Annotated in this window: 96 protein-coding genes and 1 riboswitch (1 of these 97 running past the window's edge); of the genes, 65 read left to right on the forward strand and 31 right to left on the reverse strand. The window is 45.8% G+C overall.

Annotation, left to right across the window (positions count from 1 at the left end):
• Both J3492_RS04015 and J3492_RS04020 read left to right on the forward strand, forming a co-directional pair.
• The coding region (locus J3492_RS04015) for an Ig-like domain-containing protein (protein ID WP_207990154.1) at positions 1 to 1,456 on the forward strand (1,456 nt) is incomplete at its 5' end.
• Positions 1,457 to 1,791: 335 nt separating this feature from the next.
• The gene (locus tag J3492_RS04020; RefSeq protein WP_207990156.1) at positions 1,792 to 2,712 is read left to right on the forward strand and encodes a glutaminase; all 921 of its coding nucleotides are present in this window, start codon (positions 1,792 to 1,794) and stop codon (positions 2,710 to 2,712) included.
• A gap of 80 nt (positions 2,713 to 2,792) precedes the next feature.
• On the opposite strand, the gene J3492_RS04025 is transcribed toward J3492_RS04020, so the two are convergent.
• The 5 genes from J3492_RS04025 to J3492_RS04045 all read right to left on the reverse strand — a co-directional run bounded on the left by J3492_RS04025 (position 2,793) and on the right by J3492_RS04045 (position 7,261).
• A complete protein-coding gene (locus tag J3492_RS04025) occupies positions 2,793 to 3,371 on the reverse strand; it encodes a hypothetical protein (protein ID WP_207990158.1) in 579 nt (192 codons plus the stop codon).
• Between the two features lie 194 nt (positions 3,372 to 3,565).
• Positions 3,566 to 4,132 carry a hypothetical protein gene (locus J3492_RS04030; RefSeq protein ID WP_207990161.1) on the reverse strand — a complete coding sequence of 189 codons (567 nt, stop codon included), beginning with the start codon at positions 4,130 to 4,132 and terminating at the stop codon, positions 3,566 to 3,568.
• A 27-nt stretch (positions 4,133 to 4,159) separates the two neighbouring features.
• Positions 4,160 to 4,678 (reverse strand): hypothetical protein, encoded by a 519-nt coding sequence (locus tag J3492_RS13185; RefSeq protein ID WP_243453091.1) that lies wholly within the window; start codon positions 4,676 to 4,678, stop codon positions 4,160 to 4,162.
• Between the two features lie 151 nt (positions 4,679 to 4,829).
• Positions 4,830 to 5,087 carry a YheV family putative metal-binding protein gene (locus tag J3492_RS04040; RefSeq protein ID WP_207990163.1) on the reverse strand — a complete coding sequence of 86 codons (258 nt, stop codon included), beginning with the start codon at positions 5,085 to 5,087 and terminating at the stop codon, positions 4,830 to 4,832.
• Positions 5,087 to 7,261 carry a M3 family metallopeptidase gene (locus tag J3492_RS04045; RefSeq protein ID WP_207990165.1) on the reverse strand — a complete coding sequence of 725 codons (2,175 nt, stop codon included), beginning with the start codon at positions 7,259 to 7,261 and terminating at the stop codon, positions 5,087 to 5,089. Before J3492_RS04045 ends, J3492_RS04040 begins: the two co-directional genes overlap by 1 nt.
• Before the next feature lie 586 nt (positions 7,262 to 7,847).
• On the opposite strand from J3492_RS04045, the gene J3492_RS04050 reads away from it, so the two are divergent.
• The 3 genes from J3492_RS04050 to J3492_RS04060 all read left to right on the forward strand — a co-directional run bounded on the left by J3492_RS04050 (position 7,848) and on the right by J3492_RS04060 (position 11,059).
• A complete protein-coding gene (locus tag J3492_RS04050; protein ID WP_207990167.1) occupies positions 7,848 to 8,960 on the forward strand; it encodes an AOC03_06830 family ribosome hibernation factor in 1,113 nt (370 codons plus the stop codon).
• A gap of 228 nt (positions 8,961 to 9,188) precedes the next feature.
• Positions 9,189 to 9,947, forward strand: coding sequence for an endonuclease/exonuclease/phosphatase family protein (locus tag J3492_RS04055; protein WP_207990169.1), 759 nt, complete (start codon positions 9,189 to 9,191; stop codon positions 9,945 to 9,947).
• 104 nt (positions 9,948 to 10,051) lie between these two features.
• Positions 10,052 to 11,059, forward strand: a complete 1,008-nt coding sequence (locus tag J3492_RS04060; protein ID WP_207990171.1) for an NADP-dependent oxidoreductase — start codon at positions 10,052 to 10,054, stop codon at positions 11,057 to 11,059.
• Between the two features lie 8 nt (positions 11,060 to 11,067).
• Here J3492_RS04060 and J3492_RS04065 read toward each other — a convergent pair whose 3' ends face one another.
• Genes J3492_RS04065 through J3492_RS04075 form a run of 3 tightly spaced genes read right to left on the reverse strand, consistent with a single transcriptional unit; the run spans position 11,068 to position 14,538 of the window.
• Positions 11,068 to 11,682 carry an alpha-ketoglutarate-dependent dioxygenase AlkB family protein gene (locus J3492_RS04065; protein ID WP_207990173.1) on the reverse strand — a complete coding sequence of 205 codons (615 nt, stop codon included), beginning with the start codon at positions 11,680 to 11,682 and terminating at the stop codon, positions 11,068 to 11,070.
• Complete coding sequence (locus J3492_RS04070; protein ID WP_207990175.1) at positions 11,679 to 12,590, reverse strand: alpha/beta fold hydrolase; 912 nt, start codon at positions 12,588 to 12,590, stop codon at positions 11,679 to 11,681. The genes J3492_RS04065 and J3492_RS04070 overlap by 4 nt, the downstream gene beginning before the upstream one ends.
• Before the next feature lie 31 nt (positions 12,591 to 12,621).
• Positions 12,622 to 14,538 (reverse strand): ABC transporter ATP-binding protein, encoded by a 1,917-nt coding sequence (locus J3492_RS04075; protein ID WP_207990177.1) that lies wholly within the window; start codon positions 14,536 to 14,538, stop codon positions 12,622 to 12,624.
• Positions 14,539 to 14,866: 328 nt separating this feature from the next.
• Here J3492_RS04075 and J3492_RS04080 point away from each other — a divergent pair, with 328 nt between their 5' ends.
• Positions 14,867 to 15,745, forward strand: coding sequence for an EamA/RhaT family transporter (locus J3492_RS04080; RefSeq protein WP_207990179.1), 879 nt, complete (start codon positions 14,867 to 14,869; stop codon positions 15,743 to 15,745).
• A gap of 320 nt (positions 15,746 to 16,065) precedes the next feature.
• Positions 16,066 to 16,956 carry a fructose bisphosphate aldolase gene (locus J3492_RS04085; RefSeq protein ID WP_207990181.1) on the forward strand — a complete coding sequence of 297 codons (891 nt, stop codon included), beginning with the start codon at positions 16,066 to 16,068 and terminating at the stop codon, positions 16,954 to 16,956.
• A 90-nt stretch (positions 16,957 to 17,046) separates the two neighbouring features.
• Here J3492_RS04085 and thiC read toward each other — a convergent pair whose 3' ends face one another.
• From thiC to argH, 3 genes are all read right to left on the reverse strand, one after another.
• Positions 17,047 to 19,041 carry a phosphomethylpyrimidine synthase ThiC gene (thiC, locus tag J3492_RS04090; RefSeq protein WP_243453092.1) on the reverse strand — a complete coding sequence of 665 codons (1,995 nt, stop codon included), beginning with the start codon at positions 19,039 to 19,041 and terminating at the stop codon, positions 17,047 to 17,049.
• Between the two features lie 258 nt (positions 19,042 to 19,299).
• Positions 19,300 to 19,444, reverse strand: a riboswitch (TPP riboswitch).
• A 73-nt stretch (positions 19,445 to 19,517) separates the two neighbouring features.
• Positions 19,518 to 19,808, reverse strand: coding sequence for an oxidative damage protection protein (locus tag J3492_RS04095; RefSeq protein ID WP_207990183.1), 291 nt, complete (start codon positions 19,806 to 19,808; stop codon positions 19,518 to 19,520).
• 222 nt (positions 19,809 to 20,030) lie between these two features.
• Positions 20,031 to 21,404: an argininosuccinate lyase gene (gene argH / locus J3492_RS04100; protein ID WP_207990382.1), complete on the reverse strand. Its 1,374-nt coding sequence runs from the start codon at positions 21,402 to 21,404 to the stop codon at positions 20,031 to 20,033.
• Positions 21,405 to 21,589: 185 nt separating this feature from the next.
• Here argH and J3492_RS04105 point away from each other — a divergent pair, with 185 nt between their 5' ends.
• The 6 genes from J3492_RS04105 to J3492_RS04130 all read left to right on the forward strand — a co-directional run bounded on the left by J3492_RS04105 (position 21,590) and on the right by J3492_RS04130 (position 27,876).
• On the forward strand, positions 21,590 to 22,669 hold the full coding sequence (locus tag J3492_RS04105; RefSeq protein WP_341534081.1) for a histidine kinase: 1,080 nt from the start codon (positions 21,590 to 21,592) through the stop codon (positions 22,667 to 22,669).
• A gap of 410 nt (positions 22,670 to 23,079) precedes the next feature.
• Positions 23,080 to 23,817 carry a LytR/AlgR family response regulator transcription factor gene (locus tag J3492_RS04110; RefSeq protein ID WP_207990188.1) on the forward strand — a complete coding sequence of 246 codons (738 nt, stop codon included), beginning with the start codon at positions 23,080 to 23,082 and terminating at the stop codon, positions 23,815 to 23,817.
• Positions 23,818 to 24,009: 192 nt separating this feature from the next.
• Positions 24,010 to 25,017 carry a hydroxymethylbilane synthase gene (hemC, locus tag J3492_RS04115; protein WP_207990190.1) on the forward strand — a complete coding sequence of 336 codons (1,008 nt, stop codon included), beginning with the start codon at positions 24,010 to 24,012 and terminating at the stop codon, positions 25,015 to 25,017.
• A gap of 158 nt (positions 25,018 to 25,175) precedes the next feature.
• Positions 25,176 to 26,081 carry a uroporphyrinogen-III synthase gene (locus J3492_RS04120; protein WP_207990192.1) on the forward strand — a complete coding sequence of 302 codons (906 nt, stop codon included), beginning with the start codon at positions 25,176 to 25,178 and terminating at the stop codon, positions 26,079 to 26,081.
• A 269-nt stretch (positions 26,082 to 26,350) separates the two neighbouring features.
• Positions 26,351 to 27,313, forward strand: coding sequence for a hypothetical protein (locus J3492_RS04125; RefSeq protein WP_207990194.1), 963 nt, complete (start codon positions 26,351 to 26,353; stop codon positions 27,311 to 27,313).
• 83 nt (positions 27,314 to 27,396) lie between these two features.
• On the forward strand, positions 27,397 to 27,876 hold the full coding sequence (locus J3492_RS04130) for an acyl-CoA thioesterase (RefSeq protein ID WP_207990384.1): 480 nt from the start codon (positions 27,397 to 27,399) through the stop codon (positions 27,874 to 27,876).
• Between the two features lie 204 nt (positions 27,877 to 28,080).
• Here the strand turns inward: J3492_RS04130 and ribBA are convergent, their stop codons facing one another.
• Entirely contained in the window at positions 28,081 to 29,193 is a 1,113-nt protein-coding gene (ribBA, locus tag J3492_RS04135; protein WP_207990196.1) for a bifunctional 3,4-dihydroxy-2-butanone-4-phosphate synthase/GTP cyclohydrolase II, read from the reverse strand.
• A 167-nt stretch (positions 29,194 to 29,360) separates the two neighbouring features.
• A complete protein-coding gene (locus tag J3492_RS04140) occupies positions 29,361 to 30,650 on the reverse strand; it encodes a replication-associated recombination protein A (RefSeq protein WP_207990199.1) in 1,290 nt (429 codons plus the stop codon).
• A 153-nt stretch (positions 30,651 to 30,803) separates the two neighbouring features.
• Between J3492_RS04140 and J3492_RS04145 the strand changes: the two genes are divergently transcribed.
• Positions 30,804 to 31,334, forward strand: coding sequence for a type IV secretion protein Rhs (locus J3492_RS04145; RefSeq protein WP_243453094.1), 531 nt, complete (start codon positions 30,804 to 30,806; stop codon positions 31,332 to 31,334).
• Positions 31,335 to 31,578: 244 nt separating this feature from the next.
• The gene (locus tag J3492_RS04150) at positions 31,579 to 32,529 is read left to right on the forward strand and encodes a hypothetical protein (RefSeq protein WP_207990201.1); all 951 of its coding nucleotides are present in this window, start codon (positions 31,579 to 31,581) and stop codon (positions 32,527 to 32,529) included.
• A 243-nt stretch (positions 32,530 to 32,772) separates the two neighbouring features.
• Here the strand turns inward: J3492_RS04150 and gltA are convergent, their stop codons facing one another.
• The gene (gene gltA, locus J3492_RS04155) at positions 32,773 to 34,068 is read right to left on the reverse strand and encodes a citrate synthase (protein WP_207990202.1); all 1,296 of its coding nucleotides are present in this window, start codon (positions 34,066 to 34,068) and stop codon (positions 32,773 to 32,775) included.
• Positions 34,069 to 35,438: 1,370 nt separating this feature from the next.
• Here gltA and sdhC point away from each other — a divergent pair.
• The 21 genes from sdhC (at position 35,439) to J3492_RS04260 (ending at position 65,032) form a co-directional block, all read left to right on the forward strand.
• Complete coding sequence (gene sdhC / locus J3492_RS04160; protein WP_207990204.1) at positions 35,439 to 35,825, forward strand: succinate dehydrogenase, cytochrome b556 subunit; 387 nt, start codon at positions 35,439 to 35,441, stop codon at positions 35,823 to 35,825.
• Positions 35,826 to 35,845: 20 nt separating this feature from the next.
• Positions 35,846 to 36,211 carry a succinate dehydrogenase, hydrophobic membrane anchor protein gene (gene sdhD, locus J3492_RS04165; RefSeq protein ID WP_207990388.1) on the forward strand — a complete coding sequence of 122 codons (366 nt, stop codon included), beginning with the start codon at positions 35,846 to 35,848 and terminating at the stop codon, positions 36,209 to 36,211.
• Between the two features lie 190 nt (positions 36,212 to 36,401).
• The gene (sdhA, locus tag J3492_RS04170; RefSeq protein ID WP_207990206.1) at positions 36,402 to 38,252 is read left to right on the forward strand and encodes a succinate dehydrogenase flavoprotein subunit; all 1,851 of its coding nucleotides are present in this window, start codon (positions 36,402 to 36,404) and stop codon (positions 38,250 to 38,252) included.
• Positions 38,253 to 38,406: 154 nt separating this feature from the next.
• Positions 38,407 to 39,117 (forward strand): succinate dehydrogenase iron-sulfur subunit, encoded by a 711-nt coding sequence (locus tag J3492_RS04175; RefSeq protein ID WP_207990208.1) that lies wholly within the window; start codon positions 38,407 to 38,409, stop codon positions 39,115 to 39,117.
• A gap of 704 nt (positions 39,118 to 39,821) precedes the next feature.
• Positions 39,822 to 42,689 carry a 2-oxoglutarate dehydrogenase E1 component gene (locus J3492_RS04180; protein WP_207990210.1) on the forward strand — a complete coding sequence of 956 codons (2,868 nt, stop codon included), beginning with the start codon at positions 39,822 to 39,824 and terminating at the stop codon, positions 42,687 to 42,689.
• A 305-nt stretch (positions 42,690 to 42,994) separates the two neighbouring features.
• Positions 42,995 to 44,248: a 2-oxoglutarate dehydrogenase complex dihydrolipoyllysine-residue succinyltransferase gene (gene odhB, locus J3492_RS04185; protein ID WP_207990212.1), complete on the forward strand. Its 1,254-nt coding sequence runs from the start codon at positions 42,995 to 42,997 to the stop codon at positions 44,246 to 44,248.
• A gap of 308 nt (positions 44,249 to 44,556) precedes the next feature.
• Positions 44,557 to 46,014, forward strand: a complete 1,458-nt coding sequence (lpdA, locus tag J3492_RS04190; RefSeq protein ID WP_207990214.1) for a dihydrolipoyl dehydrogenase — start codon at positions 44,557 to 44,559, stop codon at positions 46,012 to 46,014.
• 352 nt (positions 46,015 to 46,366) lie between these two features.
• The gene (sucC, locus tag J3492_RS04195; RefSeq protein ID WP_207990216.1) at positions 46,367 to 47,545 is read left to right on the forward strand and encodes an ADP-forming succinate--CoA ligase subunit beta; all 1,179 of its coding nucleotides are present in this window, start codon (positions 46,367 to 46,369) and stop codon (positions 47,543 to 47,545) included.
• A 105-nt stretch (positions 47,546 to 47,650) separates the two neighbouring features.
• The gene (gene sucD, locus J3492_RS04200; protein ID WP_207990217.1) at positions 47,651 to 48,526 is read left to right on the forward strand and encodes a succinate--CoA ligase subunit alpha; all 876 of its coding nucleotides are present in this window, start codon (positions 47,651 to 47,653) and stop codon (positions 48,524 to 48,526) included.
• Positions 48,527 to 48,658: 132 nt separating this feature from the next.
• Positions 48,659 to 49,705, forward strand: coding sequence for a UDP-glucose 4-epimerase GalE (gene galE, locus J3492_RS04205; protein ID WP_243453096.1), 1,047 nt, complete (start codon positions 48,659 to 48,661; stop codon positions 49,703 to 49,705).
• 57 nt (positions 49,706 to 49,762) lie between these two features.
• The gene (gene wecB, locus J3492_RS04210) at positions 49,763 to 50,899 is read left to right on the forward strand and encodes a non-hydrolyzing UDP-N-acetylglucosamine 2-epimerase (protein ID WP_207990221.1); all 1,137 of its coding nucleotides are present in this window, start codon (positions 49,763 to 49,765) and stop codon (positions 50,897 to 50,899) included.
• Positions 50,900 to 50,964: 65 nt separating this feature from the next.
• Complete coding sequence (gene wecC / locus J3492_RS04215) at positions 50,965 to 52,227, forward strand: UDP-N-acetyl-D-mannosamine dehydrogenase (RefSeq protein WP_207990223.1); 1,263 nt, start codon at positions 50,965 to 50,967, stop codon at positions 52,225 to 52,227.
• A 332-nt stretch (positions 52,228 to 52,559) separates the two neighbouring features.
• Positions 52,560 to 55,526 (forward strand): glycosyltransferase family protein, encoded by a 2,967-nt coding sequence (locus tag J3492_RS04220; RefSeq protein ID WP_207990225.1) that lies wholly within the window; start codon positions 52,560 to 52,562, stop codon positions 55,524 to 55,526.
• Positions 55,527 to 55,564: 38 nt separating this feature from the next.
• A complete protein-coding gene (locus J3492_RS04225) occupies positions 55,565 to 57,367 on the forward strand; it encodes a hypothetical protein (RefSeq protein ID WP_207990227.1) in 1,803 nt (600 codons plus the stop codon).
• A gap of 50 nt (positions 57,368 to 57,417) precedes the next feature.
• A complete protein-coding gene (locus tag J3492_RS04230; RefSeq protein WP_207990230.1) occupies positions 57,418 to 58,599 on the forward strand; it encodes an SGNH/GDSL hydrolase family protein in 1,182 nt (393 codons plus the stop codon).
• Positions 58,600 to 58,805: 206 nt separating this feature from the next.
• Positions 58,806 to 59,156, forward strand: coding sequence for an IS630 transposase-related protein (locus J3492_RS04235; RefSeq protein WP_207990232.1), 351 nt, complete (start codon positions 58,806 to 58,808; stop codon positions 59,154 to 59,156).
• The gene (locus tag J3492_RS04240; RefSeq protein WP_341534082.1) at positions 59,143 to 59,655 is read left to right on the forward strand and encodes an IS630 family transposase; all 513 of its coding nucleotides are present in this window, start codon (positions 59,143 to 59,145) and stop codon (positions 59,653 to 59,655) included. The genes J3492_RS04235 and J3492_RS04240 overlap by 14 nt, the downstream gene beginning before the upstream one ends.
• 74 nt (positions 59,656 to 59,729) lie before the next feature.
• Positions 59,730 to 60,710, forward strand: coding sequence for a CgeB family protein (locus J3492_RS04245; RefSeq protein ID WP_207990234.1), 981 nt, complete (start codon positions 59,730 to 59,732; stop codon positions 60,708 to 60,710).
• 73 nt (positions 60,711 to 60,783) lie between these two features.
• Positions 60,784 to 61,680, forward strand: a complete 897-nt coding sequence (locus J3492_RS04250) for a UTP--glucose-1-phosphate uridylyltransferase (protein WP_207990236.1) — start codon at positions 60,784 to 60,786, stop codon at positions 61,678 to 61,680.
• A gap of 56 nt (positions 61,681 to 61,736) precedes the next feature.
• On the forward strand, positions 61,737 to 63,446 hold the full coding sequence (gene pgi / locus J3492_RS04255) for a glucose-6-phosphate isomerase (protein WP_207990238.1): 1,710 nt from the start codon (positions 61,737 to 61,739) through the stop codon (positions 63,444 to 63,446).
• Between the two features lie 224 nt (positions 63,447 to 63,670).
• Positions 63,671 to 65,032, forward strand: a complete 1,362-nt coding sequence (locus J3492_RS04260) for a UDP-glucose/GDP-mannose dehydrogenase family protein (RefSeq protein WP_207990240.1) — start codon at positions 63,671 to 63,673, stop codon at positions 65,030 to 65,032.
• A gap of 11 nt (positions 65,033 to 65,043) precedes the next feature.
• On the opposite strand, the gene J3492_RS04265 is transcribed toward J3492_RS04260, so the two are convergent.
• Positions 65,044 to 66,534, reverse strand: coding sequence for a phosphohexomutase domain-containing protein (locus J3492_RS04265; RefSeq protein ID WP_279381144.1), 1,491 nt, complete (start codon positions 66,532 to 66,534; stop codon positions 65,044 to 65,046).
• A gap of 170 nt (positions 66,535 to 66,704) precedes the next feature.
• On the opposite strand from J3492_RS04265, the gene mazG reads away from it, so the two are divergent.
• The 8 genes from mazG to yjgA all read left to right on the forward strand — a co-directional run bounded on the left by mazG (position 66,705) and on the right by yjgA (position 74,339).
• Positions 66,705 to 67,565 (forward strand): nucleoside triphosphate pyrophosphohydrolase, encoded by an 861-nt coding sequence (gene mazG / locus J3492_RS04270; protein WP_207990242.1) that lies wholly within the window; start codon positions 66,705 to 66,707, stop codon positions 67,563 to 67,565.
• A gap of 3 nt (positions 67,566 to 67,568) precedes the next feature.
• Positions 67,569 to 67,946: a ComEA family DNA-binding protein gene (locus tag J3492_RS04275; protein ID WP_207990244.1), complete on the forward strand. Its 378-nt coding sequence runs from the start codon at positions 67,569 to 67,571 to the stop codon at positions 67,944 to 67,946.
• Between the two features lie 184 nt (positions 67,947 to 68,130).
• Positions 68,131 to 70,335 (forward strand): polynucleotide adenylyltransferase PcnB, encoded by a 2,205-nt coding sequence (pcnB, locus tag J3492_RS04280; RefSeq protein WP_207990246.1) that lies wholly within the window; start codon positions 68,131 to 68,133, stop codon positions 70,333 to 70,335.
• A 52-nt stretch (positions 70,336 to 70,387) separates the two neighbouring features.
• Positions 70,388 to 70,909 (forward strand): 2-amino-4-hydroxy-6-hydroxymethyldihydropteridine diphosphokinase, encoded by a 522-nt coding sequence (gene folK, locus J3492_RS04285; protein WP_243453097.1) that lies wholly within the window; start codon positions 70,388 to 70,390, stop codon positions 70,907 to 70,909.
• A gap of 69 nt (positions 70,910 to 70,978) precedes the next feature.
• The gene (panB, locus tag J3492_RS04290) at positions 70,979 to 71,779 is read left to right on the forward strand and encodes a 3-methyl-2-oxobutanoate hydroxymethyltransferase (protein WP_207990248.1); all 801 of its coding nucleotides are present in this window, start codon (positions 70,979 to 70,981) and stop codon (positions 71,777 to 71,779) included.
• A gap of 46 nt (positions 71,780 to 71,825) precedes the next feature.
• The gene (gene panC, locus J3492_RS04295) at positions 71,826 to 72,698 is read left to right on the forward strand and encodes a pantoate--beta-alanine ligase (RefSeq protein ID WP_207990250.1); all 873 of its coding nucleotides are present in this window, start codon (positions 71,826 to 71,828) and stop codon (positions 72,696 to 72,698) included.
• 54 nt (positions 72,699 to 72,752) lie between these two features.
• Positions 72,753 to 73,703 (forward strand): RNase adapter RapZ, encoded by a 951-nt coding sequence (gene rapZ / locus J3492_RS04300; protein ID WP_207990253.1) that lies wholly within the window; start codon positions 72,753 to 72,755, stop codon positions 73,701 to 73,703.
• A 123-nt stretch (positions 73,704 to 73,826) separates the two neighbouring features.
• Positions 73,827 to 74,339: a ribosome biogenesis factor YjgA gene (gene yjgA / locus J3492_RS04305; RefSeq protein WP_207990255.1), complete on the forward strand. Its 513-nt coding sequence runs from the start codon at positions 73,827 to 73,829 to the stop codon at positions 74,337 to 74,339.
• Positions 74,340 to 74,511: 172 nt separating this feature from the next.
• On the opposite strand, the gene J3492_RS04310 is transcribed toward yjgA, so the two are convergent.
• The gene (locus J3492_RS04310; RefSeq protein WP_207990257.1) at positions 74,512 to 75,132 is read right to left on the reverse strand and encodes a thiol:disulfide interchange protein DsbA/DsbL; all 621 of its coding nucleotides are present in this window, start codon (positions 75,130 to 75,132) and stop codon (positions 74,512 to 74,514) included.
• A gap of 293 nt (positions 75,133 to 75,425) precedes the next feature.
• On the opposite strand from J3492_RS04310, the gene ubiG reads away from it, so the two are divergent.
• The 4 genes from ubiG (at position 75,426) to J3492_RS04330 (ending at position 78,453) form a co-directional block, all read left to right on the forward strand.
• Positions 75,426 to 76,241, forward strand: coding sequence for a bifunctional 2-polyprenyl-6-hydroxyphenol methylase/3-demethylubiquinol 3-O-methyltransferase UbiG (gene ubiG / locus J3492_RS04315; protein ID WP_207990259.1), 816 nt, complete (start codon positions 75,426 to 75,428; stop codon positions 76,239 to 76,241).
• 38 nt (positions 76,242 to 76,279) lie between these two features.
• A complete protein-coding gene (locus J3492_RS04320) occupies positions 76,280 to 76,990 on the forward strand; it encodes an HAD family hydrolase (RefSeq protein ID WP_207990261.1) in 711 nt (236 codons plus the stop codon).
• Positions 76,991 to 77,241: 251 nt separating this feature from the next.
• A complete protein-coding gene (locus tag J3492_RS04325) occupies positions 77,242 to 78,066 on the forward strand; it encodes a YciK family oxidoreductase (RefSeq protein ID WP_207990263.1) in 825 nt (274 codons plus the stop codon).
• A 120-nt stretch (positions 78,067 to 78,186) separates the two neighbouring features.
• A complete protein-coding gene (locus J3492_RS04330) occupies positions 78,187 to 78,453 on the forward strand; it encodes a DksA/TraR family C4-type zinc finger protein (RefSeq protein WP_207990265.1) in 267 nt (88 codons plus the stop codon).
• 105 nt (positions 78,454 to 78,558) lie between these two features.
• On the opposite strand, the gene ompR is transcribed toward J3492_RS04330, so the two are convergent.
• Positions 78,559 to 79,314 (reverse strand): osmolarity response regulator transcription factor OmpR, encoded by a 756-nt coding sequence (gene ompR / locus J3492_RS04335; RefSeq protein ID WP_243453098.1) that lies wholly within the window; start codon positions 79,312 to 79,314, stop codon positions 78,559 to 78,561.
• A gap of 344 nt (positions 79,315 to 79,658) precedes the next feature.
• On the opposite strand from ompR, the gene J3492_RS04340 reads away from it, so the two are divergent.
• Complete coding sequence (locus J3492_RS04340; protein ID WP_243453099.1) at positions 79,659 to 82,175, forward strand: Tex family protein; 2,517 nt, start codon at positions 79,659 to 79,661, stop codon at positions 82,173 to 82,175.
• 118 nt (positions 82,176 to 82,293) lie between these two features.
• Here the strand turns inward: J3492_RS04340 and J3492_RS04345 are convergent, their stop codons facing one another.
• Both J3492_RS04345 and J3492_RS04350 read right to left on the reverse strand, forming a co-directional pair.
• A complete protein-coding gene (locus tag J3492_RS04345; RefSeq protein WP_207990267.1) occupies positions 82,294 to 82,824 on the reverse strand; it encodes a hypothetical protein in 531 nt (176 codons plus the stop codon).
• Positions 82,825 to 83,372: 548 nt separating this feature from the next.
• On the reverse strand, positions 83,373 to 84,668 hold the full coding sequence (locus J3492_RS04350) for a saccharopine dehydrogenase family protein (protein WP_207990269.1): 1,296 nt from the start codon (positions 84,666 to 84,668) through the stop codon (positions 83,373 to 83,375).
• Positions 84,669 to 85,093: 425 nt separating this feature from the next.
• Between J3492_RS04350 and J3492_RS04355 the strand changes: the two genes are divergently transcribed.
• The gene (locus tag J3492_RS04355; RefSeq protein ID WP_192522713.1) at positions 85,094 to 85,249 is read left to right on the forward strand and encodes a DUF1328 domain-containing protein; all 156 of its coding nucleotides are present in this window, start codon (positions 85,094 to 85,096) and stop codon (positions 85,247 to 85,249) included.
• 104 nt (positions 85,250 to 85,353) lie between these two features.
• On the opposite strand, the gene J3492_RS04360 is transcribed toward J3492_RS04355, so the two are convergent.
• Positions 85,354 to 85,647, reverse strand: coding sequence for a 4a-hydroxytetrahydrobiopterin dehydratase (locus J3492_RS04360; RefSeq protein WP_207990271.1), 294 nt, complete (start codon positions 85,645 to 85,647; stop codon positions 85,354 to 85,356).
• A gap of 128 nt (positions 85,648 to 85,775) precedes the next feature.
• Positions 85,776 to 86,069: a GNAT family N-acetyltransferase gene (locus J3492_RS04365; RefSeq protein ID WP_207990273.1), complete on the reverse strand. Its 294-nt coding sequence runs from the start codon at positions 86,067 to 86,069 to the stop codon at positions 85,776 to 85,778.
• 449 nt (positions 86,070 to 86,518) lie between these two features.
• Between J3492_RS04365 and ettA the strand changes: the two genes are divergently transcribed.
• Positions 86,519 to 88,180 carry an energy-dependent translational throttle protein EttA gene (gene ettA / locus J3492_RS04370; protein ID WP_207990275.1) on the forward strand — a complete coding sequence of 554 codons (1,662 nt, stop codon included), beginning with the start codon at positions 86,519 to 86,521 and terminating at the stop codon, positions 88,178 to 88,180.
• A gap of 173 nt (positions 88,181 to 88,353) precedes the next feature.
• On the opposite strand, the gene plsB is transcribed toward ettA, so the two are convergent.
• Complete coding sequence (gene plsB, locus J3492_RS04375; protein WP_207990277.1) at positions 88,354 to 91,092, reverse strand: glycerol-3-phosphate 1-O-acyltransferase PlsB; 2,739 nt, start codon at positions 91,090 to 91,092, stop codon at positions 88,354 to 88,356.
• A 130-nt stretch (positions 91,093 to 91,222) separates the two neighbouring features.
• Between plsB and ybaK the strand changes: the two genes are divergently transcribed.
• On the forward strand, positions 91,223 to 91,711 hold the full coding sequence (gene ybaK / locus J3492_RS04380; RefSeq protein ID WP_207990279.1) for a Cys-tRNA(Pro) deacylase: 489 nt from the start codon (positions 91,223 to 91,225) through the stop codon (positions 91,709 to 91,711).
• 71 nt (positions 91,712 to 91,782) lie between these two features.
• Positions 91,783 to 92,181, forward strand: a complete 399-nt coding sequence (locus tag J3492_RS04385) for a 5-carboxymethyl-2-hydroxymuconate Delta-isomerase (RefSeq protein ID WP_207990281.1) — start codon at positions 91,783 to 91,785, stop codon at positions 92,179 to 92,181.
• 145 nt (positions 92,182 to 92,326) lie between these two features.
• Here J3492_RS04385 and J3492_RS04390 read toward each other — a convergent pair whose 3' ends face one another.
• Positions 92,327 to 94,147: an acyl-CoA dehydrogenase C-terminal domain-containing protein gene (locus J3492_RS04390; RefSeq protein ID WP_207990283.1), complete on the reverse strand. Its 1,821-nt coding sequence runs from the start codon at positions 94,145 to 94,147 to the stop codon at positions 92,327 to 92,329.
• Positions 94,148 to 94,527: 380 nt separating this feature from the next.
• Between J3492_RS04390 and J3492_RS04395 the strand changes: the two genes are divergently transcribed.
• The gene (locus J3492_RS04395) at positions 94,528 to 95,607 is read left to right on the forward strand and encodes an FUSC family protein (protein WP_207990285.1); all 1,080 of its coding nucleotides are present in this window, start codon (positions 94,528 to 94,530) and stop codon (positions 95,605 to 95,607) included.
• 27 nt (positions 95,608 to 95,634) lie between these two features.
• Here the strand turns inward: J3492_RS04395 and aroE are convergent, their stop codons facing one another.
• Positions 95,635 to 96,498, reverse strand: coding sequence for a shikimate dehydrogenase (aroE, locus tag J3492_RS04400; protein ID WP_207990287.1), 864 nt, complete (start codon positions 96,496 to 96,498; stop codon positions 95,635 to 95,637).
• Positions 96,499 to 96,943: 445 nt separating this feature from the next.
• Here aroE and J3492_RS04405 point away from each other — a divergent pair, with 445 nt between their 5' ends.
• A complete protein-coding gene (locus tag J3492_RS04405) occupies positions 96,944 to 97,621 on the forward strand; it encodes a hypothetical protein (protein ID WP_243453100.1) in 678 nt (225 codons plus the stop codon).
• A gap of 1 nt (position 97,622) precedes the next feature.
• Entirely contained in the window at positions 97,623 to 98,534 is a 912-nt protein-coding gene (locus J3492_RS04410) for an aminotransferase class IV (protein ID WP_207990289.1), read from the forward strand.
• 4 nt (positions 98,535 to 98,538) lie between these two features.
• Here J3492_RS04410 and J3492_RS04415 read toward each other — a convergent pair whose 3' ends face one another.
• Positions 98,539 to 98,730, reverse strand: coding sequence for a DpnD/PcfM family protein (locus J3492_RS04415; protein ID WP_207990291.1), 192 nt, complete (start codon positions 98,728 to 98,730; stop codon positions 98,539 to 98,541).
• Positions 98,731 to 98,826: 96 nt separating this feature from the next.
• Positions 98,827 to 99,591, reverse strand: a complete 765-nt coding sequence (locus tag J3492_RS04420; protein ID WP_207990293.1) for a DpnI domain-containing protein — start codon at positions 99,589 to 99,591, stop codon at positions 98,827 to 98,829.
• 355 nt (positions 99,592 to 99,946) lie between these two features.
• Between J3492_RS04420 and mltG the strand changes: the two genes are divergently transcribed.
• On the forward strand, positions 99,947 to 101,263 hold the full coding sequence (gene mltG, locus J3492_RS04425; protein WP_207990295.1) for an endolytic transglycosylase MltG: 1,317 nt from the start codon (positions 99,947 to 99,949) through the stop codon (positions 101,261 to 101,263).
• 16 nt (positions 101,264 to 101,279) lie between these two features.
• Complete coding sequence (tmk, locus tag J3492_RS04430; protein WP_207990298.1) at positions 101,280 to 101,936, forward strand: dTMP kinase; 657 nt, start codon at positions 101,280 to 101,282, stop codon at positions 101,934 to 101,936.
• Between the two features lie 13 nt (positions 101,937 to 101,949).
• Here the strand turns inward: tmk and J3492_RS04435 are convergent, their stop codons facing one another.
• Both J3492_RS04435 and J3492_RS04440 read right to left on the reverse strand, forming a co-directional pair.
• Entirely contained in the window at positions 101,950 to 102,483 is a 534-nt protein-coding gene (locus J3492_RS04435) for a DUF2058 domain-containing protein (RefSeq protein WP_207990300.1), read from the reverse strand.
• 326 nt (positions 102,484 to 102,809) lie between these two features.
• Entirely contained in the window at positions 102,810 to 105,050 is a 2,241-nt protein-coding gene (locus J3492_RS04440) for a cation:proton antiporter (RefSeq protein WP_207990302.1), read from the reverse strand.
• A 597-nt stretch (positions 105,051 to 105,647) separates the two neighbouring features.
• Here J3492_RS04440 and J3492_RS04445 point away from each other — a divergent pair.
• The 7 genes from J3492_RS04445 to J3492_RS04475 all read left to right on the forward strand — a co-directional run bounded on the left by J3492_RS04445 (position 105,648) and on the right by J3492_RS04475 (position 112,317).
• Positions 105,648 to 107,096 (forward strand): Do family serine endopeptidase, encoded by a 1,449-nt coding sequence (locus J3492_RS04445; RefSeq protein ID WP_424108381.1) that lies wholly within the window; start codon positions 105,648 to 105,650, stop codon positions 107,094 to 107,096.
• Positions 107,097 to 107,387: 291 nt separating this feature from the next.
• Entirely contained in the window at positions 107,388 to 108,683 is a 1,296-nt protein-coding gene (locus J3492_RS04450) for a metallophosphoesterase family protein (RefSeq protein WP_207990304.1), read from the forward strand.
• Between the two features lie 367 nt (positions 108,684 to 109,050).
• The gene (gene dapA, locus J3492_RS04455) at positions 109,051 to 109,956 is read left to right on the forward strand and encodes a 4-hydroxy-tetrahydrodipicolinate synthase (RefSeq protein ID WP_207990306.1); all 906 of its coding nucleotides are present in this window, start codon (positions 109,051 to 109,053) and stop codon (positions 109,954 to 109,956) included.
• A 96-nt stretch (positions 109,957 to 110,052) separates the two neighbouring features.
• A complete protein-coding gene (locus J3492_RS04460; RefSeq protein ID WP_207990308.1) occupies positions 110,053 to 110,373 on the forward strand; it encodes a hypothetical protein in 321 nt (106 codons plus the stop codon).
• 100 nt (positions 110,374 to 110,473) lie between these two features.
• Complete coding sequence (purC, locus tag J3492_RS04465; protein WP_207990309.1) at positions 110,474 to 111,187, forward strand: phosphoribosylaminoimidazolesuccinocarboxamide synthase; 714 nt, start codon at positions 110,474 to 110,476, stop codon at positions 111,185 to 111,187.
• A gap of 141 nt (positions 111,188 to 111,328) precedes the next feature.
• On the forward strand, positions 111,329 to 111,952 hold the full coding sequence (locus J3492_RS04470) for a DNA-3-methyladenine glycosylase (RefSeq protein ID WP_207990312.1): 624 nt from the start codon (positions 111,329 to 111,331) through the stop codon (positions 111,950 to 111,952).
• Between the two features lie 53 nt (positions 111,953 to 112,005).
• Positions 112,006 to 112,317 (forward strand): YqfO family protein, encoded by a 312-nt coding sequence (locus J3492_RS04475; protein ID WP_207990314.1) that lies wholly within the window; start codon positions 112,006 to 112,008, stop codon positions 112,315 to 112,317.
• A gap of 12 nt (positions 112,318 to 112,329) precedes the next feature.
• Here the strand turns inward: J3492_RS04475 and J3492_RS04480 are convergent, their stop codons facing one another.
• The 3 genes from J3492_RS04480 to J3492_RS04490 all read right to left on the reverse strand — a co-directional run.
• Complete coding sequence (locus J3492_RS04480; RefSeq protein ID WP_207990316.1) at positions 112,330 to 112,701, reverse strand: hypothetical protein; 372 nt, start codon at positions 112,699 to 112,701, stop codon at positions 112,330 to 112,332.
• A 978-nt stretch (positions 112,702 to 113,679) separates the two neighbouring features.
• Positions 113,680 to 113,883, reverse strand: a complete 204-nt coding sequence (locus tag J3492_RS04485) for a CsbD family protein (RefSeq protein ID WP_207990318.1) — start codon at positions 113,881 to 113,883, stop codon at positions 113,680 to 113,682.
• Between the two features lie 293 nt (positions 113,884 to 114,176).
• On the reverse strand, positions 114,177 to 115,343 hold the 3' portion of the coding sequence (locus J3492_RS04490; protein ID WP_207990320.1) for a D-amino acid dehydrogenase. It continues 156 nt past the right edge of the window; the window shows 1,167 of its 1,323 coding nt (coding positions 157-1,323); its start codon lies beyond the right edge, outside the window; the stop codon is at positions 114,177 to 114,179.

Raw genomic sequence — 115,343 nt, forward strand, 5'->3', positions numbered from 1 at the left:
CATTGATGACGGTCAAGGTGGCGTGATCACTCAAACTGCTACGATTACGGTCGCTGCCGTAAATGATGCGCCAGTGTCAGAAGACAGTGTTATTGGTGTCGCTGAAAACATCGTTGATACAGGTATGCTCGCTGAAGCTACCGATGTGGATGGCGATGAATTAACTTATAAACTTAAAGAAGGTGCCACTAATGGTACAGTAACGGTTGAAGCTGATGGCAGCTACACCTACACCCCAAATACTGATTTTAAGGGTGAAGACAGCTTTACTTATACGGTTGACGACGGTAACGGTGGCATCATTACTAAGACTGCCAATGTGAAGGTCAGCGCACTTGATCAAAAATCTAACTTTGAGTTGCAAGAAGTCTTTAAAACTACCGTTGTCGCTGAGCTACAAACAGTAGTAGAGAAACAGGCATCCTCTTCTATAAATGAAGTTATAGAGTTTGAAGTCACTGGTGACGATGCAACGCCTAGCTTGATAATTTCTAATGACTCTAATTCCATTCAAGCCTCGTATAGCTATACTCTACAAGGGCCAGGGATTTCAGCCTCTAACGGCGGTAGCATTGCATCAAGAGGCTCAAGTAGTTATGAGATAGATTTTCGCACCGGCACTCTGCCACCAGGCAAATATACTCTAGACTTAAAAGTCTCTTCATCAGGATCATTAATTGATTTTAACGTCACTGAATTTAAAGACGTTGAATATACTGAGTTTACTGGTTATCAAGACATTACAGGCAATATCTTTGCAGATGACAATGTCAACGTCCCTGACAACTATGATATTCAGATAGCTGGGCAGACGATTACAATCCAAGCAGGCAGCCCGTCAGCGGAATCATTGACAGTGAACACTGAGAATGGTCAGCTAACTGTAAAACCAAATGGTGATTATACGTATCAATCTGACCGTACCGAACTTGGCTTAGATGAGTCAGCCCTTGCAGAAGATCTTTATATTAAAGTCATTGATTTAGATACTAAGCAAGCCAGTCACTATGGGATCAATATTACTTCAGATGCAACATCTTCAGAGCCTAGTGAGTTAGCACTCCATAACTTTGAGAATGATGGTATATCGCAGGACGACAGCTATAGTATCAGTGACAACTCTATTAGTTTGAGTTCAGTAGATGATGAGACTGCTCTATATAATAATGAAAATACTATTTTGGCCTTCAACGATATAGAAACTATGGATACAGGCTCTCTTACAGACTCAAAACTGACCGAGCTGCCTAGCATTGTTGACTTACTTGATGTAAATAATGATGAATTAGTGTTTGAAGGCGCTGATACAGTGGATGCAAATATAGCTAATGAGACTGCTACTACGTCAGTATCTAGTGGAGCCTCTGAGCCATCAATAGCAGTGGACTTCACTATAGGTCAAGTGCATGCGCTTAATGATAATATGCAGGCGGAAGCGATGTTCCATATTATGTAGCACTCTGTTATATCATTATAATCGAGAACGCAAAAGCGAGCGATGGTACTCATTGCTCGCTTTTTGTTTTGAGCATACCTACCAAAGGAACCAGTCATATCACCCAAAAAACAATTAATAGACTACTTAAAACAGACTGATATGATGGAACCATTTATATCAAACTCTCTAAGTAGTTGTGACTAATAATAACCACATAATCCATAAAAACATTGAGGCTATATGAAGCTTGTGACACTCAACCAATAAATCATCAAGTATATTTTTCCTATCATCATCGGCTTATTTTCAGTTAAAATTATTATGACTTGATAACGCAAAAGAACATCACTCATATGCAACAAATTCTAGATGATATTGCTGCCCAAATGGCGCTGGAGACCGAGCTTGGACAGGTGGCGGATTATATTCCGCAATTGGCGCACGTCGACCCTAACCAGTTTGGTATTAGCGTTGCGACCCCTGATGGACAAGTCTATGCCGCAGGGGATGCGAGCACCCTGTTTTCCATACAAAGTATCTCCAAGGTGTTTACCTTAACTATCGGCCTTGGCAAGCTAGGCAATACGCTTTGGAGCCATGTCGGTCGTGAGCCATCAGGCGACCCCTTTAACTCCATCACGATACTGGAGTATGAGTCTGGCCGACCACGAAACCCCTTTATCAATGCTGGGGCAATTGCAGTAGTAGATGCGATTATGATGGGACATGAGCCAAGAGAGATACTGGGAGAGATTCTACAATTTGTGCACTTTGTGGCAGACGATGATTCGATCCGTTTTGATCATAGAGTGGCCGCCTCTGAAATGGCGCATAGAGATCGAAACGCAGCACTAGCACACTTTATGAAATCCTTTGGCCATCTCAAACATGAGGTGAATAAAGTACTGGGGGTTTATTTTCACCAGTGCTCGATTGCGATGAGTTGTCAGCAGTTGGCGCGAGCGGGGCTATTTTTAGTATCCAATGGCGTCAACCAACACACTGGCATAAGGGTAATTAATCCACAGCGCTCTAAACGTATTAACTCACTGATGATGATGTGTGGTCACTACGATGGCTCTGGTGAGTTTGCTTATCGAGTCGGCCTGCCAGGTAAAAGCGGGGTGGGAGGTGGTATTTTGACAATAGCGCCAGGTAAAGGCTCTATTGCGGTCTGGTCACCAGGGCTTGACCCTGTAGGCAACTCCAAACTGGGGCTAAAAGCATTAGAGCTATTAGTAGAAAAAACAGGCTGGTCTGTTTTTTCGGACTAACAGCGGTTACTTAAGAAAAAAATCCAATGTCAAATGTCTGACATTGGATGATTCAAATACTATTTAACTGACTAGACGTTTTATTCTTGATCTAATTTATCGATCATGTCCTGATATTTTTCTTTTCTACTAGCAATCTTAGCGCGTTCTTGTTCTGCAGTAACGATGAGTTTTTTAGCAGCTTCTACGCTTTTATCAAAGGCTGCAAGCTCCATATCTACCACAGCTATCAATCTTTGTAGAGTCATTGCCGCTGCTTTTTCTGTAACACCATTGGTCATGCCCGTAGCTTCGGATATGAAGTCCTCTCTAAGCTTAGACGCCCACTGGAACATACCCGCCAATGTCATACCAGATGAGTCGTCTTCTTCGGACTTATCTTTTTTATCAGCTTCTTCGTCTTTTTTCTGCTCAGACTGATTGTTTTCTTCAGATTTGTCGTCTTTGTTAGATGTACCATTCTTTTTAGACTTATCTTCTTTGCTAGAGTCATCGTCTGCATCAGTTTCATAATTATGATCAGCGTTATAATCGTCAAAATCACCGTCTTCATAGACGACGGTATCGTCTTTTACGACCTCTACAGCCGTTACTGCATCGTTTTCTTTTTCAGTATGTTGGTTTTTAGTATTTTGGTTGTTTGAAGTATTATTTGACATAAATGATTCTCCTATATGGAGTTTTAGGTGAAAGGTATGTTGCTGTCTTTCTCTCTTTATTGGGCTTACTGTGCGTTAGACTTGATATTAGCTATACTCGATACTAGGCTGCGACTGTTTTTTAGTCAATACTTCGACATAAATCTACCTATCAAGACCTACAGGAAAAAACATAATGAAAAAGATTGAATGACTTATATAGCGATGTTGTTAGGCAGATGAATCTCTATTCGCAGCTTGGGTAGGTTTTGTAGATGTTGGCTCAGTAAGGGTAGGGTGTCAGTATGCCAACTCAAGGGTACTGAGCCTGATGAGTTGAGTGCATCGGCCGCATCAGTTTGTGGATTATTATAAGAAATGAGGGGGCGTGCCAGTAGTGCAACCCTACGAACGCCTTGATAGCGTATAAGAGGGATGAGCTGCTGCTGCAAGTCAAGCAGTGAGGCATTTAGCCAACGGGCTCGCGTTGGGTGATAAGGGTGGTCAGATGTGACAAGATTAGCAATATAACTGGGTTGATTGCCATTACTGCTGATACCAAGACCAGCTTGCTCTCGGCTGCGTTTGTGCAGTAAGCAGCTGCCAACTGTTAAACGCCCATCACGACAAGCATGGTAGTAGCGTTGATGATTATCAGGAAACAATGTCTTTGTGCGCATAAGTACAGGATCTAAGAGAGTCCCTGCGGTATTGACGGGCAATATCAATAACTGAGCACGAGTATTTAATATAGGCGTATGGGTCAGCGTTATGATGGCCATTGTAGATACTCTATTAAAAGCCCAGTATTATGGCATACCAACCTCAGCTTTTTTGGCTGCCTCAAGCTGAGCAATTTGCTGCTCGATTAATTGGATTTGATCAGCTTTCATATCGGTCAGCTGTTGAGACATTGTGATTTGTTCAGTCGTCAGCTTTTCTTGCTCTGCTAAGCGTTGTCGCTCATCTTCTAAGCGATCAATCTCTTCTTTAGCCAGACTGTCTGTTTCTGGTAAAGGGGCATTAAGGACCATCTGAGCTTCAGTGGATTCCACTTCAGCAGGTTCAATGATTTCAACAGGCGTCGAGTCATTGTCGATTTTATCTGTATCACTTACTAAGTTAGAGCTGTCTTCTACCACAGTAAGCTGAGCGTCTGCTGGCGTCTCTTTCGCTACTGGATGCGTATTAGAAAGCGAGCGTGACCATACAAAATAACCCACCACTATGATCAGCAATAGGAGCAGCAGGACGATAAGACCCTTAGTGCCGACGCCTGATGGTTTAGAGGTTTTGGTCAAGACAGGAGAGGGTTTTTTAGAAGACATATCAAGGCCAATAGTTACGAAGGACAAGAGGTTGGTTATACTATAGCAAACCCAATAATAAAAGCCTATCAACTGATAGGCTTTTATACGTATGAGAGTGACAAGTTTTACCGTTGCAAACCGTAGAGAGAAGTGACTGACCACGGGGAGGTTAGGGTTTAAACTTCACCGTACCGCTAGTGCCTGTGGTCATTGCATCAGCAGCCAGCTGATCTTCGAGGTGGTTTTTGGCGCTGATCTCGTCAGCCTCAGGGCGACGCTCACTATGGTCGCACTGAGTGCACTCAATGTACTCATCAGGCTCGGGTGTGACTATGGTCACTTGCACCACTGCATCTAACGCTTGACACTTGGGACAGCGCACCCCTGCCAAAAACTGACGCTTAGGACGGTTGGACTGATAACGCATTAGCTGACCTCACGGTTTGATTGGGTATTAGCGGCCACGGTATTTGTACCGCTAAAGCCACTATGGCGCAGTAGGGCGTCGATACTGGCACTACGACCACGAAAATTCTCAAAGTTAATCTTCGCCGGTAAGCTGCCACCAACTGATAATATGGTGTCACGGAAGGCTTTACCAGTGATAGGATTAAAGATGCCGTCTTCTTCAAACTTGCTAAAGGCATCGGCGGACAATAACTCCGCCCATTTATAAGAATAATAGCCTGCAGCATAGCCACCAGCGAAAATATGACTAAAACCATTCGCAAAACGGTTGTAATCTGGCGTTTTCATCATAGCGATATCATTGCGTACGGCATCTAGTGTGGCGAGAATGCCTGCATAATCTAGCGCTGGCGTGTGAGCATGGATGAGTAAATCAAACAGCGCAAACTCAATTTGGCGCAGTGTCTGCATGCCACTTTGGAAGTTCTTAGCGGCAAGTAACGCATCAAGTTTGGCTTTTGGTAGCGGCTCGCCTGTCTCGACATGACTGCTAATCAGCGCAATACCATCGCTCTCCCATGCCCAGTTTTCCATAAACTGACTGGGTAGCTCAACTGCATCCCACTCTACACCATTGACCCCAGCGACATCACCGACCGTCACTTGGGTCAACAGGTGATGTAGACCATGACCGAACTCATGGAACAAGGTTAATACCTCATCATGCGTTAACAAGCTTGGTTTACCCTCTAGCGCTGGGGTAAAGTTACCCACCATAAAGCACACTGGCAGTTGCTGATAACCCGTTTCGTCATGACGATAACGTGCCTGAAAACCACTCATCCAAGCACCACCACGTTTGCCACTACGAGCAAATAAGTCGAAATAAAAGCCACCGATTAAACTGTCATCAGCGTCAAATAGCTGATAAAACAGAACGTCATCATGCCAGCGTGATACAGAGTCGCTATGCTCCTGTACTTTGATACCGTATAAACGCTCAACAATAGCAAAAAGCCCATCGATAACTTTTGGTAATGGAAAATAAGGACGAATGGCTTCTTGCGATAAGCTGAATTTGTTCTGTTTTACTTTTTCGGCAATATAAGCATTGTCCCAAGGCTGCAGCTCTGTTATGCCATAATCACGAGCGCACTCTTGTAGCTGTACTAAGTCTGCTTTAGCCGTTGGTGTTGCCTTGTCTGCAAGATTGCGCAAAAATCTCTCAACCTCATCCACACTATCCGCCATCTTGGTCGATAGTGATACTTCAGCATAGTTATTAAAGCCTAGCAGTCGGGCTTTTTGTTCCCGTAGCGCTAAGATTTGACTCATAATGTCAGCGTTATTGAGCGACTCACCTTTACTATTGGTATGCGTATCGAACTCTGAGGCACGAGTCACACAAGCACGGTATAGCGTCTCACGCAACTGACGATCATCGGCATGAGTCATCACGGCCAGATAGACCGGAATGTTTAAACTTGCGACATAATATGGCGTTGGTAAGGTATCGATCTGCGCTTGAGTAAGCTTACCATCAGCCAGTTGGCGAGCTTTGTATTGTTCACCTGCATCTGCCAGTAGCGCCAGCCCACTCTCAGTCAGACCCGCCAGCTGCTCTGATGATAAAGGTAATGCAAACGCTTGTGTGGCATCCAAGATATGATCAGAAAAGGTAGCCGATAAGGTAGAAAGCTTGCTTTGAATCTCAGCATAGGTCTCTTGCTCGGCTTTTGGCAGCGCCACCCCTGATAGCTCAAAGCTTTGCAGTGCCAATTCAATAGCACGTGCGCGCGCCGGCTCAAGCGTAGCAAAAAAACTTGTATCGTTAACAATGGCTTGATAGCGGCTAAATAGGGGTTGATGCTGACCCACACGAGTCCCATAAGCAGACAGCTTGGGCAGTAGCTCATGATGCACATGGCGTATCTCGTCATTACTCATCACACTATTTAGATGCGATAACACGCCCCAATTGCGATCCAAAGCCAGATTAATGTGATCAAAAGCCAGCACATCTGCCAATGCTTGCTCGGCACCTACTTGAGTGTTTGGCTTATCTACCTCTGTCGCTAAGGTGTCCAAAAAGTCATTGGCAGCGTCGATAGCCTGACTTACTTTTACTTGTAAGTCGTTTGGGTCGGTAGCGGCGAAGTCAACAAGATGTAAGTCTGAGTCAAGAACAGTCATATCAGTATCCATATAGTCAGCGTCAGTAATTATCAATAAATATCGTAATAGTGAAAAGTTATAGCAAGGTATATTATCTAAAGTGGTATAGCATTGCGTTTTTTAGGTATTTACTCTATGAATTGTGTTAGGGGGTCTGTAAAAGATGGGTATGGCTCGATAAGAATGCAACCCAAAGACGCTTGAAGTTGTTTTTTATCAAATTTAAGACAATTTTTTTATCTTTTACCCATTTACAAAGAATCATCATTTACTTGCAAAATACCCCTACAGTAAGTAAGGTAAAGTTGTTATGGTGATACTAAAGGTAATGGATGACTGTCAGTCGGACGGCCAAGGAGCCAACTCGCAACCTATTTTAAAGTTCTTGTTTAGCAAAAAGACAAGGCTGAAATCACAATATAGAATAGGACAATCGCCATACCTTGATACAAGTGTTTATTAATAATAATGACTCAGATAACACACAAACTGTCTAAGAGAATTGTAAGAGCAAGAGAAGGCGTTACTCTTATCTTGTATGCATGATCTATATAGATGGTTATTTCTCTAAAAAGTAAAGATAATAAAACTAGGAGAACGATATATGAAAGCAACGCTAAAGAGTTTACGTGAAACCAAAGCCGATCCAGCTGTTAGTGTTTTTGTAAAAACTCATCGTGATCATCCTGCCAATGAGACGGATCCCATTGCGTTAAAAAACCAACTAAAAGTCGTCGAAGAGCGTCTTACTAATGAATATGACAAAAATACTGCCACCACTATTTTAGATAAAATTCATGCTAAAACTCAAGATCTGAATCACAACTATAACCTGGACACTTTAGCGATATTTGCCAGTACAGATGAGGCTCAAATACTGCGTTTACCCCTTGATGCTAAAGAGCGGGTGATTATCGATAAAAGCTTTGCTACTCGTGATCTGATTCGTGATATGGCAAGTGCTGTTCATTACTACATTGTGGTGCTTGGACGTGATAACGCACGTTTGATTGAGGCGTCTAACGATCGTGTCGTCAAAGAGTTTGACAAAGATGACGAGGCGCAAAATAACATGGAGAGCATTCCGTTTCCTATCGAAAATAATAGCTTATATAAGACAGGTGATGGCGGCTCTGATCGCTCAGCAAACAACGAAGACAGCTACTTGAAAGAGTACTTCAATCGCATTGATAAAAGTGTGCAAGAGCTGTGGGGCGAGCATAAAATGCCGTTAGTAGTCGTAGGTGATGCTCGTAATATTAGCTATTATAAAGAAGTCTGTGATCGCCCAGATAATATTATCGCTTCTGTATCAAACGTCACCAATCTAGAAGACGGCAGCGCTCAGCATATCGTGGATGGGGTACAAGAGGCGATCGAAAGCTATCGTACGTCATTGCATGAAGCAGCATTGGGTGAAATAGATAAAGCCCGTGGTGCAGATATGTTGCGTGTCGACTTGCAAGAGATTTATCGTGCTGCCTATCAAGGGGCTGGTGAGACACTATACTTACGCCGTGGTTATATGCAACCAGCTAAAATTGATGAAAAAGCTCAAACGCTCATGTACGCCGATGATCCAGCTGAAGAAGGCGTGACTGATGACGCCGTTAGCGTGATTATTGAACATGTGATGCATAACGGTGGTGAAGTGGTGTTTATGCCACAGGACATCATGAGCGAAGATCAACCCCTTGCTTTGGTTACTCGCTACTAATAAGCCGTGTGATGTCGTACAAATAAAGCATTGATTGGTAGTATAAGAGCATTGGTTCATCGTGAGTCAATGCTTTTTTAATGAGCTTTACTTGGATAACGGACGATTAAGTAGCAGATATACTGCTATATCGTATCTAATTACTAGATAACACCAGTCCGAACGATTATGATATTGATCATACGTTAACATTGACCCCGAACCCTCTACGATATGAACGCCAAACCTATGACTAATAAAGACTCTTTTATCTTGACCAGCTATAACATCCATAAAGGTATGTCGCCGCTCAATAGGCAGGTCAAAATGCAAGGCATCGCTCAGGCGCTCGAAGTCGTGGCTCCAGATATACTGTGTCTACAAGAGGTGCAGGGGCAAAACCTAAAGCGTAATATGCAATATAATGAATATCCAGACCAAGCGCAGCATGAGTGGTTTGGGGAGTATCTTAAGTTGCAAGACAGTTATGGCAAAAACTCAGAGTATCAAAATGGCCATCATGGCAATGCGGTATTAAGCCGTTTTCCATTAGATCCTAAACACAACGTCAATATCACAGTGAATAGACTAGAGCAGCGTGGTGTATTGCATTGTGAGGTTCAGCCGCCCGATTGGGATATGCCGGTGGTGGTGCTTTGTGCTCATCTAAATCTGTTTGAGCGTGATCGTATCAAGCAATACCAAGCGATCAGCGATTATGTGCGTCATGTTATCGATCCAAAACAGCCATTGATTTTGGCAGGTGACTTCAATGACTGGAAAAAGCTATCTTGTGACAAGCTGGCAAGTGATCTGGGGATGGTAGAAGCGTTTAAACATTGCCATGGCCAGCTATTGCCCACCTTTCCAGCCAAGCTGCCTGTGCTAAGCTTGGATCGTATCTATGTACGCAATCTTTCGATCAAAGACGCTTGGGTTCATACTGGCAAACCATGGTCAAAGCTGTCTGATCATCTGCCGCTGAGTGCGGAGCTGGGCTTACTGTAAGCTCTGTCGGCTCTTAACGACTGACTTATATCGAGGTAAGCTATAAACCTTAACCAACCCCATAATTAATAAAATGACTGAATAATAATATAAGGATATATGACATGTCTAATACGACTAACAACCAACCACTACCAACCACCCAACACGCTGTGCTCATTCGTGAGTTTGGTGAACCTGAAGTCATGAACTATCAAGCGGGTGTTGCGGTTCCTGAGCTTAAGGATGAGCAAGTACTGGTAAAAGTTGCATATGCCGGTATCAATCCTGTGGATTATAAAACCCGTCAAGGCAAGGGCTGGGGTGCGGACAATATCCGCAAAGAAAAATTTAACCATGATGAACCTGCTATTTTGGGATTTGATGTGGCAGGTGAGGTGGTCAGCAGTCACAGTGATGCTTTTGCAGCTGGGGACAAAGTCGCTGCCTTAAGCTTTGGCGGTGGTTGCTATGCTGAGTATGTGGCGGTCGACGCTAAGCTATTAGCAAATGTGCCCGAAACCGTTACATTAAAGCAAGCAGGTGCACTACCTTGTGTGGGCCAAACGGCACTTCAGTTCGTCAATTTTGCTGATATCAAAGCAGGCGAGCATGTGGTAATGAATGCGCCAGCAGGTGGAGTCGGTCATCTTGTTATCCAACTATTGATGAACAAGATCGTACAAGACAATATCAAAGTCACGGTTATCTGTTCGCCAGATAAATATGACAAGCTAGATCAGCTTATTGATAAAAGTCAGTTGTCAGGCTGGATTGACTATACCAAAGATGATGACTTCCCAGACGTACAAGCGGATGTATTGCTAGATCTGGTCGGCGATGACGCTGGTGTACGTGCGTTGAGCGTACTTAAATCAGGCGGGCGTGTCAATGTACTACCAACCATCTGGGTCGATAAGCTCAAAGAAGCCGGCGCTGATAAAGACTTAAGCGTCGATGGCTATGCGGTCAAACCTAATGGTAAAGATATGCAGCAAGTTTTGCAGCAAGTGGCTGATGAAACACTGATTTTGAAGATACAGCAGAGCTATGCATTAGCAGAAGTGGTCGCTGCTCATCATGAATTACAGCAAGGCGATTCTTTTGGCAAAATCGTACTAGAAGCCAGTTAATCAAGGATTTATATCGTCAGCATGCGACGAAAGGTCAGACTGATACGACCGTCATTGACCTTTTTGGTCTTAGTAATGGTGTGCCTCCAAAACATTTGAGTATCACCATGCATGACGATCAGCTGACCGGACTCAAGATAAATCTCGACTTTATCTTGAGTTTTTTTGTGTTTGAGGACAAATTTACGGGTAGCGCCCAAAGATAATGAGGCAATAATCGGCTGAGCGCCGAGCTCCTTTTCATCATCTGCGTGATAGCCCATCCCTTCGCTACCTGAAGGGTAGTAGTTCAGTAGGCACGAATTAAACTCAGTATGGATCCCTATCTTTGCCAGCTGATTTTCAATGTATTGTTTCACATGAAACACTGTGTCTGACCACGGAATGCTTTGGCGAGCATGACCAGAGTAGTGATAGCTGAGATCTTTATCACCCATCCAAACGATTTGACGCCTGGTGATATGAGTCTTGCCAAACAGCGTCACGATATCTGCCTGCCAAGGCAGCTCGGTTAGTAAAGTGTCATAAAGCTTAGCAGAATGCTCGATAATAATACCTAAATCATTGACCTTACCCTCATATGGCAGTAGGTTGGTGGGCGTGTGAGTAAATTGGTCAGTCATGACTTGGCTTGTGTCCCATTCCGATAGCGCTCATAAATCATTTGAGCGCATAATTCAGGTGCTTCCATGGGTAAGAGATGACCGTAGTCAGGTAAGGTGATGATATGCTGGTCAGGAACCACGCTTTGCCAGCTGTTGCGCACCTTATCACTATTGAATACCGAAGGCTTGGCGAGTATCAGCGTGTAGGGCGTGTTGTTTTTGTTCAGCGTTTTTAGGGCGCTGGTGATATAAGGCGTGCCAAAATAACTGGCTAGCTCTTGCTCGGGTTTAAATAGTAACGTATAGCGACCATCATCGGTTTTGACTAAGCTTTGGTTTGCAAGGGTGCGCAGATGCTCATCGCTGATGCGTTTAAAGGCTCGATGCTGGCGTAAGTACTGATAGTAGTCATCGATACTCGTCCAGTATCGCTGTTTTTTACGAGTGCTTTTAAAGGGTTCTTGGGTCATCAGTAGTCGCCGAGGAATACGGCTATAGAGCAAGGTTTGCGGCTTGGTAAAGGTCACAGGATCGATAAGGTATAACTGCGAAAACAAATCAGGACGCTGGGCCGCGGCCATTGCTGTCGCACTTGCGCCTTGTGAGTGGCCAATACCGACGATAGGTTTGTCTTGAGTTTTTTCTAGATACTCAATCAGCACCGCAGCGTCTTGTTCACGAGTCATCACTTTATCTATCGGTTCGTCATACCAGTAGCCACGCATCGCCAGAGCGCTCAGCTCAAACCCTGCTGTCAGCGCTGTCAATAAAGGCTTATAAGTGCCAACTGTAAAACCATTGCCACCATAAAAATGTGCTGCTGGCTTTTTATGGTGTTGATTACTATGAGCTTGCTCCAAACTCGATAAGTGGTAATAGCGTGCAAGCTTACCATTTATGTCGATACTTTTTGCATATGTTTCCATAACAACAATCCCACTCTATGAGCTAAACGCACTAACTGTCTTCTCCTAAGAACCCACCGCTTTGACGCTGCCACAAGCGTGCGTACACCCCGTTTAATGCCAACAGCTCATCATGGCTGCCTTGTTCAATGATATGACCTTGATCCATCACGACCAGTCTGTCTAAAGCGGCAATGGTCGACAGCCGATGGGCAATGGCGATGACGGTTTTGCCAGTCATGATGTCATTGAGGCTTTCGGTAATGGCAAACTCAATCTCAGAATCCAACGCGCTAGTGGCTTCATCTAAAAGTAAAATAGGGGCGTTTTTTAGCATAACACGAGAAATGGCAATGCGCTGACGCTGACCACCAGAGAGTTTGACTCCACGTTCACCGACTTGGGTATCAAGACCTGTGTTGCCTTTGTCGTCATATAAGTCTTTAATAAAATCCCATGCCTGTGCTTGTTTGGCGGCATGAATGATTTCTTCATCAGTCGCATCGGGGCGACCATAGGCGATGTTTTCACGCACGGTGCGATGCAGTAGTGAAGTATCTTGGGTGACCATACCAATTTGTTGCCGTAAGGACTCTTGCGTCACCTCGTCTATGGCTTGCCCATCTATCCGTATTTTACCGCTATCGACATCAAAGAAGCGCAATAGTAAATTTACCAAAGTTGACTTACCCGCTCCTGAGCGCCCGACCAAACCAATCTTCTCACCTGGTTTGATATCCAAGTAAAAGTTATCTAATAGTTTGATTTGTGACGTGTTTAGCGCGGTGGCGGCAGTATCAACCTCATCAATACGCTCACCTTCGACGTCGGTGTTTTCTTCACTTTCATAACTAAAGTCAACATGGTCAAACACAATGTGCCCATCAGTGACCCTAAGCGCTGGTGCATTGGGCTTATCGACGATGGTTTGCGGTGCAGACAAGGTGCGCATACCATCTTGTACCGTACCGATACTCTCAAATAAGCTGGCGGTCTGCCACATAATCCATCGGGTTAGACCGTTGAGACGCAGTGCCATGGCGGTAGCTGCAGCAATGGCACCGACGCCAACCGCACCTTGATGCCATAAATATAACCCAATCCCCGCCGTACTACTCACTAGAATAACGCTAATCAGATGGGTTGAGACTTCCAGATAGCTGACCCAGCGCATCTGCGCATGTACCGTGCCCAAAAACTGGTTCATGGCATTTTTGGCATAACCCAGCTCACGGTGCGAATGACTAAAGAGCTTGACGGTCATAATATTGGCATAAGCATCGGTGATACGGCCAACCATCAAGGCACGGGCATCGGCTTGTACGATAGCGGTACGCTTGAGCCGAGGAATAAAGAACCAAATGGTCAGGCCCACCAGCACAAACCAAGCAATGAAGGGGATTAGTAAAAGATGATCTAAATTAAATAAAATCACCCCTGAGGTGATAAAGTAAACCGAGACATACATAAACATATCTGTCACGGTCATCACCGTATCACGCACCGCAAGCGCCGTCTGCATAACCTTAGCGGACACTCGACCAGAAAACTCATCTTGATAAAACTGCATCGATTGCCCAAGCATGCGCTGATGAAAGCGCCAGCGCATCTGCATCGGAAACACGCCTTGGAGGGTTTGAAAATGAATAAATGATGACAAAGCAATCCAGAACGGGCTTAATAGCATTACGGCAAACATCAGCAGCAGCATATCGCCTTTTTCTGCCCATAACGTCGTTGGCGTATAAATGCCAAGCCAGTCGACTATGTCGCCAATCCACGCAAACAGCATCGCCTCGTATATCCCGATACCGGCGGATAAAACCATAAACAGCAGTAGCCAACCACGCAGACCTTTGGTACAGGCCCACAAAAACTTCAGCAGTCCATCGCGCGGGGAGGGCAGCGGCATAGGGGATTCAGGAAAGGCTGGCAGGCGGGTTTCAAAAAATCGAAATAGAGCATTCATAAGCAATAGCAACACGTCAAGATGATCGATATTGTCAACAATAATAGATCTCTTGAGTTATTATTTATAATAAAGAAATAGCAGGATAGTGTAGCAAAACTTCGTAATCAGCCCTGCATGCTAATTGTAATTTGAACGCTATAGGTCGCATTGGTCATAAGCCCATAAAACAATTATAAATAGATTGCGGTGTAAGAAATACTTTGTTACATTCTATACGTTTGTTTTGACTTCAGAGGATTGCCGTCAGAAGTCATTAAAAAAATAACGCTAAAGTAAATATGCCCATAATAAATACGCAGCTTGCGAATCAATAAGGTAGAAGGGAATGATGTATTTAATCATTGCAGTACTCTGTAGTGTTGCCGTCTCTGTATTGCTAAAAGTATTACGCCAAAAAAACATCGACATTCGTCAAACCATCGTTGCAGGGTATCCTGTGGCCTTTTTGCTGACTTGGTGGTTGCTAAAGCCAGATGTTAGCAGTATGGGCACTTTGGGCGATGCATGGGGTATTATCATTGCACTTGGCATCTTATTACCTGCTGTCTTTGTCATCCTTGGACGAGCGATCGAGGCGGTCGGTATGGTCGCAACCGATGCCGCCCAGCGTTTGTCATTGATTATCCCTATTGTTGCAGCGTTTTTATGGTTTGGCGACGTGCTCACAGGTACGCGCATAATTGGATTGATATTGGGTTTTTTAGCACTTGGCGCATTGGTCTATCGTCCGCAGCAAATCACTCATATACAAACCTCTAGTACGACGACAGTTACTCGCAACCTAGCATTACGCACACCGTTTTGGTTATTTGGGGTCTGGGCAGGCTACGGTGTCATTGATATCTTATTCAAACAAGTCGCCAAACAGGGTGCCGCTTTTCCTTTGACTTTATTTGTGAGTTTTGGAATGGCGGGGGTATTATTGTTTCTTTACCTGCTGCTGACTCGGGTGCGGTGGCAGAGTAATGCTCTAATAGCAGGGCTGCTACTCGGTGTGCTAAACATGGGTAATATCTATGCCTATGTGCGTGCGCATCAGGTACTGTCTGATTCGCCCAGTATTGTGTTTACCGGTATGAACGTCGGTGTGATTACAGTAGCAGCCATCATTGGGGTTGGGGTGTTCAAAGAGCGCCTTAATCGCATTAATATACTTGGAATAGTACTCGCAGTGAGCTGTGTGGCAGTTTTGTTTTTGGCTTAAACAGCTTTTATATAGCATAACCAATAAAAAAAGGTGACTGATGCCACGATATTTGCTCGTCAATTAACGCTTCCGTTTGTATATTCTTCTTGCGATATATATACTAACTCATAATGATGGTCTACAAAATACCAACAATTGTTCTAGGAAGGTGCTTATTCTTAACTGACTGAATATAGGCACAAAGCATGGTGTGTGGTAAAGTTGTCTATGATTCGATGACGTATAAACGCTTATAACTCATCTAATATACAACATCTAATGCACAACGTATCACAATAAAAACTGACCCTTATTAATAAGTATAGGATGAACACTTAATGGAATACCAAAAGCAATTACAACGCATAAAAAACGATTCAGGCTTTATCGCTGCACTGGATCAAAGTGGTGGCAGCACGCCCAAAGCGCTGGAGAATTATGGCGTGAGTGGCGATGAGTATGATAATGACGAAGCCATGTTTGATTTGGTGCATGAGATGCGAGCTCGTATCATGACCTGCGATAGTTTTGACAATGAGCGTGTCCTTGGTGCTATTTTGTTTGAAGATACCATGGATCGTGAAGTCAATGGTAAGCCCACGGCTAACTATCTATGGGAAGATAAAAACATCGTACCATTTCTAAAGGTCGATAAAGGCTTGGCTGAGCAAATGAGTGGCGTGCAAGTGATGCGTCCTATGCCTGACTTAGAGGCACTATTGGATAAAGCTAAAAAGTATCCCGTCTTTGGTACCAAGATGCGCTCAGTTATTTATGAGCCAAACACTGATGGTATCAAAAAGGTGGTGCAGCAGCAGTTTGATGTGGCCAAACAGATCCTCTCCAAAGGCCTTATGCCGATCGTTGAGCCTGAAGTGGACATCAATAGTAAAGACAAGCACGAGTGCGAGCTGTTGTTAAAAGCAGACATCTTACGTAATCTTGAGCGTCTAAATGACGATCAGCAGGTAATGCTCAAACTGACACTGCCAGAAGAAGGCGGCTTTTATCAAGAACTGATCGATCATCCCAAGGTACTAAAAGTCGTGGCCTTATCGGGTGGTTATAGCCGTCAAAATGCTTGTGATAAGCTCGAACAAAATCCAGGTATGATTGCCAGTTTCTCGCGTGCTTTCACTGAAGGCTTGAGTAAGCAGCAAAGCGATAAAGAGTTCGCAGATACTATTGATGCGTCTATTGATAAGATTTATAAAGCGTCAAAAGTATAAAACTCCTATCTTTTTGACCTCCAAAAAAAGCTTACCTCTGATTAAATCAGGGATAAGCTTTTATTTTATAGGATAAGAAAAGCAGCTAAGCTATACTTCTCTATACAGCTGTCGCCCCTCGCTATGATATTTTTCGGTCATCTCTGCCATACCTTGCTCAATCTCAGCTGCACTCATGGCGTCTACGCTTAGATTTTCCTTAGCATCCAAGCCTTTGGCGTACTCGCGTACATTTTGGGTAATTTTCATCGAGCAAAACTTCGGGCCGCACATGGAACAAAAGTGCGCCGATTTGTGCGCATCTTTAGGCAGGGTCTCATCGTGAAACTCGCGCGCCGTATCAGGATCAAGCGCTAGGTTAAACTGGTCATCCCAGCGAAACTCAAAACGGGCTTTGGACAGTGCATTATCACGAGCTTGTGCGCCGGGATGACCCTTAGCCAAATCAGCAGCATGGGCGGCGATTTTATAGGTGATGATGCCGTCTTTGACGTCTTTTTTATTCGGCAGGCCGAGATGCTCTTTTGGCGTGACATAACACAGCATAGCGGTACCAAACCAACCAATCATCGCCGCCCCAATGGCGCTAGTGATATGGTCATAGCCGGGAGCAATGTCAGTAGTGAGCGGCCCTAAAGTATAAAACGGCGCATCGTGACATAGCTCAAGCTGGAGATCCATGTTTTCTTTGATGCGGTTCATCGCCACATGCCCTGGTCCTTCGATCATCACCTGTACATCGTGTTGCCATGCGATTTGCGTGAGCTCACCAAGCGTACGTAGCTCGCTAAACTGCGCCTCGTCATTGGCATCTTGCAAGCAGCCGGGACGTAGACCATCGCCCAAGCTAAATGCCACATCATACTGCTTCATAATCTCGCAAATCTCTGCAAAATGAGTGTATAAAAAGCTTTCTTTGTGATGGGCAAGACACCACTGCGCCATGATAGAGCCACCACGTGAGACGATACCTGTGAGGCGCTTGGCAGTGAGCGGTACATAACGCAGCAGCACACCAGCATGAATGGTGAAATAATCCACGCCTTGCTCCGCTTGCTCAATCAAGGTGTCACGGAATATCTCCCACGTGAGGTCTTCTGCCACGCCATCGACTTTTTCAAGTGCTTGATAGATAGGCACGGTACCGATGGGCACAGGTGAGTTGCGAATCAGCCATTCACGGGTCTCATGGATATGATTGCCCGTGGATAAATCCATGATGGTATCTGCCCCCCAACGTGTGGCCCATGTCATCTTTGAAACCTCTTCATCGATAGAGGAGCCCAGCGCTGAGTTACCGATATTGGCATTGATTTTCACCAAAAAATTGCGCCCGATGATCATCGGCTCAGATTCAGGGTGGTTGATGTTGTTTGGAATGATGGCACGTCCGGCAGCGACCTCCGAGCGGACAAACTCAGGGGTAATGACTTTAGGCGTGTTGGCACCGAAGCTTTCGCCATCGTGCTGGCGCATATCGGTCAGCTCATGCTGCTTTTGGGTTTCACGAATGGCAATATATTCCATCTCAGGCGTGATAATACCACGGCGGGCGTAATGCATCTGGGTGACGTTTCCTGCTTGACCATTGATCTTTTTGGCCCGTCTTGGTTTGTCAATATGAGCGAATCTAAGGTTGGCCGTGGTGATATCACGGGCTCTGGCTTGTCCATAAGCGCTTGAGAGGCCATCTAACTTTTCAGTATCGTCACGCTCAGCTATCCAGTTTTCACGCAGCTTTGGCAAACCACGGGTCAGATCGATATCGACATTGGGATCGGTATAAACGCCTGAAGTATCGTAGACGTAAAAGGGTGGGTTTTGTTCCCAATCCGCTTCTGGTACGCTTTGAATGGGGGTAGGATCAAGCTCGATTTTACGCATCGGCACTTGGATGTCGGGTCTTGAGCCTTCGATATAGACTTTTTGTGAGGCGGGCAAGATACGGTGCAGGTCACGAGCGTCTTCTTCAAAGCGTGCGTCAGTCGAGCTGCGATGGGCTGGGGTTTTTAAGGCGTCGTTCTTGGCGACTTTCTGCGAGGGTGCGGTTGGGGTTTTTTGGGTTTGAGTATTAACAAGTGTCATATGCTATCCTAGCGTGTTGGTTTTTGAATAAAAGCAACACCGCCAGTAGCTGCGGGGATAGCACTGATTGTTATAGTCAAGTTTGGCTCATGTTCTTTATTTTACGACTTATACCTACTGTCGTATCAGACACTTATCAAACCTATGGATGCAACTTTATATCAGTACTTATCGCCTAGTAGCGCATCGAGCGTACTAGATATTTATGATGAGGTACTAATGTGACAAAGGCATTTCTGCGCATCCTTTGCTACAACTAAAAAGTGCTGAAGACTTCCCTGCGTCGGTACTAACCGCATCAGGTTCGGCGGGTGATCTCTCAGCGAATGTACCAAGGCGAATACTTTAATAAAACAAGTTTAGTAAAGCGAGCCTTCAATACACCGCACCCCGAGTCTGTCAGTGTTGTGAGTTTTTATACTAACAAAGTTTGACGATGAAACCTAGGGCTCATCGATTAAAAACGGGTGAGAATACTAGGTCTCTGGTGTCCAGCCTTGCGGGCGCTCATAGTCTTCATTGTCCAAGAACTTGTTACGCTGCTCAGTTAGAAACTTTTTGGCCTCAGGGTCCATCATGCTCAGATGGTTCTCATTAATCAGCATGGTCTGTAGCTCAAGCCACTCTTGCCATGCTTTATCAGAGACGGTTTCTTGTAGTGCTTGTCCAGCTTTATTAGGAAAAGGTGGATGCGGCATCTTAGGCAAGTCTTGCTGATATTTTCGGCAAAAAACCGTATTGGCCTGCGGATTAAAGGTCTCAGTCATGTCAGTCTCCTTAATGATGTCAATACTGACTCATAAAAATATGTTTATCCGCCTATGATAGCGCTCTTAGTCAATTTAGCAAAGGCTATCGAGTATATACAAGGTAACAACCACCCTGATGACCGACATATTTAAATCACAACTGACCTAAATGCCAACACCCGCCTGAATAGCGGGTGTTGGTAAGTGATGGCTGATACGGATACGATTGTAAAGTAGCGCCTAAGCGAAGACTTTTAGACGCGCCCGGCCATTGACAACTGCTTGCTTGACCTGATTGGGTGCGGTGCCACCTAGGTGGTTACGTGCTGCAAGCGAACCTTCTAACGTCAAATAGTCAAACACATCATCACCAATTGCATCACTAAACTGTTGCAGCTGTGCCAACGACAAGTCGCTCAAATCAACCCCCTCTTCGATAGCTAGGGCAACTGCATTACCGACGACCTCATGAGCATCACGGAATGCGACACCGCTGCGCACCAGATAATCTGCCAAGTCAGTAGCCGTCGCATAGCCTTTCATCGTGGCGTCACGCATGGCATCGATATTTGGTGTGATATTAGGCAGCATATCAGCAAAGGCCAGTAAAGAGCCGGTCAAGGTGTCGACACAGTCAAATAGTGGCTCTTTGTCTTCTTGATTGTCTTTGTTGTAGGCCAGCGGCTGGTTTTTCATTAAGCTTAGTAGCGTCATCAACTGACCAAAGACACGGGCTGCTTTGCCACGTACCAGCTCTGGGACATCTGGATTTTTCTTTTGCGGCATTATTGATGAGCCAGTACAAAAACGATCTGGTATCTGAACAAAGTTAAATTGTGCTGACATCCACAAAATAATCTCTTCACTCATACGGGATAGATGCATCATAAGAATAGAAGCATTTGAGGTAAACTCAATAGCAAAGTCACGATCTGAGACGGCATCAAGTGAGTTTTGGCAGATGCCCTCGAAGCCTAACAGCTCAGCGGTGATGGTACGATCTATCGGAAAGGTGGTACCAGCGAGGGCAGCACTACCAAGGGGTAGCTGATTAATACGGCGGCGGGTATCGACCAGACGCTCGGTATCACGATAGAGCATCTCAAACCAAGCCATCACATGATGACCAAAGCTGACAGGCTGCGCTGTCTGTAAGTGGGTAAAGCCCGGCATAATGGTCGTGGTATGCTGCTCAGCCAGATCTAGTAGACCGCTCTGTAAACGTACCAATAGTGCAATGATATTATCCGTCTCTTCACGCAGCCATAGGCGAATATCAGTGGCCACCTGATCGTTACGACTGCGTCCTGTATGCAGTTTTTTACCGACAGCACCGACGATATCGGTCAGACGTGACTCGACGTTCATATGTACGTCTTCAAGTGTAATGGACCAGTTAAACTCGCCCGCCTCGATTTCACTGAGCACTTGCTGCAGTCCACTGATAATAGTATCAACTTCGTCGCTAGTTAAGATTTGGCACTGACCCAGCATAGTCGCATGGGCGATTGAGCCTTCGATATCATGGCGGGCAAAGCGCTGATCGAAACCAACCGAGGCGGTGAAAGCAGCAACGAAACTGTCTGTCGCTTCACTGAAGCGTCCGCCCCACATTTGCTGGCCTTGAGCGTTTGACGCGCTATTTTCTACAGCAGGGTTCGTTGTTGGGGCATCCGTGCTAGAATCAGAGGCATCAGACATTGTATTTGTTTCGAGGTGACTAGAGTTTGAAGAATTGGCGTTCATATTGGTATAAGACAAGTCAGGAGAATGAGAACTCAAGTATAGCAAAGGATGAGGTGGCCTTGCTAGCTGAGCGTTTAGAGTTTTTTGTCCCCAAACTCATGGAAACCATGAAGCTTTGGCAATGGCTGCTATATATCTTTTTTTGGTCGCTTTTTCTTACTGCGATGCAGCGCCACGGTCTAACAACTTGGCCAGACTTTTTGATTGGTTTTATCAGCCGGGTGCTACAAAACGTCTCATCGATTATCCCTGCGATATATCTCATTGATTATTTACGCCCTATCTTTAAGCGTATGAGCATCCCCATGGTGAGTATTTACATCTTATTGTTATTTACGATAAGCTCTGCAATTACGATGATTTTAGTCATGTTGGTCTTAATTAACGTGGGCTGGCTTGAGTATAACTACCAAGATTTTGTGTTAGAAGTCTTGTTTGATATGATGTTTGCTGGCGGCTTTACCTTGGTGTTTTTGATCTATTTTTTACAGCGTTATCGTGAGCTGGCGGCACTAAAACAATCGTTTGAAAATAAACTGACGGCGCAAAACTACTTAATCAAAGCACGCATTGCGCCGCATTTTTTATTTAATACCATCAATACTTTAACTTCGCTTATTGAGTCCGATCCCCCACGTGCTGCCAGTCTTTTGCAGCATGTCTCCGCCTTGTTTCGAGCCAGTTTCAATGGCCCACGTGAGATTAGTTTTGAGGAGGAGATCGCTTTATGTGAGCATTATCTGGCTATTGAGTCGAGCCGTCTGACGGACAAGCTGGTGGTCAACTGGACACTGCCTGATGATGATATTATGTATGATATGGTGATTACCGCCTTTACGCTGCAAAGTGTGCTCGAAAAAATGCTGCTGCATGTGGTTGAAATGGCCACTGAAGTTATCTATATCACGATTACAGTAAAGTGGCAGCACCATATTGTTGCCATCGATATTACTGTGCAATTACCCAGCAAAACTTTAATGATAACGCATGATCTGCGCCGGCAGTTAGATCTGTATGGACAAGCCAAGCGCCTTAAGACTCATTTTGGTGAAAGCTCAGAGATTCAAAGTACGGTAACGAGTGAGCAGATTACCACGGTTATCACCTATCCTTTATATGATGTTGGGCTATAAGTCCATTTTTTATTTTCCTGCCTATTACGCCATAAACCACTGATTTTATAACGATTACCCAGTGATATTTTGGGCGTTTATTGTTACTGGCACGCTTATTGCATCGCTTATGTAAGTAAGCGTTATAGTTCAGTGTTCTGATTTTAGATTACTCTTGAGTTTCGGCAGTAGAGATAAGATATGGTAAGGAGTATTGTATACCGCTTAGATGTCTAGGCTGCTAAACCTATATATAAACCAACCTAATAAAATAGGTGCGGTCTGTGGTTTTACTTTGAGTGTTTCATAAGTAACTTATCTGAAGATAACAGAGCGGCATTATTATAGTCCTAAAAAATTATAATGCTAAAAAACAATAACGATGAATCATGATATTAAGACAGCGTGAAAGTACTTAGAGAGGAGTTGACATGCGTATTGTAGTTTGTGACGATGAGCCACTCGCTCGTGAGCGTTTGGTCCGAATTGTACAAGAGTCAGGTTATGAAGTAGTCGCACAAGCTACCACTGGTGCAGAAGCTGTTACAGCGGTAAAACTGCAGCAACCTGATGTGATTTTGTTAGATATACGTATGCCAGAGATGGATGGTGTGCGCTGTGCCCATATACTCAATGAGCTTGAGCATCCACCCGCCATCATATTTGTGACGGCTTATGATCACTATGCTATTACGGCATTCAAAGCAAATGCCATTGGTTATTTATTAAAGCCTGCCAATAAAGATGAGCTGCTAGAGGCGTTGAGTAAAGCCAAAAACTTGAATGCCGCTCAGCTCAATCAAATCCGTAAGCTAGAAGACCCAGCCGCTCGGCCTATACGTGAGCATATCTCAGCACGTACGCACCGTGGTGTTGAGCTGATTAAACTAAAAGATATTTACTACTTTACTGCCGATCAAAAGTACGTCAAAGTCCGTCATAAAGATGGCGTCGTCTTGATCGATGAGACCTTGAAGGAGCTGGAAGAAGAGTTTGGCGATCGCCTGTTTCGAGTCCATCGCAACGCCATCATTAATCTTAGTTTCTTAGACTATCTTGAAACCATAGACTCTGGGCAATATCAGGTACGTTTTAAAGGGATTGATGAAGCACTGGCGGTGAGTCGTCGGCACTTACCATCGTTACGTGAAAAAATACAAAGTATGTAAGACAGTGCCTCTATAGTATGAGGTTATCAATAGCAAACTCTCTCGACCATATCATCATACCCTTATTTATGCTTAAATAGGGGTATTTTTTTGCGTCTTAAAAATGAGACGTCTGTCTTTATCAGCATATAAAAGATGTAAAGACAGTCAGCGCCATACAAACCAAATCGAATTCACTACTTTGAGGTCATTATGAGTAACACACAGCAACCTACTTTGAAGACACTAAATATCGCTACTCGTCAAAGTCCTCTTGCGCTATGGCAAGCAGAACACATTCGTGACCGACTCTTGGCGTTATACCCAGAAATGACCATTAACCTGTTAAAAATCGTCACTAAAGGTGATAAGATTTTGGACACACCATTGGCAAAGATTGGTGGCAAAGGGCTGTTTGTCAAAGAGCTTGAGCAAGCCATGTATGATAAAAAAGCAGATATTGCAGTGCACTCATTGAAGGATGTACCGATGCAACTGCCAGAAGGTCTTACCCTTGGGGTTTATTGCACCCGTGCGGCACCGACAGATGCGTTTGTCTCTAACACTTATGACAATATCGACGAGCTACCAAAAGGGGCTGTCGTTGGTACATCCAGCTTGCGCCGTCAATGCCAAATCAAAGCATACCGTCCAGATCTACAGATAAAAACCTTGCGGGGGAACGTAGGGACACGTCTAGGTAAGCTTGATGCCGGTGAATACGATGCTATCATTTTAGCGACGAGTGGGCTACAGCGTATCGAGCTTGATGAGCGCATTCGTGGTGAGCTGGATATCAATGTTTGCTTGCCAGCCGTGGGACAAGGGGCACTGGCGATTGAGCACCGTGAAGGCGATACTGACGTGCAGGCATTGCTAGCGCCACTAAATGATAATAGAGCACGTATTCGCCTGATCGCTGAGCGAGCGTTGAATCGTCATTTAGAAGGCGGCTGCCAAGTACCTATTGCCGCTTATGCTGTGCTGCATGCGGCTGATGCGACAGATTTTGCTAATGATGATGCTGGTGACCAGTTGTGGTTACGTGGCCGTGTTGGACAAGCGGATGGTAGCGAGCTGCTAAAAGCTGACAAGCGTATTGCGCTCACTGGTACGCAAGCTGAGCAAGAAGAGCAAGCCAACCAACTGGGTATCGATGTTGCTGAGCTGCTACTGGCTGATGGCGCCGGTGATATCTTGGCAGCAATCTACAACCCTTGAGAATCAGTCAATCATGATAGCTGACCTCATTAGTGTCGATAATACACTCGCTATCCTTTAACCCAGTGCCATTCGTAGGCCAGTTGTCATTAGGTCAGCGACATACATACGCAGGCTTTTTTAGAGTGGCACAAATAACACAATTTTTTGGGCAAAATATGTCTATGTCTAGCGCATCACTGTCTTCATTATCAGATCAGGCACCAACTGTGGTCATCAACACCCGCCCTACCGAGCGGGCGACGCCTTTGACGGAATATCTGCAGGCTGCTGGCTTGACAGTCGTTGAGATGCCGATGTTGACGCTGCGACTGCGTGAGAGCAGCGCTACTGATATCGATATCATGCGTCGTTGGTTTGCAGGCGACTATCAAGCGTTGGTCATCGTCAGTCCGACAGCGGCAGCCTCAGGCTTGGCAGTATGGCAAGCCTTGGTAAAAGAGCATCAGCAAACTGATGATAGACTGCCGGCAGCGCCTAGCCATATCATCGCAGTAGGAGAGGCCACGGCCTCAGTACTGCGAGACACCCAGCTGCAGCCTAACTATGAGGTCTTAAAGCCGATGATTGCCAATAACGAAGGCATGTTGGCTATGCCGGAGATTGAGCATTTGCAGGCTGGTGATAAGCTGCTGGTGTGGCGAGGACTGGGTGGACGGCGGCTATTGGCCAATACCTTAAAAGCGCGCGGTGTCCACATTGATAGTATCGCCTGGTATGAGCGAGTCTTACCTACTGATGCTATGCACAACTATCAACAGTGGCATCAGAACTTTATGACGAAAGCGCGTTCGCAGCAACCAAAGCCCGTGGTCATCGTGAGTAGTGGTACTGCTTTTGAGCATTGGATAGGCGTGGTGAAAGAAACACAAACCATGCAATCCGATCTAGGTCTACAGCAGGTTGAGGCTTTGAGTTTGTCTGATTTTAATTATGTAGTTTTGGGTGAGCGCTTGGCCACTATGATCGCTGAGCGCCAGCTTGATTATTGGCGGGTAGAGGACTTGGCACCTGCGACTATTTTAGACGCTATACAAAATGACGCCTTGTCGTCGTATTCGTAGATAAGATCAAATGAAGTATTTTTATTCGCTTCGTTTAGTTGATGCTATGCCCTCATCATTTTAACTTTCTATTCTAAGATTAAACGGCTCTCGTCAGGGAGCGGTTTGATGTATAGTCAGTTGAAAATAAAACTGTTACATAAATTTAAGCGCGCTACTGGTATAAATTTTACTTGCGTGCTGTTATCACAGAGGCTGCGCAAAATTCACCCCAGTAGCGCTATGTTCTTTTTAAAGTGCATTGACTATATCGATAACGGTGCTGTTCTATGTCAACCGAAAATGAATCCCCAGCTGATACGCTGTCTGCCCTTCAGCAGCGCCGTCAAGCGAGCGTTTTATTGCTACGTGTGCAATGGTTATTGATATTGCTCTTAATCATGGCTTTCGCTTGGCTATATATCGGCCAGCAGCGCTTTCAAAACCAAATGAATGAGCGCTTGCATAGCCATGAACAAGTGGTCAGCCGTTTAAATGAGATGGATGATCGTCTCTTTGCCATCAGTCAGCAAAGCCTACCTGAACCGAAACGGCAGGCGAGCAGTCAAGCACAAAACCAGCTGGATTTATTACGTATTCAGATACAAGCAGTCGATAGACTACTGGCTGACAACAATTACAGCGCTGCGATTGAGTTATTACAAGGCTTACGATGGCAGCTGTCGCAAAGCGGTAATCAGATGGCACCAGCGTTAACGACGATGATCAAACAAAGCCTGAATGAGGATATTGAGCGTCTACAGGCACAAAGCTCACAGCCGAGCCCGTGGCAGCTACAAAATATTGCTATACAGGATATCCAAACGTTTTTGCAGCGTATTGATGGTATTGGCCATACACACAGTGCTAACCAAACACAAAATACTGCTCGTATATCAACAGAGGACAGGGGAAACGCCGCCATAACCCGTCGCCAGATCACCATACACGAAGTGATTATGACCTTAAACTTGGCCATGCAAGCAAGTAATATGCACGAAAAAGAGCAGTTAGTGAGTTATTTACAGCAAGCCCGTAACCAGCTACAACCACTGAGTGCTAAGGAGTACAAGGCAGCGACATCTAACAGCACTGCTCATAGAAAGCACCAAACGCTAAAGGATGAGCGTGGCTCCAGCACAGAAGCACCAGAGACTATCAAAGATGTCATGGCTTGGCTTGATGAACTGATTGCTGATGCACCATCCCCCGCTCCTTTGTTGACCACACAGATGCTTGATAAACGGCAATAGTAATGAATACAGTAATTATGGACTGTGCGCCATCGCCCATCCATTATCACATAAGGGGACACATAAGGGGAGTCATGAATAATATGAATCAAATATCGAACCTGACAGCTCAGCCGTCATTTGAAAGTCGTCCTGAGTCGCTCGCTCAGTATCCAGTGATATATACTCAAGCCATACAATGGGGAGAAATGGATGCCTTTAACCATCTAAATAATGTGGTTTTTTATCGTTATGCAGAGTCAGCACGTATCGCTTATCTGCAACAGATTGGTGCCTTTGAGGGTAGTGTGACGATATTGGCACAGTCAAGCTGTCAATACCTACGTCCTGTGGTCTATCCTGATACGTTACTGATCGGGGTGCGGTGCCAGCGTCTTGGTACGACCAGCATCGTCATTGAGTACAGCTACTATAGCCTAGCGCAGCAAGCGACCGTTGCGGTCGCTGATGCGGTATTGGTGCGCTTTGCTAGTGATGGCAAACAAAAGAGGCCATGGACAGAAGATGAGCGCATGCAACTATTTGCCTTGGAGGCAGAGTTCGGTCACACACCTGAGTCGTGATATTAAGATCTGTTTGATTATTCAAATGTGCTACTGGTAGTCAGAAATAATCTAAACGCAGTTAAACGAAAAAAGGCACGCCAGTTAAATGAGCGTGCCTTTTCTGTATGTTTTAACTAGAGCGTGTCTTCATTCTGAAAATGGTCATAAAAATGCGATAAACTGCCGTCAGACAAGGAAAATAACGCCGATAGTAGCGGGGTATTAGCTTTGTGTTGGCGCATGAACAAAGTCAACGACATTTAAGTCAAAGCCCGATAGCGCATAGAACTTCATTGGTGAAGACAATAGGCGCATATCTCGTACCCCCAAATGGCGCAAAATCTGTGCACCGACACCAATACTGCGATACGGCTGCTGAGCAATCGTTGACTGTGACTCGTTGGCAGATGCCTTATCTAACGCATCACCCAAATCAATGGGCTGATGACTGCCAATCCATACCAGCACACCGCGCTCTGAAGCACTGATTTCTTCTAATGCTGCTTGTACGCTCCAACCACTGCGCCCAGTCATGTCGTTTTTGGCGGCAAACAAATCACGTAATGGATGGAAGCCGTGGACACGCACCGTACTGACGCCTTCACTCACGTCACCTTTGACTAAGGCGATATGAGTCTCATCTGCGCCAAACTCACGGAAACGATGTAGCGTGAAGGTGCCATGCTCTGTTTCAAAAGGGTGTGTGTCGATCTCCTCAACCGTCTGCTCGTTGGCGATACGATAGTTGATGAGATCAGCAATGGTGCCAATTTTTAGGTCGTGTTCTTTGGCAAATACCTCAAGGTCATCACGGCGTGCCATCGTGCCGTCTGCATTGATAATCTCGACAATCACGGCTGCTGGCTCAAGCCCCGCCAAACGGGCCAGATCACACCCCGCTTCGGTATGGCCAGCACGATGTAGGACACCGCCATTTTGAGCCATAATAGGGAAGATGTGTCCAGGTTGGACGATGTCTTCGGGTTTGGCTGCTGACGATACTGCTGCCTGTACGGTACGTGCACGATCTGCCGCAGAAATCCCCGTTGTGACACCTTCAGCCGCCTCAATAGATACGGTGAAGTTGGTACTGAATTTTGCCTCGTTGCGATCGGACATCAGCGGCAGGGCCAGCTGTTGGCAGCGTGCTTGCGATAGGGTCAAACAAACCAATCCACGGGCATGGGTAATCATAAAGTTGATGTCTTCGGGACGGACATGAGTCGCCGCCATGATGATATCACCTTCGTTTTCACGATCTTCATCATCCATTAAGATGACCATTTTGCCGGCACGGATGTCTTCGATAATCTCAGGAATAGTATTCAAGTTCATAAAAGTCTCTAATTTATTATTTATTGGCGGCTGTGCTCATATAGTGTGTAGCGTTCACAGTGAGGACAGGCGCTAATGAAAGTTAGGGAATAATCGATACTCATCTATTGTAACAGTAGATTTGAGTAACCGCTGCATAATGAATAAGATAAGCGTGTTTAATCTATTCAATCGTTACTAGCCGCCTGCTGCTGTAGCCACTGCATAAACTGCTTGCTGTGCTGTTCACGCTGATTATCAGCAAACTCATAAAAGCGGGTACCCGCTAGGTTATGAGGTAAATAGTTTTGCGGATAATAATGATTGGGATAATCATGAGGGTAGACATAGTTTGCCCCATAGCCTTGATCACGCATCAGCTTGGTCACACCATTACGCAGATGCAGCGGCACAGGTGAGGCGTCTTTTTCTGCTAGCGCCATGGCGGCATTGATGGCTTTGTAGGTGCTATTGCTTTTGGCACTCGTTGCCAGATACACCACCACTTGTCCTAAGATAATACGTGCCTCAGGCATACCGATGGACTGAACACTGCGCAGCGCCGCATCAGCGAGCAGTAGCGCATTGGGATTGGCATTGCCAATATCCTCACTGGCTAAGATGACCAAACGCCGAGCGATAAAATCAGCAGGCTCACCGCCCACCAGCATTCGAGCCATCCAATACAAGGCGGCATCAGGATCGGAGCCACGTACGGACTTGATCATCGCTGATACCATATCGTAGTGCTGCTCTCCTTCTTTGTCATAACGCACCAGTGCGGTTTGGGCTACCCGCCCGACCAGAGCGTCATCAATGACGATAGTCGGCTGCGTGGGATCTGCAGTTTGTACCGCCAACTCCAACAAATTTAGGGCTTTACGGGCATCGCCATGGGCCAATTGGCTGATGAAATCCTGTGCCCGTAACTCGATAGGTCGCTGCTTGAGCTGTGTATCTTGCGTAAGGGCGCGCTTCAGTACTGCAGCGATCTGCTCAGTGCTAAGTGGCTCTAAGCGATACACTTGGCAGCGTGACAGGAGGGCATTATTGACACTAAAGGAGGGGTTTTCGGTAGTCGCACCAATCAAGGTAATATCACCTGACTCGACTGCACCGAGTAGAGCATCTTGCTGCGCTTTATTAAAACGGTGAATCTCATCAATAAACACCACGGGCGACTCAAAGCTCAAGCCATCATTGCTGTCTAAGACTTCACGCAGCTGTTTGACGCCAGTATTGAGCGCAGATAACGCATGAAACGGCCTGCCCACAGCGTCAGCCAGTAGCATGGCGATGGTGGTCTTGCCGATACCGGCCTCCCCGTGCAAAATGATCGATGGTAAATGACTTTGATCGACCAAACGGCGCAGCGGTGCATCTGCTGCCAGCAAATGCGCTTGACCAATGATGGCATCAAGAGAGGTGGGGCGCATACGCTGAGCCAGTGGGGTATCAGCATGAAAGTTAGGGGACATAGGGTTCTCTATCTTGCTACTCTACTTTTGGGAAATGGTATCACATAAATGTATCGCTTATGTTTGAGGCGCTTTTATTTTATCTGAGACAACCTCATAAATAGAGAAGGTCCAGACGCTAACCGACGCTAAATAAGGAGACATTGGTCCATCATGATACGTGCATTCATAACCCAGTTATTGAGCCGAAAGCGCCAATTATCAAGACCAGACAAACCGCTATCACGGTATCTAAGCGCAGGTGAGATGGCGCTGGCACGTTCGGTCTTTGGCGATGACTTGCACTTGGATAGTGTGCAGCTAAAGACAGCATGGTGGGTGCTAAAAAACTATGCCGTAAGTCCTAATGGCAATATTTATTTCAATCGGGCAGATTGGATAGAAGACTTCAGCCAAGCCTCTATCAGTAAGCAAAGCTGGCTCATACATGAGTTGACTCATGTCTGGCAGCGCCAACAGGGTCTGAAGGTGGTGCGTAGGGCGCTCATCAATCGCCGCTACGATTATGATTTAATCATCGGCAAGTCGTTTTTTAAATACGGTATAGAGCAGCAAGCACGCATGGTAGAGGATTACTTTTTACAGCGTCATCTTGGACGAGATTGTCAGGCATTTGAAACCTGCATCCCGTTTTTAGTAGCGTCTGATCATAGGAGTAGCCTCCTCAGTCGCAGCGCCAGTTAGAGTCTGAATGGATAACTATAGTCAATTCAAAATAAAATCGATATGCTGATATTACCAGTGCTACTGGTATCAGTTTTATCTAGAGCACAGACGGATCGTTCAAAGTTTACTATTTAGATTAACGCTAAGACAGGCTATGCTAAATAACGCCTTTACTCTCAGTATGTATCAACTCATCATCAAATATTCATCTATAATAAAATAAAACGGCTCTCTGGGCTTATAACAAAGGAATGGTACCCTCATGTTGAATTTTTTTACGACACAGTCTGATACCCGGCCGCAAGCAACTATTATAGATAACGGTAAAGCAGCTACACATCCACGCTATACTGCCAAGTTACTAGCCTCCGCACTTGTAGGCGCACTACTACTGATTGGGTGTCAGCAGCCCTCAGAGCCAGTGCCCTTAGATGAAGACAGTCAAGCCAGTACGCCAGCCGATGTTGAAGCCTCTAAGCCTGTGCCCATCAGTGACTCAGCTGCCGCACGCATCGAGCAGTTTCAACCTTTATATGTGGCGCAGATGCAAGGGCTGCAGCGGCGTCTGCAAGCAGAGTATGAGTCACTACAGGCTGCAGACGCTCCCGCTAGTGACAATAGCTTATTGGTGACGGGAACACCTGAACCTGAAGGAGCGACTGACACTCAGTCCAATGCTGCCAGTCAAGCTGGTCGCACCGCTGCACCGGAGACTACTGAACAAGCGAATGAAGTAGCTGCAGCAGACGCCATAGAGACAGAGATCAACACCAGTACTGAAGTTGGTGAGCGTGACTTAGAAGTACTGAAGCGCATCAGTCTTGAGCCAAGAGAGCCTGAGATACTGACGCAAGCGCAGCTTGTTGAGCATTACCAACAAGCCATGCAAGCCCTATATCAGCCGGCAACTACTGCGCTTAGCGCACAAGATATAGATACCTTACTCAATATCGCTGCTTTATCACCGCAACTGTTTGAGCATACGGAGATCGCTCAGCGACTCAGCACAAAAAGCCCGGCATTGGCTCGTATCATCGTCCAGCATCAAGTCTGGAAGCAGATAGAGGCGCAGCATGTACAGGATATGCAGCAAATGCAGTTGGCGCAGCAACAAGAGTTTGAGACCTTGATGGCGAAGTTTAATGACACTATTAAGGGTTATGATGCTCAAATTGCCAAATACGAGCGCTTACTAAAAGAGTTTCAGGACTAAAAGAGTCTTAGAGATATAGTCGACCCTAAGTAAAGTGAATATATTTTGCCATGTGCTGTTGGGATGAATTTTACGCAGCATCGAAAAGTGACGAGGTCACACAGCAAGCAAGGAAAATTTATACCAACAGTACTACATCATTTTTAAAGTGTCTTATAGTTCGAGAGCAAGTCTTTCTTCCGTAAAAAAATCCCGCACAATGGCGGGATTTTTATCATTTTAGTATCTAATATTTGCTCAACATTACTTACGGTCTTCGACTTCTACGAAGTCACGCTTGGTCTCGCCCGTGTACAACTGACGTGGACGACCGATTTTGAACGGTGCGCTATGCATTTCTAACCAATGGCTGATCCAACCAGAGGTACGAGCCAATGAGAAAATCACAGTAAACATTGACGTTGGAATACCAATGGCTTTTAAGATAATGCCAGAGTAGAAGTCAACGTTTGGATACAGGTTACGCTCGATGAAGTACGGGTCTTCAAGAGCAATCTTCTCAAGCTTCATGGCCAGTTCAAGCTTAGGATCGTCGATACCTAGGGCGTCTAATACTTCATCAGAGGCTTGCTTAAGTACCTGTGCACGTGGGTCGAAGTTTTTGTACACACGGTGACCAAAGCCCATGAGCTTCACTTCACGACGTTTTACTTTTTCCATAAACTCATCGACGTTTTCGACCGTACCGATCTCATCTAGCATCTCTAGGACAGCTTCGTTGGCGCCGCCATGTGATGGGCCCCACAGTGCAGCGATACCAGCAGCGATACACGCATATGGGTTTGCGCCAGTAGAGCCTGCCAGACGTACAGTAGACGTCGAGGCGTTTTGCTCGTGGTCAGCATGTAAGGTAAAGATCTTGTCCATCGCTTTGGCAAGTACAGGGTTTACTTTGTAATCAACATCTGCAGGGGTGGCAAACATCATGTACAGGAAGTTTTCTGCATAGCTAAAGTCATTACGTGGATACATAAACGGTTCGCCTTGCGAGTATTTATAACTCATCGCAGCAAGCGTTGGCATCTTAGCAATCAGACGAATGGCAGTGATTTCACGGTGCTTTTCATTACTGATGTCTAGGTCTTCGTGATAAAACGCAGATAGCGCACCGACCACACCGACCATGATCGCCATTGGATGCGCATCACGGCGGAAGCCTTCAAAAAACTTACGCAGTTGATCATGGACACCGGTATGCTTACGAATCTTTTCAAAGAAATCTTCTTTTTGTTCTTTGTTTGGAAGCTCTCCATGAATCAGGGCGTAAGCCACTTCTAGATACTCAGCGTTATTGGCCAATTGGTCAATAGGGTAGCCACGGTGTAATAGCTCGCCTTCGCCGCCGTTGATAAAGGTGATTTTTGACTCAACAGGAGCCGTTACCTTAAACCCTGGGTCATAAGCCCAGTAACCAGCTTCTTGTAGCGCTGCTACATCAATAACCGACTGTCCTAAAGTACCGTTAATAATAGGAAGTTGGTATTCCTTACCATCTACTGTAAGTGTGGCTTCATTGTTTGACTTAATGTTGTCAGCCATAATTTCCTCTCCGTTGGTCTTAGCATGTTAAATAAAAAAATAATAACGACACATACCCTCGTATCGTTACTTAAGAAGTCGTAAATAAAGAACTAGATAATACAAATTTAGTTGGCTCAGTAGTCTATAGTCGATACTAAATAAAATAGAGACACCACATTCATGCGCTAGACTGATGCAAGTTTTTTGACGTGCTGTGCTTGCGCCGCTCGATGCTACAAAAAATTTATTCCAGTCTTGCTGTATGCTTTTTATACTGACCTGACTATAGCTATGTTACCAGTAAATAAGCATACTTTGAAAAAACTTTTATCGCCAATCCTGCTAAGTTGTAGGCTTTAAAGGCGTTTGTCTGCAGTAATATTTGTATCAAAATATGTCTATGCGCTTATTTGTTAGAAATATCGCCATTCTTGGTTATTCACTTTGTGGCCGCCAGCTCGCCAAAAAAGCGCTATTTTTTGTCTGTTATTAGTAGCCACGTTTTTATTTATTTGAGCAAAAACAGGCCGTATATGAGCGACAAAGAAATAAAGTCCGGTTTATAGAGACTTTTGTCAGGGCAACTGACCAGCAATTATATTACGCCTATCTGACTCTTTGTAAGAATAACGCTAATAATCACTATTTAAGGGATAAATTTGTAATTGTCAGTCAGTCATTTTATAATTAGAAATATTTGACTGACACTAATGCCACTATATATCCATTAATCTTCTAATAAAGCCGCCTGATAAAAGCCCTGCCAAGAGACATCGGCGAGGCTGCTATTTTGTGACAGCTACTTGGGGTTTATAGGAGATTAAGGAATAAGTTGTAATCTAAACAATAGTTTATGACTTGAATGTTGTTGTTATTTGTTCTATTTTTAGAGAGATATTGGTTTTGGTTTGCTAGGACAGCCATTGGCTTTAGGTTTATGGCTAGTCAGATGCTAATCAAAGCCGTGGTTACTTATAAAGATAACATTGCGATGTTATCTTTTTTATCGATGGATTAGAAATAGACCAGTTAACAATACTCAACAATCGACTGTGCTGTTGGCGGTAGAGCCAAAGCATGATGATTGTGTTTATTAGCGCTATATTCATCATTGCTGGGTTTATCACAGCGAGGTTTGTCTCATAGCGCTCAATGAGCAGATGTGATAGAGCAGTATGACACGCTTTTTGTAACAGATAGACACAGTATCCGATAGATATCGTACAAACCAGCGATCGTTGATAGTCATAATGATACGTAGTAGGACCTTAGCGAAGTCAGCTAGCTCTTCCTTACTTTATTCGTCTCGTGTGTTGCTAAGTGGGCACTAACTTTTTTCAGTTGCACTGAACGCCCATAGCAGATACAGGAGTATAACCGCAAAAAGGATGCCCGCTGTGAAAAGCAACCGACCCATTAACTTGCCTTTAAGCCAAGTAATTAGCGTTAATAGTTCACCGATAGCCAGAGCCTCGATTTTACATCGTATCTCAGGAATTGTTCTTTTTTTACTGATTCCAGTGATGCTTTGGCTTTTACAAACCTCTTTAGCGTCTCCGCAAGATTTTGCCGCTGTCTTTGATAACGTGCTTGTGCGTTTTGTTGCGTGGATTTTTGTCGCAGCGACTGCCTACCATTTTGTAATGGGCATTAAGCACTTATTTGCTGACATGGGCTTCAACGAAGAGCTACAATCAGGTAAGACAGCGTCAATTGTGAGCTTTGTTATAGCTGCTATATTGATTGTACTGTCATTTATATGGGTGATGTTCTAATGATTAAAAACGATACAGGAATTAAGAGCGCAACTGGTCTAACCGGCTCAGGCTCGCGCGATTGGGTGATGCAGCGTATCAGTGCTGTGGTATTGGCAGTATACTCTGTCGTTTTGGTAGGCTTTTTTGTATTCAACGGTGAGTTGAATTACGAGCAGTGGGTGGGCTTTATTACCAGCTTACCGATGCGCCTACTGAGCTTAGTTGCCATCATTGCTTTAGCGGCTCACGCTTGGGTGGGGATGTGGACGGTGTTGACGGATTATGTCAAAACCTCTGGACTACGCCTTGCGCTACAAGCAGCAATGATTATCGCAATCTTAGTATATTTATTTTGGGGCATCATGATTTTTTGGGGTAGTGGCTTCGGTGTCGTTGCCGTTTAATCCACTGTTAGAAATGATGACTAGACACATTTTAGTAAGTGGCTGAAGAGTGAGGCAGGTGTGATACAGGTGCATGACATCCTGAGCGCCTTATCCAAATACAATCTTTATTCGAATAATTTCAATATAGATTGATGACTGACTCTTTATATTTACTTCCCAAGCATTTACAGGCATTAGGAAAATCGTAATGGCAACAAGACAAGATAATACCATTAGTAATATCAAAACCCTCAACTATGACGCTGTCATCGTTGGTGGTGGTGGGTCAGGTATGCGTGCCTCCCTACAACTGGCCGAATCCGGTATGAAGGTTGCGGTTATCACCAAAGTATTCCCAACCCGCTCACATACGGTTGCCGCTCAAGGTGGTATCGGTGCAAGCCTTGGTAATATGAGTAATGACAACTGGCATTTCCACTTTTATGACACTGTCAAAGGGTCAGACTGGTTGGGTGACCAAGACGCTATCGAGTACATGTGCCGTGAAGCACCAAAAGTGGTGTATGAGCTTGAACACATGGGCATGCCGTTTGACCGTAACGAAGATGGCACGATTTATCAGCGTCCATTTGGTGGTCATACCTCAAACTATGGCGAAAAAGCAGTACAGCGTGCCTGTGCCGCTGCTGACCGTACAGGTCATGCGCTACTACATACGCTCTATCAAAAGAACTTACAGCTGGGGGCTGAGTTCTTTATCGAGTGGATTGCACTGGACTTGATTAAAGATGAAGACGGCAATATCAACGGTGTCATCGCTATCGAGCAAGAGACAGGCACAGTAGCGGTATTCCAAGCGCCAGCGACGGTATTGGCGACAGGTGGTGCAGGTCGTATCTTCTCCGCTTCTACCAACGCTTATATCAATACGGGCGACGGTCTTGGTATGGCCGTTCGTGCTGGCGTCCCCCTACAGGATATGGAATTCTGGCAGTTCCACCCGACCGGCGTACATGGCGCTGGCGTGCTACTGACCGAAGGTTGTCGTGGTGAAGGCGCTATCTTGCGTAACAAAGACGGCGAAGCCTTTATGGAGCGTTATGCGCCAACGGTAAAAGACTTGGCCCCACGTGACTTGGTATCGCGCTCTATGGACCAAGAGATCAAAGAAGGCCGTGGTTGTGGCCCCAACGCTGATCATATCGTCATGGACATGACCCACTTAGGGGTCGATACCATCATGAAGCGTTTGCCATCTGTCTTTGAGATTGGTAAAAACTTTGCCAACGTCGACATTACTAAAGAGCCGATTCCGGTTATCCCAACCATTCACTATATGATGGGCGGGATTCCAACGACTATTAATGGTCAAGTGATTGTGCCCGATCTCGATGGTGAAGTAGACGAAGAAGGCCTGTATACTGAAGGCAAGCTGGTCAAAGGCTTGTACGCTATTGGCGAATGTGCTTGTGTGAGTGTACACGGTGCCAACCGCTTGGGTACCAACTCTCTACTGGACTTGGTCGTCTTTGGCCGTGCTGCAGGTAAGCATATCGTTGAAGAGTACTATCACGCAGACAATACTTATAAGCCAATCAACCCAAGAGTATTGGATTACACTTTAAGCCGTCTAAACAAGCTACAAGAGTCAACTGATGGCTATAATGCTCAAGACGTCGCTGATGAGATTCGTGCTACCATGCAATCACACGCCAGTGTATTCCGTACTCAGGCGATGATGGATGAAGGTGTCGAAAAGATTTTGGCACTAGGCGAAAAAGTCGACAAGATTCATCTTGGTGATAAGTCACAAGTGTTTAACACGGCACGTATTGAAGCGCTAGAAGTGGCCAACCTTTATGAAGTGGCAAAAGCAACGATGCTGTCAGCAGCAAATCGTCACGAATGCCGCGGTGCACATACGGTGCTTGATTATGAGCGTCCAGAGGATGATCCAGTCGCACCAAACGGTCGTAATGACAATGAATGGATGAAGCACACCGTTTGGTATGCTGAAGATAACAAAATTATCTACAAGCCAGTTCGTAAAGTGCCGCTCACTGTGGATTATGTTGAGCCAAAAGTGCGTGTTTACTAATCGTTTTTTCAGACACGTTTAACTGTGGTTTGAGTGACGATTTTCGAATTTAATTTTTGATTTTGTAAGGCCGGTTGTTTGTTTAGTGGTTATTTAGTTTGTAAGTGTCTAGATTTTTAGACAACCGAGCCTTACACCGCGTGGAGTTAGCACTATGAGTCGAGGTACTCGCACCATTGAGATATATCGCTACGATCCTGATAAGGACGCAGCCCCATACATGCAAACATTTACGATTGAGCTGTTAGACTCAGACCGTATGTTGCTTGACGTTTTATTGCGCTTAAAAAAGCAAGATGAAACCATCACCTTTAGACGCTCTTGCCGTGAAGGCATCTGTGGCTCTGACGGTGTCAATATCAACGGTAAAAACGGTCTGGCTTGTTTGATCAATATGAATACGCTACCAGAAAAAGTAACCGTACGTCCGCTACCTGGGCTACCGGTTGTCCGTGATCTGGTCGTGGATATGAACCAGTTTTATGAGCAGTACGAAAAGGTACACCCGTTTTTGATCAATGATCAGCCAGCACCGCCAACAGAGCGTTTGCAGTCACCTGAGCAACGTGAGCAACTAAACGGTCTATACGAGTGTATTCTATGCGCTTGCTGTTCGACCAGTTGCCCGTCGTTTTGGTGGAACCCGGATAAGTTCCTAGGTCCATCAGCGCTACTGCATGCTTATCGTTTTGTAGCAGACAGCCGTGACAACGATACCCAAGCTCGTTTGGCCCGTTTGGATGATCCATTTAGCCTGTTCCGTTGCCGTGGTATCATGAACTGCGTGTCCGTGTGTCCAAAAGGTCTCAACCCAACTCGAGCGATTGGTCATCTGCGTAACTTGTTGATCGATCAAGCAGGCTAAGATCAGTAAGTTAATAACTGATTGCTAAGTCGCTTCAGCTGAATACAAAAACACCGTCAGATCATTCTGGCGGTTTTTTTATGACTTTAAAAAGACGCTGATGAGGCAAGCTTTGGCTACCACAGCTCACCGTCTCTAAATTTTTAGTGGTCATGATTGTTTTTAGCGGTCATGACTATATTTCATGATTTGCGACAACAGCGTATAAATTTTCACAAAACTGTAGCAGTAGCTACTAAGTTGTAATAAAAATACGTTGGTAAAAATGTTATGATATGCCTATTCAGTTTCTGCATTATTTATCATCTCTGTGTAGCAGTTTTAGATGGTGAGATATATAGCTGTGAGAAATTAAGATGATAATGAGTATTTATTAGGTAAATACTTAGTATTGAAGAAACAAACTATCTGAGGTAATTTAGGCATGTTACCCTAGATAGCAATGTATGCTAGGCGTCAGAAGCAGCTCATTGGTTATGGCTCACTTCAGTATATATAATTTAATTTTCTGAAACGAGCCAATAAACGACACCAGACGTTCACAAATAATGAAAATTTGCTGGATTTCTGGTATTGACATCAGCAACTTATCATAAGCTCAGCATTTATGAGGTTTATTGTGAGTTGTCTGCGCCATAACATAAAACAGATTACAAAATTATAAGCACGATTCCATTCATTTATCTATCAAATAGACGATTATTATGAATAGTATAACTAAAGAAACAGCAGGCGCACCGCATTCAGAGCTTGGCGCTGATAACGCCCATTATATCGAAGCCCTCTACGAGCAGTATCTGACAGATCCAGATAGCGTCGATACGGATTGGCAGCGTTATTTTGAACAGTACAAATCTTCTAACGATGCCAAGCACAACGACATTAAAGACCAGTTTTTACTGTTGGCCCGTAACCAAACGGCTAATAGAGGCGGCGTGGCGATCGACCCTGCCAACTGTGCGGATCCCAAACAGATGGCGGTACAGCAGCTGATCTCAGCTTACCGTCGCCGTGGTCATCGCCGGGCCCAGCTTGATCCATTAAATCTACATCCACGTGCAGAAGTAGAGGACTTAACCCTCGCTTATCACGGCCTATCTGAAGCCGATCTCGATACGGTATATCCGACGAGCGATCTGAGTATTGGCAAGAGTGAAGCGCCGCTGCGTGAGATTATCGAGATTATGGAGCGTGTTTACTGCCGTAATATCGGTGTAGAGTATATGCACGTGACCACCAGTACCGAAAAGCGCTGGATGGAAAAATACCTTGAAAGCAACTTGGGCTATATCGAGTTTGATAAAGAAAAACGCTTGTCTATCCTTGAGCGTTTAACCGCTGCGGAAGGGTTAGAGAAGTATCTTGCCCGTAAATACACAGGTGTGAAGCGCTTTGGCCTCGAAGGCGGTGAGAGCTTTATTCCTGCAGTCAATGAGATCATCCAGCGTGCAGGCAGCTACGGCACCAAAGAAATGGTGATCGGGATGGCGCACCGTGGACGTCTAAACGTACTGGTCAATATCTTGGGTAAAAACCCAGCTGACTTGTTTGATGAGTTTGATGGTAAGGTGCAGCCAGAAAAAGGCTCAGGTGACGTGAAGTACCACAGCGGTTTTTCTTCTAACGTCATGACGCCAGGTGGTGAGGCGCATTTGGCCTTGGCCTTTAACCCCTCACACCTTGAGATTGTCGCACCCGTACTTCAAGGCTCTGTACGTGCACGTCAAGTGCGCCGTAATGATCAGCCTGGACGCAGCGATAAAGATGGTAACTCAGTACTGCCCATCGTCGTTCATGGTGATGCTGCGTTTGCCGGTCAAGGCGTGGTACAAGAGACGTTCCAAATGTCACAAACTCGTGGCTATACCACGGGCGGTACAGTACACATCGTCATCAACAACCAAGTTGGTTTTACCACCAGCCGTCAAGAAGACTTGCGCTCGACAGAGTACTGTACTGATGTGGCAAAAATGGTGCATGCGCCTATCTTGCATGTCAATGGTGACGACCCTGAGTCTGTGGTATTTGCCGCTCAGTTGGCTTTAGACTACCGTCATGAGTTTGATAAAGACATCGTCATTGACTTATTCTGCTACCGCCGCAACGGCCATAACGAAGCCGACGAGCCGTCAGCCACTCAGCCATTGATGTACTCAGTGATCAAAAAGCTGCCGACTACGCGTACGCTCTATGCCAAGCAGTTGATCGAAAAAGGCGTTATCAGTAGTGAAGAAGAAAAACAGTACGAAGATCAGTATCGTGAGTCGCTTGATCGTGGTGATTATGTCGTCAACTCACTGGTCAGTGATCCAGACGAGGCGCTGTTTGTAGACTGGACGCCATATATCGGCCATGACTTGATCGATGATTGGGATACTGGTGTCGATATCGAAAAGCTAAAAGAATACGGTCGCCGTATGGCACAGATGCCAGAAGGCTACAAGCTACAGCGCCAAGTACAAAAAGTCGTCGAGCAGCGCCTAGCGATGCAGACAGGCGGAGAGCCTCTAAACTGGGGTGCTGCTGAGACCTTGGCTTATGCCAGCTTGGTCGATAATGACCAGACTTTGGTACGTATCACAGGTGAAGACGTTGGCCGTGGTACCTTCTCCCATCGTCATAGCGAAATCTATAATATGAACGATGGCAGCATGTATGTGCCCTTGTCTCATATCAGTGAAAAACAAGCCCGCTTTGCCACTTATAACTCGCTACTGTCAGAAGAAGCGGTGCTGGCGTTTGAGTACGGCTATGCGACCACGGTGCCCAATGCGCTGATCATTTGGGAAGCACAGTTTGGTGACTTCGTTAACGGTGCACAGGTGGTCATCGACCAGTTTATCTCTAGTGGTGAGACCAAGTGGCAGCGTGTCTGTGGTCTGACGATGTTATTGCCACATGGCTTTGAAGGTCAAGGCCCTGAGCACTCTTCAGCCCGTTTGGAGCGTTTCTTACAGCTGTGTGCTGAAGACAACATGCAAGTGATCACCCCGACGACACCGGCACAGATATTCCATGCGCTACGTCGTCAAGCGGTACGCCCAAGTCGTGTGCCACTGGTAGTGATGTCACCGAAGAGTCTACTGCGCCATAAGCTGGCAACCTCACAGCTAGAAGAGCTGGCGAATGGTAAGTTTGAAACGGTATTGCCAGAGGTCGATCAGCAGCAGGCAGACAAGGTTACTCGCTTGGTACTCTGTGGTGGTAAGGTCTACTATGATCTACTCGAGCAGCGCCGTGCTCTAGGTATTGAGGATATTGCTATCGTACGTATTGAGCAGCTCTACCCACTACCCGAAGAGCGTTTGATTGCTGAAATCGAAAAATACAGCAACCTACAAGAGATCGTCTGGACACAAGAAGAGCCATTGAACCAAGGTGCTTGGTACTACTTAGCGCCGCATATGTTCCGTATCGTCGTGCCGCACCCAACCAGAGCGAAAGTGATGGAGCCAGTAGCACGTCCGCCAAGTGCAGCACCGGCGACAGGCTCACCGAAATTGCACGCACAACAGCAACAAACTCTGATCGCCGAAAGCTTAGGTGTCAGCGTCGATGAGCTCGCAAAGTAAAGTAACTGTGTTTGATATTGGGGTTTGATACTGGGTGCTCAGCTTTTAAATGTTAGGCGCCCAATTATCAACCACATCAGTATGAAGCGGTAATATAGACAACAGATTGATCCCTATAACCTTTATCAATTAGACGGTGGCAGTCAGATACTATGGACACTCAGCGATTATTAAACCATCAATAATTGGCTGTACTTTAAAAGGTTGATAAATATGCATTATTATTTATCAGCTTTTATAAAACATCTGGCTGCGCATCACGACTCAATAATAAATAGTAATATTCATATCTAAGGAGTATATCGATGGCTGATATCAAAGCCCCCGTTTTTCCAGAATCGGTTGCCGATGGCACGATCGTTGAATGGCATGTCACTGAAGGCCAACAGGTTAGCCGTGACGACCTTTTAGCAGAAATCGAAACCGACAAAGTAGTACTCGAAGTGGTCGCACCTGATGATGGTGTGGTCACAAAAATTGTCAAGCAAGTCGACGATACTGTCGAATCTGCAGATTTAATCGCCGAGTTTGAAGCCGGTGCAAGTGGCAGTACCGATGCTGCTGATAGTGCGGATGCTCCAGCAGTCGATCCAGATCAGCCTGCGGCGCCAGTACAGCCAAAGCAGGCCACTGATGGCGGTGAGCCAGCACAAGGCGCAAGCGCTGCCGAAGCCGATCATAAAGATCAAAGCCCAGCGGTGCGCAAAGCTGCCAAAGAGTCTGGCATCGATCCAAAGAATGTCGAAGGCAGTGGCCGTGGCGGCCGTGTGACCAAATCAGATATGGCCAGCCCGACGCTAAAAGCAGACAGCTCTATCAAGTCTGACAGTGGCCGTCCAGTCGCTGAGTCAGTGGGCGAGCGTACCGAAAAGCGTGTACCGATGACCCGTCTACGTAAGACAGTGGCCAACCGTCTATTGTCAGCGTCACAAGACACGGCGATGTTGACGACGTTTAACGAAGTCAATATGAAGCCACTGATGGACATGCGCAGCAAGTACAAAGAGCAGTTCGAAAAGCGCCACGGTGTGCGTCTCGGCTTTATGTCGCTGTTTGTAAAAGCGGCTACCGAAGCTCTAAAACGCTTCCCAGCGGTCAATGCCTCTATAGATGGTGATGACATCGTCTATCATGGCTACTATGACATCGGTGTGGCGGTTTCTTCAGATCGTGGCTTGGTTGTTCCTGTATTACGTGATACTGATCATATGAGTATGGCGGATGTCGAGAGCAAAATCCGTGAGCTCGGTGGTAAAGCGCAAGACGGTAAGCTGGGTCTTGACGAGATGACTGGCGGTACTTTCACTATCTCTAACGGTGGTGTCTTTGGCTCACTGATGTCGACGCCGATCTTGAACCCACCACAGACGGCTATCTTGGGTATGCACGCTATCAACGAGCGTCCTATGGCGGTCAATGGTCAAGTCGAAATCCTACCGATGATGTATCTGGCACTGTCCTATGACCACCGTATGATCGATGGTAAAGAGGCCGTACAGTTCTTGGTCACTATCAAAGAGTTGGTCGAAGACCCAACCATGCTTTTATTAGACCTATAAGCCTTTGAGCTTGTATCGGCAATCGTCGATACAAGCTTTTTGCTTTTGAGACAGATGGCTTTTGCTTTCCCTATCATCCCAGCAGCACTGTAACTCTTTTAAATTGAATCGATTACGTCATCAGTCAATGAGCTCAAATGGTGTATTTACTGTTTGCTGATTTTATATTTAATGACTGATTTTTACTTTTTAATGGCTGAATGATTTACCCTATCCTTGATAAACTGCCCAATGAGTCAGTTGATAATCAACCTTAAAAGCAAAGCTAACACCTAAATTAGAACCTAAAAATTAAATAGGAACCTATTATGAAAGACAATTATGATTTAGTCGTCATCGGCGGCGGTCCTGGTGGTTATGAAGCGGCTATCCGTGCCGGACAGTTGGGTATGAGCGTAGCTTGTATCGAAAAACGTGTCTATAAGGGTGAGCCAGCACTTGGCGGTACTTGCCTAAACGTCGGCTGTATCCCATCAAAAGCGCTACTCGATAGCTCGCATCGCTATGAGGCGACTAAGCATGATCTGGCTGAGCATGGCATCAGTACTGGCGACGTGGCCATCGATGTCGAGCAGATGATCGAGCGTAAAGAAAACATCGTTAAGCAGCTGACTGGCGGTGTGGCGGCATTACTCAAAGGCAATGGCGTCGACTGGCTACAAGGCTGGGGCACCCTAGTCGATGGTAAAGGCGCTGACAAACAAGTGAAGTTTACTGCGCTAGAAGATGAGAGCGAGAGTACCATCACTGCCAAAAACGTCATCCTAGCAGCAGGCTCGGTGCCAATCGAGATTCCAGTGGCCAAAACAGATGGCGAGCGTATCGTAGACTCTACTGGTGCCCTTGACTTCACAGAGACGCCTAAGCGTCTGGGCGTCATCGGTGCAGGTGTGATCGGTCTGGAGCTGGGCTCAGTCTGGCGTCGTCTGGGCGCAGAAGTGGTGGTCTATGAAGCCCTGCCAAACTTCCTAGCGGCTGCTGATAAAGACATCGCCAAAGAAGCGGGCAAAATGCTGAAAAAGCAAGGCCTAGACATCCGTGTCGATACCAAGGTCACCAATGCTGAAGTCAAAGGCGATGAAGTGGTGGTCACCAGTGAAAAGAATGGTGAAGCCTCTGAAGAAAGCTTTGATAAGCTGATCGTCTGTGTCGGTCGCCGTGCCTACTCTGAAAAGCTACTGGGTGAAGACAGCGGTATCGAGCTGACTGAGCGTGGTCTGATCGATGTCGATGACCAGTGCAAAACCAATCTGGATGGCGTCTATGCCATCGGTGACTTGGTCCGTGGCCCGATGCTGGCGCACAAGGCGATGGAAGAGGGCATGATGGCGGTTGAGCGTATTCATGGCGATAAGATGCAAGTCAACTATGACACCATCATCAACGTCATCTACACCCATCCTGAGATCGCTTGGGTTGGTATGACTGAGCAAGACGCAGAAGCAGCAGGCTATGAAGTCAAGACTGGCTCATTTAACCTCGCCGCCAACGGCCGTGCACTGGCTCAAAGTGAAGCACAAGGCTCTATCAAGGTGGTCGCTGATGCCAAGACCGATCGTCTACTTGGGATGCACGCTATCTGTGCCGGCGCTGGTGACATCGTGCATCAGGGCATGATTGCGATGGAGTTTGTCTCTAGTATCGAAGACCTACAGCTGATGACCTTTGCGCATCCGACCATCTCTGAGGCGGTACATGAAGCAGCGCTCTCTGCCGATGGCCGTGCGATCCATGCGATCCAGCGCAAAAAGCGCAAGAAGAAGTAGCTTATCTAAAAACACCCCAGTGAGTTTTCAATAAAGCTGACTGGGTATTGACTAACTTAGCGAAGCAAATAAGTTAACGTCATCAGATTCACGTAGTCTACTATAGTTAATTCGAAATAAAATCGGTACGTTTATATTGCCGTGCTACTGGTACAAACTTTCCTTGCTTGCTGTGCGCTTCGCACTCCAGAGGCTTCACAACTGTATTTTAGAACAAAGCATCCCAGTAGCACCGTATTGGTTTTAAAATGCATCAACTATATCATAGTCGCTGCGTGGGTCTGCTGTGCTGTTTTAGATAGTTGAATATATTTTCACTTTTATGAATTGCCAAAAATAAAGGATACAATCAATGAATTTACATGAGTATCAAGCAAAAGAGCTGCTAAAAAGCTATGGTTTGCCTATCCAAGAAGGCATCGTCGCCCATACTGGCGAAGAGGCGGCAGCCGCTTTTGATAAGACCCCTACCGACATCGCCGTTATCAAGGCGCAAGTCCATGCTGGTGGCCGTGGTAAAGCTGGCGGCGTCAAGCTGGTCAAGACACGTGAAGAAGCCAAGCAAGTGGCAGAAGAATTAATCGGCACCAATCTAGTGACCTTCCAAACCGACGCTGATGGCCAGCCTGTCAACTTCGTGTTGGTAGCAGAGGACATGTATCCGGTACAAACTGAGCTGTATCTGGGCGCTGTCGTCGACCGCTCGACACGCCGTGTGACCTTTATGGCATCGACTGAAGGTGGTGTGGATATCGAAGAAGTGGCCAGTGCGACCCCAGAAAAAATCTTTAAGGTCAGTGTCGATCCTTTGGTCGGTCTGATGCCGTACCAAGCCCGTGAAGTGGCATTTAAATTGGGTCTGGAAGGCAAGCAGATCAATCAGTTTGTCAAAATCATGACCGGTGCTTATCAGGCGTTTGTCGAAAACGACTTTGCGCTACTGGAAGTCAACCCACTAGCAGTACGTGAAAATGGCGAAATCGTCTGTGTCGATGGCAAAATCGGTATCGATTCAAACGCCCTGTATCGTCTGCCCAAAATCGCTGCGCTACAAGACAAAACGCAAGAAAACGAGCGTGAGCTAAAAGCGGCTGAGTTTGATCTTAACTATGTGGCGCTAGAAGGCAACATCGGCTGTATGGTCAACGGTGCTGGCCTTGCGATGGCGACGATGGACATCATCAAGCTGTATGGCGGTAAGCCAGCCAACTTCCTAGACGTGGGCGGCGGTGCGACCAAGGACCGTGTCGTTGAAGCGTTTAAGATCATCCTAGAAGACAGCAGTGTCGAAGGCGTCCTAATCAATATCTTTGGTGGTATCGTGCGCTGTGACATGATTGCAGAAGCCATCATCGCCGCAGTAAAAGAAGTCGGCGTCGAAGTGCCAGTAGTAGTACGTCTCGAAGGCAACAACGCTGAAAAAGGCGCGCAGCTGCTCGAAGAGTCAGATGTACAGATCATCTCAGCGCAGGGCCTCGCCGATGCGGCACAAAAGATCGTCTCGGCCGTGGGCACCAATATCGTCCACTAAGCCTCGTCGCTGTGTTCAATAAGCAGCACTCAGCCGCCATGGCTTATGAGTGACTGCCTTTGACACAGCCAGCCAGATATACAAGATTATAATTAGGAGCAAATAATGAGTGTACTCATTGATAAAGACACTAAAGTATTGGTGCAAGGTTTTACCGGTAAAAACGGCACGTTTCATTCAAAGCAAGCCATCGAGTACGGTACCAAGGTCGTCGGCGGTGTGACCCCAGGTAAGGGCGGTCAGATCCATCTGGGCCTACCAGTATTTAACACCATGGCGGAAGCGATGGCAGAGACGCAAGCGGATGCTTCTGTCATCTATGTGCCAGCGCCATTTGTCCTCGACTCTATCGTGGAAGCGGTCGATGCAGGTGTGAAGCTGATCGTGGTGATCACCGAAGGCGTACCAACGCTGGATATGCTCAAAGCCAAGCGCTATATCGAAGCTGCAGATGGCGTGCGCATGGTCGGTCCGAACTGCCCAGGCGTGATCACGCCAGGTCAGTGCAAAATCGGTATCATGCCGGGTCATATCCATTTGCCGGGCAAGGTGGGCATCATCTCACGTTCTGGTACGCTGACGTATGAAGCAGTCGCACAGACGACTAAGCTTGGCTTTGGTCAGTCGACTTGTATCGGTATCGGTGGTGACCCTATCCCAGGTATGAACCAAATCGATGCACTAAAACTGTTCCAAGACGATCCCCAAACCGAAGCCATCGTGCTGATCGGTGAGATCGGTGGTACGGCGGAAGAAGAGGCGGCGGCTTATATTAAAGAGCATGTGACCAAGCCTGTGGTCGGCTATATCGCTGGTGTCACAGCGCCAGAAGGTAAGCGTATGGGTCATGCTGGTGCGATCATTTCTGGTGGTCAGGGTACGGCAGAAGAGAAGTTTAAGGCCTTTGAAGATGCTGGCATCGCCTATACTCGTGATCCAGCGAAGATCGGTGATAAGCTAAAAGAAGTAACGGGTTGGTAAACCCTTTATCTGAAAGATAGACCACTGAACCAATCAGTGGTTTACAGCTTTATGAATTAATTACTAAAGTTGCGTTGAAAAAAGATGAAGACACCTCTACAATGGGGTGTCTTTTTTTGTTATAAAAATGTTATGAAAAACAAGATATTGGTCACTGGCGGTGCAGGCTATATCGGCTCGCACACCTGCATTGCCTTGCATCAAGCAGGCTATGAGATCGTAGTCTACGACAACCTATCCAACAGCAGCCGTGAAGCCATCAATCGGGTCTCTAGCATTATTGCTCAGCCGATCGATTTTATCGAAGGCGATATCCGTGATGCAGATAAGCTCAGAGAAGTCTTTGCTGCGCATCAATTCTTTGGCGTCATTCACTTCGCTGGCCTAAAGGCTGTCGGTGAGTCTGTGGCCAAACCCTTACTATATTATAATAACAACGTCAGTGGCACCATCACCTTACTCGAAGTCATGGCTGAGTACGATGTCAAAAACTTAGTGTTCTCATCGTCTGCCACGGTCTACGGTGACCCTGAAACCCTGCCTATCGATGAGAGTGCCCCACGCTCTTGTACCAACCCTTACGGCCAAAGCAAACTGACCGTCGAGCATATCCTAGAAGACTTAGCCATCTCCGATGCCAGCTGGAACCTAATCCCTCTTAGATATTTTAACCCAGTCGGGGCGCACCCTTCAGGGCAGATCGGCGAAGACCCCAATGACATTCCGAATAACCTCATGCCTTATATCTCGCAAGTGGCCGTTGGTAAGCTGGAAAAGCTCAGCATCTTTGGCAATGACTATCCGACCGTCGATGGCACAGGCGTGCGTGATTTTATTCATGTTACTGATCTGGCGCAAGGTCATGTCGCTGCACTGAATTACTTACAGCAGCAAGTTAAGGTAGAGCAAAGCGCAGTCGGATTTCTCCCCATTAATCTAGGGACGGGTACAGGCACGTCAGTATTAGAGCTGGTTAATGCTTTTGCTCAAGTCTCTGAGCAGCGCATCCCATATCAGTTTGTCGCACGCCGTGCCGGAGATATCGCCAGTTGCTATGCCAGTGCCGACAAGGCCAAAGCGCTATTGGGCTGGGAAGCCAAGCTGTCTATCACGGAGATGTGTCAAGATACGTGGCGCTGGCAGAGTATGAACCCAAATGGTTATGACACAGCCATATAGTCAATTAAGTAACCAAAATCAATCAAATAACCAAACGAACTTTAAAAAGAGAGTCTGATGAAGAAGGTATTAAGCATTTTCGGTACACGTCCTGAAGCGATCAAAATGGCACCAGTGGTCAAGGCGTTAGAAGCCAATCCTAATATTGAATCATTGGTTTGTGTGACCGCCCAGCATCGTGAAATGCTCGATCAGGTACTGGCATTGTTTGACATCACGCCTGATTATGATCTAGATATTATGAAGTCTCAGCAGAGTCTCACACAAGCCAGCTCACGAATGCTCCTTGCGCTCGAACCTATCTTGCAAGAATGTCAGCCCGACCTCGTCTTAGTCCATGGTGACACGTCAACCACATTATGTGGTGCTCAAGCCGCCTTCTATCAGCAGATTCCTATCGGCCATGTCGAGTCTGGACTGCGCACGTATAATATCTACTCTCCTTGGCCAGAAGAAGCCAATAGACAGCTCACCAGTATCATCACCAAGCTGCATTTTTCGCCGACTAAGGCAGCAGCGCAAAACCTATACGATGAGCACAATAACCCTGACTATATCTATGTCACGGGTAATACCGTGATTGATGCTTTGCTCGATGTCAAAGACAAGCTAGAGACCAATGCTGACTTGCGAGCTGAGCTGCAGCAGCAGTTTTCTGAGCTCGACTTTAGCAAACGTCGGGTGCTCATCACGGGGCATCGCCGTGAAAACTTCGGTAATGGTTTTGAGTCCATCTGTCAGGCTATCAAGGATCTGGCAGAGAAATATCCTGATTATGAGTTTGTCTACCCTGTGCATTTAAACCCTAACGTCAAGGAGCCTGTCAATCGCTTATTGAATGGTTTGACCAACGTGAAACTGATCACCCCACAAGACTATCTGCCATTTGTCTATCTGATGAGCACCAGTCATATCATCCTGACGGACTCAGGTGGCATCCAAGAGGAAGCGCCCTCGCTTGGTATTCCAGTCCTGGTGATGCGTACCACGACTGAACGCCAAGAGGCGGTCGAGGCAGGTACGGTGAAGCTGGTCGGTACTCATGATGCTACCATCGTCGCAGAAGTAAGTAATCTGATCGAAAATGACGCCGTCTATCAAAAAATGAGCCAAGCCCATAACCCTTATGGCGATGGTAAGGCCTCAGAGCGTATTGCAGAGACCATCGTTGAGTTCTTTAACGCTGAAGCTTAAGTTTGCTCTTTTTTAATAATTAATAGCCAGTTCTTCTAAATTTATCTACAACGAGTATCAAAGTTATGAAAAATGTCTGCGTGTTTGGTCTAGGGTATATCGGTCTACCAACAGCAGCGATGTTTGCCCATCATGGGGCCAATGTCGTCGGGGTCGATGTCAATCCACATGCGGTTGATACCATTAATCAAGGCAAAATCCACATCGTGGAGCCTGGTCTTGAAGCGATCGTCAAGCAAGCGGTAGATAAGGGCACGCTCAAAGCCAGTCTCACCCCTGAACACTCTGATGCTTATCTGATCGCCGTACCTACGCCATTCAAAGGAGACGATCACACCCCTGATCTGTCTTATATTCAAGCGGTGAGCGAAGCGTTAGCGCCTTTGTTAGAGAAGGGCGATGTGGTGATCCTAGAGTCAACTTCACCAGTAGGCGCTACAGAACAAATGGTAGAGTGGCTGGCGGCAGCACGTCCAGACCTGACCTTCCCTGATTATTATCAGCCTGATCATGAAGCGGATATCTTTGTGGCTTACTGCCCAGAGCGCGTATTACCAGGCAAGGTAGTAGAAGAGCTGATATCAAATGATCGTATTATCGGCGGTATGACTAAAGAGTCGACTAAAAAGGCGCAGGAAGTATATCGTATATTCGTCGAAGGCAACCTGCTAGTGACCAACTCTCGTACCGCTGAGATGGCAAAGCTGACCGAAAATGCCTCTCGTGATGTGAGTATTGCCTTTGCCAATGAGTTGTCTATTATCTCAGATAAGCTCGATATCAATGTCTGGGAGCTGATTGAGCTGGCCAATCATCATCCACGTGTCAATATCTTGCAGCCTGGCGCTGGGGTAGGCGGTCACTGTATCGCTGTCGATCCATGGTTTATTGTTAATCAAAATCCTGAAGAAGCACGTATTACACGTATGGCGCGTGAGATTAATGATGGTAAGCCAAAGTGGGTAATCGCCAAGATTAATGAGCAAATAGAAGCGTTTAAGCAGAATGGTGTAGATAGACCCAAAGTAGCACTATTAGGTTTAGCCTTTAAACCGGATATTGATGACTTACGTGAAAGCCCAGCAGTTAATATTGCTAGGGATATGCTAGATGCTAATTCAGCAGAAATTCTACTAGTAGAACCCAATATTAATGAACTGCCTAAAAGCTTGATAGCTGGAAAACTAGTTGAGTTGGATTCAGCATTAGAGCAAGCAGATATCATGGTTTTACTTGTAGGACATAATCAGTTTAAAGCAGTTAGCATACCTCATGACAAACCCGTAATTGATGCTGTAGGTATTATTAAGTTTCATGAAGTTAACTAATTTTAAAAGATAAAAACCAGATCTCTCTGCTTAAGTATTAATATAAAAAATTGTATCAACATAACCAAAATCAGAGTATTAAGCATTTTTTATAATTGCTGGCGTAAATAATACTTTATTTGCTCTCTGGTATTTACTAAAGTGAATAAATCCTATTTTTAGTAACTATATCTAAAAGACTTTACCTGTACTTCTTCTAGTAATTTAGGCTCTGAGTGAGACTTCAGGTAGTTTATATTTGTATCAGTGTAATTTGATTTTAGACTGAAAGTCCTAGTTTGTTTAATCTGAATATTTAATAGAGTAAGCGGCTTTATGAGAGAGTATGTTTAATGAAAAATATTATCGAGAAGTATAAATTTTATAGCGATTCTAAAAATATTAACGATAAAAACTCAAGTTATTTATCTTATAGGGTTTTTAATCTAATAGATAAGCTAAAAAACAAGGGTTTTAATCATAATGACTTAATTGCTAAGGTTTTAATCTTATACTTGAGGAATGAAAAGATTAAAAACGGATATGAGGGATATGAAGTTGTTACAAATAAGGCATTAAAGATTATCGAGGAAACTAATAGTGTTCATGATCTAGTTAAGGTAATTGAAAAAAGCAATATAGATAATATTAGATTTGCAAAGTACTTAGAAGAACTAGATAGAGATAAAATAGTGCATGATGGAAAAGTTAATGAAATTTGGGCTAATGTTTTATTTTCTAATTTAACCAGTAATTGCTTTTCTTTAAACCAGTTTGCTGATGGAAAGTATAGAATATCTATAACGCATCGTAATAGTGAGGTGTTCAAGAATAGAAAGGCTTTAATCTTGTATTTTGGAGCGCTTCCTGAGTATATTAGAAAAGAAAAAGGATTAGCTCTTTCTGCAGACAGTCAGGCATTTACTTATATGGGGTCAGGAATAAAGAAAGATGGTGTATATAACCAAGACTTCTATATTGATGTTGATGAAAAAATTAAGAATATTGTTCTTTACTTTGCTACAACTATCGAAGATTTTAAGATAGAGACTTTGTCTATTCAAAATTGTGCGCTTAAGACAGTTAATGAAAAACAAGTAAAAAATGATTTAATCGATAATAGTTCCTCAATAAATCTACACAATTTAGATGCTAATGATATCGAATATATACTGTATGCAGATATTAATGCCAATGTAGTTGACGGCTCCTCTGTCTGGTATTCATCAATGGCTAGCATACTAGCCGCTCAAGGCAAAACAGCGCTTATTATTAAAGAAAATTTAAGACATGATCAAGTCATATCCAATATTGAGCATAACCATAATATAGAGCTAATTACGCCTGAAAAAATTGGTTACAACGGTGTAATAGATATAGAAACTGGCGTAGATTTAGTTCGGAAAATTGATAATATTTCACCCAATGTACGAGCAGTAGTTGTTAGAGGCTGTGAAGTAGCCTATCAACTATCTCAAACAAGACAGTTCTATAACCGGCTAGCAAGCTATATAACTGATTTTTATACTGTAGATAATAATGAACTTATCATAAACGACGAGAAAGTAGAGAAGTTGAAACTGATTAGCTTAAGGTCTGTTTATATACTCGTACAGACTAAAGCTATCAAGGATAAGATTGAAGAATTAACAAATAATAAATCAAAATATATTTTAATACCACCACCTATTAATGATAAGTTTTTGGATTCAACAAAAAGCTCAAGTCTGAGCCCCTTAGCTAATTCTGATGTTAATGATAGTCAAGTACAAAGAGCGGTTAAAATTGGATATGCAGGAAAAATCACACCAGGCTGGGGAATATTTGAGTTATTTGAATTTGTTGAAAGATTAAAAGGTGAAGGCAAAGAGGTAAAGCTCTATATAGCTGCTAATAAGATATCCTCTCCAACTAATTTAAAAGAGTTTCGCCAGACAATACAGAACTGGTTTAAGAAGCTTGATGTTAACTATTACAATGACTTAAATAGAGAGCAGAGTTTAGAAATGCTCTCTGGAATGGACTTTATTTGGTGTTTTAGGCCTGCAGACTTTGAGACTGCTACCCTAGAGCTATCCACTAAGTTAGTTGAGTCAGTAGCTATAGGTGGTAGATGTTTATGCTATCCTAGTGAAATTAATATTAATTCTTTAGGTAAGGATTACCCTTTTTTCATTAAGAGCTATCAAGACTTCAGAAAAGTACTAGGTAAAAAAACATTAAGCCTTGATCCTAAATTTTCTAAAAAAATATGGCAAAAGCATTCGCTGAAAAATATTACTAATGAATTCCATAGCCATTTTGCATCGATACCTTTGTCTAACAAGAAAATGCTATTTGCAGGGCATGATTTTAAGTTTATTGATGCTTATATCTCCTATCTAAAATCCAGACGTGTTCCTGTTAAGAAGGAAATATGGGAGTGGGGTGGTCATAAAAACCAAAAGCAGCTAATAGCAAATTATAAGTGGGCTGATATGGTCTTTTGTGAGTGGGGGCTAGCTAATGCAGTTTGGTACTCTAAACATAACAGCGATAACAAACCAATATATATTAGAATGCATGCTCAAGAAGTTAGAGAAAGAGCGCAAAAGTTTGGTAGACAAATAGATACCAACAATATAACAAAGATTATTTTTGTGTCTGAGAATATACGTCGTCAAGCGATTGAGATATTCAAATATGATATTAATAAGACCAAATATATACCTAACTTTGTAATGGATGATGAGTTTTATTTCAGTCAAAGAGACTTAAAGAAAAAGTCAGTCGTTTTAGGTGTTTTAGGTATTGTACCCAAGACTAAGCGTCTAGACAGAGCCGTATTGCTTCTAGATTCTCTAAGAAAGTCTGGCGTTGACGCGTATTTGAACATTAAAGGATACAGACCTGAAGAGCTTGAGTTTATGCGAGCTCCTTCTAGAACAAAAGAGCTAGATTACTATTATGAAACGTATAAGTTAATTGAGACATTAGGTTTAAGTGATTATGTGACCTTTGAGGGTTGGGGGGCCGATGTACGTGATTGGTATGAGAAAATCGACGTTATATTATCACCTTCTGAAAACGAATCGTTTCATTATGCTTTAGCGGACGGTGTGCTATCTGGATGTTTGCCTGTAGTTTGGAATTGGCCTGAAGCAGATGCAATATATCCTAATGAATGGGTTGTGAGTAATAACTCTGACGCTAGACAAAAAGTCGAAAGTTATATAAGGCATCATAAGGTTATTTGCATTACTAAAAGTAATAGAGAGTATTTAATTAGTAAGTTCGGTAGTAAGAAGATATTCAATCTACTAAGCGATTCTATTTTATAATCAGTTTTTAGTTATTTTTCCTATTAGAGAGTTAAATTATGTCTGTATATCTTGTAATACTACCGAAAGATGAGCTGAACCCTAAACAGCTTATAGAAAAAGTAGCTGGTAGTTATCTAGGTTTATTTCCTAATGTGGGATACAAGACTCACAACTATATTGCAGATAATCCTTCCACTTCTGGTAGTTCAGTGATATGGGATAGAATCGACCCAAGCTCTTCCATATATAAAAGTAAAAAAGATGGGACATGGGTAGTGAGCTCTGGAATAAATGTATCAAAGAGCATTTCTGAAAATGTTGTGAGACGAGGAGGGGAGGTATATTATGTAGAGCCTGTGTGGGGTCATTACACAGTGGTGCGTGCAGAAATGTACTTAAGTCAATTTCAGGCATGGAACACCGTACCTGCAGTTGAAGCCATTCACTATGCTCAGGATGAGAGTTTTATTTATATTAGTAATAGACCTTTGCCTATAGCGCTAGCGATAAGTCGAGGTTCAATTGATAGTATAAAGATGAATCAAGACTTTTTATCAGAATATCTAGCTTTTGGTTACTCGTTAACTGGTAATACCATTTATGAGGGTGTAAAAATATTACCTGCAGATAAAATGCTCAATGTAAAAAACGGCTCAATTAGCTTGCAAAATAAACCAAGCGGAATGCACTCAAATTTACCCTTAAAACGATCTCAAAGTGAAGGTGCATATTACTTAAAAGATGCACTAGAAAACTCCATGAAAAGATCAATAGATAATATGAGAGGTGATAAAGTACAGCTACGGATGAGTGGAGGTAAAGACTCCAGGCTTTGTGCTCTTTTAGCTAAGCCATATAGCCAGAAGTTTTACTCTGTCAACTTTGGCGACTTAAAGGAAATGGAAACTAAGTTGTCAGTAGTGATTAGTAGCTACCTTAATATGCCTATAGAAGTAACATCGCCCGAACTTATGCCAGGGAGTTCTATTAGACATAAGGTACAAAATCAAATACTTATGTCAGACGGTATCCTACCATCAGAACCGCACACGTCTATATACTTAGGATCAAATCCAAAAACGAAGAATGAATCAATTATGCTTGGACAGTGGCCACTATTTAAAGGTGGTTATGCTAATTCTATGAGAAACAGTGAGAATTCATTAAAATCTAAATTGATTAGCATAATATTCCCGATCCTTAATAGTGTAGAACAGAGTAAATTTGAGGATTTACTTTTAGGATGGTTTGAAAATCAAGAATCAAGTAGTAATTTAGAAAAACTGTACCTATTTTCAAGGCTTTTTCGATCTGGCAGATGGATGCAAGGTAGTTTTGCCTTATATTCAAGGGATGCTGATGTATTGTTGCCGATTAGTGACTCTCAGGTAACAGCGGCATCTGATACCCTTTCTATGTATGAAAAGGTTTCACAAATATCACTATATTCTGTTATGGACTCAATGGATAGTATTATAACTAATATGCCATTAGCTAACTCGAATTGGCCAGTAGCAGTAAGAGATTTGATAAATTCTTATCCTCAACAAAGCTCACAGGCTTCAAGTTATTTTGATAATAAGAATAAGGAGATAGAAAATAGTAGTATGTATATTACTAGGGACTATATTTCTGCAATGAGTGATAAAGTTATAATTGATATTGCAAAAGAAATAGTTGAGTCACCTAGGTTCGATGTTTATGCAGAAAAACTTAATAAGTATTTCATTAATTCAGTTAAGAATTTCGCCAGTGGAGAATCATCAACACCAAATCACATGCAAATTAGGATTTTTAAATCTGCAGTGTGGAGATTGTATGTTGCCGACGTCTGGCTATCGTTGAATTGGTTAAAATAAACTTCAAGAGTTTATTTTAATAGTGTCTAAAAGATTATTAGTGAATTTTTATGAGTTTAAAAAGATTTATTCGACTTAAAGAGCTTGGATTAAATCTAGATAAAGTCTATATTCCAAGTGCAGATTATTTACATACTAGGGATAGCTTAAACAGCCATGAGATCTATAGAGTTCAGACAAACTCTGAAGGTAATCAGTTGAGTCCTTGGGGATCCAACTCTAGTAAGCACATATATCTGTTAGGTGACTCATCTATTGAAGCCATATATATTCGTGCTAGTATGAAGCCACAAAGTGTATTAGAGAGACTTTTATTAGAAAATCGGTATGACTATAAGGTTTTTAATCTTGGTGTATCAGGAGCACAAACACTTAATATTATTAACTTAATAATCAATAAATTAGGTAACAAAAAGCAGTCAACAGTTGTTGTTTCTGTTCCCAGTAATGATGCTAGCACTTTAAGGCTAAAGGAAAACTATTACAGTGATGATTGGCGATATGCATCTATAGTACCTGCTACTAATAGAGATCCAGAAATTACTAATGAAATAGACTATGATCCCTTCATAAAGAATATAAAAATGATTATAGAGTTGTGTGATATCTTACAATTGCAACTTTTTATGACATCTATAATATATACGGGTAATAATATTTATTATGAGAAATTAAATAAAATTACCTCGGAAATTTGTTTATCAAAGAACATACCATTTATTAATTTGGAAAAAGGACTAAAAGAGGCTAAGGAGCTTTTTTACGATCCCTTACATTTATTATCTTGTGGAAGTAACTATTATGCGAAGCGTGTATATGAAGCTATTAAGCCGGGCTTAGAGATTGATAATCATGTTTCAATGAAGAGCTACATAATATGCAATAATACACTTCTGACTAAAGATTTAATTTGGTCTGAAAGATTTGACGTTTCACAGCGTAGTATTGTAAAGATAGTGATCGATGCTGAATACCCTAATGGGTTTGAAAGTAAACAGGTACTTATGGCAGTAGACTATGGCTCTGAAAACATAAAATCTGATTTGGCGAGATCTGATAATAAAGAAATAGGATACTTTAAGTATATTAATGGTCCTGAAGGAAAAAAAATTGAGAAAATTATTGAGCTTCAAATACCTGAAGGGTGTAATAAGCTTCGTATAGGATTGCGTGGGTGGCGCTGCTATGATGTTAAGGTCCATCATTCTTATATATCAGTCATCAATGTATAATTATATTAAGGGGCTATAGCTAATTATTTAATTTCACTCTTACATTCATAAATAATTTGTTTGTAATCAGAGTTGATATACTTGACGATAGAATAATGATTATTGATATGCTTCACGATATTTAGCTTCGAATGTACATGCTATAGTCAATTTCACCTAAAAATGTTATAAACTAAGTATTAAATTCAATTGTTATTATAAAGACCATGACTTACTCACTAGATTTCCGTATGCAAGTTCTTAAAAGCTTAGACGAGGGTATGACCTTTGCCGAGGCAGCTGAGTTCTATAATCTCAGTCCAACCACGATACAGAACTGGAAGAGACGTATTCATAGCAAAACAACCAGGCAAACCAAACCCTATAAAATACCAGATGACGTGCTACTTAATGATGTCAAAGAGCATCCTGATGATTATCAGTATGAGCGAGCACGTCGTTTAAACTATAGTAAAACAGGCATTTATCATGCCCTAAAGCGGTTAGGCATCAGTCAAAAAAAAGACCTTAGAGCATCCAAAGGCATGTCCGATAAAAAGAGCGATCTATCAAAGTAAGCTTGATACCTTTAAACAACAAGGCTATCCCATTGTCTATATGGATGAGAGCGGCTTTGAGGCTGAAACCATTCGTTCTCATGGTTACGCGCCTATTGGTAAGCCATGTATCGATCGCTACAACTGGCAAGGTAAAAAGCGAACCAACGTTATCGGTGCTCTGTATAACAAGATGCTGTTTGCACTTGATTACTTTAAGTACAACATCAACAGCAGCATATTCTACGGCTGGTGCAAACAAACCCTCATCCCAAGTCTTAAAACCAAATGCGTGATTGTGATGGATAACGCCAGATTTCATAAGAGCAAACGCATTCAAAAGCTACTAAACAGGCACGGGCATCGCATTCTTTGGTTACCACCGTACAGCCCAGACTTGAACCCTATTGAAAAGAAATGGGCTCAAGTGAAGTTTCTACGCCAAGGCTGGATGCAAGATGACTTATCCAAATTGTTTTATGATATTTGCCCTGGTCATAACAATTTTATTTTGAACTGACTATATATCTCAGATATATACTATTAATATAGACCATTGTGCTTTTAAGTATTTTTAAATATAAGGCAGTTATTTTGTTAAGTATATTACTAGTCAGCGATGACTTGACGTCTTTAGCAATGAAGAATGAAACTTTAGTCAAAACGAAAGAGAGTTATTTATCGTATCAGCTTTGGCGTCGAAAAAAACCCGACTTCATCCTTGTTGAATCTGCGTGGCGCGGACATAAAGACAAATGGCGCTACAAGATCGCTAATTATCCAGATTATCCTGAGCGAACCAATGTCGAGTTGCGCAAGCTGTTAGAGCTGGCGGATAAATACAATATTCCTGCGGTATTTTGGAATAAGGAAGATGGTGCTCACTTTAACCGTTTTATCGACTCTGCTAGTTTATTCAAATATATACTGACCGTTGATTCAAACTGTGTCGAACGTTATCGCTCTATATTAGGTAAGAGTGTAAAAGTAGGGGTGCTGCCCTTTGCTGTGCAGCCTAAGTTTCATCACCCCATAGACTTACCACCTCGTTATAACCAAAGCCTGTTTGTCGGCAGCTATAGCCATCATATCCATAGTGTACGCAAGCAATGGCAAGACATGGCATTTACCGCCGCTTCTCCCTATGGACTGACCATCGTCGATCGCAACTCTGATCGTAAGTCTGACGTCTATCGCTATCCTGATTTGCCCAATATGACCATCAAACCTGCCGTGCCTTACGACCAAACAGGTGAACTATTCAGACAGTACTCACACTGCTTGAACGTCAATACCGTCACCGACTCTCCGAGTATGTTTTCTCGCCGTCTGATTGAGATTATGGCTTGCGGGCGTTTGGCAGTGACCAATCCCAGTTTGGCCGTTAGTACCCGCTTTGAAGGGATGTGCGAAGTCATTGACAGTCGCGAGCAAGCAGATGAATTATTTGCGCAGCTGTCTAAAGGCTATACTAAAGAGCAGATAGAAATGATGCGCTATGCCAGTGACCATGTATTGCAAAATTACAATTATGATAAATGGTTGCAGAGCATTGTCGAGTTTATTGAGTTATAGTTACTTATCAGAATATATTCTATTTCCTTATTTATGTCCCTTTAACAAAGCCAATTAACATAGCCAAAAATTTATGAAAAACATCACCCACGCCGTTATCCCCGTCGCAGGCTTTGGTACCCGTATGCTGCCACTGTCCAAGTCCGTACCCAAAGAGCTGCTGCCATTGGGCAATCGTCCCGCCATTCATTATGTGGTCGCAGAAGCCATCGCTGCCGGTATCAAGCACATCGTCCTCGTCAGCCATGCCCAAAAAGGCGCGATTGAAAACTACTTCGATATCAATGCCGAGCTTGATAATCAGCTTAGAGCCAAAGGCAAAGACACGCTGGCTGATAGTCTCAACTGGCTACCAGAAGATGTGACCGTATCGATGATACGTCAGGGTAAACCCTTAGGTTTGGGTCATGCGGTATTGGCAGCGCGTCCCATCATTGGCGAGCACGACTTTGCCGTCATGCTGCCCGATGTAGTGCTTGACCCATACACCACCGACATGAGCGTGGACAACCTCGCCTTTATGATGAATCAGTTTGCTGATGATGGGCACTCGCAGATATTGGTCGAGACCGTGGCGGATAAAGACGTGCACAAGTACGGCATTGCCCAACTGCATGAAGCGCCTAACGATGACAGTGACGCTGCTAATGACAGCAATAACAATAAAAATGTAAACACCAGCTTTAAAGTGGCCGGCTTTGTCGAAAAGCCGAGCTTAATAGACGCACCTTCTAATTTGGCCGTGGTCGGGCGTTATGTGTTTAGCAATCGCATCTTTGATTATCTGGCGCAGACTACCGCCTCGGTCGGTGGCGAGATTCAGCTGACCGATGCCATCGATGCGCTGATCAGTGAGGATGGTGTCAATGTCACCACCATGCACGGCGACAGCTATGATGCTGGCGACATGCGCTCGTATATGCAAGCCTTTATCTACTTTGCCGAGCAGCAGTTGGCGAGTGGTGAGTAACGGATAGGTCGCCTATCAATGGCCGATAATCAGCAGATAAATAGCCGGTGAATAACATGACAAATAACAGTCCGTATAGCGCATCATATAACGGCTCTTATAACTGCTCATATAAAAAGGCCCGCCACTCTGAGTACTGGCAACAACTGCAGGCACTGGCCCAGCAGCCATGGTCGCTGGCGCAGCTGTTTGCGCAGGATGATGAGCGTAGCCGCCGCTTTAGTTGCCACGCTGGGGCGCTATATATGGACTATAGCAAGCAGTGTATCGATGACAGCGTCTTATCCGGCCTATTGGGTCTCGCCGAGAGCTGTGAGCTGTCGGCTCGTATTCAGGCGCTGCTACAAGGGGCGATGGTCAATACCAGTGAGCAGCGTGCCGCCCTGCATACCGCCCTACGTCTGCCAGACACAGCAGCGCTACAAGTGGACGGGCAAGACGTGGTCGCTGACGTGCATCACAGTCTGGCGCAGGTGGCCAGACTCTCTGAGCGGGTGCGCAACGGCACGTGGCGAGGCTTCTCTGGTCAGGCCATCACTGACGTGGTCAATATCGGCGTCGGTGGTTCTGATCTGGGGCCATTGATGGCGACCACCGCCCTTGATGAGTGGGCAGATACCGACATCGAAGTGCATTTTGTCTCTAACATGGACGGCACGCAGCTGGATAATTTGCTCAAGCACCTCAATCCTGAAACCACCTTGTTTATCATCTCCTCCAAGTCGTTTGGCACCGTCGATACCTTGTCCAATGCTAGGACCGCCTTGTCATGGCTACTGGCCACCGCCGAGCGGCGAGCAGGGACGGAGGACAGCGTGCTGCGTCGGCACTTCATCGGCATCTCGGCCAATAGCGCTAAGATGAGCGCATGGGGCATTCACCCAGAGCATCAGCTGCAGCTGTGGGACTGGGTCGGTGGCCGCTTCTCGATGTGGTCAGCGATCGGCCTTGCGCTTGCCATTCGTATCGGTATGCCCAGGTTTAAAGAACTGCTGGCTGGAGCGCACAGTATGGACACCCATTTTGCGCAAGCCGACTTTAGGGATAACTTACCGGTGCTATTGGGGCTGCTGGCGGTTTGGAACAGTACCTTTTTGCAGGTCAATGCCCATACCGTCTTGCCGTATGATGGTCGTCTCAGTTATTTGCCCAGCTACTTGACCCAGTTGGAGATGGAGAGTAACGGTAAGTCCGTGACTTTGCATGGTGACCATATCGATTACGATACCTGTCCGATTCTATGGGGTGAGATTGGCTCCAACGCTCAGCATGCGTTTTATCAGCTGCTGCATCAAGGCACGCAGCAGGTGTCTTGCGACTTTATCGCCTGTGTGCGCCGCTATAGTGATAAAGTACAGAATGCGCCACTGCAGCAGCAGCATGAGCTGTCGCTGGCCAACTGTCTGGCACAAAGCCGGGTGCTGGCCTTTGGTAATGCCGCTATTGCAGAAGCGGCTGACGCTGGCAGTCATGACACCAGCGCTTCTGAGGCCGATAGGTATAAATACTATCGGGGCAATCAGCCCTCGACCACCTTGCTGCTTGATGAGCTGACCCCGCACAGCTTAGGGGCCTTAGTGGCATTGTATGAGCATAAGGTCTATGTCATGGCCAGCATCTGGGATATCAACCCGTTTGATCAGTGGGGCGTGGAGATGGGCAAGCAGATGGCAGAGTCGGTACATCAGGCCATGCAGCACGAAGTGGCTGGTCAGTTTGACAGCTCTACCGATCAGCTATTACAGCATATCAAACAGCTGTCGTAGGGCGCATTCCATGCACCATCATAACAACGTTTGACAGGTACTGAGTTATCGTAGGCTGTGGCTTTAGCCCAGCATTTTGCTCTTGCGAAGGTTTGATTTGTAGGGCGCATTCCATGCACCATTATTGCAATGCTTGAACGATGCTTAGAAAGCACCCTACACAAAAACTTAGTCTACGCTGTAGCGTTTGTAAAGTAAGCCGACCGTATTAAAAAGGATATAAGATGTCTGTTCATCCAAGCCATGCTAATAATAGTCATAATAAAATAAAAGCCTGCGTGATTATCGGACATAGTATCGAGGCCATTACTAGCGCCGTGGTGCTCGCCAGCCTCGGTCAGCTCGTGCATCTGTATGCTGATCGTGAGCGGTTAGCGCAGCAGCTACAGCAATATGGTTTTGAGCATCATTTGCAGGCGCTGTGGCAGATGTATGAGCAGCAGCAGCAAATCGTCCCTCGGGCGCTGCCAGACAGCGCTGCGACCCTAATACAGGGCTATGACAGGGCACAACGCCTAGATTCGCGCCATGAGCAGCAGCCCACCGCAGCGCTTTATTGGTTGTTTCTCGACAGTATCAAGTCTGTCTGGTCGGAGGACAGCTGGCTTACCGCCTTTAATCACAGTCATCAGCAGGTACTGCCTGTGATCATGAGCGGTATTGAGCAGCCTGGCCATATCGCTGGATTGGCGCAGCGCCTGCAGCGGGCGTGGGTGTATTATGTGCCCTTTGTGTTTTTACAAGACGGTGATGCTTATAGCTCGATGCTCAACCCGTCACTGTGGCTGCTGGGTGAAAAGACCGCCGACAGTCGTCAGCATCTGGGCCTGTTAGCGCCCTTGATGCAGCATGCCCGTGCCGCCCATTATGCGGACATCGCCACCATAGAGTTTGCCCGCAGCAGCATCATGGCCATGCTGGCGACGCGGGTCAGCTTTATGAATGAGATGTCACGCTTGGCAGACAGTCAGCAGGTCGATATCAAGCACGTCAGCCGTATCATGGGCTTGGATGAGCGGGTCGGTGGCAGTTACTTACAGGCTGGCTGGGGCTTTGGAGGTAATACCTTGCCGACAGAGCTGGTCAAGCTGCAGCAGTCGAGCCAAGCGCATAGCCTAGAGATGCCGCTATTGCAGTCGGTGCTGCACATCAACGAAGATCAAAAAGAGCTGATATTCCGTAAGTTTTGGCAGTATTTTGATGGCTTTATTGACCATAAAACGGTCATGATTTGGGGCGGCAGTTATAAGGCTGGCTCGGGACGTACGGCCGACTCTGCCATTCATCCTTTGTTGGCATTATTGTGGTCGTATAATATTCGCACCTTGGTCTATAGTGACAAAGCCCAGTCTGAGCTTGCCGCACTGTATGGGCAGCAGCCATTGCTTGAGCTGATCGGCAGTCCGTATCAGCAGTTGGACAAAGCACAGGCGGTGTTTATCATCAGCTGGTCGCCACGTGATCAGCTTGATATGACTCAGCTTAACCAGCAAGCCATGCCTATCTTTGATGCCCAGAATGCGCTGACACGAGCACAGATCAATGGTTTGGTGGGTGACTATATGGGCATTGGGCGTGCTAAATAATAAACCCTGACTTACGCTGGCACCGCACCTTGTGCCGCTAACCACTGCTCAATCTCATGAACCTTATCGGCCAATAACGTCTGATCACCTTGAGTTTCAATATTGAGCCGGATAAGCGGCTCGGTGTTTGAGGCACGCAAATTAAAGCGCCACGCACCAAAATTCAAGCTTAAACCATCAAGCATGGATTTGCTTGGCTGCTGGCTGCGATACTGGTCTTCAATAGCGCTGATAATGGTCGGCGCATCATGGGTGGTGAGGCGAAAGTTCATCTCCCCTGAGCTCGGATAGGCTTGGATGTAACCGGTGACCAACTCGGACAGCGTCTTGCCGGTGATTGAGAGTAGCTCTATGGTCAGTAGCCACGGAATCATCCCACTGTCGCAGTAGAAAAAGTCACGGAAGTAGTGATGGGCTGACATCTCACCGCCATAGACAGCGCCTGACGCACGCATCACCTGCTTGATAAATGAGTGCCCAGACTTACTGATGACCGCCTTGCCGTTATGTTCTTCGATGACTGCTTCGGTGTTGTATATCACTCGTGGATCATAGACGATGGACTCGTTTGGATATTTGTTTAAAAACGCCTGCGCCAGCATACCCACCACATAGCTGCCATCGATAAACTCGCCTGTCTCATCGAATAAAAAACAACGGTCAAAATCACCATCAAAGGCAATGCCCAGATCGGCTTTGTTTTCCAAAACGGCTTGCTGGGTCGCCACTCTGTTGGCCTCGATCATGGGGTTGGGGATACCATTAGGGAAGCTGCCATCAGGGGTATGATGCAGTGTGATTACCTCGATTGGTGCGCCTGCCTGCGTGAGCTTGGCGACCAATAAATCAACCACGGGGCCAGCACTGCCATTACCTGAGTTGATCACCAGCTTTAGCGGTTTGAGTTTATCGATATCGATAAAGCCCATCACATGCTCGATATAGGCAGTTTTGTCGGTTAACCGCTGCAATGCTGCTGCTCTGTCACTGCTTGCGAACTGTCCAGACTCTGCCAAGGCCTGAATCTCTGCCAGACCATCATCGGCGCTGATGGGCTTTGAGTACTCTTTGACCAGTTTTAGGCCGTTATAATTGATCGGATTGTGACTGGCGGTGACTTCGATGCCGCCCAGCGCCTGATAGTGACTGGTGGCAAAGTACACCTCTTCTGTACCCGTCATGCCCAAATCGATGACATCGACGCCAGCATCTAGTATGCCTTTGAGGGTCGCTTGTTTTAGCAGCTCGCTTGAATGGCGTATATCGCTACCGATGACGATGGCGGGTTTTAGCGTTGCCAACTCACTCTCTGGTTTGACATTAACTTCGGCGTTATAGCGCTGCCATAAAATCTGCGCAAAGGCCCGTCCGATACGGTAAGCGATGGCCTCATCAAGGTTTACCCCAAGCTCACCGCGAATATCATAAGCTTTAAATGAATCAATCGTCATGGGGTGAAATTCGGTCGCTGGCTGATAGCTGGGGGTCGCAGAAGTAGACATCATGACAAGATTCCTTGCGCTTGAGCAGTGAGGTGAGAGAATAGAGCGTGTTAAATGTTTGGCCATACAATTATAAGCCAATTGGCGTTCAATGCTACACTAACAACAAAATCGCTATAAATTTAACGTGATTCTAATCAGCAAACACTAAAAGTATAAGAGTATTCTTTATGACCACTGTAAAAAATAAAATCTCAGCACCCAAACCCGTACAAGGCACGCCAGAAGCCAGCGGTCAGCTCGATGATCTGCTCGCCTTGATGGCACGGCTGCGTGCCGACTGTCCGTGGGACAAAAAACAGACCAATCATAGTCTGATTCCTTATGCGATTGAGGAAGCCTACGAGCTTGGCGAAGCGGTACAAGCGGATGATGACGAAGACATCAAGGGCGAGCTGGGTGATGTGCTGTTGCAAGTGGTCTTTCATTGCCAGATGTATGCTGAGCAGGGGCGCTTCGATATCAGTGACGTCATGACCACCTTGCAAGAAAAGCTAATACGTCGTCATCCGCACGTCTTTGAAGCAGAAACGCTGGCGGATGAAGCAGCCGTCAAAGCCCGCTGGGATGAGATCAAAGCCGAAGAGGCGCTTGAGCGTCAACGCCGAGGGAAGCCCAAAGGTCGTCTCGATAGAGTAAAGGCCGGTAGTGCTCTTATGCAAGCGCAAAGCTTACAGCAGGCGGCCAGTGAGTTGGGGTTTGACTGGCAAGGAGTTGAGGGCGCTATCGAAAAGCTAGAAGAAGAAATCGCTGAGCTCAAAGACATCATGCCGCAAACAGGCGAGACCGTGAGCCCTCGCCAGCGTGATGAGCTAGAAAAAGAGCTGGGTGATTGTCTGTTTGGTTTGGTCAATGTCGCTCGTAAACTAAACCTCGATGCTGAAACAGCCGCCCTGACTTGTGTGCATAAATTTAAATCACGTTTTGCTTATATCGAGGCGCAACTGGCCGCTGCTGGCAAGCGGGTCGAGGACAGTGATATCACAGAAATGGATGCCCTATGGGAAGCGGCCAAACAAGAAGAGCGCTGATAGATGAGTGCTACCTATAAAGGCGTGTCCATCTCTTGGCTTATGACCATCGCTTGCTGGGTAGTGATGGCGAGCAGTGCTTGGCCTTATTATGCCCAAGCTGCGCCGTGTTTTGACGATCCGCAAGCGGCTTATGATTATTTAATCGCGCAAGAGGCCGCCGTCACCCAAGCCCGTGATCAGGCCACCGTCAATATCAATCGGGCGACGGAAGGTGAGCTGGTCTCATTGCATGGTATCGGCAGCAGTAAGGCGCAAGCCATCATCCTCTACCGTGATATGTTTGGCGAGTTTCAAACCGTGGAGGAGTTGGCCAGAGTGAAAGGCATCGGGGCGGCGACCATAGACAAGAACCGAGCCCGCCTAACGGTAGGTGAGTAGGTTTTTTGTGGTAAAAAACGGCATAACCCTTGATATTGACAAAATAGCGCACAACTAAAGCGCATAATACACCTAGCAAGCCTAAAGTTTGTTAGAATAGCGAATACATCCGCCTGATAAATGCTAAGCTCGTTAAAAGCGAAGCTCATCGAGAGCGGTTAAGATACCGGCGAGGAGTAGATGCATGGCCGAGCGTGCCGCCAAGCAGTTAGAACTGAACAAATCTGAATTACCCAATTCCATTACTGAAGTCATTGCCACTTTGTCTCGGGCTGGGTTTGATGCCTATATCGTGGGTGGCGGGGTGCGTGATACCTTATTAGGTCTGCAGCCCAAAGACTTTGATGCGGTTACTGATGCCAAGCCGCACGAAATCAAAGACGTCTTTGGTAAACGCTGCCGCATCATCGGTCGCCGCTTTCAGTTGGCGCATGTATACTCTGGTCGTGATTTGATCGAAGTGGCGACGTTTCGAGGACCACCGACCAGTGCTGCCAACACCAATCAAGAGGGCATGATCCTACGGGACAATGTCTGGGGTGATATCAAACAAGACTTTGCCCGTCGTGATTTTTCTATCAATGCGCTGTATTATCAGCCGCTCAAAGGCGTGGTGCACGACTTCTGCGGGGCGCTAGAGGACATCGAAAACAAGACCATTCGCCTCTTAGGCCATGCGCCCAAACGGATAGAGGAAGACCCCGTGCGCCTATTACGGGCGCTGCGTTTTAAGGCGAAGTTGGGGTTTGAGTTTGATACAGAGCTCTCCGAGCAGTTTCATGATGATAACTGGGCGCTACTCGAGCAAATATCGCCGCATCGCCTCTATGATGAGACGCAAAAGATGTTTACCGGTGGTTATCTGGTGCCGCTCTTGCCGCTGTTGTTTGAATCGGGGGCGATAGATAGCCTGCTCATCTATCCACCGTCTGAGCCCAGCGCTTTGGTGACTCAAGTGGCGATCAACACGGACAAGCGTATCGCTGCTGGCAAAAGCATCAATCCAGCATTTTTCTATGCGGCTTTGTTGTGGGAAAACTACCTGCATCAGTTAGAAAAAGCCAAAAAACGCAATATGCCCTTTCATGACGCCCAGCTGCATGCCGCCAGTAAGGTCATCGACCGTCAGCGTATCAAGACCGCCATTCCAAAGTTTGCGGAGCAGTTTATCCGTGATATCTGGCTATTGCAGCCAAAGCTGTCAGCACCTCGCAGCAAGCAGATTGTACCGCTCTCTGAGCACCCACGCTTCCGAGCAGGTTTTGACTTTTTATTATTACGTGAGCAGTGCGGGGACGCCAAACACCCGCTGTCAGAGTCGACCAATGGCATGGGTGAGTGGTGGCAGACCTATCAAACCCTATCAGAAAAAGAGCAGCAGCAGGCCATCGAAGACTTCGATGAAAACCTGCGCCGCGGCGCTCACAAAAAAGGCCAACGTGGGCGAGGCCGCAGTCGGCAAAAAAAACCAGCAAGTGCCGCCAATGAGCTGGTGGTGAATCAAAGCGACTCACCGCACGGCAGCGCAGATAGCGCTCATAGTGACAAGTCAGATGCGAGTACTGCCTCACGTCGTCGCCGGAGAGAGAGTATGCCGTCTACTGCTGATACGCCGTCCACCGCACACAAATCGCCTAAACGCCAAGGCACCCAGCAGACCAAACAAGACAGCAAAGAGCTGGCACAGCTGCAGCAGTTGTCGCTTGCCAGTACGTCATCAAGCCAACGTCAGCAATCACAGCCTGAGCCTTTGTTTGTCATCGAGCACGAAAGAGTAGTGCCGCCATTATCAAGCCAGCCAACGGGTGAGCAGCAAAAAGACAGTCAAACGTCTGCGCAAAAACAGCCGCCACAAAAACAGCCAGCGCCTCATAAAAAAACCAGTGTGAAGGACGAAAAGGCTCAGCCAACACAGGGTGCACAGTCGGATACGCAGAGTGATGACTCGAACATCACGCCACCAAAGCCAGTAAAGCAGCCTGAGGACAAATCGCCATCGGCTGCGCCAAAAAAGGCCGTGCGCAGCATAGCCAAAACGCCTGCACTCGTGAGCTTAAATAACGAGCCGATACCGTACAAGCGTCGCCGCCGTCAGCCCAGCACAGATACTGCCCAGGCATCGCAGACACCACAGGCATCGCAGACACCATCTGGCAGTAAGCCCACTACTGAGTATAAGAAAAAAGCGCCCAAGCCAGCGCCGCAGGCTGCACCAGCTCAGGCAGCAAATAAGGCAGCAACCAAGACATCAGCCAATAAGACCTCGGTCAAGGTGGCTACTACAGCGGCCGCCACCGTCAGTCTAGATATTGCCAGTAAGCTAAACGGCAGCAAAGAACCGATACCGCATAAGCGCCGCCGCCGTCAGCCCAGCTCTGAGACTGATTAGGCATGGCCGCTCTAAGATAACCACTCTACCTAAGAGTCAGTGATAAAAGTAAATGGATACTATGGACAACGCCAACTGGGTGACCTGCTATGTCGGTTTGGGCAGCAATCTGGCCAATGAGCTGGGTTCGCCCGTAGAGCATTTACAGCACGCACTTGCAGCCATGCAGGCACATGAGCAGATACGCAATGTTGTGGTGTCTTCGTTTTATGCTTCGGCGCCGATGGGACCACAAGATCAGCCCGACTTTATCAATGCAGTGGCAGGGTTTGAGACCACACTATCGCCTTTTGCGCTGCTGGCTTTTTGTCAGCAGCTGGAGGCGCAGGCAAAGCGGGCACGTATCCGCCGCTGGGGAGAGCGTAGCCTTGATGTCGATATCTTATTGTATGGGGCCGTACAGATGACAGAGCCGCAGCTGACCATACCGCATGCTGGACTACTTGAGCGCAATTTTGTCCTGATACCGCTACGTGAGCTGGCAGCAGATATTAAGATTTCTGAGCAACCAATAAGCAGCTATGCCGCCAGCCATGACTGGACAGGCTTAAAGTTATTAGCAAATGATAGCTAGGTTTTTTGAGCATAAGCAAAACAATCGCTAAAGGCACTATAAAGGCATTGCAGATTAATTGAGGGTGATATGACGACGTTATCTACTTTAAATAAGTTTAAAAAAGAAGGCACTAAGTTTACTTGTTTGACTTGTTATGATGCGATGTTTGCACGGATGATGGACAAGGCGCAGATTGATACCATCTTGATCGGTGACAGTCTGGGCATGGTGGTACAAGGGCATGACTCGACCTTGCCCGTGACCGTCGATGACATGGCGTATCACACGGCCAATATTGCCCGTAGTAACGACAGCGCCCTGATTTTGGCAGACCTGCCATTTATGAGCTATGTCACCTTACCAGAAGCCGTGGCCAACAGTCGCAAACTGATGCAAGCCGGTGCGCATGTGATCAAGATAGAAGGCGGTAGCGAGCTGTGTGACCTGGTCACGACGCTCGCCCAAGCGGGTACGCCTACGTGCGTTCACCTCGGTCTGACCCCGCAGCTGGTCAACGTGTTTGGCGGCTATAAGATTCAAGGCCGAGGGGATGCGGCGGCGGACAAGCTGCTTGCTGATGCCAAGGCCGTCGTCGAAGCTGGTGCGGCACTACTGGTATTAGAGTGTGTGCCCGCTGAGCTGGCCAAAACCATCACCGAGTCAGTGGCCGTGCCGGTGATTGGCATTGGTGCTGGTGCTGATACCGACGGTCAGGTACTGGTGATGCATGACATGCTGGGCATGGCACATGGGCGGGTGCCTCGCTTTGTCCATGACTTTTTGACCGATGAGCGCAATACTGCCGGCAGTATTGAGGGTGCTTTTGCCCTGTATCAGCAGTCCGTGCGTGCAGGCAGCTTTCCGAGTGAGCAGCATCAATTTAGCTAGTTTTATGTGATTTGTTTTACGATTTAAAATAGAAGAAAGTGACATCATGCCGACCATTCATCATCATATTACTGAGTTACAAGCCACGCTAAAACCGCTGCGCAGCGAGCAACGCATTGCGTTGGTGCCGACGATGGGTAACCTACACGCTGGTCATCTTGAGCTGGTCAAGATAGCCAAGCAACACGCTGATATCGTGGTGGTGAGTGTCTTTGTCAATCCTACTCAGTTTGGTGCCGGTGAAGACTTCGACAGTTATCCACGCACGCTAGAGGATGACGTGAGCAAGTTGGCCACTGTGGCTGCCGACTATGTGTTTGCGCCCAGTATCGAGGAGATGTATCCGGTATTGCCACCAGACACAAGGGTGCTCGCTGGCGCTATCAGTACTCAGCTGTGTGGCCAGTCACGGCCGGGTCATTTTGATGGTGTGGGGATTGTGGTCTCTAAGCTGTTTAATATAGTGCAGCCTGATGTGGCCGTCTTTGGCCAAAAAGACTATCAGCAGCTGGCCATTATCAAGCAGCTTGTCCGTGATTTAAGCTATCCGATTCAGATCGTTGCGGCGCCTATCGTTCGTGCTACGGATGGCCTAGCGCTTTCTTCACGCAATCAGTACTTAACGACCTCTGAGCGCCAAACAGCACCGGTCCTGCATCAGGAGCTACAGCGTTTGGCGCAGCAGATGAGCAGCGGGTTAGAGGATCAAAAACAGCTGGCCTCATTACTGGCTGAGACCAGGGCACACCTCACCACCGCCGGCTTTGATATCGACTATCTGCAAGTAAAAACAGAGGCGTTACAGGCACTGACTGATGGGCAAAGTCTCAGAGACAATACGCAAAATCTAGTCATCTTGGTGGCGGCCTGGCTTGGACGGGCACGGCTGTTAGATAACCAAGTGGTCATTTTTGAATAACACGCTCAACACACTCTAAGTAAAAGTCACTGCAACAACCTAGGATGGTCAATCATGAAAGCGGCAGGTACGCAGCAACCACAGTCAGAGACAGACAAAGCCGACAGCCTAAGTATCTTAGTGGTATCCGGGCGCTCAGGCTCAGGCAAGACCTCAGTACTCAATATCTTAGAGGATTTGGGATATTACTCGATAGACAACTTGCCTTTATCCTTGGTTCCCAATGCGGCTCATAAGCTGGTCGCTGAAAGTAATATTCGCCGTATCGCCTTAGGGGTTGATATTCGTACACCACGAGCCGACCTGTCTAACTTTGTCACGATTTATAGCACGTTAAAGCAAACCTATGGCGCACAAGCGCTAAAGATTGTCTATGTGACGGCGCAAGAGAGCACCTTGGTCGCACGCTTTAATGCCACCCGCCGTGTCCATCCGCTGATGGCGCAAGATGCCGATAGCGACATTGCCAAGCACAGTGTCTCCAATCTGCCTGCGGCGATCAAAAAAGAAGTTGAGCTGTTAGAACCCATTGCCAGCCACGCTGATATAAAAATTGACACCAGCAATCTAAACATTCATCAGCTAAAAGACACGCTGCGTGAGCACGTAGGGATGGACAATCAAATCGTCATCAACATCCTGTCTTTTGGCTTTAAATATGGCAGTCCTATCGATGCCGACTTTATATTTGATGTGAGGATTTTGCCCAACCCGCATTGGAACCCTGAGCTGCGTGCCTCCACAGGTCTGGACTCCGAAGTTGGTGAGTTCTTCGCTGATTATCCGGAAGTGGCAGAGATGACCGATGATATCGCTCGGTTTTTATCACGTTGGCTGCCAGAGTTTTTGCACAACAACCGTCATACTGTGACGGTAGCGATAGGCTGCACCGGCGGCAAACACCGCTCAGTATTTATTACGGATAGCCTGTACCACCGACTGGCCAACAGTATGCCGCCAGGCCTAAAAGTAGTGGCCAAACACCGTGAAAAGCGGCGCTGGTAGCATATTAGCGTGATGGTACTGTGATGTAAGTAGGCAATACGCATGAAAAATTTATACCAGTAGCACACGGGCCTAGCTGTATTCTTTTTATTTAGCATTAACTATATTATTGGGAAAGTTTGTATGATTGATTGGTCAGAGCAGGATATGCGTGTGTCACGCACCGAACTAAAAAAGGCCCACGAGCGCTTGCAGCAGTTGTCGATACCGTTGGCGGGCTTGTCAAAAAAGCAGCTCAAAAAACTGCCAGCCAGTGACTATTTTATGGCAGAGTTGATGGCGCTTGCTGATATCACCAACGCCAATGCTCGTAATCGACAGACCAAGCGGGTCGGTAAACTGATCGGTGAAGAAGATCGTCATGCGCTAGTCAAGGCGCTGTTTGATGCGCAATTTCCCAACGAGCAGATCGTCAAAATAGAAGGCTGGTATGATAGGCTCAATATTAATGATGAGGGCACGCTCAAGCAGTTTGTAAAACAATACAAGGCTGCCGAACGTCATAGCCTATATCAGCTACTACTATGGATTGAGTACGCTAAGCATATACAAGACGATGAGCTGTTAGCAGAGTCAGAAGAAGATCTGGCCAGTTACATCCGAGAAGTGGCGATACTCTCGCAGCTGAAGAAATGACGCTATCGTTAATACATTTTAAAAATGACATGGCGTTACTGGGATGCTGTCTTAACCTACAGTTGCACAGCATCGAACGGATACAGCACAAGTATGGCTTAACGCTAAAAAAACACCAAAAAAAAGGTCAATCAGTGTCTGATTGACCTTTTTTAACCAGCGTCTGGTAGGACTAGTTTTTTTCAGTACGGGCTTTATCGACCAAGTAATCGACTACTTTAGGTACTTTAGCACTTTCACCCGTCACCACATACTTACCATCTACCACCACAGCAGGGACGCCTGAGAGCTGATAACGTTTTGCGCCTGCTTGTGAGCGCCCAACCTTAGTACCCACTGCAAATGAGTTATACAAGCTATTAAATTTCTTTTTGTCAACGCCCTTTGAAGCATACCAGTTGGCCAGTGACGCTTGATCAAACAGCTGTTTGCCGTCTTTATGGATGGCATCAAACAAGGCATCGTGGGTTTGTTTTTCATAGCCTAAGAGCTGAGCGGCATAAAAACCACGGGCGCTGGCTTCCCATACTGGGTTAAGTGCGGCTGGGGTTTTAAAAAACGCCACATCTTTATCTTTGGTTTTGGCCCATTTTTGCATATGTGGATTTAGTGAGTAGCAATGCGGGCAGCCATACCAAAAAAATTCACGAACAATAATAGCGTCGCCGCTGATGTTCTCTGGGTTTTCGAGGACACGATAGTCTTTTCCAGCGACATAATCGGCCGCTTGGGCGCCCATGTTGGCCAGTCCAATAGCCATAGCCAAGCCAGTCAAAGTGATGACACGTTTCATATCTTTTCCTTGGGAGTGAATATTTAAGGTTATCAAAATAAATATCGAAGCGATAAATGCTAAGGCATTAAGCGTCTGTCTAACTTAGCAGAATGCGCCTATGATAACGTAAAAGCACGATACTTGTGAACCAGATTCTTACGCAAGCGTTGTAAAGCGGTGAGGCTATATTTAGGACATATTACTTATCAGTTCACAAGATCAGTCATAAATGCTCACGATGTCGTCACGGCAATTCTCTGCTACCCATGTTAATATTGGACTGATAAAACAATATGACAAAGAGGCACGCTATGAGCGCTACCGTATCTTCTCAATCTACTCAGCTGGATCCTGACATGAAGACGACCATTAATGTGGACCTAAGTGAAGTCGACAAATTTAATAAGCTTGCCAGTGAATGGTGGGACAAAACAGGTGCCTTTGCGACCTTACATCATATCAATCCACTGCGCCTAAACTGGGTTGAAGAAAACATCAAACGTGGCTATAACAGCAGTGCTCAGGATGCTGACCATACTGCCGAGTCAGGACTTGCGGGCAAAAAGGTGCTGGATGTGGGCTGTGGCGGCGGTATATTGGCTGAGTCGATGGCACGCCGCGGTGCTGACGTGACGGGTATTGACTTGGGAGATGAGAACCTGAAGGCGGCGAGCCTGCATGCAGAGCAAAGCGGCTTAAGTGATACTTTGCGCTATCAAAACATCCCGGTGGAGGACTTAGCCCAAGCGCAAGCAGGGCAGTTCGATGTGGTGACCTGTATGGAGATGCTAGAGCATGTGCCAGACCCAAGTGCCATCGTACAGGCTTGCTTTGACTTACTGGCGCCAGGGGGTGTCTGTGTGCTCTCTACCATCAACCGCAATCCAAAGTCATATTTGTTTGCCATTATCGGGGCTGAGTATGTGCTAGGCCTACTCGATCGTGGCACTCACGACTATGACAAGTTTATCACGCCAGCAGAGCTTGATAAGATGGCAATGCGTGCCGGATTTACCCGTCAAGATATCATTGGCCTGCATTATAACCCGATCACCAAGCGCTATTGGTTGGCACAAAATGTCGACGTGAACTATCTGATGGCGGTCCAAAAACCACTGGATGCATAAAGTCTTTAACCTAAGTATTTAAAATAAGAGCATGTGATATGAGTCGATTTGTAAAAGCTGTTTTGTTTGACCTTGATGGCACGCTTATCGATACGGCAGCAGATTTTGTACGTATCATCAGTAAAATGAGCACGCAAAATGATTGGCAAGCGCCGCCAGCGGCAGCCATTCGAGAGCAAGTCTCTGCAGGTGCCTCAGCGATGGTTAAGCTGATGCTAGACCATAATGATCACTCAAACGTCAGTGAAGATGAGCTGTTGCAGTTTCGCCAACAGTTTTTGGATGATTATGAGGCCGATATCTGTGTCGATAGCTGCTTGTTTGAAGCGCTTGATGAGGTATTGTTAGCCCTTGAAGACCAAGGTGTGCCTTGGGGCATCGTCACCAATAAACCCCGCTATCTCTCTGAGCAGCTGCTGACAGCGATGCAGCTGCATGAGCGCTGTTCAGTACTGGTCTGTCCTGATGACGTCTCGCGCAATAAGCCCGACCCAGAGCCTATGTATATGGCGTTAGAAAAGCTTGCGATACCTCGTGGCGCTGCTGGTAGTGTCATCTATATCGGTGACCATGTGCGTGATATCGATGCGGGTAATGCCGCCGGAATGCTGACGATTTTAGCCGCTTATGGCTATATACCGCCAGAGGATCAGGATAAGTTAGCGCATTTTGGCGCAGATTATATCGTTGAGACGCCCAAACAGCTCAATAAGCTGCTGTTGTCTGCAGGCAAGTTTGAATATCTGTAGAGATTAGAGGCACAACAAACCCTAGGGCGTGTCCTCATTTTGAAAATGATGATAAAAATGAGATAAATTGAAGTCAAACAAGGAAAATAACGCAGATAATATCGGGATATTAACCAGTTATTTGACGCCGTTTGGCAAAATTTAGCCATTTTTAGTCCATTTAGATGCAATCGTTCAGATTGAGGACACGCCCTAATCATTAACCAAGCCTTTATTAACAAGCATTTATTAATTAAGTAGTGAGTAACATCATGAGTGACCATGCCAAGCAGGATTCTAATCAACCCGTTTCATCTGCGCCCAGTCAAGCTTTAAACCATGAAGCCATTCGTCATTATGCGCCCTCTGAGGACTGTCTAGCAGGCAAGACCATCTTAGTGACCGGTGCCGGCGCTGGTATTGGGCGCATAGCCGCTTTAACTTATGCTCGCTATGGGGCTACCGTGCTATTGCTTGGCCGTACGAGCAGTAAGCTTGAACAAGTCTATGATGAGATTGAGCGTGCAGGCGGGCCGCAGCCAGCGATACTGCCTATGGACTTAGAGCATGCACCCTATGATGAGATGCAGCAGCTGCACAATCTAATCTATAAAGAGTTTGGTCATCTCGATGGGATACTGCATAATGCTGGGATCTTAGGAGATCTGACCCCGCTTGAGATGTATGATGTCACTACCTTTACCAAAGTCATGCATGTCAATGCCACAGCGACCTTTATGCTCACTCAAGCCCTGCTGCCACTGCTGAAAGCGGCCGATCATGGCTCGATTGTGTTTACCTCAAGCTCAGTCGGCACCCATCCCCGTGCGTTTTGGGGGGCGTATGCGTTGTCAAAGCAAGCCGTAGAAGGTATGAGCGATATCTTTACTCAAGAGACCCAAAATACGACCAGCTTACGTTTTAACTGTATCAATCCTGGCGGCACTCGTACCAACATGCGTGCTCACGCCTTTCCGGGCGAAGACCCCATGAGCCTAAAGACCCCAGAGGACATTATGTCAGGCTATGTCTGTTTGATGAGTGATGACAGTATCAACGTGCGCGGGCAGGTTGTGGCATTACAGCCAAAAGACTAGCTACTGTCAGTATCCTATTTGTCTGCTCAATACAGCTTTATGACCTATTGAAAGCAAGCACCGACAACCCCATCTAGTTGTTATTAAAGCATTTAATGATAAATAACAAAGGATAAGACTATGGCAGGTGGTTGGGCAAGAGATGGCGCCGAACATGAGCAAATGGATGCGACCATCAATGATGCGCTGGATAGATTGAGACGTACGCTACCCTCAGGTGAGAGTGCTGAGTATTGTGATGAATGCGGTGAGCCTATACCGCAAGCAAGGCGAGAAGCCATGCCAGGGGTGCAGCACTGCGTAGGCTGTCAAACAGAGCTAGAACAACAGACCAAGGCGACTGAGCTGTTTAATCGCCGTGGCAGTAAAGACAGTCAGTTGCGCTAATAAATGCGTACGAGCGAATTATCTTAACCATAGATCGATAAAAAAACCCTGCACGTGTGCAGGGTTTTTTGTGCTGTCATTTATATCAAATGACTGCTATATCAGCTATTCAGCGTCTTCTTCTGGCTCAGCTTCATCTGGTACGAAGACATAGCCCACGCCCCAGACCGTTTGGATATAACGTGCTTGCGAGGGGTTGTCTTCGATCAGACGGCGCAAGCGTGAGACTTGCACATCGATAGAGCGCTCCATCGCTCCCCACTCTCGGCCTCGAGCCAGATTCATCAGCTTATCACGAGTCAGTGGCTCACGAGGATGCTGTACCAGAGCTTTGAGGACAGAAAACTCGCCCGTCGTCAGGGTCACGACATTACCATCACGTTTGAGGGTGCGAGTGGACAAATCAAGCGTCCAAGGGCCGAACTCGACCACTTCGAGCTGATGACTTGGGGCACCGGGCAGCTCACGGTTTTGGCGACGTAGTACTGCTTTGATACGGGCCAGTAGCTCTTTTGGGTTAAATGGCTTGGGCAAATAGTCATCAGCGCCCGCCTCAAGACCTGCAATACGATCGGCGTCACCGCCTTTTGCTGTCAACATAATGATGGGGATGTCCCCTTTATCTTCACGTAGACGCTTGCAAATGCTGATACCATCCTCACCTGGTAGCATCAAATCTAATACCACCAAAGAAAACAGTTCACGTTGCATCAGCTTGTCCATTTGACTGGCATCATGCGCCGTACGCACGACAAAACCATCATCTTCTAGAAAGCGCTGCAGCAAAGAGCGTAAGCGTGCATCGTCATCAACGACTAAAATACGCTGGGTCATCATATCGGGGTTGGTATTATCAGTCATGCAGAATTCCTTGTAATAAACATTATTATTGTCAGAGATGCTTTACGTTATTTGGTTTATAAGCAATCATTTATATATATGAGGCAATCACAACTTTTGTGCAATAGCTAAATGGTGGTCATTATTTATAATATTACTGCTTTAGTGTATAAGATTGCATCACTAATTGCATCACTGATAGGCATAAATGCTGTATGGGTTTGTTTAACATAGACATAGAATGACTGATATAAGGTGATTTGCGCCCCAAAAACCGTAATAAACAATGAAAATATAAAAAGGATTTTTATTCATGCAGCTTTTGCTATAATGCAAAACTACATTTCTCAACGATTGATACGGATATGAGTAGCACTGATACCCAAATGCCTTCTCAGGCCTCGACAAAAGCTCAGAGCCTAGATGCAACCACCCACGCGAATATTCACGACAAGCTTGCTCGCGCGCTTGGCATTAAGACTGCTCAAGTCAATGCGTTTGTCAAACTATACGATGAAGGGGCAACAGTCCCATTTATTGCGCGTTATCGCAAAGAAAAAACCCAAAATCTTGACGATGCCCAATTGCGAGCGTTAGAAAAATCGCTCAATTACGAACGTGATATGGCCACCCGTCGCCTCAAAATTACTGAGCTGCTCAGCACGCAAGGCAATTTGACCGACGAGCTGCAGGCACGTATTGATAATGCAACGTCCAAACTTGAGCTTGAAGATATTTATTTGCCCTATCGTCCACGCCGCCGCTCACCGGCTGCTAAAGCCCGTGCGGCAGGTCTCGATGTGGCAGCGCAAGCAATACTGACCCAAGAGATTACGCCAATAGAGGCGCTGGCTGACTATCAAGCACCAACGAGCATCACTGATGATAATGACAACGAGATAGAGGTTGACTTTAGCGATGTCGACAAGCAGCTTGCTGGCGTACAAGCCATTATTATTGATGAGTGGACGCAAGCGCTTGACCTGCTTGACGGCTTACGCAGTGGCTTTGCCAAAACGGCCAGTATCGTCTCGAGCGTCGCCAGTGAAGAGAAGCGTGAAGTCGGCGAGAAGTTTAAAGACTACTTCGAGCACAGCGAAAGCCTCACCCGTCTGCCCAATCATCGCTTGCTTGCGATGCTCCGCGGCCGTCAAGAAAACGTATTGACCTTAAAGGTCGAAGGTGAAGATGCGCCTTTTGTCGAAAAAATCATCAGTCATTTTAAAGTGGATGCCAAAGCCCCTGCCGAGCGTCGTGAGTTTTTGACCCAAGCGGCCAATAGCTTGTGGAAAGACAAATGGCGTCCGCATATCGAGCATCGCTTGTTGACAGAAAAACGTCTGACAGCAGAAGCCGATGCGATTGAGGTGTTTGCCAACAACTTACAGCATTTATTGATGGCAGCGCCTGCTGGTCGCAAAGTCATCTTAGGCGTCGATCCTGGTATTCGTCATGGTGTTAAGATGGCGATTGTCGATGCTCAAGGCCATGTTATGTTGGATAGTGAAGATAAGCCTGTGGTCGCTACTGTCTATCCGTTTGCGCCTGATAATAAAATGGCTGAAGCCAAAAAGATCATCGATGAGCTACTAAGTACTTATCATGTCGACTTGGTCGCCATTGGTAATGGTACGGCCAGTCGTGAAACCGATGCGATGATCAAAGAGATTTTGGCAGCCAACACTGACTTAAAAGCCAAAGCCGTCATCGTCAATGAGTCTGGGGCTTCTGTCTACTCTGCCAGTGAGCTGGCCGGTGATGAGCTGGCTGACTTAGATGTCTCGGTACGCGGGGCAGTGTCTATCGCACGTCGCTTACAAGATCCCCTCTCAGAGCTGGTAAAGGTCGACCCCAAAGCCATTGGCGTAGGGCAGTATCAACACGATGTCAATCAGAATCAACTGGCAGATAGCCTAGATAAGGTGACGCAAGATAGTGTTAACGCTGTTGGTGTAGATGTCAACACCGCCAGCCCTGCTATCTTAGCGCACATCGCCGGGCTCAACCGCAATGTGGCGCAGCAAATCGTCACTTATCGTAAAGAGCACGGAGCATTTGATAACCGTGAAGCCCTAAAAAACGTGCCACGTCTAGGTGCTAAGACTTTTGAGCAAGCAGCAGGGTTTTTGCGTATCCATGATGGCAGCAACCCACTAGATGCGACTGGCGTACATCCAGAGAGCTATGAGTTAGTCGATCGCTTACTGGCGCAAACAGGCAAAGCCCTACCAGAAGTACTGGGTAACGATGGTGTACTAAAAACTATCGATACCACTGCACTTGCGGCCAACGACGACAATATCAGTGTCAAAGCCATCGTTGATGAGCTGGCCAAACCAGCACGTGATCCACGCCCTGAGTTCAAAACCGCCAACTTCCGTGAAGATGTCAATAGCATTAAAGATTTAGAAGAAGGCATGCAGCTTGAAGGCGTCGTCACCAATGTGACTGCCTTTGGCTGTTTCGTCGATGTCGGCGTGCATCAAGACGGCCTAGTGCATATCTCGCAGATGGCCAATGACTTTGTCGCTGATCCGATGAACCGTGTCAAACCAGGTGATATCGTTTCGGTACGAGTCATCTCTATCGATGAGCAACGTGGCCGTATTGGTTTTAGTATGAAACCAGAAAGCGAGAAGCCAGCCCGTAATACGGATAAGAAACCCACTCGCCCACGCAGCAATCCAGCAGCGACTGAGGGTGATAAGCGTCCTACCAAGCCGCGTGGCAAGCGTCCTCAAGGTAGAAGTGATAAAGGAAGCAAGCCGGCAAGTCATCGCAGCAATAATGCGCCAAAATCTAGCAAGGCAGAAGCGCCTAGTAAGATTGGTACTCTAGGGGCGCTATTACAAGAAGCGGGCGTCACAAAAAATAAAAAATAAGTGCGCTGAGTTCATCAGTGCGTCAGTCTAAAAAGGCAGCCAATTGGCTGCCTTTTTAGGTCATGATAGTTATATCCACTTGGTTTGCATCACATTGTTATGTGTGTAGCAATGCCTTTTAGCGCACGCTAATACGGCGGCTTTCGCTGGCTTCGATGTCAGCAGGTTGGGTAGCCAGCAGCTCACCACGTGAGTCCTTTTCTTTTTCTTGTAAGGTAATGGCGGTATCAGCTGCTTGCTCACCAGTAGCGTTTTCACCACTGAGTAATGGCTGATAATCAGGGTTGCTGTGCTGCATGTTTAAAGCTTGCGAGGTCTGTGCTGGTTGCAAAGCTTCTGCTTGTACTACGTTAGCATCAGAATCTATGTCAACATCATCAGCCATGTCTTCACTGACCTCTACTTCATCACCCATATCAGCCATAGCAACTGCTTCAGCTTCATTGGTTTCGATAGCGCCAGGTTGGGTAGCCAGTAGCTCACCATCAGGACCTTCCACTTCAGCTTGTAATGTATTATCGACTGGTGTGGTGCGCATGTCGGCTGGTGTGACGTTCGTCATCTCATCAGCGTCAGCAGCCATGGCCAGACTTGGTATCGCCAAAGCGGCGCTCATTAGCAACGATAGAGATAAAGTGCGGTTTTGCATGATTTGATTCCTTAAGTTGATTGTCTATAAAAACGATTTTAAGACCTGTTTTTATAGCAGACCGAGTACATCGGCATCGCTAAAAGTTTATTTATACTCAGATAAATGCGGTTGATGCTAAGATAATATTCAAGCGTGAAAATAACAGCTAAGTGACAGGGGGTTCAGTAGCAAGCTGTTTAACAAAGTCACAGCTTGATGTTTACATGTGACATTGTGCAAATTTTGAACAGGTCTTTAATACAAACAGTCAGTACTGCGATCAGTAAGCAATCGATGCTTTTAGGAAGGCAGCTTTGTGAGTGGGCGACGATATAGAGCAGATTATTAGTCACCAAAAGTGACAAATGAACAGCCTGCGCTGAGCATTTATGTTTACCTGACTTATACAATAGGCTTGTCAGTTTATATGGGCATAATGGACGGTGGGGTCTGTATTTGTTTGCCGAACGATATGAAAATAAAACCGTATCAAATTAAATAAAAGGCCTTACTCTAAGTGTAGAGCAAGGCCGTTAATAATGGTCTTTAACTGACTATATCCTTGATTAAACGACTTCAAAGCTCAGACCAGCATGTTGCTCTAAACGAGTTAAGAGCTTGTCACCCATGGCTGACGCCGGTGTCCAAAAACCGCCTGCAACTTCCTGCTTTGAGACATCCTGTGCCAAGCATAAGGCGGACTGTGCCAACATGCGTGAGGTGCTGCCATAGCCTGGGTCTTTGTCACCTGTGACCTTGGTACTAATCGTATCTTTGTTGGATGTCTCCCCAAAGAAACGTATATCAAAATAGCCATTTTCTTGTTCAGACTTGCTAGGGCCCGAGCCTGACTTGGGTAGCACATGTTTTGATAGCAGCTCACGACTTGGTTTAAACACCATGGCTGTCGCAAAACCAACTAAGCCCAAACTCATGCCATAGCTCATCAGCTGACCTTTGACCCCATCTTTCATCCACATGGCTTCATCGTATTTGAAATTGCGGCCATAGTCATAATCGAGCAGCTGATTACTGCGATGGACGATGCGGGTGTTGATACTGGCCATGACAAAGGGGGCTAACCAGCGCTCATGCTGCTCATCGTACTCAGGTTTACTGATATTATCTTGACGCACATTCGGCGCGTCTTGATCGTCATTTAATAAATAAGGATTGGCCACTTGCTTACGGCGTGATTTATCTGTACCGACCTCTTCAAAGATGGTTGCCATAGAAGCGATCGTACCACCAGATAACCCACCTTTGGCTGCTTTGACACGCATATGGATGACATCACAAGACTGATCAAACTGACTTTCGGCTTGCTGCTGGGTGAAGTAAACCCCTAGATCTGAAGGGATAGAGTCAAAGCCGCAAGAGTTGACGATGCGGGCACCGCTTTGTTTGGCCTCGTCTTGATATTTATCGAGCATGTCTTTGATAAATATGGCTTCACCAGTAAGGTCGACATAGTCCGTGCCGTTATTGGCGCATGATTTGATCAAGGGTTCGCCATATTTAAGATAGGGGCCGACCGTTGAGATAATAACTTGAGTTTGCTTGGTCATCGCATCAAGGCTGGCGTCATCATTACTGTTAGCGATGATGATGTCGACCTTATTGTCAGTGGTTTTTTCAAGCTCAGCCTGCAAAGCCTTTAGCTTGTCCTCGTCACGACCTGCGATGGCCCAATCGATATCCGCTACTGCAGCGGCATTATTTGTATCAGATAAAAATTGGGCAAGATAGTGGGCGGTGATTTGTCCGACAAAGCTGGTCGCACCATAGAGCACCACTGCATAAGTACGATCTGAAGAGGTCGTGCTTTGCTGAGTGGTTGCTGTCTCTGTATTGTTTTCCATAACGGTCTTCCTTTAATTGATTTTTGTAATGAGAATAGAATGTCACGAACGGATTATTAATAAATAGCAGTATTAAAAATAACAGAATGAAAAAAGATGTAAACACCTAAGCATATGGCTTGGGTTCACTAATACCAAGTATAAAAACGCAGTCACGTCTAAAAACGCCCAAACTTGATACAAATAAGGCAATGTGACTACATAAATTACACAACCTAGTCTGATGATTACCAAAATGAACGTATTATCCCAAAAACAATTGCTACTCTAGTATCACGACCTAATAGGTCCTACTAACAAAAACAATAGGCATTATTAATACGTAAACGCAGCACAGCTGGTAACACAGCTCTCAAAAGAAGATGAGCGCCAGTTGTTGTTTGACGTTTTACCATCAAGTGCTTTGATGATTAAGGAGAATCATTATGTTTCGCTGGGCAATTATTTTTGCAGTCATTGCGTTATTGGCAAGTTTTTTAGGATTCGGCGGTGTCGCTGGATTGTCTTCTAACTTGGCTTATATCTTCTTAGTGGTTGCTGTTATTTTATTTATCGTGGCATTCGTTGGCCGCAAAATGTAAATATCAATCGATAGAGTTGATGCAAGACTGACTATAATAAAAAACGTCCTATAAAAGGACGTTTTTTTGTTGATAGGTTGATAGAAAGATACGCTGCATAGCGTCTAAAACGTCTTGGGCTGGATAATATGCTCCATACGCTTAGCCAAACGAATATCATGGCTGGTAATACCGCCGGTATCGCTTGTGCTCAGACGCACTTCAACGATATTATAAGTATTACGCCACTCTGGATGGTGCTCAAGCGCTTCAGCATAAAAGGCCGCTTGATTCATAAAGCTCATGGCTTCAATAAAGTCGCTAAAGTGATACGTCTTTACGATACTATTGCCATCACGCTGCCACCCTGCCAAGGCTTCCAATTGTAAATCTATTTGTTTGTCAGATAAGCTGCTCATATCCATATCCCTTATTATTGTGTCAAAATCATATGAGTATCATATAGGTATTATATGAAAGCCTTTAGGGCATAAAACTGCTTTTTAGCTTTTATAGGGTTTGTGTTGCCTTTATAAAGCCGACCCCTTTATAACAAGCTTTGGTATTCAGGATGTCTGTCAATATAGGCCGAGACAAACGAGCACTGTGATACCACTTTTTTGTCATTGTGCTGTGCGTAGTCAAGCGCATGTTTGACCAACTTTGAGCCGATGCCACGACCGCCCAGTGCTTGTGGGACGAGAGTATGATCATAGATCAAGGTGTCGCCACGCTCTTGGTAGCTGATATAACCCGTATGATCTTCAACTGTGGTTTCAAAACGCTTGGCCTCTGTATTATGAGTGATGTTTAAGTCTTGCGAGTCGGCTTGATTATTCATATAAAAACTCCATCTCTATTGTTATCAGTGGTTTATCGTTATTTGTGAACGTTCAATACGCCCTAAAGTTTTGAGTGATTACTCGTCTTATTATGAACCCTTATCGGTCTGCTTGCCAGTGGTCTACGATTGTTTCCAGTAAGCATAGATAGGCAAAATGTTACTATACAACAGAAGTCATTTAGAAGAATAGCGCTTAAGCATTATTGGCATAGCCATACTGACATTGCGATAAATAGTATAGTGCTGATAAACAATCCAAACAAAATGTTAATCTGTCGCACAGCTTGCAGGGCGTGTGTCACAATGCGATAATGGCAGATAATGTATAGGATGCTGGATACTCAGCAGGCCCTAATTTTTATTTTGAGATCGAGCAACATCAGCAGCACTACTGCAATATCTGCGTGGTGGCTGACTGGTGGCTCATGTCGTCTATCGGAGTGTCAATGGCACAATATATTTATACCATGAACAAGGTATCAAAACTTGTTCCTCCCAAGCGTGAAATCCTCAAAGATATCAGCTTGTCTTTTTTTCCTGGTGCAAAAATCGGGGTTTTGGGCATCAATGGTGCGGGAAAATCCACCTTACTGCGCATTATGGCAGGTGTAGACACTGAGTACAGTGGCGAAGCACGTGCCCAACCAGGTACCAAGATTGGTTACTTGCCACAAGAGCCACAGCTCGATGATAGCAAGGACGTGCGTGGCAACGTCGAAGACGGTATGCGTGAGGCGTTAGATGCGCTCGCTCGCCTTGATCAGATCTATGCCGAATACGCTGAGCCTGATGCTGACTTTGATAAGTTGGCTGAAGAGCAGGGTAAGATGGAAGACATCATTCAGTCATGGGATGCGCATAACCTAGAGACACAATTAGAAAAAGCCGCTGATGCCCTGCGTCTGCCGCCTTGGGATGCTGATGTCAGCAAGCTGTCTGGTGGTGAAAAACGCCGTGTGGCCCTGTGTCGTTTGTTGTTATCACGTCCTGATATGCTACTGCTTGACGAACCGACCAACCACTTGGACGCTGAGTCCGTGGCATGGCTTGAGCAGTTCTTGAAGAACTTTAGCGGTACCATCGTTGCCATTACGCATGATAGGTACTTCTTGGATAATGTCGCTGAGTGGATCTTGGAGCTTGACCGTGGTTATGGTTATCCTTATGAAGGTAACTATACTGAGTGGCTAGAGCAGAAAAACAGACGTTTAGAAGATCAAAACAAGCAAGAAGAGTCCTTTGCCAAAGCCCTGAAAAAAGAGCTTGAGTGGGTTCGTAAGAATCAAAAGGGTCAGCAAGCCAAGTCGAAGTCACGTATCCAGCGCTTCGAAGAGTTGAACTCAAAAGAGTTCCAGCAGCGTAATGAGACCTCAGAGATTTATATTCCGCCAGGTCCACGTTTGGGTAACAAGGTCATTGAGGTGAACAATATCTCCAAATCCTTTGGTGATCGTCTGCTCTATGAAAACCTCAGCTTCAATGTACCGCCTGCTGCCATCGTCGGTATTATCGGTCCAAACGGCGCTGGTAAAACCACGCTGTTTAATATGATGACAGGCAAAGACACGCCAGATACTGGTTCAGTTGACTTGGGTGAAAGTGTCAGTGTCGCTTATGTCGGTCAGGTACGTGATAACCTAGATGACGACAAAACGGTCTGGGAAGAGGTGTCTGATGGCCTAGACATTATCAAGGTCGGTGACTACGAAACCCCAAGCCGTGCTTATATCGGTCGTTTTAACTTTAAAGGTTCCGATCAGCAAAAATTAGTCGGTAATCTGTCAGGTGGTGAGCGTAACCGTTTGCAATTGGCAAAAACACTGAAGCAAGGTGCGAACGTCATCTTACTAGATGAGCCATCAAACGACCTAGATGTAGAGACGTTGCGTGCGCTGGAAGATGCCATTCAGGTATTCCCAGGTACGGTGCTAGTAGTCTCGCACGATCGATGGTTCCTTGACCGTATCGCCACGCACATCCTGGCCTTTGAACCGGAAGGCCCTGTATGGTACGACGGTAACTACTCAGAGTATGAGGCGTATCGTAAAAAGACCATGGGTGATGACGCCGGTCCTAAGCGCATGAAGTATAAAAAAATTGCCGGTTAATGCCACTACGACATTGGCTTGATTCAACAAAAAAGACCTCTAAATACTTTAGAGGTCTTTTTTTGCTCGCTATATAGTGAGTCCTAAATAAAAAGAGTACAGCTATAAACTCATCTCAGTAGCCCTTTATCTACTTCATAGTGGACTGACTATAAGTTATAAGTATTTATAAACTAACGCTTACGGCCAAATTTACGCTGTTTTTTGTTACTGATTTCAGTAATGGCATGAGCGATTTCTTTTTCATCCAAGCTGGCCACCTGCTGTAAGGTCTGCATCATATCAGGATTCAGAACGTATTTGGCATGACGGGCGATATCATTGATACGCTGATCAAACGAAAGCTCGCCAGTGTCTTGGTCTTTTTTTAGATAATCGAGACGGATAAGCGCATTGACAAAGCTGGTAAACAAGGAGCGATCAAAAAAGTCCGGAATGTCATCAGCATATAAGACAGAGAGACGTTGACCGAGTAAATGACACAGATCGACCACTTCATCTTCAGTTAAATTACCAGAGCCCTGCTGCGCCAGTAGCGCAAGCGTCATAAAGTAACGCTCAAGGCTTTGCTCGACTGGTGTGGCTAGTACTTGCAGCTGTTGGTAGCTGTTGCTATTAGCATCAGGTGCACTAAGCACACCGTCGCCCAAATCAACAATCAAATCATGAGCAATCAAGTTATCGATTTTTTGATCCAACACCGCCATCAAGCCGTGAGCGGGATAGTATAAAAACAGCTCACTTTGCAAAAACGGATACATCTGCGTGACGATCTCATCAAGGCGGCTGCGCTTGATACGGCCATTACGTGCAATTAAAGCCGCTATAAATGACAATAAAATAAAGACGTGGAGAATATTGTTACGGAAATAACTGAGCAGTGCTTCTTGCTTACCAGCCACCTGAATGATATCACCTAAAATATGCGGCGTACGCTCGATAAGCTTGAGTTTGATACCATAATTAATGATTTGCTGTGGGTTCATCTTGGTAATCACCGTATCATCCGAGTAAGGCATGTTACGAGCGATACCCTGATACAAGGCGATTTGCTCACGGCAGATGTCTTCATCAAGCGCCGCTTTTGGGGCAGACAATAACACCAGTGACAGTAATGAGACAGGGTTGATGACTGCTGCTTTATTGATATGCTGCATGATTTTTACGCCGATATTATCGACCATAGCAGTGGCGTTTGCACCGAGTGGGGTATCAGTGCGATCAGCAGGGAGACTATCGGCTGGCACATCAAACTTCGTCATAAAGTCGCTAAGGTGTAGTGGCGTCCCAAAGCTTAAATGCACGTTACCAAAGATGCGCTCTATCTTGCGCCCAACTTTAAGCAGGCCCAGTAGCGACTCTGACTCTTTTGGTTTGCCCTTGAGCTCACCAATATAAGTCCCTCCTTCCATAATACGCTCATAACCGATATAAGTCGGAATAAACACCACAGGCTTATTGCTCTGGCGCAGCTGACTGTGTACCGTCATGGCCAACATGCCCATTTTTGGGGGCAATAAACGTCCTGAGCGGGAGCGACCACCTTCTATAAAGTACTCAATCGGTGTGTTGCGAGTGATAAGCGTGTGCATATACTCACGTAAGACGGCAGTATAGAGCGCATTGCCACGAAAGCTGCGACGAATAAAAAACGCCACCGCTCCGCGTAATAGTGGCCCCAACACCGGCACATCCAGGTTGTCACCAGCAGCGACATAAGGAATGCTTAAACCACGCTTATAGATGACATAGGACAGCAGCATGTAATCAATATGACTGCGGTGGCAAGGCACATAAATGATCTCGTGATCAGTCGCCAGCTCACGCACACGCTCAAAATGATGCACATCGACGCCATCATAGAGCTGTGTCCATAGCCAAGTCAAAAACCGATCAAACACCCGAATAATGGCATGTGAATAATCATTGACCATCTCATTGGCATAGCCACGAGCGAGGTTGCGTGCTTCCCGCACAGAGATGCCTTTTTCTTGAGCTTCGATCTCTGTAGCATGCTTGATCGCTGGCGAGTAGATCAGCTTGTCTACTAGGTTGCGCCGATCGGATAAATCAGGGCCCAGCATCGTCGTACGCTGCTTATCCAGATAAGTGTTGAGCTGTTGCTGCATCGCTCGTACCAGCTCACGATTGGCGTCTTTGGTGGCGACTAAGGCATGGCTTGATGTCGAGCTGTGGCTGATATCAGCAGTCGCAGGTCTCTCTACATTATCTCCATCATCGTTCTTATCTGCATTGAGGGTTTCATCAATGAGAGTGCGTAGATCTTGCGGCGTATGGAACTGGACGAATGTATCACGCCCCATTACTCCGATATTAAACAACTGCTTGGTGATGCTTGGGTCTTCCCAGTTGTCGCTCATCAGTAGTTTGAGCAAAGAATCTTCTTTTTCGGGGGCACGTCCCCAAAGAATAGAGACAGGTATCAGACGTATCTTTAGGTTTGGGTGCTGTAAACTGGCAGCCACCAAGCGAGATAAGCGTGGCGAGACTTTGCGCTCTTTGGCTCTAGGGTGATGCAAAAATATAATGGCGGCGTTTTCATCGATGTCATGCGGGCTGTCTTTGACACTGACTAGAGCAGGAGGGAGCTGATACTCTTGTGTTTGCAGATCTATCAAGATACTGTTGGAGCGTGAGTAGTCTTGTAGGACATAAAAGGTCAGTGTCTGATCCTCTGCATCCAATACAGGCAGCTCACCCAATAGCTTGGCTTTGACCGCTACGTTGAGTGTCTGCCCTGAGACCTTCCGGTACAACTGATTGATAGGCGTGCTGCTATAAGAAGGTGGCACTGACGGATTGGTCGTGGTCGTTTTTTTAGCATCAGAAATCACTGATGTCTTAAGTTTGCGCTTTTTTTGAAGTTTGTTTTTTAATAGATTGGGTATCATAATAAAGAGTCATGCTATATTTATGTAATGTCCTTATAATGCCATAAAAGCACGTAAAGCGATATATGGTGTCTGTATCTCTGCTAGATTATAGAGCCTATATTTTTTACTTATCTGACCGTGAGGATTTATGACGCCTGCGATTAATATTGCCAAACAGTGCCGACTTGATTACCAGCTGCATGAATACACGCACGATAGCAATGCGGCTTCTTTTGGGCTCGAAGCCGCTGATAAGCTGGGGGTTACACCAGCGCAAGTCTTTAAAACCTTGGTCGTAGAGACGGATACTGGCAAACTTGCCGTAGCGGTTTTACCTGTCGATAAAACACTCAATCTAAAAAAAATGGCCAAAGCACTATCTGCCAATCCCCAACTGTCTTGTAAAAAAGTACATATGGCAGATCCCAAAAAAGTCGAGCGCAGCACAGGTTACGTACTGGGCGGTGTCAGTCCGTTGGGACAAAAAAAGCAGTTAACGACCGTAATCGACAGCTTGGCCCAGGCGCAGCAGCGCATCTATGTCAGTGCTGGACGCCGTGGACTAGAGATTGAGCTGCCTGTGAGTGCACTGGCAGAAACCTTGAAGGCTGGTTTTGCAGATATTGTCGATGGCTGAGTCTATACTAAGCGTGTGTTTTTATTTTCGTTATTCACCTCTTATTTTATCGATAACAAAAGGATGTCCAAATGCCGCATTTAACCATTCAAGCCACCCCAAATGTCAGTATCGCTCATGAAGAGTCCTTGCTCAAAGCTGTCAACAAAGCGCTGTGGGAGACTGGTCATTTTGGTAAGCCGACAGATATTAAATCACGTATCTTGCCAATAGATACTTTTTTGGTCGGTGTTGAGGATGATGAGCAAGAATATGGCTTTATTTATGCACATCTAAAGCTTATGACAGGACGAGACATGATGGCTCGTAGCCAATTGGCTGAGCTGCTGGTAGCCACGATAGAGGCGGCGTTGGCTGAAGAGCAGTCAGGACGTGCTGCACTACAAGTATGTGCTGAAGTTGAAGAGATTAGCGCCGCTTACAAAAAGAAAATGCTTGATATACCAAGCTCAGAGCAAGAACAAGAGTAACGGCTTGCTACACTACATATAGTCAAGGAATTTTAAAATCGCTACTGGCCGGCAAATCTTGATCACATAAAAACACCCCATAAGCTGTATCCAACTTATGGGGTGTGGCTGACACTAAGTGCTTTGTATTTTTACCTTGCCTAAATCAGTCTAAAAAAGCAAAGCTATCAATAGGCATGTCCATCATGCTTTCGCTTGGAGCGACCATTGCTTCAGCATGGCCCGAGGTGCGTGGCAACAGTTTATCAAAGTAAAACTCAGCGGTCTGAATTTTGGCTTCATAAAACTCTGGTGACTCTACGCCGCCTTTTTCTAGCTTCTTGTGTGCGACTGCAGCCATACGTGCCCAGTGGTATCCCATCATGATATAACCTGAGTACATCAAGAAGTCATCTGAAGCTGCTGAGATGATTTCACGGTCTTTACGTGCCATCAACATCAGGCGTACTGTCAATGTATTCCACTCAGCGCATAGTTTGGTGAGTGCCCAGACAAATTTACGCATTTCTTTATCAAGCGCATACTCACCGCACCATTTCATGATGCTTGATGTATAGTCGCGGATGATCTTGCCTTTAGACTGTAAGATAACCTTACGACCCAATAAATCCAGCGCTTGAATACCAGTCGTCCCTTCGTACATGGTGGCGATACGAGCATCACGAGCGATCAGCTCCATGCCCCACTCTTTGATATAGCCGTGGCCACCGTAGACCTGCTGGCCGTGCTTAGCTGCTTCGATACCTATCTCAGTCAAAAAACCTTTGAGGATAGGGGTATAAAACCCAAGTTTGTCATCCCATTTTTCAAACGCTTCATCATCACCCTTGGCGATACCTTGGGACATTTTGTCCGCATAGCGCGCTGCGTGATAAATCATCGAACGCCCGCCTTCTGCAAAGGCTTTTTGTGTCAATAACATACGACGTACGTCAGCGTGATGAATAATAGCATCAGCTACTTTTTCAGGGTCTTTGGTGCCTGATAGCGCACGCATAGAACGGCGCTCTTTGGCATAGGGCAGGGCATTTTGGAACGCCAACTCAGTGTGAGCCAAGCCCTGAATACCTGTACCGAGACGGGCGGTATTCATAAAGGTAAACATTGCTTTTAGACCACGGTTTGGTTCACCAATCAAGTAAGCAGTGGCTTCATCAAAGTTTAGGACACATGTCGATGATGAGCTGATGCCCATTTTGTGTTCGATAGAACCACAGCTGACCCCATTACGTTCGCCAACTTCACCTTCTGCGTTAGGTAAAAACTTTGGTACGATAAATAGTGAGATACCACGCGTGCCCCCTGGTGCGTCAGGTAGACGAGCAAGCACGATATGAATGATGTTTTCTGTTAAGTCATGCTCACCACTTGAGATAAAGATTTTGGTACCACTAAGCTTATAACTGCCGTCCTCTTGAGGAATGGCTTTTGATTTAACCTGACCCAGATCCGTACCACACTGCGGCTCGGTGAGACACATGGTACCGGACCAAGAGCCTTCGACCAGCTTATGCAGGTAGGTTTCTTTTTGTTCCTCAGTGCCGTATTGCATCATGGTGTTGATACACCCTGTCGATAGGCCAGGATACATTGACCAAGGCCAGTTGGCTGTGCCGATGATCTCAGCCTTGATTAGGTTGAGCGACATGGGCAGGTTCATTCCACCATACTCTTCAGGGTAGGAGATGCCTTGCCAGCCACCTTCTACAAACTGCTCATACGCTTCCTTAAAGCCTTTCGGGGTAGTAACCACGCCATCTTCAAAATGACAGCCTTCTTCATCAGCAGGTTGATAAATAGGCGCTAAAACGTTTTCTGCAAAGTCAGCCATGCCCTGTAAGATCATATCGATCGTTTCGGGGTCGGCGTTTTCACCATTGTCTAAGTCTTTATAGTGACTTTGATAGTCAAACACATCATTTATTAAAAATTTTATATCACGTAAAGGGGCTTTGTAAGTTAACATAGTTGTTCTCTTTAATTGATTTGTATTGCTTGTTTAGAGGCCAGAGTTTATGCAGTACTGGGATAGTAAGCACGACAGCTTAAGGGGTGTTATCAATTGAAGCTGTTTAACACTGTTTATCCATCTAATCGTATCATTTAGCACTACTTAATTAACAGGGTAGGTATATAAGTATATTCTTAGTATAGTGCTTATATACAGACAAATACACTCTTCATAAATAAAATTCATGACTTGATTGTTAATTTATTACTTATAATTATTAATGACAAGTCGATTCAATGACTATACGGCCTACAAATGATGATTTATTTTACGCCGATGAAGCGTTATGGCTTTATCGAGATGTCTCTTAGAGCCAAGCCAAAGGATAACCAAGGGTGCTGAATTATATAAAGCATTTGATTGATGGTGAGCTGAATCACCTATTGACGGTCAATAAAAGCCGCCGGCCCTGGCATCTGCCTATCGTGGCAGCGGTTGCTATCAGCTTTCCGGTGTTTGTCGGTGCTTATTTTGATGCGCTCTCTGCTGGCATCAAAGCCTCACTAGGTGCGATGGTGATTTTAAACTTGCCTTTGGTTGGCTCATTGCCTTATCGATTGGTGACCGTGATGGCATGGGGGTTTGCGATGATCCTATGCTTTGCGCTAGGCCTGATCGCTCAGCAAGTCCCTAGCATTCGGTTGCCAGTATTTGCATTGATGGCATTTGGGGTGATTGTATTTGGTCGTTATTATCGGCAGCCGCCGCCTGCTGGGCTATTTATAATGATGGCAGGGGCTATTGCGTTATTTATGCCTGTGGCGCTGGATCAGGTGCTGTCATCGATAGGTATTGTGATGCTAGGCAGTGTGTTTGCGATAGTGATGGCGCTGCTATATACGCTGCTTTTGGCAGTAACCCGTCCCTCCAGCGTTACGCCGAGCTATCACTATCAACCTGAAACCATCACAGAGAGTGTCATCGTCGCTGGGTTTGTCAGCTTGGCTTTGTTGGTTGCTATGCTGCTACAGATGCCTTACCCGTACTGGGCGGCGGTCAGTTGCTTTATTATCATTCAAGGGATGCAGATGCGGACGATTTGGATCAAGCAGCTGCATCGTCTGCTGGGTACTTTGATCGGGATGGGACTGGCCGGCTGGATGATGTCTTGGCATCTATCGATGTGGCAGGTGGCGTTATCGATATTGGTATTGATGCTGTGTATTGAGGCCTTGGTCGATCGCCATTATGGATTGGCGGTTATATTTATCACGCCATTAACGATATTTATTGCCGAGTATGGCAGTACGGTGATGCCTACCCAGATTGGGGCGCAGGAGATCATTCGTGTACGTATGCTCGACACGACTATCGGCTGTTTGGTCGGTCTGAGCGGCGGGCTAGTGATGCATTCTGCGACCTTGCGTGCGCCACTACAGCGGTTTGAACAATGGCTGCTTGTCCGCCTGAGTTAGCTTAATAAGTCAATGCAATGAGTTGACTCAAGGTTTTTGTTGTAACGCCTCGGTCGCTTGTGCGACGTCGATAGTGTAACCCGTCCAACGCTCAAAGCTTAATGCCGCTTGGCCAATCAGCATACCATAACCATCTGAGATCTGTGCTGTACGTGCCTTGAAATGCTGCAAAAATGGCAGCGTGCGTCCGTACATCATGTCATAGGCATACTGGCAGTTTAGGTCCTCAGCCAGTGGTAAGGTATCGCCTGACAGCCCGATAGAGGTGGCATTGATAATCAGATCGTACTGCCCTGTCAGGTCGTGCATTGAGCAGGTCTGAATGTCATGTGCGCCAATGTGTGGACTGGCAGCGCTTAACTCTGTCACCAAGGTTTGCGCTTTGCTTAAGGTTCGATTGGCAATGGTTAATTGCTGTACCCCTGCTTCAATCAAGGGCAAGACTGCACCACGGGCCGCACCGCCTGCCCCAATGATGGCTACCCGAGCCTGCTTCAGTGGCCAGCCTAAGCTGACGATATGATTGACTAAGCCTTGACCGTCGGTGTTGTCACCGTATAGCGCTTCGGTCATCGGTACGCCACGCTCGAGTAGCGCTTTATTTAATAGCAGGGTGTTGACGGCACCAGCGACTTTGGCGTGCTCAGACAAGCCGCCACGAGCGACACAGCAGTCATAAGCCACTTGTTTGAATGGTACAGTCACATTAGCGCCCACACCGCCGCCGTGAAAGAAAGCCTCAACCACTGAGGTAAAGCTGTCACTATCGTCTGGACAGTACTGACGCTCATAGTGAATATCAAGACCTACTTGCGTCGCAAACACTTGATGAATCTCAGGAGATTTGCTGTGAGCAATCGGATTGCCAATAACGATAAAGTGCTGGGTCATAATTACTCCATTGACGATAACGACTAAAACCACGATAGGGATGACAGAAAGAAAGGGTAGGGAAAACCAACCAAAACTTACTTATAATAGGGGATAATAAGGTCTTTAACAAATTTATGCTTTTGACGTCTCTTACGTGTAACCTAAGGGCTAGTCAAGCGCTGGGCAGTTGGGTACACTGTGGTTTTGGCTATATCATAAAGCAGTTGGTATGGGTGTCTTTTGTTTGCGCTTTTAGCTGCTATCAGAACAAAGCCACCATACATCCTAGTTAATCATCCTGAGCAGTGCAAGGTTTGGCATTGGCGCAATTATTGCAACATCTGTTTATATGACCCAGTGGTAGAGCGATCGCCTACATAGACTACTTTGTTAGCCTGCACATACGCTTGAGTTTGGTTGCTGATTAGGGCAACCGTCAACAGAACGCCAAGACCCTAAAAATATGAGTGAATTGCCCATGTGGAATAATACCCTACAGACCTTTGTGATCAGTATAATGACAGCAGTTGGCTTGTCATTGAGTGCTTGTAATGGTGCCCAACAAGATATCGAGCCTGATACCAGTAGTGACGACACTACTGCAACGGAGACTGTACAATCAAGTCCGACGCCAGAGCAGGATATGGATGGCGCCACTGTGGCGCAGAGCTCGCCTGTCAAATACGATGTGGCTTCTTGGGACAGTAGTAGCGAGAGGTCTGTGAGCATCAATGAGCTTGATAAGATTCAAGCGGTTTATGGCAAAGTGGTGAACAGTGATGAAAATAGCTTGGACTATGCCAGCAACCCTGCTACCAAGTATCGCTTTATGGATACGGATGCGCCTTATTTGGACTTAATTGATTCTGAAAAATACCTTGAGCTTGGGTGGTACTATGCCAACCCTACGGACTCTGATGCAGAAAAAGCACTGAGCAAAGCCCACGCTAAAAAGTCTCATCAGCTTGCCCAGCAGCTCATGGGTGCTGACGGTGCTAAAGTGGTCACTGAGATGCTCAATGGTCAAATCATCAAAAACAAAACCATCGGCGGCCAAAAAATAGAATTGGCCAAATGTGAGTTTTATAGCTGTATGCTGGTGTTTAATAAATCAGGTGAGCAGCAAGTGGACGCCAGCTGATATGACCGCAGCGGCGAGCACTTGGCAGCGACTACATCCTCATACGCTAGAGCAAACAGCGCTCACGCCTGACAACCGTGGTCTGGCTTATGGTGACGGGTTTTTTAGTACCCTGGGTGTCATTGAGGGGATGATAGTGTGGCAAGACTATCACTATCAGCGCCTGATCTCGCACGCCGCAGCCCTGCAGTTAGCGCTTGATAGCCAAGCCCTCATGGCAACGCTACAAGCATGTGCTCAGCAGCTCGAGCAAGGCATGATGAAGGTGGTCGTCACTCGAGCAGTGCAGCCTGTACGAGGTTATGGCTTTACGCCTGGTGCGGCAGGCAGCGCCTCTGAAGTCTGGCTCAAATCAGTCGCCATGCCCATCGATACGGTGAACAAATTACTTCTGCCAGATGGGCGCACTCTCTTGATGCAGCCTGCGATGACAGTCAGTTGTTTGCAGGCGCAGCTGGCTTGTTTGCCGCCACCTTTGTCTGGGCTAAAAAGTCTCAATCGCCTCGATAGTGTACTCGCCAGTGGTGAGCTACAAGCGCTGAAAGTCACCGAGCCAAATATCGGCGAAGGGCTGGTGCGGGATATGAGTGGTAGCTGGGTCGAGGGCACGATGAGCAATGTGTTTTATCAGCTATCATCACGGTCTGCTGCAGGTGAGACGCAAACCGATAGCGAGTATCTGCTGTCAGGGCAGTGGTATACACCACCGTTGACAAGCTCTGGTGTCGCTGGGGTGATGCGTCAAGTCATCATTGATGCACTTGCTAATACAGATCGACCAGTAGTCATGCGTTCATTACATGATGAGGATTTGCCCAATTTAACCCAGATGTTTTTTTGTAATGCTTTGCGTGGGGTGATGCCCGTATCTGCTCTAGTTTTGCTGTCTGGGCAGGCAGTTGAGTTTAACTAGTCGCTTATTTCACATCAAAGATATTAAATTTAGTCTCGATTAAATCATCATAATTCAACTCAATATCTTCGTTCCTATATCTCTCTTGTGCTTGCATAATCGCTGAAGAATCGTCCTCAGCTTTTATTTCTATAATAGCGCTCATCGTTTCAACTATTTCTATTTCATAGGTACTCAAAATTTTATCATTACTCATGCTTACTCTCACTTTTTTACGAATGGTGCTGCTGATCCTAGCAAAAAGACTTTAAAGAAGTGATCGTCTTTTGTTAACTAAGCTTAGGTAAAGCAGTTACAGGACCTTTCGATATTGACCACGCCCCACAAACTCAATAATACCCTTATCTCGTAACACTTGTAGCTGTTGGCGAATTTTGTCCTTAACATGATTATTATCAGGGTGCTTAAGCTGTAGGTCGTCTGCAAAAGCATAAACTTGTTGCAGGCTAAATTTATCACCCAATCTGTCAATGCACTGCCAAACATCAAGTGTCCAGCCACGTGCCTGCTGTGATTGTTGGCGTAAAAATAGCGTTTTTTGATATTGTTGTTGGACGCTGTCTTTTGGAATAATTTGTTGGCTTTTGACCAAAAACACTTTGCCTGAATCAGGCACTCGGCGCAGGTCAATATTGCAGCCGACCCAACCTGCACGCCTTGCGGTTGCTGGTAGCGGCTTACGTTTGATAATCATGTCAGGTTTGAAAAAATGCTTAGGAATGATTAAGAAGTTGTTAACGCTTAGTTGTGCTGAATAAGTCAAAAAGAAAAAGCTTGGATTATCCTCACTATTAATACGTTTAAGCATAGTGTCGTAAGCGCCATCATTGATAATATTACTTAATTTGGCTTTTTTACTTTTTAGCTCGTATTGCTCGGCACAAGTTGCACAATAAAAGTCAGCGACAGGTTGATTGTTGCTAAATTCAGCTAACGGTTGAATACCACAGTTGGGACAGTAGCCATTGTCTTTTACCCATGCTTCACTTAATACACGAATGATTTGTGACGGTGAGCGATAATTGGCAGCGAGTGCTTGATTAAAGTTTAAGTTCATAAGAGTCTGTTATTTTGGTGATGGATGAGAGAGGGGTAAACGGATGGCTGGGATGTTGTAAAAATCATAGTTATCAATACTAGGGCGTGTCCTCAATTCAATCGAAGGATACCTAAATGGGCTAAAAATGGCTAAATCTTGCCAAACAGCGTTAAATAGCTAGGTAATATCCCGATATTATCTGCGCTATTTTCCTTGTTTGGCGGCAATTTATCTCATTTTTATCTCCATTTTTAAAATGAGGACACGCCCTAGCACGCCTTTTATAGACTAATTAGAGACGACTAAACAAATCCCATTGAAAAGCGTCCAGTTCAATGCTAAATTCTAGCAAACCTCTGCCCTGTGAGCTGTCATGAGTATGCCAACCCCCGACACCCCTTCTGATGATCCTAATAATAAGCGGACTGATGATAATGCCAATGCCGCTAAGGGCTCGACTGATGGCCTAGACTCAGCGCCTGTAGCAGCTGATGAGCAAGCACCAGTAGCGACTGACGAGAGCGAAGCGGACAAAGCACCAGCGACTGACATCTCCTTGATCAGCAGCCAAACCAAGCCTCGTAAGTACAAAAAAGACAACCCATCGTTTTTTATGCAGCGTGGCTATCAGATATTATTGGTACTGGGCTTGATAGCGGCGTTTTTGTTGGTCATGGTCTATCAAACGTTATTTGGACGCATCGAGCAGCCAGAGCAGAAGGTGACCATCGAACAGGGGGATACCTATTATGGCTTGCTGCCACAGTGGCAGCAGAAAATCCCGCTGTTTTCGAGTACCGTGGCCAAGGTCTATATCAAGTCGCAAATCGATGCGCCCTTGCATGCCGGTATTTATCAGCTGCCTGCCAACCCAACCATCGCAGAAGTGCTGCATATCCTAGGGCAGGGTGCAAAAGTTGCCATGGTCAAAGTACAAATCATCGAGGGGAGAACTGCAAGTGAGCTTTATCAAAACCTACGTGACAACCCCGGCATCAAAAAAGAAGTCCTGGTCACAGATGGCGGCGATGCCAGTAATGCCAGTATCGCACAGGCGCTAGACTTGGTGGATATCTTGCCAGATTCGGTGACCTCTCATAGCGATCCTATCGTACAGTATAATCTAGAAGGCTGGTTCGCGCCTGATACTTATTATTATGGCGAAGGGGCCAGTGACAAACAGGTCTTGACCGATCTGTATAAACGTCAGCAGCAAACGCTAACTGAGGCATGGGAAAACCGAGCGCCAGATCTGCCGTACAAAACCCCGTATGAAGCGCTGATCATGGCGTCCATCATCGAAAAAGAAACCAGTATCGCCGAAGAGCGCCCCTTGGTATCCGCAGTATTTAATAATCGCTTTGCTCAAGGCATGCGCATGCAGACTGACCCGACCATCATCTATGGGATGGGCGAGCGCTATGACGGTAATATTCGCCGTGCCGATATCGACGAAAAAACGTCTTATAACACTTATCAAATCGATGGCCTACCGCCGACACCGATTGCACTACCGTCAGCAGCTTCTATCGAAGCCACACTGCATCCCGCTGACAGTGAGGCATTATACTTCGTAGCGACCGGTCATGGCGGGCACAAATTCACCAATAACTTAGCGGATCACAATCGAGCGGTACAAGAGTACCTCAAGGTGATGCGTGAAAAAAAATCACAAACCCCGCCAGAGTAACAGGTTAGGTAATCATATGAGTAACCCCCCAAGCATTGGGCGTTTTATTAGTTTTGAAGGCACTGAGGGCGTAGGCAAGACTACTGCTATCGAGCAGTTGTGTGTACGCCTACAAGCCGCTGGCATCGATTGCCTACGTACTCGTGAGCCAGGCGGCAGCCCTTTTGCAGAGCGCCTACGCAAGATACTGTTAGATCCAGCTACCGACATCAATGACGACACTGAGCTATTGTTGATGTTTGCCGCTCGCTGCGATCATATGCAACAAGTTATCTTGCCAGCATTGCAGCGTGGGTCTTGGGTGATATGTGACCGCTTTACGGACTCGACCATCGCTTATCAAGGCTTTGCTCGAGCACATGGTGATAGCGTGGCATTGACAAAGATAGAGTCACTCATTGAGCAGTTTATCCCGCAGCTGCCAGAGCTGACATTATGGCTTGACTTGCCAGTCCTAGAAGGAATGGCGCGTGCTGGTAAGCGTAGCGCTGCCGATCGCTTTGAGCAGCAGGCGACGGACTTTTTTAATCGGGTTTATGCAGGGTTTAGCGCACTGGCCGCTGAGCATCCTGAGCGCATTCAGCGTATTGATGCCTCAGGCACTGCCGATGAGGTCAGTGCCCGAATATGGCAGGTCGTGACCACGCAGTTTGAGATGACCAACAGCCAATAACCAGCGTCATCAGTTACCACATCAAGTCATCTGGAATCACATAAGCGGCGTAAGGGTCATCCTCTGCCAGCTCACTGTCTGAGGTGTCATTGGCCACTACTACAAAGCCTTCTTGCTTTTCGTTAATACGATCAGCCAAGGGGCGAGGCAGGAGTGCATAGCTGTCTTCTAGTCGAGCAATCACCACATGACCGGCCACGACCTGATCATATAGTTTTTGAGTGATATGAATCTTTTTGATTTTAGTATCATCAACGAACTGATAAGTGACCTCACCTTGAGTATCCGTAATTTGATGCTGCTTAATCATTTGAATGATATTGGCGGTAAGCGTTTTTTCTTCTAAAGCACGTTGCTTTTCTTGATTGAGCAGCTGGTCTTTTTCTCTTTGCTTGGCTTGTGCGGCTGCTAGGGCTTTTTTGGCTTCTATGCTTTTTGTATCGCCAGTACGCTTAGCATGCTGTGACTGCTTGTTAAGTTTTTTGGCTTTTTTGCTATCGACCAATCCTGCTTTTAGCAGCTGCGCTTGTAGGGCATTTTTTGCCATAATTCCATCACCTAAATAACGATATTTGACTATAGTTAACACACTTTAAACTAGGTACAGTGCTGCTGGTATTAACTTCTCGCAGCCTCTGTTGGCGTAGGCACAGCACGCAAGGGAAATTAATACCAACAGCACGTGGCATAGAGTGTGCCAGTTTTATGATTTAGAATTGACTAATCAAATCTAAATCATAAAACCTAAAAAATACATGGTAGCAAATTTTGCTAGAGCGTGTTATCAAATCAGCCAAACGTCCTAACGATAAAAAACCCCAGCTCAAATTTGAACTGGGGTTTTTGCTATTAAATTAGAATAAAAAGCGGCTACTACTTATCTGCCTTATCTGCTGACTTTGTCTCAGTGGTATCGGTATCCGCCGTAGCTTTGCTGTTATCGATACTTTTATCTGAGTCTGGTAGACGACTGGGGTCCAATGTGCCTTTTTTGGTTTTTGGCGCACTGCCACTGCCTTGAGCATTGGCTTTGATCTGAGCGACAGAGGACGACGCTTTCTCAGGCTTTTTTGTAGCAGGTTTGCTGTTAGGAGCAGTGGCTTTAGGAGCGTCATTTGACTTGGTTTGCTCTGGCACCTGCTCTGCAGTACGGCTCTCTGCTTTGGTTTCTGCGCCTTCTGCTTTTTGTGTATCACTTTGCGACAGCTCATTAGGTATCGTCTCGCTCAGCTCTTTTTGCTTGCGTTTTTCTGGCGCTTTGGATTTGGCCTCAAAGTCAGCATCTGCAATCGCTCGTGCTTGTTCTTGCTTGGCGGTGACATCTACTGTCTTTGGTTGTACCTCATCTTCTACGACTAGCGCTACCAATTTACGATCACGGGGCACAGAGCCATCAAACTTGTCGGTAAAGACTTTGAGATGGCCTTCTTTATCTAGAGTGTACAGTGGCACGAACTGCTTGTTGTCTGCCTTATATTGCTCAAAGCTATAGCTGTCGGTGATATTGGTAACCTTAATCTTGGCCTTTTTAGAGAGCATGCTGGCAAGCTTGGTATACGTGACGTCTTTACCAAACAGCCACTGCGATTGAAAGTGCGCTTGCTTAGTGTCACGCTCACTTTTGCTCTTCTCGTCACTGAACTTGAGGCGAAATATCTTTTGTTCACCGAACTCATGACGGTAATGAATCTCGGATAAAGTATTCAGCTCTTTATCGATACTCATGGCAAACAGATGACCGATACCAATAAGGTCTAGATGGTGATCGGCATGATCAGAGACAGGGTTACCAAAGTAGGTACGTAGTCCGCTCATACGTGCCTTTGCGATATTGGTGTAGTTGTTGTGGGCGACGACCACATCGAAGCCATGATCTTTTAAGGAGCTCGCCACCATAAGGGCGACAGGGTTTGAGCCGACCACTAAGATACCATTGGTCTCAGGCTCACGCACGCCAAGTAAGTTGGCCACCATTTTTGCGCCCAAGCCCTGAATCATCACTGTACCAATGATTACCATAAACACCAAAGGCACCAGTAGCTCAACGCCTTGGATGTCATACTCTTGCAAGCGAATGGCAAACAGAGAGGAGATGGCGGCGGCAACGATACCACGTGGCCCGATCCAACTGATCATGAGCTTTTCATTGGTCTTTAAGTTCGAACCAATAGCCGACACCCACACGGACAGTGGACGCGCGACAAACATGACGATAGCGAGTAATACCAGACCTGCAATGCCGACGCTCATTAAGTCAACCAACTCTACGCGAGCTGCAAGCATGATAAACAATACTGAGATCAGTAAAATAGTGAGCGACTCATTGAACTCTAAGATGGTATCACGAGGGAATTTGGGCCAGTTGGCTAAGGCAACGCCCATTACCGTCACGGTCAGTAGGCCTGACTCATGCTCCAAGTGGTTTGATATCGAAAACAGCAATAAAACAAAGGCTAAGGTAAAGACATTACGCAAAAACTCAGGAATCATATTGCGGCGAATTAAGAATGCCAACGCCCAAGCACCCGCCATACCGATAGCCGTTGCCAAGACCACAATTTTGGAGAACAGAAGTAAGCTACTGGCTTCACCACCAGAGATAATGTACTCATAGATCAATACCACCGCAATCGCACCGATGGGATCAATGATGATGCCTTCCCACTTCAAAATGTTAGAAATGGTCTTGTTAGGACGCACACTGCGCAGTAGCGGCATAATCACCGTTGGCCCTGTCACACAAACCAAAGCACCAAACAATAGCGCAATCAAGGGGTCGACATCAAACAGTAAATAAGTCGACAGTGCCACAACGGCAATGGTGATTACGACACCGACAGACACCAGCATCTGAACGACAGTACCGTGCTGTTTGATTTCATCAAACTCTAGCGTCAGTGACCCTTCAAATAAGATAATAGCGACGCCCAAGGAGATAAAAGGGAACATCAGCTCGCCTAAAACCAAGTCAGGGTCAAAATATCCTAAGATCGGTCCAACAATGATACCGATGAGTAATAAAAATAAAATGGACGGCTGCTTTAAATACCAAGCCAACCATTGGGCGGCAATGCCAAGCCCAACCACGCCGGATAGCAAGAGGGCGGTATCCATAAATCAATCCTTTTATAAGCTTGTCATACTTTACGTACAGTAGAATCTAAGGGAAGTTTACGATGCCAGTCAGTGCACAAAAATAAACGCTAAATAGTGCTATAGTAAATGGTCATTACCAACCGTTATCACAGCCTCTTATCAGTCACTGCAGAGGATATTCGAGCCATATGATCATGGGCAAAAACCACAGTAGGCAAACCTCTTTTTAGTGAACTTTTGTCTACTATAGATAGTATTTGGTTTGTTATCATAGCATGATTTTATTTTTCTTGTATGTAACGAGGCAGGTCAAGATGTGAACCAAAAGGGTATAGGTCAGCTGGTTTACGTTAGCGTTTATCGAGATATAATGACAGGGTTATCGGCCCTAATCATGACAGGCGTCATCCTACATACTACAATAGCAGTAAACTAAACACTGAATTTGTTATACAGTAGGGTCATGATAAATAGGCTAAGATTAAAGAAGTATCGCTAAAAACAACATGACTAAAAACAGCAGCTGATCAGCAGTGATGATGACGGTACCTATTTAAACAATTAAAAAATCAGCCCTAATATCGTTGAACAAATAAAGACAATTAAGAGGATATTATGCAGAGTCAACCAATCGCTTATCATTTACAACGTATACTACAGCGTGGCTTGCTGGCGATAGCTGTAAGCACAACGATGATGGCGGGCATGAGTGTAGCGACCACTCAAACTGCCCATGCGGCTGTCGCTACTACAGACTTTTCTAACTTGGTACAGCAGGTGACGCCAGGAGTGGCACGAGTCAACGTAACCAAGACCGTAAGCGAGGCGGAGTTGGCGCAAGCCCAAACAGCAGAGCTACTGCGCCAGTTTTTTGGTGATCGTTTGCGTATCCCTAATCGAGCAGCGACCCCAGCGATTGAACACGCCTATGGCACGGCGTTTTTTATTACTCCAAATGGCTATATGCTGACCAATCACCATGTGGTTGAAGGGGCGGATAAAATCACGGTGACCTTAAATGACCGTACAGAGTTGGACGCAACTTTGGTCGGTAGCGATGAGCGCTCGGATGTGGCGGTGCTAAAAGTTGCAGGTAATCAGCTGCCAGCATTGCCTATTGGCGACTCCAATAGTATCAAAGTCGGAGAGCCAGTATTGGCTATCGGTTCACCATTTGGGTTTGACTACTCAGCATCTGCCGGCATCGTCAGTGCCAAGTCACGGAGCTTCTCCCGTGAGACCAGTGTGCCTTTTATTCAAACCGATGTGGCGCTCAACCCAGGCAACTCGGGTGGGCCATTATTTAATCAGCGTGGTGAAGTCATCGGTATCAACTCACGTATCTTTAGTGGTACTGGCGGTTATATGGGATTGTCGTTCTCTATTCCTATCGATGCCGCCATGGATATCTACGAGCAGTTAAAGACCAATGGCAAAGTGATGCGTGCGTATTTGGGCGTCTACCCACAAGACATAGATCGTAATTTGGCAGAGGTCTATAAGCTGGCGAGACCACAAGGGGCGCTATTGACCCGTGTCTCACCCGATTCACCGGCTCATAAAGCCGGTCTAAAGTCGGGTGATATCATCCTACAATACAATAATAGCAATATTATGCGTGCTTCTGATCTGTTAAACCTCATCAACCGAGCCAAACCTAATGAGAAGTTTCGTGCGCAAATACAGCGAGATGGCAAGCGCTTTACGGTCTCAGGTACGCTCAGTCAGGCACCAAGCGACGTTCAAGCTCAAGGTCAAAACCAACAAGACAATGAGGTGCGTCTAGGGTTACGCTTACGCAATCTCACCCCTGATGAGCAAGTCGAGCTTGCGACAGATGGCAAGACTGGCGTGTTGGTGACGGCAGTTGAGCCAACGGGGCTTGCTGCTCGCTCTGGCATACTCGCAGGCGACGTCATCACCAACTTACACCAAAAGCCGATAAGAGAAGCGGCGGATGTTGCTGATGCAATCTCATCACTGCCCAAAAAAGGCGTGGTGACTATCGAGATCATGCGTCAAGGTATCCCCGCTATTATCGGGCTACGCATTGATAAATCATAGCGTGCGGATGCGTATTTGATAATAAGCACCAGATTGGGTTTTGACTTGTGGGTACTGAGCTTTATAATGACTGGTTTTTTCAGCCTATCGTTCTAAGTCTGCTCGATACCCACATGTGCGTATTAATGGTATATCGTTGACTCAACTTAAAACCGATACCGTGCTGCTGGTATAAACGCCCTTGCTCGCTGGGCGACGTCGTCACTGTTTGATACTGCACAAACTGCATCTCAGCAGCCCCAATACTTCATGGTCGACAGACCCTATATCCGACACAACAGCCAGGTGTTCATGACTAACCACGCTATTTATACATTATGTATCATTATGGCGACAGCACTGCTGGCGTACGTGGTGCTGTGGTCATGCCTACAGACATTCAATGCCAACCCTAGTACCCGCTTTATGCGTATCTGGCCAAAGCTTGGCTTGTATTACGCTGCTTATACCATGCCATTTTGGGCGTTATTACTGCTGGTTGGCTGGACACAAGACTTAACGCCGCTGCTAAGCGGGCTGTCGGTGTCCGTTGTGTTGATGGCGCTGATAGCCATGGGGTTGTATTTTTATGCCGTCATTGTGCAGCCAAATCGCTTGCGATTGCACCATCAAACCATTGATATCAGTCTACAATCACCACTTAGCATAGCGGTGTTGGCTGATTTACGTATTGGCTTATATAGCGGTAAACCCAGACATATCAGAAAGCTTGTCACGACCATTAACGAGCTGTCTGTAGATGCGGTATTGATTACCGGTGATTGGCTGTATTATCCAGGCGCTGACTTAGTAGGGCAGTTGATGCTATTTAAAGGCGTTAATAAGCCTGTTTATACCGTCATGAGCACCTCGGATTTGCGCTATCAGTCTCTCAATACCACCAAGCAAGGGCAACCACTACTAGAAGATACTTTGGCGGCAGCGTTTGATGTGCTTGATATCACCTATATCGGTCAGCAGTATCGATTACTACCACAATCAGCTCAGCGACACAAAAATAACACGCTCAGACCACAAGTACAGAGTAACGACAGCCCGTCGCATGTGGCGATGCTGTGTGGTTGGCAAGATCTACCACAACCAAGCGCTCAAGGCGCTCATCTGTCTGCTAAAAACGCCGTGCACTCTGCAAAACAAATGACTACTCACGCTAACGGCGTAACTTCAGAATGCATGACGAATCAGCAACAGGCTAACCAAGCAAACCATGCGAAGCGTGGTGTGAGCATTGTCGCTGATAAGGCGGCGCTCTGTACGGAGATTGGAAACGCCACCCTACCCGTGATTATTCTGGCCTCAAGGTTTGATAGTATTACCGACTTGCCGAGCACGTTACAGCCAAGACCACTGCTGATCACCGGTGCAGCCAAGCCAGTGTCGCCAAGCCATTTGCCCAGACAAGCTGAAGGGGCAGCTAACGATAAAGCCCGTGCAGCCGTGACGCTTATGTCCAAGACCGCTTTCGATAATAAATGCGGCGTCTATCAGCACAGTAATGCACAGGTCTTTATCAGTAGCGGTATTGGTACTCGAGGGCTGCCGTTTCGTATTCGTAGGCCTACTATTGATGTGTTGACGATTCGTTAATAGGGCATAAATTTTTTTATTAACATACCCTAAGTAGGCTAAACTGAGCCATAAAGCGGGTACCAAAATAAAATCCATACCCCAGTGAAAGTTGTTAGTGAGCCTACAAATCAAAATATGCTACACTAACGGTCATTTATTGCAGTGAACCTTATCCTCTGCTGTGGCGATATTTATTTATGCCTATCAAGACTTATTTTTGTAAAACCTATAAAAATAAGTACAAGGCTCAAATCAATGTTCGGTCAGCAGTATGAATATAAAGCAAGCGTATCCTATAGTACTGTAAAATGAACGATAGCGCTTGCAAACGACCTATCATGTGATAGCTTTAATAAAAGCTAGAATAATCCAGTAAGGCAAAGTTATGAGTACAGCATACGACGATATCAAAACCCGACTACAAGGCTCTATGGTGGCCTTGGTAACGCCCATGCATCCTGACGGAGCGGTCGATTATAAACGTCTGGCAGACCTCATAGACTGGCAAATCGAGCAAGGCACTCATTGTCTCGTAGCGGTTGGTACGACTGGTGAGTCGGCCACCTTATCGATGCAAGAGCACAGCGAGGTGATTCGCTATTTTGTGCAGCATGTCAAAGGCCGTGTGCCTGTCATTGCAGGTACTGGCGCAAACAACACCCTTGAGGCCATTAAGTTGACTCAAGATGCTAAAGACGCTGGCGCTGATTGTGCGCTGCTGGTAGCACCTTATTATAATAAGCCACCACAAGAAGGCTTATTTCAGCATTATAAAGCTGTCGCTGAAGCCGTTGATATGCCACAAATGCTCTACAACGTACCAGGCCGTACCGTGGTGGATATCGCCCAAGAAACTGTCGAGCGCTTGGCTGATATCGAGAACATCGTCGCCATCAAAGATGCCACAGGTTCTGTCGGCCGCGGCGAGCAGTTGATCAAAGCCGTTGGCGATAGAATCGTGGTGTTGTCTGGCGATGATGGGACAGCGCTTGACCTGATGAAAGTCGGTGGTAGCGGTAATATTTCAGTCACAGCCAACGTAGCACCTAAAGCCATGAGTGAGACCTTTACGGCGGCTTTACGTGGTGACTTTGCAGCTGCTGATAGCGCTCATGATGTGGTTAAGCATTTGCACCGTGATTTGTTTATCGAATCCAGCCCAATTCCTGCTAAATATGCCTTATATAAGATGGGCATGATAGACAAGGGCATTCGTTTACCCTTGGTATGGCTTGCAGACAAACATCATGACACCATCGACCAAGCATTGGTACGGGCAAATTTACTATAAAATCTGGCTAGAAGACGCCCTTATAGATGCTGACTTGATTCATCGTTAGCGCAGTATCTATATAGGCACCGATTGCTAACTCTGAGAGAGCATATGATGAAGACATCATTAATGACATCAAAAACTTTTACTGCGTTATTTGCCTTGGCTCTAGGCAGTACCTTAGTACTGAGCGGTTGCCAAACGGCCAAAGGCGTACTGGGTAAACGTGATAATGGGAGCCTGACATATCAACAAAGTAAAAAGTTGCCACCATTAGAGTTGCCTGCATCACAACAGGCCGCTCCGTTTGTACCCTTGTATCCCACCCCAAATCTGGGCGAAAATACTTTACAGCTACAAAATGAGTCAGGTAAGCAGTACCGACTGCCAAAACCTGAACGAGCGGTGCCAGTGACGTCATCGTCAGCTCAATAAGTTTTACATTCCATCCAGACCGCTTGTTAAGCGGTCTTTGCTGCTTATTTATTACATAAGCTTGAACGACATCAGCCTTGAACGAACAGGAACTCCCATAATGCAAAAGCAACAACTGCTGTATAAAGGCAAAGCCAAGTCTGTTTATGAAACAGAGGATAACGATCTTTTAATCTTACATTTCCGTGACGATACCTCAGCGCTTGATGGTAAGCGTATTGAGCAATTGGCACGCAAGGGTGTGGTTAACAACCGTTTTAACGCTTTTATCATGCAAAAGCTGGCCGACGCTGGCATCGAGACCCATTTTGAAAAGCAGCTGTCTGATGATGAAGTATTGGTTAAGCGTTTGGATATGATTCCTGTAGAGTGTGTGATACGTAACTTTGCAGCGGGGAGTTTGGTTCGCCGTCTAGGGCTAGAAGAAGGCCAAGCATTAACGCCGCCGACCTATGAGCTGTTTTATAAGGACGATGCGCTGGGTGATCCTATGGTCAATGAGTCTCTATCCGTCACTTTGGGCTGGGCAACCGAAGCACAGCTGACCAAAATGCAAGAGCTGACTTATCAAGTCAACGATGTCTTGAAAGCGCTGTTTGATGCGGGCGACTTAATCTTAGTAGACTTTAAGCTCGAGTTTGGTGTGTTCCATGATCGTATCGTCTTGGGTGATGAGTTCTCACCAGATGGCTGCCGTATTTGGGACAAAACCACGAAGAAAAAACTGGATAAAGACCGCTTCCGTCAGTCGCTTGGTGATGTGATTGAAGGGTATGAAGAAGTCGCTCAGCGTATTGGGGTTCCTCTGAGCTAATCTATATCTTAAGTTTTATTCGATAAAACTGAGCTTTAAGCTCAGTTTTTTTTATAAAATGTGCACGATACAATCAATCTATTGTTTCTACAATAAGGCTTGTTTGTCCCATCAGGCTAACGAGAACCCAGGTCTAAACTTATGCCAAATACTGTGCTAGCGCCAATATGGTTTACTCGTCCAACTTGTGTGGTCGCTGCTGACTTGATCGGTAAAGTGCTGTGTAGTACGGTGACAGATAGTGATGGTCAACAAAAAACCTTACGCATGCGTATCTCTGAAACCGAAAGCTATATCGGTGCGGCCGATGGCTCGGTGCAGGTGCACCTTGGACGCAAAAAAGACAAATCTGAGATTATGTATCAGCCCGGTGGGGTGTTTTATATCTACCTAACCTATGGCGTACACCATATGCTCAACTTAGTGAGCGGGCCCGCAGAGTCACCTGAATCAGTGCTAATACGTGCAGGGTTTTTGACCGCTGATAGTGAGCGTTTGATTGACGAGCAGTCGCTTGAAGCAGCTAAGCAGTTTACCCATCCTAAGCAGTTTTCAGGTCCTGGTAAGCTGAGCAAGCGTTTACAGATTGATCGCCGGTTATATGGTCAGCCTATCGCACCAGAGTCAGGCGTTTGGATCGAAGATGATGGCTGTCAGCCTCCTGTATCACTGCGCCCACGTATCGGTATTGACTCTGCAGGTGAAGCTGCAGACTGGCTGCTACGCTATGTATGGACGGGGCATCCTTCTTTATCGAAAAAATAGCAGTTTCTATCATTTTTCGATCTTATGCTAACGGTATGATATGAGGGCAATCTATGTATAAACTGACTGTTTTTATTCCTGAAGAAGCCTTAGAGCAAGTTAAGTCGGCACTGTTTGCCGCAGGTGCTGGCACGATTGGTAACTATGAGGCCTGCTGCTGGCAAGTGCAGGGCGTGGGCCAGTTTAAACCACTGGCAGGTAGCAATCCGCACATTGGTGCGCAAGATAAATTAGAAAAAGTGCCTGAATGGCGAGTGGAGATGGTGGTAGCACAAAAAAACATGGCTCAGGTCGTTGAAGCACTAAAGCAAGCGCATCCTTACGAGACGCCTGCCTACGATATTATCGAAGTGCTAGATTTTTAGAAGGCTGTCGTTTTAGTCTTCTTTTATCTTGATGACCTGATAGCTTGGATAGTCTAGATCGATTTTGTAGTCCTCACCACCTCGAGTGGCTTTGACTTTAATCTTGCTATCGCCCCTTTTGAATTTCACGCTTTTGACACGGTAACCCATGTTACTGACTCTATTGGCGGCTTGCTGTTTGATGGCCGGTTGATAGAAGTCTTTATCAATGGTTTTGATGGTTTTTTTGTGCTTTTTGTAGACCTTGCTGTCTTTATAGATGTCTTCATACAGGTCATCGTAAGCGTTGTAGCCTGGTGCAGTGACACAGCCTGTCGTTATGGTTAATAGTGCTGCTATCACACTGACAGCCGCAGTAGGTTTCAATAAAGTCTTACTTGTCATAAACCTCTCCGATTAGATTAAAAACTGCCTCATAATACTATAAAAAATGGTCAAATAAGCCAGGGTAGGCTTATTTGACCATAGGCATCAAAGGTTTGCGATGCCAAAAGCTTGATCTCATGTCTGGTTGTGATTAAAGCGTTTGAAATATTTACTTACAAGTACATGATAGAGGTCAAAACTTGATAGTAAGTGTCGTGAGCGTTAATAAGATGTAAGCAAGGCGGTGGATTGCGTAATCATCCTATACTGTACTGACGTAGTCTTACTGTTTGGTTCTAATAAAGAAAACTTACAGTCGTTTAGAAGTAAACCTGTTATAAGTTCAAAAGCGCTACGGGTATTTATTTGTCTGGCGTGCTGTACCACCACCGCTCGGTGCTGCGTATAATCAATGCCAGTGGCAATGGCATAGGGTATGCTGTTTTTATTGAGGACTAACTGTATTTGGTGCGGCATAAAACGGCTATTAACACACTATAAATGCTCTTATATCGATAATAAATGTCTCATAATAAAAGATGTGTAAGCATATGCTTACATGCATTGACGTTTATGCGACTTAACAACACAGAGATATATTGGCATTATAGTCACACGGCATCAGGGAATGTGACTCAAGGATTGAGTTAACCGTATTAAGGATAATGATTCATTTATTAGCATCAGGATGATAACAATAAATGAAGTAAGGACACAGACCCTTTGCTGATAACAGCAGTGAATGCTGATAGTCGTAGCAAAAAGAGCAGGATGCTCAATATCACAATATGTTGTCACTTGTGCAAGGATGCATAAAAAACAATTGTGGTAACTAACATGGACCGTTAATAATAAAACCGCATAACAATTATTTGCTATGCGGTTTTATTGTGTCTGAGTTTTGAAAAATTAAAATGTAAAAAGACCCATAAAAAAGCCGCATGACTCGCATGCGGCTTTTATGTTTAAGCTGTCAGGGCTTATTACGAGTGATTCTTAGTAGTTGTTTTCACGACGCCACTCATCCACACGGCGCTCTGCCTCATCTTTAGAGTGACCATAGCGCTCTTGTACTTTACCGACTAGCTTGTCACGGCTACCTTGAATGTGTAATAAATCATCATCAGTAAGATCGGCCCACTTTTGTTTGACTGAACCTTTGAGCTGATTCCAATCACCTTTTAGAGTATGTTCATTCATGATTAAACTCCTTCTTTTAATTATTGCACTTATTATTAATTATCGAGGCAATCTAACAGACTGCCTTTTTGTGTCTTCTTTATACTTCAGTTAAAAGCTATCAATGACAGATAACCAACTGATGATTTCTAATATAAAGATAGGGGCTAATAATGTCTGTATGAGCAATGTTTAGAGTGTTGCGCTTTTATAGAGTTCAGCATTTCTATGGTATAAAGATAAGAGTTATGTATGATGGCGTGTTGGTTTTATCTAGACTAAGTAACCAAAATAAAAGCAACCAAAACAAAAAACTAAACCACGCCAGTAAAATCAAAATCAACTGCCGGCCGATCTCCTTGTACAAGTAAACTGAGCGCTTTTGCTGAACCACAAGCATGGGTCCAGCCCAGTGTGCCATGGCCAGTATTGAGCCACAGATTATCGAAGCTGGCATCGATATTGGTACTGCCATGACGGACGTGCCCCTGATGCGCACGCCCTATTAAGGGTACGTTTGAAGGCGTCATTGGGCGTAGCCCTGTCCAGTATTCGACAGAGTTAGCAATGATGCCTTTAGGGAATAACTGCTGCACACGGCGAGTAATGGCCTCACAGCGTACGCTGTTTAGGTCTAGATTGTAACCATTAAACTCAGCGGTACCAGCGACTCGTAGCTTATCTCCTAAACGAGAGGTTACCAGCTTAAACTCATCGTCAATAAGGCTCACAAAGGGCGCCAGATGCGGTGCACGAGGGTTGACTTGATAAGTGGCTGAGTAGCCTTTGGCGGGGAAGATAGGCAGATGAACAGCCAATGGCTTGGTTAAGGCGGCGCTATAGCTGCCCAATGCCAAGACATAACTGTCTGCGCTAAAGGTTTGCGCATTTTCGCCAGCAGGACGGATAGTCATGCTATGGATATGTGGGTGAGTAGAATGGGCGTCAGCGTTTAATGCCAACACCTCGGTATCATATAAAAACTGTACGCCAGCATCAGCGCAGCGCTCAGCTAAGCGCTGGGTAAACAAATGAGCATTACCTGACTCATCTTGGCTGGTATAGGTTGCGCCTTTAAGCTTGTGAGCCACAGGGTAGAGGGCTGGTTCAAGACTGACGGCGTTATCAATATCTATAATATGACGCTCACAGCCGAGCGCTTGCATACGCTGTGTGGGCACAATGGCAGCATCAAACTCCGCTTGATCGGTGTAAAGGTGCATGATACCACGAGTTTGTTGCTGGTAATCGATACCAATATCAGCCCGCAGCTGCTGCAAAGCATCTCTAGAATACAGACCGAGACGTACCATTTGCACCAGATTGGCATCGGCTCTGTCTGTGCGGCACTCTTGCAAAAACTGTAGCGCCCATCTGAGCTGAGCCTTGTCCGCTCGCAGACGATATAGCAGCGGGGCGTCTTCTTTAAACAGCCATTTCAGCGCTTTTTTCGGTGTCGCCGGGTTGGCCCAAGGGGTCGC

The organism is Psychrobacter coccoides, assembly GCF_017498085.1.
Classification (GTDB): domain Bacteria; phylum Pseudomonadota; class Gammaproteobacteria; order Pseudomonadales; family Moraxellaceae; genus Psychrobacter; species Psychrobacter coccoides.

Coding starts and splice junctions, on each gene's coding strand:
- J3492_RS04020 (WP_207990156.1), top strand. CDS start 1,792: ATGCAACAAATTCTAGATGATATTGCTGCCCAAATGGCGCTGGAGACC.
- J3492_RS04025 (WP_207990158.1), bottom strand. CDS start 3,371: ATGTCAAATAATACTTCAAACAACCAAAATACTAAAAACCAACATACT.
- J3492_RS04030 (WP_207990161.1), bottom strand. CDS start 4,132: ATGGCCATCATAACGCTGACCCATACGCCTATATTAAATACTCGTGCT.
- J3492_RS13185 (WP_243453091.1), bottom strand. CDS start 4,678: ATGTCTTCTAAAAAACCCTCTCCTGTCTTGACCAAAACCTCTAAACCA.
- J3492_RS04040 (WP_207990163.1), bottom strand. CDS start 5,087: ATGCGTTATCAGTCCAACCGTCCTAAGCGTCAGTTTTTGGCAGGGGTG.
- J3492_RS04045 (WP_207990165.1), bottom strand. CDS start 7,261: ATGACTGTTCTTGACTCAGACTTACATCTTGTTGACTTCGCCGCTACC.
- J3492_RS04050 (WP_207990167.1), top strand. CDS start 7,848: ATGAAAGCAACGCTAAAGAGTTTACGTGAAACCAAAGCCGATCCAGCT.
- J3492_RS04055 (WP_207990169.1), top strand. CDS start 9,189: ATGACTAATAAAGACTCTTTTATCTTGACCAGCTATAACATCCATAAA.
- J3492_RS04060 (WP_207990171.1), top strand. CDS start 10,052: ATGTCTAATACGACTAACAACCAACCACTACCAACCACCCAACACGCT.
- J3492_RS04065 (WP_207990173.1), bottom strand. CDS start 11,682: ATGACTGACCAATTTACTCACACGCCCACCAACCTACTGCCATATGAG.
- J3492_RS04070 (WP_207990175.1), bottom strand. CDS start 12,590: ATGGAAACATATGCAAAAAGTATCGACATAAATGGTAAGCTTGCACGC.
- J3492_RS04075 (WP_207990177.1), bottom strand. CDS start 14,538: ATGAATGCTCTATTTCGATTTTTTGAAACCCGCCTGCCAGCCTTTCCT.
- J3492_RS04080 (WP_207990179.1), top strand. CDS start 14,867: ATGATGTATTTAATCATTGCAGTACTCTGTAGTGTTGCCGTCTCTGTA.
- J3492_RS04085 (WP_207990181.1), top strand. CDS start 16,066: ATGGAATACCAAAAGCAATTACAACGCATAAAAAACGATTCAGGCTTT.
- thiC (WP_243453092.1), bottom strand. CDS start 19,041: ATGACACTTGTTAATACTCAAACCCAAAAAACCCCAACCGCACCCTCG.
- J3492_RS04095 (WP_207990183.1), bottom strand. CDS start 19,808: ATGACTGAGACCTTTAATCCGCAGGCCAATACGGTTTTTTGCCGAAAA.
- argH (WP_207990382.1), bottom strand. CDS start 21,404: ATGTGGGGCGGACGCTTCAGTGAAGCGACAGACAGTTTCGTTGCTGCT.
- J3492_RS04110 (WP_207990188.1), top strand. CDS start 23,080: ATGCGTATTGTAGTTTGTGACGATGAGCCACTCGCTCGTGAGCGTTTG.
- hemC (WP_207990190.1), top strand. CDS start 24,010: ATGAGTAACACACAGCAACCTACTTTGAAGACACTAAATATCGCTACT.
- J3492_RS04120 (WP_207990192.1), top strand. CDS start 25,176: ATGTCTATGTCTAGCGCATCACTGTCTTCATTATCAGATCAGGCACCA.
- J3492_RS04125 (WP_207990194.1), top strand. CDS start 26,351: ATGTCAACCGAAAATGAATCCCCAGCTGATACGCTGTCTGCCCTTCAG.
- J3492_RS04130 (WP_207990384.1), top strand. CDS start 27,397: ATGAATCAAATATCGAACCTGACAGCTCAGCCGTCATTTGAAAGTCGT.
- ribBA (WP_207990196.1), bottom strand. CDS start 29,193: ATGAACTTGAATACTATTCCTGAGATTATCGAAGACATCCGTGCCGGC.
- J3492_RS04140 (WP_207990199.1), bottom strand. CDS start 30,650: ATGTCCCCTAACTTTCATGCTGATACCCCACTGGCTCAGCGTATGCGC.
- J3492_RS04145 (WP_243453094.1), top strand. CDS start 30,804: ATGATACGTGCATTCATAACCCAGTTATTGAGCCGAAAGCGCCAATTA.
- J3492_RS04150 (WP_207990201.1), top strand. CDS start 31,579: ATGTTGAATTTTTTTACGACACAGTCTGATACCCGGCCGCAAGCAACT.
- gltA (WP_207990202.1), bottom strand. CDS start 34,068: ATGGCTGACAACATTAAGTCAAACAATGAAGCCACACTTACAGTAGAT.
- sdhC (WP_207990204.1), top strand. CDS start 35,439: ATGCCCGCTGTGAAAAGCAACCGACCCATTAACTTGCCTTTAAGCCAA.
- sdhA (WP_207990206.1), top strand. CDS start 36,402: ATGGCAACAAGACAAGATAATACCATTAGTAATATCAAAACCCTCAAC.
- J3492_RS04175 (WP_207990208.1), top strand. CDS start 38,407: ATGAGTCGAGGTACTCGCACCATTGAGATATATCGCTACGATCCTGAT.
- J3492_RS04180 (WP_207990210.1), top strand. CDS start 39,822: ATGAATAGTATAACTAAAGAAACAGCAGGCGCACCGCATTCAGAGCTT.
- odhB (WP_207990212.1), top strand. CDS start 42,995: ATGGCTGATATCAAAGCCCCCGTTTTTCCAGAATCGGTTGCCGATGGC.
- lpdA (WP_207990214.1), top strand. CDS start 44,557: ATGAAAGACAATTATGATTTAGTCGTCATCGGCGGCGGTCCTGGTGGT.
- sucC (WP_207990216.1), top strand. CDS start 46,367: ATGAATTTACATGAGTATCAAGCAAAAGAGCTGCTAAAAAGCTATGGT.
- sucD (WP_207990217.1), top strand. CDS start 47,651: ATGAGTGTACTCATTGATAAAGACACTAAAGTATTGGTGCAAGGTTTT.
- galE (WP_243453096.1), top strand. CDS start 48,659: ATGAAAAACAAGATATTGGTCACTGGCGGTGCAGGCTATATCGGCTCG.
- wecB (WP_207990221.1), top strand. CDS start 49,763: ATGAAGAAGGTATTAAGCATTTTCGGTACACGTCCTGAAGCGATCAAA.
- wecC (WP_207990223.1), top strand. CDS start 50,965: ATGAAAAATGTCTGCGTGTTTGGTCTAGGGTATATCGGTCTACCAACA.
- J3492_RS04220 (WP_207990225.1), top strand. CDS start 52,560: ATGAAAAATATTATCGAGAAGTATAAATTTTATAGCGATTCTAAAAAT.
- J3492_RS04225 (WP_207990227.1), top strand. CDS start 55,565: ATGTCTGTATATCTTGTAATACTACCGAAAGATGAGCTGAACCCTAAA.
- J3492_RS04230 (WP_207990230.1), top strand. CDS start 57,418: ATGAGTTTAAAAAGATTTATTCGACTTAAAGAGCTTGGATTAAATCTA.
- J3492_RS04235 (WP_207990232.1), top strand. CDS start 58,806: ATGACTTACTCACTAGATTTCCGTATGCAAGTTCTTAAAAGCTTAGAC.
- J3492_RS04250 (WP_207990236.1), top strand. CDS start 60,784: ATGAAAAACATCACCCACGCCGTTATCCCCGTCGCAGGCTTTGGTACC.
- pgi (WP_207990238.1), top strand. CDS start 61,737: ATGACAAATAACAGTCCGTATAGCGCATCATATAACGGCTCTTATAAC.
- J3492_RS04260 (WP_207990240.1), top strand. CDS start 63,671: ATGTCTGTTCATCCAAGCCATGCTAATAATAGTCATAATAAAATAAAA.
- J3492_RS04265 (WP_279381144.1), bottom strand. CDS start 66,534: ATGTCTACTTCTGCGACCCCCAGCTATCAGCCAGCGACCGAATTTCAC.
- mazG (WP_207990242.1), top strand. CDS start 66,705: ATGACCACTGTAAAAAATAAAATCTCAGCACCCAAACCCGTACAAGGC.
- J3492_RS04275 (WP_207990244.1), top strand. CDS start 67,569: ATGAGTGCTACCTATAAAGGCGTGTCCATCTCTTGGCTTATGACCATC.
- pcnB (WP_207990246.1), top strand. CDS start 68,131: ATGGCCGAGCGTGCCGCCAAGCAGTTAGAACTGAACAAATCTGAATTA.
- folK (WP_243453097.1), top strand. CDS start 70,388: ATGGATACTATGGACAACGCCAACTGGGTGACCTGCTATGTCGGTTTG.
- panB (WP_207990248.1), top strand. CDS start 70,979: ATGACGACGTTATCTACTTTAAATAAGTTTAAAAAAGAAGGCACTAAG.
- panC (WP_207990250.1), top strand. CDS start 71,826: ATGCCGACCATTCATCATCATATTACTGAGTTACAAGCCACGCTAAAA.
- rapZ (WP_207990253.1), top strand. CDS start 72,753: ATGAAAGCGGCAGGTACGCAGCAACCACAGTCAGAGACAGACAAAGCC.
- yjgA (WP_207990255.1), top strand. CDS start 73,827: ATGATTGATTGGTCAGAGCAGGATATGCGTGTGTCACGCACCGAACTA.
- J3492_RS04310 (WP_207990257.1), bottom strand. CDS start 75,132: ATGAAACGTGTCATCACTTTGACTGGCTTGGCTATGGCTATTGGACTG.
- ubiG (WP_207990259.1), top strand. CDS start 75,426: ATGAGCGCTACCGTATCTTCTCAATCTACTCAGCTGGATCCTGACATG.
- J3492_RS04320 (WP_207990261.1), top strand. CDS start 76,280: ATGAGTCGATTTGTAAAAGCTGTTTTGTTTGACCTTGATGGCACGCTT.
- J3492_RS04325 (WP_207990263.1), top strand. CDS start 77,242: ATGAGTGACCATGCCAAGCAGGATTCTAATCAACCCGTTTCATCTGCG.
- J3492_RS04330 (WP_207990265.1), top strand. CDS start 78,187: ATGGCAGGTGGTTGGGCAAGAGATGGCGCCGAACATGAGCAAATGGAT.
- ompR (WP_243453098.1), bottom strand. CDS start 79,314: ATGACTGATAATACCAACCCCGATATGATGACCCAGCGTATTTTAGTC.
- J3492_RS04340 (WP_243453099.1), top strand. CDS start 79,659: ATGAGTAGCACTGATACCCAAATGCCTTCTCAGGCCTCGACAAAAGCT.
- J3492_RS04345 (WP_207990267.1), bottom strand. CDS start 82,824: ATGCAAAACCGCACTTTATCTCTATCGTTGCTAATGAGCGCCGCTTTG.
- J3492_RS04350 (WP_207990269.1), bottom strand. CDS start 84,668: ATGGAAAACAATACAGAGACAGCAACCACTCAGCAAAGCACGACCTCT.
- J3492_RS04355 (WP_192522713.1), top strand. CDS start 85,094: ATGTTTCGCTGGGCAATTATTTTTGCAGTCATTGCGTTATTGGCAAGT.
- J3492_RS04360 (WP_207990271.1), bottom strand. CDS start 85,647: ATGAGCAGCTTATCTGACAAACAAATAGATTTACAATTGGAAGCCTTG.
- J3492_RS04365 (WP_207990273.1), bottom strand. CDS start 86,069: ATGAATAATCAAGCCGACTCGCAAGACTTAAACATCACTCATAATACA.
- ettA (WP_207990275.1), top strand. CDS start 86,519: ATGGCACAATATATTTATACCATGAACAAGGTATCAAAACTTGTTCCT.
- plsB (WP_207990277.1), bottom strand. CDS start 91,092: ATGATACCCAATCTATTAAAAAACAAACTTCAAAAAAAGCGCAAACTT.
- ybaK (WP_207990279.1), top strand. CDS start 91,223: ATGACGCCTGCGATTAATATTGCCAAACAGTGCCGACTTGATTACCAG.
- J3492_RS04385 (WP_207990281.1), top strand. CDS start 91,783: ATGCCGCATTTAACCATTCAAGCCACCCCAAATGTCAGTATCGCTCAT.
- J3492_RS04390 (WP_207990283.1), bottom strand. CDS start 94,147: ATGTTAACTTACAAAGCCCCTTTACGTGATATAAAATTTTTAATAAAT.
- aroE (WP_207990287.1), bottom strand. CDS start 96,498: ATGACCCAGCACTTTATCGTTATTGGCAATCCGATTGCTCACAGCAAA.
- J3492_RS04405 (WP_243453100.1), top strand. CDS start 96,944: ATGAGTGAATTGCCCATGTGGAATAATACCCTACAGACCTTTGTGATC.
- J3492_RS04410 (WP_207990289.1), top strand. CDS start 97,623: ATGACCGCAGCGGCGAGCACTTGGCAGCGACTACATCCTCATACGCTA.
- J3492_RS04415 (WP_207990291.1), bottom strand. CDS start 98,730: ATGAGTAATGATAAAATTTTGAGTACCTATGAAATAGAAATAGTTGAA.
- J3492_RS04420 (WP_207990293.1), bottom strand. CDS start 99,591: ATGAACTTAAACTTTAATCAAGCACTCGCTGCCAATTATCGCTCACCG.
- mltG (WP_207990295.1), top strand. CDS start 99,947: ATGAGTATGCCAACCCCCGACACCCCTTCTGATGATCCTAATAATAAG.
- tmk (WP_207990298.1), top strand. CDS start 101,280: ATGAGTAACCCCCCAAGCATTGGGCGTTTTATTAGTTTTGAAGGCACT.
- J3492_RS04435 (WP_207990300.1), bottom strand. CDS start 102,483: ATGGCAAAAAATGCCCTACAAGCGCAGCTGCTAAAAGCAGGATTGGTC.
- J3492_RS04440 (WP_207990302.1), bottom strand. CDS start 105,050: ATGGATACCGCCCTCTTGCTATCCGGCGTGGTTGGGCTTGGCATTGCC.
- J3492_RS04445 (WP_424108381.1), top strand. CDS start 105,648: ATGCAGAGTCAACCAATCGCTTATCATTTACAACGTATACTACAGCGT.
- J3492_RS04450 (WP_207990304.1), top strand. CDS start 107,388: ATGACTAACCACGCTATTTATACATTATGTATCATTATGGCGACAGCA.
- dapA (WP_207990306.1), top strand. CDS start 109,051: ATGAGTACAGCATACGACGATATCAAAACCCGACTACAAGGCTCTATG.
- J3492_RS04460 (WP_207990308.1), top strand. CDS start 110,053: ATGAAGACATCATTAATGACATCAAAAACTTTTACTGCGTTATTTGCC.
- purC (WP_207990309.1), top strand. CDS start 110,474: ATGCAAAAGCAACAACTGCTGTATAAAGGCAAAGCCAAGTCTGTTTAT.
- J3492_RS04470 (WP_207990312.1), top strand. CDS start 111,329: ATGCCAAATACTGTGCTAGCGCCAATATGGTTTACTCGTCCAACTTGT.
- J3492_RS04475 (WP_207990314.1), top strand. CDS start 112,006: ATGTATAAACTGACTGTTTTTATTCCTGAAGAAGCCTTAGAGCAAGTT.
- J3492_RS04480 (WP_207990316.1), bottom strand. CDS start 112,701: ATGACAAGTAAGACTTTATTGAAACCTACTGCGGCTGTCAGTGTGATA.
- J3492_RS04485 (WP_207990318.1), bottom strand. CDS start 113,883: ATGAATGAACATACTCTAAAAGGTGATTGGAATCAGCTCAAAGGTTCA.